The organism is Candidatus Fukatsuia endosymbiont of Tuberolachnus salignus (genome assembly GCF_964030845.1).
In the GTDB taxonomy this organism is placed as follows: domain Bacteria; phylum Pseudomonadota; class Gammaproteobacteria; order Enterobacterales; family Enterobacteriaceae; genus Fukatsuia; species Fukatsuia symbiotica.
The window spans coordinates 1960499-2075841 of sequence record NZ_OZ034983.1 but is presented as its reverse complement, the minus strand read 5'-3'; the positions used below and the strand labels follow the sequence as shown (position 1 = coordinate 2075841).

General features: G+C 44.0%; 107 protein-coding genes, 1 tRNA gene, 2 rRNA genes, 12 pseudogenes and 1 other annotated feature (2 of these 123 running past the window's edge). Of the genes and pseudogenes, 50 read left to right on the top strand and 72 right to left on the bottom strand.

The annotated features are described in order from the left end of the window. The 4 genes from AAHH42_RS10030 to AAHH42_RS10015 form a co-directional block, all read left to right on the top strand. Positions 1 to 388, top strand: the 3' portion of a protein-coding gene (locus AAHH42_RS10030; RefSeq protein WP_342222060.1) for a winged helix-turn-helix domain-containing protein. The gene continues 323 nt to the left of window position 1, outside the view; only the last 388 of its 711 coding nucleotides appear in the window; its start codon lies off the left edge, out of view; its stop codon occupies positions 386 to 388. A 74-nt stretch (positions 389 to 462) separates the two neighbouring features. Beyond that, positions 463 to 4143 (top strand): TipJ family phage tail tip protein, encoded by a 3681-nt coding sequence (gene gpJ / locus AAHH42_RS10025; protein ID WP_342221031.1) that lies wholly within the window; start codon positions 463 to 465, stop codon positions 4141 to 4143. A 23-nt stretch (positions 4144 to 4166) separates the two neighbouring features. Further along, positions 4167 to 4433 (top strand): hypothetical protein, encoded by a 267-nt coding sequence (locus AAHH42_RS10020; protein ID WP_342221030.1) that lies wholly within the window; start codon positions 4167 to 4169, stop codon positions 4431 to 4433. A gap of 549 nt (positions 4434 to 4982) precedes the next feature. After that, entirely contained in the window at positions 4983 to 6077 is a 1095-nt protein-coding gene (locus AAHH42_RS10015) for a hypothetical protein (RefSeq protein WP_342221029.1), read from the top strand. A gap of 630 nt (positions 6078 to 6707) precedes the next feature. Here AAHH42_RS10015 and AAHH42_RS10010 read toward each other — a convergent pair. The 8 genes from AAHH42_RS10010 to AAHH42_RS09975 form a co-directional block, all read right to left on the bottom strand. Beyond that, a complete protein-coding gene (locus AAHH42_RS10010) occupies positions 6708 to 7772 on the bottom strand; it encodes a site-specific integrase (RefSeq protein ID WP_072550644.1) in 1065 nt (354 codons plus the stop codon). Next, positions 7747 to 7977, bottom strand: a complete 231-nt coding sequence (locus AAHH42_RS10005; protein ID WP_072550645.1) for an excisionase — start codon at positions 7975 to 7977, stop codon at positions 7747 to 7749. Before AAHH42_RS10005 ends, AAHH42_RS10010 begins: the two co-directional genes overlap by 26 nt. A gap of 286 nt (positions 7978 to 8263) precedes the next feature. Next, a complete protein-coding gene (locus AAHH42_RS10000; protein WP_342221028.1) occupies positions 8264 to 8461 on the bottom strand; it encodes a hypothetical protein in 198 nt (65 codons plus the stop codon). A gap of 257 nt (positions 8462 to 8718) precedes the next feature. Next, the gene (locus AAHH42_RS09995) at positions 8719 to 9027 is read right to left on the bottom strand and encodes a hypothetical protein (protein ID WP_342221027.1); all 309 of its coding nucleotides are present in this window, start codon (positions 9025 to 9027) and stop codon (positions 8719 to 8721) included. Beyond that, a complete protein-coding gene (locus AAHH42_RS09990; protein ID WP_342221026.1) occupies positions 8988 to 9419 on the bottom strand; it encodes a PAS domain-containing protein in 432 nt (143 codons plus the stop codon). The genes AAHH42_RS09995 and AAHH42_RS09990 overlap by 40 nt, the downstream gene beginning before the upstream one ends. Positions 9420 to 9556: 137 nt before the next feature. Then, entirely contained in the window at positions 9557 to 9823 is a 267-nt protein-coding gene (locus AAHH42_RS09985) for a transcriptional regulator (protein WP_342221025.1), read from the bottom strand. Positions 9824 to 9982: 159 nt separating this feature from the next. Then, positions 9983 to 10747, bottom strand: coding sequence for a Rha family transcriptional regulator (locus AAHH42_RS09980; protein ID WP_342221024.1), 765 nt, complete (start codon positions 10745 to 10747; stop codon positions 9983 to 9985). 361 nt (positions 10748 to 11108) lie between these two features. Beyond that, positions 11109 to 11984 (bottom strand): Rpn family recombination-promoting nuclease/putative transposase, encoded by an 876-nt coding sequence (locus AAHH42_RS09975; protein WP_205411469.1) that lies wholly within the window; start codon positions 11982 to 11984, stop codon positions 11109 to 11111. A gap of 287 nt (positions 11985 to 12271) precedes the next feature. Then, positions 12272 to 13191, top strand: a sequence feature (16S ribosomal RNA rRNA prediction is too short). A gap of 80 nt (positions 13192 to 13271) precedes the next feature. On the opposite strand from AAHH42_RS09975, the gene AAHH42_RS09970 reads away from it, so the two are divergent. From AAHH42_RS09970 to cmoB, 7 genes are all read left to right on the top strand, one after another. Next, a tRNA-Glu gene (locus tag AAHH42_RS09970) sits at positions 13272 to 13347 on the top strand. A 189-nt stretch (positions 13348 to 13536) separates the two neighbouring features. Continuing rightward, positions 13537 to 16449, top strand: a 23S ribosomal RNA gene (locus AAHH42_RS09965). Positions 16450 to 16533: 84 nt separating this feature from the next. Next, positions 16534 to 16649, top strand: a 5S ribosomal RNA gene (gene rrf / locus AAHH42_RS09960). A gap of 988 nt (positions 16650 to 17637) precedes the next feature. Further along, positions 17638 to 18930, top strand: a complete 1293-nt coding sequence (locus AAHH42_RS09955; RefSeq protein ID WP_072550988.1) for an HAAAP family serine/threonine permease — start codon at positions 17638 to 17640, stop codon at positions 18928 to 18930. Between the two features lie 549 nt (positions 18931 to 19479). Then, positions 19480 to 21975 (top strand): bifunctional glycosyl transferase/transpeptidase, encoded by a 2496-nt coding sequence (gene mrcB / locus AAHH42_RS09950; RefSeq protein ID WP_342221023.1) that lies wholly within the window; start codon positions 19480 to 19482, stop codon positions 21973 to 21975. A 91-nt stretch (positions 21976 to 22066) separates the two neighbouring features. Continuing rightward, positions 22067 to 22864, top strand: a complete 798-nt coding sequence (gene cmoA / locus AAHH42_RS09945; protein WP_342222059.1) for a carboxy-S-adenosyl-L-methionine synthase CmoA — start codon at positions 22067 to 22069, stop codon at positions 22862 to 22864. Continuing rightward, a complete protein-coding gene (gene cmoB, locus AAHH42_RS09940; RefSeq protein WP_342221022.1) occupies positions 22861 to 23835 on the top strand; it encodes a tRNA 5-methoxyuridine(34)/uridine 5-oxyacetic acid(34) synthase CmoB in 975 nt (324 codons plus the stop codon). The genes cmoA and cmoB overlap by 4 nt, the downstream gene beginning before the upstream one ends. 10 nt (positions 23836 to 23845) lie before the next feature. Here cmoB and AAHH42_RS09935 read toward each other — a convergent pair whose 3' ends face one another. The 10 genes from AAHH42_RS09935 to AAHH42_RS09890 form a co-directional block, all read right to left on the bottom strand. Continuing rightward, on the bottom strand, positions 23846 to 24109 hold the full coding sequence (locus AAHH42_RS09935; protein WP_072550985.1) for a DUF3811 domain-containing protein: 264 nt from the start codon (positions 24107 to 24109) through the stop codon (positions 23846 to 23848). Positions 24110 to 24167: 58 nt separating this feature from the next. Next, positions 24168 to 24704, bottom strand: coding sequence for an elongation factor P hydroxylase (locus AAHH42_RS09930; protein WP_072550984.1), 537 nt, complete (start codon positions 24702 to 24704; stop codon positions 24168 to 24170). A gap of 167 nt (positions 24705 to 24871) precedes the next feature. Next, the gene (aroC, locus tag AAHH42_RS09925) at positions 24872 to 25945 is read right to left on the bottom strand and encodes a chorismate synthase (RefSeq protein WP_342221021.1); all 1074 of its coding nucleotides are present in this window, start codon (positions 25943 to 25945) and stop codon (positions 24872 to 24874) included. A gap of 171 nt (positions 25946 to 26116) precedes the next feature. After that, positions 26117 to 27052 carry a 50S ribosomal protein L3 N(5)-glutamine methyltransferase gene (gene prmB / locus AAHH42_RS09920; protein WP_342221020.1) on the bottom strand — a complete coding sequence of 312 codons (936 nt, stop codon included), beginning with the start codon at positions 27050 to 27052 and terminating at the stop codon, positions 26117 to 26119. 78 nt (positions 27053 to 27130) lie between these two features. Then, the gene (locus AAHH42_RS09915; protein WP_072550982.1) at positions 27131 to 27421 is read right to left on the bottom strand and encodes a hypothetical protein; all 291 of its coding nucleotides are present in this window, start codon (positions 27419 to 27421) and stop codon (positions 27131 to 27133) included. Between the two features lie 199 nt (positions 27422 to 27620). After that, entirely contained in the window at positions 27621 to 28679 is a 1059-nt protein-coding gene (locus AAHH42_RS09910; RefSeq protein ID WP_072550981.1) for a tyrosine-type recombinase/integrase, read from the bottom strand. Continuing rightward, a complete protein-coding gene (locus AAHH42_RS09905; RefSeq protein ID WP_072550980.1) occupies positions 28654 to 28884 on the bottom strand; it encodes an excisionase in 231 nt (76 codons plus the stop codon). The genes AAHH42_RS09910 and AAHH42_RS09905 overlap by 26 nt, the downstream gene beginning before the upstream one ends. A 354-nt stretch (positions 28885 to 29238) precedes the next feature. Beyond that, positions 29239 to 29382 carry a hypothetical protein gene (locus tag AAHH42_RS09900; protein WP_162859937.1) on the bottom strand — a complete coding sequence of 48 codons (144 nt, stop codon included), beginning with the start codon at positions 29380 to 29382 and terminating at the stop codon, positions 29239 to 29241. An 11-nt stretch (positions 29383 to 29393) separates the two neighbouring features. Further along, positions 29394 to 30077, bottom strand: coding sequence for a PAS domain-containing protein (locus AAHH42_RS09895; RefSeq protein ID WP_342221019.1), 684 nt, complete (start codon positions 30075 to 30077; stop codon positions 29394 to 29396). Positions 30078 to 30430: 353 nt separating this feature from the next. Further along, positions 30431 to 30694, bottom strand: coding sequence for a helix-turn-helix transcriptional regulator (locus AAHH42_RS09890; RefSeq protein WP_119797145.1), 264 nt, complete (start codon positions 30692 to 30694; stop codon positions 30431 to 30433). Between the two features lie 670 nt (positions 30695 to 31364). On the opposite strand from AAHH42_RS09890, the gene ltrA reads away from it, so the two are divergent. From ltrA to rsmJ, 3 genes and pseudogenes are all read left to right on the top strand, one after another. Then, positions 31365 to 32702 (top strand): group II intron reverse transcriptase/maturase, encoded by a 1338-nt coding sequence (ltrA, locus tag AAHH42_RS09885; RefSeq protein ID WP_342221018.1) that lies wholly within the window; start codon positions 31365 to 31367, stop codon positions 32700 to 32702. A gap of 251 nt (positions 32703 to 32953) precedes the next feature. Then, complete coding sequence (prlC, locus tag AAHH42_RS09880; RefSeq protein WP_342221017.1) at positions 32954 to 35017, top strand: oligopeptidase A; 2064 nt, start codon at positions 32954 to 32956, stop codon at positions 35015 to 35017. Between the two features lie 171 nt (positions 35018 to 35188). Then, positions 35189 to 35921, top strand: a pseudogene (gene rsmJ, locus AAHH42_RS09875) (16S rRNA (guanine(1516)-N(2))-methyltransferase RsmJ). A gap of 139 nt (positions 35922 to 36060) precedes the next feature. On the opposite strand, the gene AAHH42_RS09870 reads toward rsmJ, so the two are convergent. The 12 genes from AAHH42_RS09870 to AAHH42_RS09815 all read right to left on the bottom strand — a co-directional run bounded on the left by AAHH42_RS09870 (position 36061) and on the right by AAHH42_RS09815 (position 43710). Beyond that, positions 36061 to 37119, bottom strand: coding sequence for a site-specific integrase (locus AAHH42_RS09870; protein WP_072551146.1), 1059 nt, complete (start codon positions 37117 to 37119; stop codon positions 36061 to 36063). Beyond that, a complete protein-coding gene (locus AAHH42_RS09865; RefSeq protein ID WP_072551147.1) occupies positions 37094 to 37324 on the bottom strand; it encodes an excisionase in 231 nt (76 codons plus the stop codon). Before AAHH42_RS09865 ends, AAHH42_RS09870 begins: the two co-directional genes overlap by 26 nt. A 261-nt stretch (positions 37325 to 37585) precedes the next feature. Further along, complete coding sequence (locus tag AAHH42_RS09860) at positions 37586 to 37783, bottom strand: hypothetical protein (protein WP_119797146.1); 198 nt, start codon at positions 37781 to 37783, stop codon at positions 37586 to 37588. Positions 37784 to 38042: 259 nt separating this feature from the next. Continuing rightward, a complete protein-coding gene (locus AAHH42_RS09855) occupies positions 38043 to 38681 on the bottom strand; it encodes a helix-turn-helix transcriptional regulator (protein WP_323586471.1) in 639 nt (212 codons plus the stop codon). A 399-nt stretch (positions 38682 to 39080) separates the two neighbouring features. After that, positions 39081 to 39344, bottom strand: a complete 264-nt coding sequence (locus tag AAHH42_RS09850) for a transcriptional regulator (RefSeq protein WP_342221016.1) — start codon at positions 39342 to 39344, stop codon at positions 39081 to 39083. A 158-nt stretch (positions 39345 to 39502) separates the two neighbouring features. Further along, positions 39503 to 39886 carry a phage antirepressor KilAC domain-containing protein gene (locus tag AAHH42_RS09845; protein ID WP_342221015.1) on the bottom strand — a complete coding sequence of 128 codons (384 nt, stop codon included), beginning with the start codon at positions 39884 to 39886 and terminating at the stop codon, positions 39503 to 39505. Positions 39887 to 39913: 27 nt separating this feature from the next. Continuing rightward, positions 39914 to 40267: a Rha family transcriptional regulator gene (locus AAHH42_RS09840; protein ID WP_240313864.1), complete on the bottom strand. Its 354-nt coding sequence runs from the start codon at positions 40265 to 40267 to the stop codon at positions 39914 to 39916. Positions 40268 to 40305: 38 nt separating this feature from the next. Beyond that, complete coding sequence (locus tag AAHH42_RS09835; RefSeq protein ID WP_342221014.1) at positions 40306 to 40560, bottom strand: hypothetical protein; 255 nt, start codon at positions 40558 to 40560, stop codon at positions 40306 to 40308. A 62-nt stretch (positions 40561 to 40622) separates the two neighbouring features. Beyond that, positions 40623 to 41216, bottom strand: a complete 594-nt coding sequence (locus AAHH42_RS09830; RefSeq protein WP_342221013.1) for a BRO-N domain-containing protein — start codon at positions 41214 to 41216, stop codon at positions 40623 to 40625. A 223-nt stretch (positions 41217 to 41439) separates the two neighbouring features. Continuing rightward, positions 41440 to 42462, bottom strand: a complete 1023-nt coding sequence (locus tag AAHH42_RS09825) for an IS630 family transposase (RefSeq protein ID WP_342222058.1) — start codon at positions 42460 to 42462, stop codon at positions 41440 to 41442. A gap of 504 nt (positions 42463 to 42966) precedes the next feature. Continuing rightward, the gene (locus tag AAHH42_RS09820) at positions 42967 to 43347 is read right to left on the bottom strand and encodes a transposase (protein WP_342221012.1); all 381 of its coding nucleotides are present in this window, start codon (positions 43345 to 43347) and stop codon (positions 42967 to 42969) included. Further along, the gene (locus AAHH42_RS09815; RefSeq protein WP_342221011.1) at positions 43348 to 43710 is read right to left on the bottom strand and encodes an IS630 transposase-related protein; all 363 of its coding nucleotides are present in this window, start codon (positions 43708 to 43710) and stop codon (positions 43348 to 43350) included. It lies immediately after the preceding gene. Positions 43711 to 44075: 365 nt separating this feature from the next. Here AAHH42_RS09815 and AAHH42_RS09810 point away from each other — a divergent pair, with 365 nt between their 5' ends. Both AAHH42_RS09810 and AAHH42_RS14840 read left to right on the top strand, forming a co-directional pair. Further along, positions 44076 to 44441 carry an IS630 transposase-related protein gene (locus AAHH42_RS09810; RefSeq protein WP_342221010.1) on the top strand — a complete coding sequence of 122 codons (366 nt, stop codon included), beginning with the start codon at positions 44076 to 44078 and terminating at the stop codon, positions 44439 to 44441. Further along, a pseudogene (locus AAHH42_RS14840) lies at positions 44365 to 44751 on the top strand (transposase); the annotation flags it as partial. The gene AAHH42_RS09810 and the pseudogene AAHH42_RS14840, both read left to right, overlap by 77 nt. A 65-nt stretch (positions 44752 to 44816) precedes the next feature. On the opposite strand, the gene AAHH42_RS09805 reads toward AAHH42_RS14840, so the two are convergent. The 4 genes and pseudogenes from AAHH42_RS09805 to AAHH42_RS09795 form a co-directional block, all read right to left on the bottom strand. Beyond that, the gene (locus AAHH42_RS09805) at positions 44817 to 46058 is read right to left on the bottom strand and encodes an IS4 family transposase (RefSeq protein ID WP_342221009.1); all 1242 of its coding nucleotides are present in this window, start codon (positions 46056 to 46058) and stop codon (positions 44817 to 44819) included. Between the two features lie 57 nt (positions 46059 to 46115). Continuing rightward, positions 46116 to 46205: pseudogene (locus AAHH42_RS14835) on the bottom strand (hypothetical protein); the annotation flags it as partial. Positions 46206 to 46325: 120 nt separating this feature from the next. After that, positions 46326 to 46691 (bottom strand): transposase, encoded by a 366-nt coding sequence (locus tag AAHH42_RS09800; protein ID WP_342222057.1) that lies wholly within the window; start codon positions 46689 to 46691, stop codon positions 46326 to 46328. A 25-nt stretch (positions 46692 to 46716) separates the two neighbouring features. After that, positions 46717 to 47082: an IS630 transposase-related protein gene (locus tag AAHH42_RS09795; protein WP_119963729.1), complete on the bottom strand. Its 366-nt coding sequence runs from the start codon at positions 47080 to 47082 to the stop codon at positions 46717 to 46719. A gap of 844 nt (positions 47083 to 47926) precedes the next feature. Here AAHH42_RS09795 and AAHH42_RS09790 point away from each other — a divergent pair. Continuing rightward, on the top strand, positions 47927 to 48373 hold the full coding sequence (locus tag AAHH42_RS09790; protein WP_342221008.1) for a hypothetical protein: 447 nt from the start codon (positions 47927 to 47929) through the stop codon (positions 48371 to 48373). Positions 48374 to 48564: 191 nt separating this feature from the next. Further along, positions 48565 to 49134 (top strand): helix-turn-helix domain-containing protein, encoded by a 570-nt coding sequence (locus AAHH42_RS09785; RefSeq protein WP_205411502.1) that lies wholly within the window; start codon positions 48565 to 48567, stop codon positions 49132 to 49134. Here AAHH42_RS09785 and AAHH42_RS09780 read toward each other — a convergent pair. The 3 genes from AAHH42_RS09780 to AAHH42_RS09770 form a co-directional block, all read right to left on the bottom strand. Continuing rightward, positions 49119 to 49343, bottom strand: coding sequence for a transposase (locus tag AAHH42_RS09780; protein ID WP_162860014.1), 225 nt, complete (start codon positions 49341 to 49343; stop codon positions 49119 to 49121). The two genes, AAHH42_RS09785 and AAHH42_RS09780, sit on opposite strands and share 16 nt — an antisense overlap. A gap of 44 nt (positions 49344 to 49387) precedes the next feature. Continuing rightward, positions 49388 to 50482: an ISAs1 family transposase gene (locus AAHH42_RS09775; protein ID WP_342220836.1), complete on the bottom strand. Its 1095-nt coding sequence runs from the start codon at positions 50480 to 50482 to the stop codon at positions 49388 to 49390. A gap of 511 nt (positions 50483 to 50993) precedes the next feature. Continuing rightward, a protein-coding gene (locus tag AAHH42_RS09770; protein WP_342221000.1) for an IS5 family transposase occupies positions 50994 to 51817 on the bottom strand; the annotation gives its coding sequence in 2 pieces (ribosomal slippage) (positions 50994 to 51430 and positions 51430 to 51817; 825 coding nt in all). Positions 51818 to 52011: 194 nt separating this feature from the next. Here AAHH42_RS09770 and AAHH42_RS09765 point away from each other — a divergent pair. Next, positions 52012 to 52152, top strand: coding sequence for a transposase (locus AAHH42_RS09765; protein WP_119797393.1), 141 nt, complete (start codon positions 52012 to 52014; stop codon positions 52150 to 52152). Positions 52153 to 52154: 2 nt separating this feature from the next. On the opposite strand, the gene AAHH42_RS09760 is transcribed toward AAHH42_RS09765, so the two are convergent. Then, complete coding sequence (locus tag AAHH42_RS09760) at positions 52155 to 53177, bottom strand: IS630 family transposase (protein WP_342221999.1); 1023 nt, start codon at positions 53175 to 53177, stop codon at positions 52155 to 52157. Positions 53178 to 53222: 45 nt separating this feature from the next. Between AAHH42_RS09760 and AAHH42_RS09755 the strand changes: the two genes are divergently transcribed. Then, complete coding sequence (locus tag AAHH42_RS09755; RefSeq protein ID WP_342221007.1) at positions 53223 to 53531, top strand: hypothetical protein; 309 nt, start codon at positions 53223 to 53225, stop codon at positions 53529 to 53531. A gap of 58 nt (positions 53532 to 53589) precedes the next feature. Here AAHH42_RS09755 and AAHH42_RS09750 read toward each other — a convergent pair whose 3' ends face one another. The 5 genes from AAHH42_RS09750 to AAHH42_RS09730 form a co-directional block, all read right to left on the bottom strand. Next, positions 53590 to 54777 (bottom strand): calcium-binding protein, encoded by a 1188-nt coding sequence (locus AAHH42_RS09750; RefSeq protein WP_342221006.1) that lies wholly within the window; start codon positions 54775 to 54777, stop codon positions 53590 to 53592. 12 nt (positions 54778 to 54789) lie between these two features. Next, positions 54790 to 59910, bottom strand: a complete 5121-nt coding sequence (locus AAHH42_RS09745; protein ID WP_342221005.1) for a C80 family cysteine peptidase — start codon at positions 59908 to 59910, stop codon at positions 54790 to 54792. A 238-nt stretch (positions 59911 to 60148) separates the two neighbouring features. After that, positions 60149 to 60547, bottom strand: a complete 399-nt coding sequence (mutT, locus tag AAHH42_RS09740; protein ID WP_119797396.1) for an 8-oxo-dGTP diphosphatase MutT — start codon at positions 60545 to 60547, stop codon at positions 60149 to 60151. 422 nt (positions 60548 to 60969) lie between these two features. Next, on the bottom strand, positions 60970 to 62535 hold the full coding sequence (locus AAHH42_RS09735) for a hypothetical protein (RefSeq protein WP_342221004.1): 1566 nt from the start codon (positions 62533 to 62535) through the stop codon (positions 60970 to 60972). A 721-nt stretch (positions 62536 to 63256) separates the two neighbouring features. Next, positions 63257 to 63955 carry a hypothetical protein gene (locus AAHH42_RS09730; protein WP_119963773.1) on the bottom strand — a complete coding sequence of 233 codons (699 nt, stop codon included), beginning with the start codon at positions 63953 to 63955 and terminating at the stop codon, positions 63257 to 63259. Between the two features lie 122 nt (positions 63956 to 64077). Between AAHH42_RS09730 and AAHH42_RS09725 the strand changes: the two genes are divergently transcribed. Then, positions 64078 to 64443: an IS630 transposase-related protein gene (locus tag AAHH42_RS09725; RefSeq protein WP_342221003.1), complete on the top strand. Its 366-nt coding sequence runs from the start codon at positions 64078 to 64080 to the stop codon at positions 64441 to 64443. Positions 64444 to 64586: 143 nt separating this feature from the next. Here AAHH42_RS09725 and AAHH42_RS09720 read toward each other — a convergent pair. Next, positions 64587 to 64724 (bottom strand): annotated as a pseudogene (locus AAHH42_RS09720) (P22 coat - protein 5 family protein); the annotation flags it as partial. A gap of 36 nt (positions 64725 to 64760) precedes the next feature. On the opposite strand from AAHH42_RS09720, the gene AAHH42_RS09715 reads away from it, so the two are divergent. Both AAHH42_RS09715 and AAHH42_RS14830 read left to right on the top strand, forming a co-directional pair. Next, positions 64761 to 65129 carry an IS630 transposase-related protein gene (locus tag AAHH42_RS09715; protein WP_072549715.1) on the top strand — a complete coding sequence of 123 codons (369 nt, stop codon included), beginning with the start codon at positions 64761 to 64763 and terminating at the stop codon, positions 65127 to 65129. Between the two features lie 265 nt (positions 65130 to 65394). Next, positions 65395 to 65484: pseudogene (locus tag AAHH42_RS14830) on the top strand (hypothetical protein); the annotation flags it as partial. 123 nt (positions 65485 to 65607) lie between these two features. Here the strand turns inward: AAHH42_RS14830 and AAHH42_RS09710 are convergent. From AAHH42_RS09710 to AAHH42_RS09700, 3 genes and pseudogenes are all read right to left on the bottom strand, one after another. Beyond that, positions 65608 to 66519, bottom strand: a pseudogene (locus tag AAHH42_RS09710) (P22 phage major capsid protein family protein); the annotation flags it as partial. Positions 66520 to 66548: 29 nt separating this feature from the next. Beyond that, a complete protein-coding gene (locus tag AAHH42_RS09705; protein WP_342221002.1) occupies positions 66549 to 67301 on the bottom strand; it encodes a DUF6651 domain-containing protein in 753 nt (250 codons plus the stop codon). Between the two features lie 122 nt (positions 67302 to 67423). Beyond that, positions 67424 to 68374, bottom strand: a complete 951-nt coding sequence (locus AAHH42_RS09700) for a hypothetical protein (RefSeq protein ID WP_342221001.1) — start codon at positions 68372 to 68374, stop codon at positions 67424 to 67426. A gap of 206 nt (positions 68375 to 68580) precedes the next feature. On the opposite strand from AAHH42_RS09700, the gene AAHH42_RS09695 reads away from it, so the two are divergent. Both AAHH42_RS09695 and AAHH42_RS09690 read left to right on the top strand, forming a co-directional pair. Further along, positions 68581 to 69404, top strand: a protein-coding gene (locus tag AAHH42_RS09695) for an IS5 family transposase (RefSeq protein ID WP_342221000.1) whose coding sequence is annotated in 2 segments (ribosomal slippage) — positions 68581 to 68968 and positions 68968 to 69404 — 825 coding nt in all. Because the reading frame shifts where the segments join, the coding sequence is not laid out codon by codon here. A 23-nt stretch (positions 69405 to 69427) separates the two neighbouring features. After that, the gene (locus AAHH42_RS09690) at positions 69428 to 69625 is read left to right on the top strand and encodes a hypothetical protein (RefSeq protein WP_342220999.1); all 198 of its coding nucleotides are present in this window, start codon (positions 69428 to 69430) and stop codon (positions 69623 to 69625) included. 6 nt (positions 69626 to 69631) lie between these two features. On the opposite strand, the gene AAHH42_RS09685 is transcribed toward AAHH42_RS09690, so the two are convergent. Beyond that, positions 69632 to 69823, bottom strand: coding sequence for a transposase (locus AAHH42_RS09685; RefSeq protein ID WP_342221998.1), 192 nt, complete (start codon positions 69821 to 69823; stop codon positions 69632 to 69634). 265 nt (positions 69824 to 70088) lie between these two features. Then, positions 70089 to 70457, bottom strand: coding sequence for an IS630 transposase-related protein (locus tag AAHH42_RS09680; RefSeq protein WP_072549715.1), 369 nt, complete (start codon positions 70455 to 70457; stop codon positions 70089 to 70091). Between the two features lies 1 nt (position 70458). On the opposite strand from AAHH42_RS09680, the gene AAHH42_RS09675 reads away from it, so the two are divergent. After that, a complete protein-coding gene (locus AAHH42_RS09675; protein WP_119797200.1) occupies positions 70459 to 70833 on the top strand; it encodes a hypothetical protein in 375 nt (124 codons plus the stop codon). Positions 70834 to 70850: 17 nt separating this feature from the next. On the opposite strand, the pseudogene AAHH42_RS09670 reads toward AAHH42_RS09675, so the two are convergent. Next, positions 70851 to 71873 (bottom strand): annotated as a pseudogene (locus AAHH42_RS09670) (IS630 family transposase). Between the two features lie 155 nt (positions 71874 to 72028). Here AAHH42_RS09670 and AAHH42_RS09665 point away from each other — a divergent pair. Next, on the top strand, positions 72029 to 72349 hold the full coding sequence (locus AAHH42_RS09665) for an IS4 family transposase (protein ID WP_342220998.1): 321 nt from the start codon (positions 72029 to 72031) through the stop codon (positions 72347 to 72349). Positions 72350 to 72384: 35 nt separating this feature from the next. Here the strand turns inward: AAHH42_RS09665 and AAHH42_RS09660 are convergent, their stop codons facing one another. The 6 genes and pseudogenes from AAHH42_RS09660 to AAHH42_RS09635 all read right to left on the bottom strand — a co-directional run bounded on the left by AAHH42_RS09660 (position 72385) and on the right by AAHH42_RS09635 (position 76090). Next, complete coding sequence (locus AAHH42_RS09660; protein ID WP_205411482.1) at positions 72385 to 72801, bottom strand: hypothetical protein; 417 nt, start codon at positions 72799 to 72801, stop codon at positions 72385 to 72387. A gap of 17 nt (positions 72802 to 72818) precedes the next feature. Then, positions 72819 to 73031: a hypothetical protein gene (locus AAHH42_RS09655; RefSeq protein WP_119797203.1), complete on the bottom strand. Its 213-nt coding sequence runs from the start codon at positions 73029 to 73031 to the stop codon at positions 72819 to 72821. A 136-nt stretch (positions 73032 to 73167) separates the two neighbouring features. Continuing rightward, a complete protein-coding gene (gene tehB / locus AAHH42_RS09650; protein ID WP_119963802.1) occupies positions 73168 to 74034 on the bottom strand; it encodes an SAM-dependent methyltransferase TehB in 867 nt (288 codons plus the stop codon). Between the two features lie 284 nt (positions 74035 to 74318). Further along, positions 74319 to 74528, bottom strand: a complete 210-nt coding sequence (locus AAHH42_RS09645) for a hypothetical protein (RefSeq protein ID WP_342220997.1) — start codon at positions 74526 to 74528, stop codon at positions 74319 to 74321. 462 nt (positions 74529 to 74990) lie between these two features. Beyond that, positions 74991 to 75338 (bottom strand): annotated as a pseudogene (locus AAHH42_RS09640) (transposase family protein); the annotation flags it as partial. A gap of 71 nt (positions 75339 to 75409) precedes the next feature. Continuing rightward, positions 75410 to 76090 (bottom strand): hypothetical protein, encoded by a 681-nt coding sequence (locus tag AAHH42_RS09635; RefSeq protein WP_119797204.1) that lies wholly within the window; start codon positions 76088 to 76090, stop codon positions 75410 to 75412. Between the two features lie 196 nt (positions 76091 to 76286). Here AAHH42_RS09635 and AAHH42_RS09630 point away from each other — a divergent pair, with 196 nt between their 5' ends. From AAHH42_RS09630 to AAHH42_RS09620, 3 genes are all read left to right on the top strand, one after another. Continuing rightward, the gene (locus AAHH42_RS09630; protein WP_342220836.1) at positions 76287 to 77381 is read left to right on the top strand and encodes an ISAs1 family transposase; all 1095 of its coding nucleotides are present in this window, start codon (positions 76287 to 76289) and stop codon (positions 77379 to 77381) included. 101 nt (positions 77382 to 77482) lie between these two features. Beyond that, complete coding sequence (locus AAHH42_RS09625; protein WP_342220996.1) at positions 77483 to 82120, top strand: C80 family cysteine peptidase; 4638 nt, start codon at positions 77483 to 77485, stop codon at positions 82118 to 82120. Between the two features lie 152 nt (positions 82121 to 82272). Continuing rightward, positions 82273 to 83070: a calcium-binding protein gene (locus AAHH42_RS09620; protein ID WP_342220995.1), complete on the top strand. Its 798-nt coding sequence runs from the start codon at positions 82273 to 82275 to the stop codon at positions 83068 to 83070. A gap of 74 nt (positions 83071 to 83144) precedes the next feature. On the opposite strand, the gene AAHH42_RS09615 is transcribed toward AAHH42_RS09620, so the two are convergent. The 3 genes and pseudogenes from AAHH42_RS09615 to AAHH42_RS09605 all read right to left on the bottom strand — a co-directional run. Then, positions 83145 to 83474, bottom strand: a complete 330-nt coding sequence (locus AAHH42_RS09615) for a type II toxin-antitoxin system RelE/ParE family toxin (protein ID WP_342220994.1) — start codon at positions 83472 to 83474, stop codon at positions 83145 to 83147. Further along, positions 83443 to 83679, bottom strand: a complete 237-nt coding sequence (locus AAHH42_RS09610; protein WP_342220993.1) for a TA system antitoxin ParD family protein — start codon at positions 83677 to 83679, stop codon at positions 83443 to 83445. The genes AAHH42_RS09615 and AAHH42_RS09610 overlap by 32 nt, the downstream gene beginning before the upstream one ends. 184 nt (positions 83680 to 83863) lie before the next feature. Continuing rightward, a pseudogene (locus AAHH42_RS09605) lies at positions 83864 to 84231 on the bottom strand (phage antirepressor N-terminal domain-containing protein); the annotation flags it as partial. Between the two features lie 17 nt (positions 84232 to 84248). On the opposite strand from AAHH42_RS09605, the gene AAHH42_RS09600 reads away from it, so the two are divergent. The 3 genes from AAHH42_RS09600 to AAHH42_RS09590 all read left to right on the top strand — a co-directional run bounded on the left by AAHH42_RS09600 (position 84249) and on the right by AAHH42_RS09590 (position 86858). Beyond that, on the top strand, positions 84249 to 84515 hold the full coding sequence (locus AAHH42_RS09600) for a hypothetical protein (protein ID WP_342222097.1): 267 nt from the start codon (positions 84249 to 84251) through the stop codon (positions 84513 to 84515). Positions 84516 to 84525: 10 nt separating this feature from the next. After that, positions 84526 to 85539, top strand: a complete 1014-nt coding sequence (locus AAHH42_RS09595) for an IS630 family transposase (RefSeq protein ID WP_342220992.1) — start codon at positions 84526 to 84528, stop codon at positions 85537 to 85539. Between the two features lie 596 nt (positions 85540 to 86135). Next, positions 86136 to 86858, top strand: coding sequence for an SDR family oxidoreductase (locus AAHH42_RS09590; RefSeq protein ID WP_119797212.1), 723 nt, complete (start codon positions 86136 to 86138; stop codon positions 86856 to 86858). Between the two features lie 147 nt (positions 86859 to 87005). Here the strand turns inward: AAHH42_RS09590 and pepB are convergent, their stop codons facing one another. The 3 genes from pepB to iscR all read right to left on the bottom strand — a co-directional run bounded on the left by pepB (position 87006) and on the right by iscR (position 90101). Beyond that, entirely contained in the window at positions 87006 to 88313 is a 1308-nt protein-coding gene (gene pepB, locus AAHH42_RS09585; RefSeq protein WP_342220991.1) for an aminopeptidase PepB, read from the bottom strand. Between the two features lie 26 nt (positions 88314 to 88339). Continuing rightward, positions 88340 to 89524: an IscS subfamily cysteine desulfurase gene (locus tag AAHH42_RS09580; RefSeq protein ID WP_119797213.1), complete on the bottom strand. Its 1185-nt coding sequence runs from the start codon at positions 89522 to 89524 to the stop codon at positions 88340 to 88342. Between the two features lie 82 nt (positions 89525 to 89606). Further along, positions 89607 to 90101, bottom strand: a complete 495-nt coding sequence (gene iscR, locus AAHH42_RS09575; protein ID WP_342220990.1) for a Fe-S cluster assembly transcriptional regulator IscR — start codon at positions 90099 to 90101, stop codon at positions 89607 to 89609. Between the two features lie 561 nt (positions 90102 to 90662). On the opposite strand from iscR, the gene AAHH42_RS09570 reads away from it, so the two are divergent. The 3 genes and pseudogenes from AAHH42_RS09570 to AAHH42_RS14825 all read left to right on the top strand — a co-directional run. Next, positions 90663 to 91685, top strand: coding sequence for an IS630 family transposase (locus AAHH42_RS09570; RefSeq protein WP_342222056.1), 1023 nt, complete (start codon positions 90663 to 90665; stop codon positions 91683 to 91685). 11 nt (positions 91686 to 91696) lie between these two features. After that, positions 91697 to 91840, top strand: a pseudogene (locus AAHH42_RS09565) (IS5/IS1182 family transposase); the annotation flags it as partial. Between the two features lie 244 nt (positions 91841 to 92084). Next, positions 92085 to 92215, top strand: a pseudogene (locus tag AAHH42_RS14825) (IS982 family transposase); the annotation flags it as partial. A 33-nt stretch (positions 92216 to 92248) separates the two neighbouring features. Here AAHH42_RS14825 and istB read toward each other — a convergent pair. The 6 genes and pseudogenes from istB to AAHH42_RS09540 all read right to left on the bottom strand — a co-directional run. Beyond that, positions 92249 to 92995, bottom strand: a pseudogene (istB, locus tag AAHH42_RS09560) (IS21-like element helper ATPase IstB); the annotation flags it as partial. Beyond that, the gene (locus tag AAHH42_RS14820) at positions 92992 to 93237 is read right to left on the bottom strand and encodes a hypothetical protein (protein WP_425286292.1); all 246 of its coding nucleotides are present in this window, start codon (positions 93235 to 93237) and stop codon (positions 92992 to 92994) included. The pseudogene istB and the gene AAHH42_RS14820, both read right to left, overlap by 4 nt. A 35-nt stretch (positions 93238 to 93272) precedes the next feature. Continuing rightward, positions 93273 to 93893: an IS21 family transposase gene (gene istA, locus AAHH42_RS09555; protein WP_425286331.1), complete on the bottom strand. Its 621-nt coding sequence runs from the start codon at positions 93891 to 93893 to the stop codon at positions 93273 to 93275. 57 nt (positions 93894 to 93950) lie between these two features. Then, positions 93951 to 94472 carry an IS630 family transposase gene (locus AAHH42_RS09550; RefSeq protein WP_342222055.1) on the bottom strand — a complete coding sequence of 174 codons (522 nt, stop codon included), beginning with the start codon at positions 94470 to 94472 and terminating at the stop codon, positions 93951 to 93953. After that, positions 94408 to 94773, bottom strand: a complete 366-nt coding sequence (locus tag AAHH42_RS09545) for an IS630 transposase-related protein (protein WP_072550348.1) — start codon at positions 94771 to 94773, stop codon at positions 94408 to 94410. Before AAHH42_RS09545 ends, AAHH42_RS09550 begins: the two co-directional genes overlap by 65 nt. Before the next feature lie 109 nt (positions 94774 to 94882). After that, on the bottom strand, positions 94883 to 95332 hold the full coding sequence (locus tag AAHH42_RS09540) for a primase-like DNA-binding domain-containing protein (RefSeq protein ID WP_425286291.1): 450 nt from the start codon (positions 95330 to 95332) through the stop codon (positions 94883 to 94885). Positions 95333 to 95461: 129 nt separating this feature from the next. On the opposite strand from AAHH42_RS09540, the gene AAHH42_RS09535 reads away from it, so the two are divergent. From AAHH42_RS09535 to tyrP, 4 genes are all read left to right on the top strand, one after another. Further along, positions 95462 to 95827, top strand: coding sequence for an IS630 transposase-related protein (locus AAHH42_RS09535; RefSeq protein WP_072550348.1), 366 nt, complete (start codon positions 95462 to 95464; stop codon positions 95825 to 95827). Beyond that, positions 95751 to 96296 (top strand): IS630 family transposase, encoded by a 546-nt coding sequence (locus AAHH42_RS09530; protein ID WP_342222054.1) that lies wholly within the window; start codon positions 95751 to 95753, stop codon positions 96294 to 96296. The genes AAHH42_RS09535 and AAHH42_RS09530 overlap by 77 nt, the downstream gene beginning before the upstream one ends. Positions 96297 to 96691: 395 nt before the next feature. Continuing rightward, entirely contained in the window at positions 96692 to 98176 is a 1485-nt protein-coding gene (locus AAHH42_RS09525) for an amino acid permease (protein WP_072550970.1), read from the top strand. Positions 98177 to 98683: 507 nt separating this feature from the next. Beyond that, positions 98684 to 99886, top strand: coding sequence for a tyrosine transporter TyrP (tyrP, locus tag AAHH42_RS09520; RefSeq protein ID WP_072550969.1), 1203 nt, complete (start codon positions 98684 to 98686; stop codon positions 99884 to 99886). A 120-nt stretch (positions 99887 to 100006) separates the two neighbouring features. Here the strand turns inward: tyrP and AAHH42_RS09515 are convergent, their stop codons facing one another. The 4 genes from AAHH42_RS09515 to AAHH42_RS09500 all read right to left on the bottom strand — a co-directional run bounded on the left by AAHH42_RS09515 (position 100007) and on the right by AAHH42_RS09500 (position 102963). Next, on the bottom strand, positions 100007 to 101386 hold the full coding sequence (locus AAHH42_RS09515; RefSeq protein WP_342220989.1) for an adenylosuccinate synthase: 1380 nt from the start codon (positions 101384 to 101386) through the stop codon (positions 100007 to 100009). Between the two features lie 141 nt (positions 101387 to 101527). Further along, on the bottom strand, positions 101528 to 102088 hold the full coding sequence (locus tag AAHH42_RS09510; RefSeq protein ID WP_072550967.1) for a hypothetical protein: 561 nt from the start codon (positions 102086 to 102088) through the stop codon (positions 101528 to 101530). 49 nt (positions 102089 to 102137) lie between these two features. Further along, positions 102138 to 102581 carry a ribosomal protein S18-alanine N-acetyltransferase gene (rimI, locus tag AAHH42_RS09505; protein WP_072550966.1) on the bottom strand — a complete coding sequence of 148 codons (444 nt, stop codon included), beginning with the start codon at positions 102579 to 102581 and terminating at the stop codon, positions 102138 to 102140. Beyond that, positions 102526 to 102963, bottom strand: a complete 438-nt coding sequence (locus AAHH42_RS09500; RefSeq protein ID WP_072550971.1) for a DNA polymerase III subunit psi — start codon at positions 102961 to 102963, stop codon at positions 102526 to 102528. The genes rimI and AAHH42_RS09500 overlap by 56 nt, the downstream gene beginning before the upstream one ends. Before the next feature lie 142 nt (positions 102964 to 103105). Here AAHH42_RS09500 and rsmC point away from each other — a divergent pair, with 142 nt between their 5' ends. The 10 genes from rsmC to sucD all read left to right on the top strand — a co-directional run. Then, entirely contained in the window at positions 103106 to 104134 is a 1029-nt protein-coding gene (gene rsmC, locus AAHH42_RS09495) for a 16S rRNA (guanine(1207)-N(2))-methyltransferase RsmC (RefSeq protein ID WP_072550965.1), read from the top strand. Positions 104135 to 104259: 125 nt separating this feature from the next. Next, a complete protein-coding gene (gene fabB, locus AAHH42_RS09490) occupies positions 104260 to 105498 on the top strand; it encodes a beta-ketoacyl-ACP synthase I (RefSeq protein ID WP_072550964.1) in 1239 nt (412 codons plus the stop codon). A 559-nt stretch (positions 105499 to 106057) separates the two neighbouring features. Further along, positions 106058 to 106390: a succinate dehydrogenase cytochrome b556 subunit gene (sdhC, locus tag AAHH42_RS09485; protein WP_240313892.1), complete on the top strand. Its 333-nt coding sequence runs from the start codon at positions 106058 to 106060 to the stop codon at positions 106388 to 106390. Then, positions 106384 to 106731 (top strand): succinate dehydrogenase membrane anchor subunit, encoded by a 348-nt coding sequence (gene sdhD, locus AAHH42_RS09480; protein ID WP_072550962.1) that lies wholly within the window; start codon positions 106384 to 106386, stop codon positions 106729 to 106731. The genes sdhC and sdhD overlap by 7 nt, the downstream gene beginning before the upstream one ends. After that, complete coding sequence (gene sdhA, locus AAHH42_RS09475; RefSeq protein WP_342220988.1) at positions 106732 to 108498, top strand: succinate dehydrogenase flavoprotein subunit; 1767 nt, start codon at positions 106732 to 106734, stop codon at positions 108496 to 108498. Positions 108499 to 108598: 100 nt separating this feature from the next. Next, complete coding sequence (locus AAHH42_RS09470; RefSeq protein WP_072550960.1) at positions 108599 to 109315, top strand: succinate dehydrogenase iron-sulfur subunit; 717 nt, start codon at positions 108599 to 108601, stop codon at positions 109313 to 109315. Positions 109316 to 109633: 318 nt separating this feature from the next. Next, complete coding sequence (gene sucA, locus AAHH42_RS09465; protein WP_342220987.1) at positions 109634 to 112444, top strand: 2-oxoglutarate dehydrogenase E1 component; 2811 nt, start codon at positions 109634 to 109636, stop codon at positions 112442 to 112444. 31 nt (positions 112445 to 112475) lie between these two features. Then, positions 112476 to 113690, top strand: coding sequence for a 2-oxoglutarate dehydrogenase complex dihydrolipoyllysine-residue succinyltransferase (gene odhB, locus AAHH42_RS09460; protein ID WP_342220986.1), 1215 nt, complete (start codon positions 112476 to 112478; stop codon positions 113688 to 113690). An 81-nt stretch (positions 113691 to 113771) separates the two neighbouring features. After that, on the top strand, positions 113772 to 114938 hold the full coding sequence (sucC, locus tag AAHH42_RS09455) for an ADP-forming succinate--CoA ligase subunit beta (protein ID WP_342220985.1): 1167 nt from the start codon (positions 113772 to 113774) through the stop codon (positions 114936 to 114938). Continuing rightward, positions 114938 to 115343, top strand: the 5' end (the start) of a protein-coding gene (gene sucD, locus AAHH42_RS09450) for a succinate--CoA ligase subunit alpha (protein ID WP_072550956.1). The gene runs 473 nt beyond the window's last position; only the first 406 of its 879 coding nucleotides appear in the window; it begins with the start codon at positions 114938 to 114940; the stop codon falls past the right edge of the window. The genes sucC and sucD overlap by 1 nt, the downstream gene beginning before the upstream one ends.

The window sequence follows — 115343 nt, the reverse complement described above, 5'->3', positions numbered from 1 at the left end:
ACGCTGGAACATCACCTTTACCGTATCAGGTCTGTATAAAGGGTTGAAGCAGCATGGCTTTAGCTATAAAAAGCCGAAAGGTGTTCCGCATAAATTTGCCGTTGAGAAACAGCAGCAATTTATAAAGACCTACAGCGAATTGAAAGACGCCGCGCTTACGTTGAATATCCAGCTTCATTACCTTCCGCCGTATAGCCCGAATCTAAACCCGATAGAGCGATTGTGGAAGGTGATGAATGAGCAAACACGAAACAATAGATATTACCCATCTAAACAGAGTTTTAAGAACGATATCTTAAACTTCTTTGAAGTGAAGCTACCACAAATGGCAAGTTCTCTGGTATCTCGCTTAAACGATAATTTCCAGGCGCTAAATCCTGCATCTTGATTTCACTTGGGTATAATACCAGAACAGCGAACACAATCCAGGTCGCCAAGGCGATCTTTTTTTATGGGTAAACTATGGTCATCACAGGAAACAAAGGCGGTAGCCAGCGGCCACCTACGCCCACAGAATCCCCGGACAGCCTGCATTCTACCGCCAAAGCTAAAATATTATTGGCCCTGGGTGAAGGGGAATTTGCGAGCGAATTAGACGGCACCCGTATTTATTTGGATGGCACCCCGCTTAATAATGCAGACGGCAGCGCTAATTTTACCGGTGTCACCTGGGACTACCGCCCCGGCACCCCATCGCAAGACTACATTCCCGGGATGCCGAACGTTGAAAATGAAGTTACGGTCAACACCGAGTTAAAGGCCGACACCCCGTGGGTGCGGGCTATCAGCAACACCCAGTTATCTGCGCTGCGTATTCGATTTAGCTGGCCGGCGCTGCAACGTCAGACTGATAACGGCGATGTTAACGGCACTCGCGTTGAGTATGAGATAGAGATGGCGACCGATGGCGGGGCTTACCATACTGTCCTCAAGACCGCAGTGGAGGGCAAAACCAGTACAGGGTATCAGCGTTCACACCGTATTAACTTGCCTGACGCGAAAACCGGTTGGCAACTCCGTGTCCGTCGTCTGACACCGAACAGCACCAGTAACCGACTCGCCGATAACATGCACATTGAGGCATTGGCCGAAATCATTGATGCCAAGTTGCGTTATCCCAACACCGCTCTGCTGTATATCGAATTTGATGCCAGCCAGTTTCAGCACATTCCCGTGATTGCCTGTGAGCCCAAGATGCGGATAATACGGGTGCCCACGACCTACGGCCCCGCAACGAGGACGTATAAGGGCACGTGGGATGGCACTTTCAAATGGGCGTACAGCAATAATCCGGCCTGGGTGTTCTATGATATTTTGCTTGCCGAGCGCTTTGGCCTCGGCCATCGCTTAACCGCTGCACAGGTGGATAAATGGGAGCTGTATCGCATCGCGCAATACTGTGACCAATTCGTCCCCGATGGCAAAGGGGGTAACGGGACCGAACCGCGCTTTCTGTGTGATGTGTATATCCAATCCCAGGCTGAAGCCTTTATCGTACTGCGGGATTTGGCGGCGATATTCCGCGGCATGACCTACTGGGCGAATAATCAACTCTGTGCCCTGGCCGACATGCCCCGTGACCGAGATTACCTGTACACCCGCGCCAATGTCATTGAGGGACGTTTTTCCTACGCCAGCAGCTCAGAAAAAAGCCGCTACAGTACGGCAATGGTCAGCTGGAGCGACCCGGCTAACGGCTATCAGGATACCCTTGAAGCGGTCTCGGATGAAGCCTTGGTGCGACGCTATGGCATCAATCAACTGAGTACCACGGCAATCGGTTGTATCCGTCAGACAGAAGCCCACCGGCGTGGTCGTTGGGCGCTGCTCACCAATGCCAAAGACCGCTTGGTGACCTTTGATGTTGGCTTAGATGGCGCGATTCCGTTACCAGGGCACATCATTGCGGTTGCCGATGAAATGTTATCAGGAAGAAAAATCGGGGGGCGCATCAATCAAGCCGCAGGCTGCGACATTACCTTAGATAGACCCGCTGACGTCAAACCCGGCGATCGACTTATCGTCAACTTACCCCGTGGGTCCGCCCAAGCACGCACCGTCCACGCGGTTAACGGTCAACTTATCACCGTCAGTGTGGCTTACAGTGAAACGCCGCAACCGGAGGCGATTTGGTCGGCGGAGGCCGATGACGTAGCCCTTCAGCACTACCGGGTGACCCGTATCGAGGACAATAACGACAACACTTATCGCATTAATGCTGTCCAACATGACCCTGATAAATATGAACGTATCGACAGCGGCACGCGCCTCGACGAGCGGCCTATCAGTGTGATTCCGTTGACCCTTCAACCCCCTCCGACACACATCACGTTGACCAGCCATGCGGTGATTGCTCAAGGTTTAGCCGTCACCACTTTACAGGTTAATTGGCAGGCAGCCAGCGGTGCGACCGCTTACGACGCACAATGGCGGCGGGACAAGGGCAACTGGACGCCGCTACTGCGGGTATTGACTTGCGGCTTTGAGGTCCCCAACAGCACTGCGGGACAGTATCAAGCACGGGTGAGGGCCATTAACGCAGCAGGCATGGCTAGCCTGTGGGTCACGACGCCAGAAATCCCTCTCCAGGGGAAAGCAAACCCGCCACCCCAACCGGTTAGCTTGACCACCACGCCAATTGTGTTTGGCATCACACTCAATTGGGCCTTTCCTGCGGGCGCTGAAGATACCTTAAAAACCGAGGTGGAATGCAGCCGTTTTGCTCATGACGCCCATCAGAAGCCACTGATTGACATTGCCTACCCGCAGCGTCATTACACGATGCAGGGTCTGGCTGCGGGGAAAACCTTTTACTTTCGTGCCCGTCTGGTCGATCGACTGGGCAATCAAGGTGCCTGGACACCGTGGGTCCAGGGGACATCGAGTGACGATGCAGATATTGTGCTCGATCACATTCGTGATGACATCATGACCACGCAGGCCGGTAAAAGACTCACCTCTCAACTCGATACCCTCATAAAAACCAGCCAAGCCAATGAAAGAAAACAGGAACACAGTCGTATCACACTCCAAAAGGAGGTCAAAGACCGGGTAGAAGAAACGCTGCTGCAGGTGAATGAACGACTAGAGCGACAAGACAAAACATTGCAACGGTATAACCAGGGACTTAAATCCCGCTTCAAAATAAGCCAATTACAAACACAAGACGTGCAAAAGACCGCCACGCATCTGGATACCGCATTTGTCACCTACAAAGAGGAGATGGACACGCAATTTGACCGTGCTAACGCGGATATGCTGGCACTCAGACAGGCTCAATCCGATGCGCAGCAGGCGTTCAGCCTTTACCGCCTGGATATCACTGCCCGCTTTGATAAAAATGACGCGTTAATAACCGACATCCACACGGCGCACGCCACGGCGACCCAGGCCCTGGCCGACTATCAAAACCGGATAAGTGCCCGATTCGGCAAAAATGAAACGGCGATAAGCCGGGTCAAACGCGCTCAAACCACGGCGACCCAGGCGTTAGCGGAATATCAAAACATGATTGCCGCGCGATTCCGTGACAACGACGCTGCCATTGAAACCAAAGCCACAACACAATTTACCTCATCAGGCGGTAACGCCCTGTACAGCATAAAAGCGGGCATTCATCACCAGGGCAAATATTATGATGCGGGCATGGTGGTCGGCGTGGAAACCCGTAACGGGAGTGTAAAATCACAGATAGGTTTTAATGCCGATAATTTTATTTTATTAAGTGGGCAAAATGGCAAAAAGTTCTCGCCCTTTGCGGTAAAAAATAATCAGGTCTTTATACGTGAGGGCTTTATTCAAGATGCGACCATTGACACGGCTAAAATAAAAGAGGCCGCCATCACTAATACAAAAATTGGTGGACCTCTCCAGTCGACCAACTGGGCAGCAGGCCGTTCAGGATGGAAAATAGAGAAAGCCGGCAACGCCGAGTTTAACGATGCTACCTTCAGAGGGACAATATATGCCACCGATGGCTGGTTTAAAGGGACGGTGTCTGCGGATAAAATAGAAGGGGATATTCTGGACATGTCTCCTAATTTTTTTAAAACAAAAAAAGGCAGCATTCCCGATAGCCAATCTGTAATATTCCCTTTGTTTTATATAAAAAAACAGCCTCACCACGAAGAGTGTTGCTATTAGGGAGAAAAGAGAAAGGGATAGCCTTGAGCGTATCACCCGATTGGGTCAGAGCAACGATAACCCGTGATGGCATGGATGTGCAATACCTTGGGAAAGCCGGGGCGGGGCTATTAGGAGAGTATGTTAACGCTGTCAACGAAGATATTGATATCACCCTCCCGGCAGGTGAAGGGGAGGTATTAATTGGTTTAAGATTACAATCTACACGGGGTAAGCTTAGAATGTTCAACTGGACGGCAAGCGGTGATATCTACACCATGAAAAACGCAGCCAGTATCAAAATAGCCTGATTAAGATCAATACTCGCCTGTGAATTTTATTGTATGTGGGATGACGTTTTCTGTCATCAAACGCTTTATATAAAAATAGACACAAGTAACCATATAAATTAACGGAAATAAAAATTAACTGATATAAAATGTCGCTTGTCAGGATAAACACGGAATACATAACGACTGTGTTTGGCAGTGCCTACTGACGGTCAAAATAAGTCCTTAAATATTCCCTCAACCTATAGTAGGCGCTGTATATATTCATTATTATTCGAAACACTGGAAAAATTAGATTACTGAATGATATGTGAAATTATAATTTTTATGAAAAATGGAGAATATTATTCTAAACAAAAAAACAGCATCTTCGGAGTCAAATAGGTATACATTGGCCTGATGAATTATTTTTTATTCCATTTAAAACACAACGATATATTACTAATTATTTCAAAAATAACATCAATAAATTCATAAAAAAAATAGGTTAAGAAATACTCGTTATTTGCGACAAGTTATGTGATAAAAATTTATAAATTCCTTAACTTAACACAAGACAAGAGGTGGTCTATGTATCCGTCTTCAGTTAGCAATCGGGGTGTGATATTAAACGGTCCTGATCCTGGTCCTGTTCCTCCAAGGAAAAAAATTAAATTTTTACGGCATAAAAGCATAAATGACTGTATCACTAACATCAAGGACGGGTACTATCCATCTTTGGAAAGGAATTACATTTTAGGAGAGAGTGTTACATCCGCCTTGATTCAAGCGAATGCCTTTTGGAATAAGGCAAATAGGCGTGATGTTCCAACAAGTAATTCTCCCAATGGTGTAGAGACTATTCGCACTGTACGTGAGCGGATACGTAGAAAAGCCGACGGTATGTCAGACGATCTACAACAAGAATTTGATGATGCCTGTAAAAACAATGATCGGGTCACCATACAAAGAGTTTATAGTGAATTGGTTGTAAGAGTCTATGAAAATCATCAAGCCGATCAGAATAACCCTTCCTCTGGAAACTTAGCTTATATTTCAAAAGGAGTAGAAACAAGCGCCAGAACTAACGAAAGTGAATATAAAGAGGGGACCCCAACTTATTGTGGAGAAATTTCTTATTTAGTTTACGCCTTATTATGTAGAGAAGGTGTAAATCCGGAGGAAATGCGAGTTATCTGTTTTACAGAAAATAACCCAGATGATCCTGATCTCGCTAATAATCACGCCCTAATTATCTATTCTTCAGATAGGAAATTATTCGAAAGTATGGAACGGTACTGTGGTGTTAGTGAAGGCAATCCTAATTCATATTCTCACTTTATCGATTTCTGTGCTCAGATAAATGAAGAAAAAGAAATATTTCTGATTATTGATCCTTGGAGTAAGGATAATAAAATTATTGATCCACTGATAAAAGATGAAGTTTTTTACAGTATTAAAAATAAGTTTATAAATGAAAACGATCAGGCAATAAAAACAAAATTTTTAAAGCACATAATAGGTAGCACATTAGCCGAATCCGAGGTATTGGCTAAAAGTTATGGTGAACCTGATTTTAGCCTTTGTCCGGAACCATCAGTTCATATTGATGTACCTATTCTTGCACCGAATTCTGATAGCAGCTCAAGTGAAAGCGATAGTAGCATGGAAGGGATTGATGCTTGACCTGAAGGTACTCGTTTTGGCATTTGGAGACTATTGTTTACTTTTTACAAAAATTATAATTTTGTGTCCTATTAAATAATTTATTTTTTCCAGTGTTTTGAATGGTGATAAGTATATGCAGTGCCACAAAAATGTCATAACAGTGTCACTGTTTGCTTCTATCTGATTTGTGAATGTAAAATAATACAATATATACAATTAGTTAAAGTATGGATGACACTAAAGTCGAAGAAAAAAACAACATGACCGATGCCGATGAAACAAGTTTCAAACAAGGCTATCTTGGATGCTGGAAAAGTGAATCATTTGATGGTTAATGACAGAAAGGACCCTTCGCTCAGTGCAAGACGATAGGTCGAAATGAAGAGGCAACATATTGATAAATAGTGACTGAAAAGTTGTGTTTTGTCGTGTTTTGTTGCCTATTATATAAGCAGAAATATTTTATCTATTTGTTTTTTATTGATTATTTTATCTTAGTGTGACTTAACTCCTCATAGTGCGAGTATTTTATTTATCATATAAATCAATAAATTAAAAACAAAAAGTCACAATCGATCGAAATTAGGTCAAAATACATAGATGCGGCTCGCATCCTAACACCTTACTTGGTAGCCCAAAAGGTAATAATTAGTATCGAATTTCGTCCCACTCACTTCCTCGGCTATCACGGTATTTATCCGTCATGGCAGAAGATTTGTGTCCCAGTAATTTTTGTGCAAAATCGTTACCTCTGGCTTCACTGTGCAGCCGCGCGGATAAACTTCTAATCTCGTGAAATGAAGGCGGTGTGCCCTGCCATTTCAAGCCTGATTTCTCTCTTGAATCGGCAAAACCTGTCGATAGCGATCTCTGACTGAAGCGGGTTTTATTCCTTCCCGCAAAGACATAATTTTCACCCCTTATTTGTTGCCGACAATCCGCAAGAACACCTTCAAGGTTCTTGTCAATCACCTCCAGATTCAAGGTTAAAGGTATCGCCAATTTCATCCCTGTCTTCTGTTGCTCTACCCACCATTTCCCATCATGAACATCTTGCCATTTCATCCGTTGGATATCCCCCACCCGCTGACCTGTCAGTAAGGCCAAATCCATGCTTAAACCTATCAACGGCTGCCGTTTGTTTGCCGCTTCTCTTATCACAAGAAACTCTTCCAGTGATAAACGTTCTCGCTGTATCTGTACGCGAGGCTTCTTCGTCGCTGTAGCCGGATTGGTTGCCAAATGCCCTTCTGCAATGGCTTCATTAAACATATCGATCAACAAGCTGCGAATTAATTTTGCACTGGCGGTTTTGCCTTGTTCGCTGTAACTCTTTAAAAATTTAGCAATGTCTTTGGTGGTAAGGGTGTTCAATGTACTATCAGGAAAAGCCTGGGTGATGGCCGTTAATCTTGATTGGTAGTCTGTGAGTGTTTTAGAACGAAGGCCACGTTGATGCAATTTTTCTTTAAATCTGGCTATCCATTCTGTCACCGACAGCGTATTCACCTCGTTAATTCTGTCTACCAAATTGTAGCGTTGGTCAAAAATCTGCATATTCATGGCAATCGCTTCGTTGATTGCGATACGTTTCACGCTCCCTAGGCCGTATTCCTTACCTGTGCGGGGGTCTCGGTAGCAATAGTAGCCGTTATTGCGGACATACAGATTGGGGGGCAGGTCTCGGTTAGCCGGCTTTCTTTTGCGTGCCATGATACAGTCTCTCCATTAAGCGCTTTCCGGCGTAACTGGCGGGGGTTGTGGGGTCGATCTTCACGGCATTAGCGTTAACAAGGTATTCTCTGCCATCGAGCCGTGGTGGCGGTTGGATGGCACCAGAGCGGACCCATCGACGTACTTGTTCCATGCAACGTGGGCGAGGCTGATTTTGATTCCATTGCTTGAGGCTGATTTCCATCGCAGTGCTTTCCTTATCAACGTTAAAAACGTCATGACCTCGTCCGTGTTGTAGACGGAAGAGTTATAGAGGGTCATGTGAATAACTTTATTTTAAGAATAAAAAATAATGAGAGGAATAATCAATATCAATAAATAATAGCGTCTTTCATTGTTATGAGGGGGTAGTATTAAAATAGGGTCTTCTCTTTATAGGTCGAATAATGAGGCAATCATATAAAATTTATCCAATAAAAATAGCCTTGATGAAGAAGGCTATTTTATTTATTCTGTAATAAAATCCATTTTCAATTTTTCAATGTGGCAATAATCGTGTCTTTGGCTATTTCACCATAATGGTCGATAAGGTATTGAGCAAAATGAGCTGCAGTGATTCTGTATCCACAATGAGCGCTGACAGACGCGGCAAAGGTTTCAAGTGCTTGGTGGAGTATCGCGCCAATATAAATCATCTCTGACGGTTCTTTCATCACGTCTTGTAACATAACGCTTCCTTTTTTTAGAGATAATATGTAAGTACTCCACTTGTATTGATAAGACGAAGCCCTTCGCTAAACGCATTATTTTTCGAAGAAGCAATAAAATGGTTTTATGGCAATCGATGTGTAGGCTTTTTTCTCTTTTTAAACCAACTTCTTAATCGAGTAAACCAATTTTTTTTCATTTCGCTTAGCTTCCAAGACCTTATCTTTTAACGCTCGTTTTCTCGCTCTGCTCTGTCTGTTGCTCATAAGAAAACCTCCTACTCAATAAACTGTATCCCGGGGCGTATAAACGCGTGGGGAACAGTGCGGTCAAAGCCGGTTTGATGACAAAAATGTTTAAAGTCCAGCAATGAATGCACTTTCGCTTTTTGGTATAGAATACGAATTCTATTTTCTATTGTGCGATGAGAACGTGCCAATTTTTTACCTATTTCCTTGGCACTCATCGTGCGTAATAAATAAAAGACTATCCTCAGTTCAGATTGTGTGAAGAGATTCGAGGGCGGTTCCAATAATAGCGTGGCAGTCAGCTTATCCACGTAGTGTGGCAGTGAAATAATAGCCAATTTTCTGCCATAAAAAACGGTGCCGATGCATTTCTTTCTTTATTATGCAACGGAAAGGTTTCGTATAAATAAGGTTGCAGTTTCTGCTCACGACCAAAGAAATGCGTTTTAATGAGGGTAATTTTCTGTCCGCTTTTTATAACCTCTCTTTCCAGTTTTTGAATTATTAAAGCAAATTCTGCAATACACGTAGGAAGTTCATCATCACGTCGTCCTATTACATCAAATCCTTGTGGCAAATTTAAAAAGTCAAAAAAAGCACGATTGGTATAAATAAAGCGTGAGTCACTGTCTTTTATTCCCCAAACATCTTGACTGTTTTCCATCATTGATGTCAGAGGCAATGAACTTGAGACCTTTGCTATTTTTTTCATCATCTGTCCTAACTCCATTCAGCCCCTTTCATTGTGGATGACGCCCATTTAGGAGAGGGTAAATTACTTAGTCAGTGCGAAAGTCTAATTAGAAAAATAAAATGGAATAGTCTCCACGAGAGAGACTCTCTTTTCTATTTTTATCATGCTAGACGCTATCGCTTTCTACATCCCTTCAAAGCAAAAAGCGCAAGGCGGACATGAAATACGGTAAACAGACCATGCAGAGAATACGGTTCAAATTTGAGTTTTGCACTTGCCAACGTCTGTTTCACTGCGGGATAGGACACAGAACGTAATAAGGCGATGTCTTTTTGTGACACGCCTAACGCGAAAAGCATCGCCGTTTCAAATTGCACCGGTGTTAATTCAGGAAAAACTTCCCGTAATTCAGGAAATTGGGTAATATCGATGTTAGCCATTGTAGCCTCTGTGGTAGGTTGTGGTGGTTAGCTGACAGGGGTGGTTAGTCCCACCTCTGTTAGCGCTAGGGTTAAGTGATATAAACGGGATTGCGTCACCGTCGCTATTTGTAAGTTGTTGTGGCTATTTATGTTTTCATGGTGAGTGACTCCGTGGGTTTATGATGCGATGCCAAGTTCTTTTTCGTGGGTGAAGTGTCCGTCCCAATGGGTTTTCATTGGCAGCTTATTTTTGCGGTAGAGGTCAAATAATCGGATTGCCCCTTTGCGCAGTAAAACGGGTTGGTACTTGATAAAGTCATCACCGCTATGAATGCTGATTTTATGTTGATGTTCCGTCAAATATCGGTCACGCGCATAAGAGGTTGCACGCCAGCGGGTATGGGATTTACTTTCGTTATAGAGCCAATTTCTTTCTGCCAAACAGTGATTAATCTGTTGTGTATTAATACCGTTGAGCATTTTGCAAAATTGAGTGGTCGTTATTCCTTCCTTAAACAGGTTCTTCAACTCCTTTAATTCCGCTTCCTGTTCTTTGTTCACTAAGGCTAACCTGGTTTTTTCGCGAAACTGCTCTGCCCATGCCATAGCCGCAACAGGGGGGTCTTCGAAATTAGGTAATATGCAGACAGGCCGTGTTGCTTTCTCTTCCAGCTCCCGCCAGCGCGTGGCGACTTTATGGCGAAGTGGAATACTGTAACCCATGACCAATGTCATGGTTAAATCTTGGTCAAGTAAATATTCCTGATAAGTGCGACCACTGGCGTCTTTGTAATCGGCGGAAAAGTCCGCCGATTGAATGGTGAGCACTTCAAACATTTTTCTACAGTCATAAAGTACGTCTTTATGCTGTTTGCCCGTTAGTCGAGCAATTTCACGGCTAGACATTTTTACCTGTTGATAGAGAGTGATGACATTTGACATGGAGAATTCCTTGCAAGTGAATTGCGATTAATGACCTCCGGTACGTTACCGGAGCGGAAGATTAATTAAGCTTTGATGTTGCGTCAGCGGGGGGTTGGGCTTTGCTTCTATTAACAAAATTAACGAATACCATCCCATCTTTGAAACAGTCACAAAGACGGCAGGCTAAAGGTGAATTTAGTTTTATTGAAGGTGTATAATTGCTCACTATCTGACCCATTACACGCTATGGGCGTAAAAAAACCGCACTACTTGCGTATGCGGCATTCGCTAGTTAAAGGTATTTAACACCTTTAACGAAATATTCCCCGAGGCTGAATCATCATTCAGCCTGTCCGGGTATAGCAGGTGTTAAGACACCTTAATGTAGCAATACTTCAATATCTTCAATATCTCGGTCAGAAAGTCCAGTAGATGTTTTAACCAAAGCACTATCTACACCACTTTTAAGAAGCTGCTTGGCAATTTCGAGTTTAGTTTCCTGACGTCCCTGTTGCATGCCCTGTTGCATGCCTTCCTCACGGCCCTCTCTTCTCAGGTCTTGTGCAATCGTCATGATGTCCTCACTGTAAGTCGGTGCGTGCTCCACAATCGTTTTGAAAAATTGCGGTGTATCCGCTGTTTTTCCTCTCTGAGCAATATAATACATTAATGTCTTAACCAGTTCACTCTCTGTATAACCCGTATTCAGTAAATGTGCAATAGACTGACTTATCACTATGATATCACGCGCATAAATGTGCTTTTGTACTAATTCAAGAAGAGCAACACTGCGGTGAGTCAAGATTTCTTCATCGGGTATCGTGGTCACATCCACCAAAGGAAAAGGCTGAGAATAGACTCTTTGTGCTAAGTCTCTGTCAGCAAAACAATCCAGCCAATCCATACTGTAGGGATAAGGGCTTGTTTCTCCATGATAAAAGAGGATCGGTATTACCACCGGCAACTCGTCATGGCCTTGGTCAAGATGCTGTTGCATGATGGGAATACTGTAGCGGAACAAGCGGAAAGCCATTAATTTTTTTGGCGTGCTTTGATGTTCGATGAGACAATGAATGTAGCAACGCTTACCCTCCTTCGTTTTGAGTGAATAAACAATGTCAGAATAATGTTGTCTCAAATTCGGCTCAATGAATGAACCCGGTTCGATCTTCAACGTAGAAAAATCGCATTGCTCCTTGATTTCAGGCGGTAAGTGGAACTGTAGGAAATCACGGGCAACGTTAACATTGCTCATGCACTTCCTAAATGTTGCATCATGTGGGTTCGGTACCTGAGGCACGGCGCAATCTCCCTGTGATTATTCTCTACAATGTGGCGTCGATATTATCGACAGGCAACTCTACGCGTATTTCATCCGCTAAACGATCACTTTTTTTCAGTGGCGTTATCTTCATGCCACTTTTCCATAGGGTTTTAATGCTCAACGGGCGCTTTGGATTTGACTTGATATCTTATAATCATAAAGACACAGTAATCTACGGTAAGGCGTCTCATTTTTTTTAGGATAATAAATGTTCTCTCACTTCGTTGAGTGGGATCTGGTCACGATATACGCTATAAATGATACAATTTTCTTTTCTAGCGTCAGAGATAGCGTTATCACATAAAATGGCGCGTAGGGAGGTAGGGCTATTTTTACAGATTTGCTCTATACGTTGAAAATGTTCATTGACTTTTTTAAGTTGTTGTGCTTTTAAACAGTCAACATTATCCAGAAAAGAACAATAGGTTGTGGTTATAAACTGTGGCTTGCGGAGCAAACGCGTTAAATCGACCGCCTGGGGAGTACGGCCGCAAGGTTAAAACTCAAATGAATTGACGGGGGCCCGCACAAGCGGTGGAGCATGTGGTTTAATTCGATGCAACGCGAAGAACCTTACCTACTCTTGACATCCAGAGGAGTCGACAGAGATGTTGACGTGCCCTTCGGGGAGCTTTGAGACAGGTGCTGCATGGCTGTCGTCAGCTCGTGTTGTGAAATGTTGGGTTAAGTCCCGCAACGAGCGCAACCCTTATCTTTTGTTGCCAGCACGTAGAGGTGGGAACTCAAGAGAGACTGCCGGTGATAAACCGGAGGAAGGTGGGGATGACGTCAAGTCATCATGGCCCTTACGAGTAGGGCTACACACGTGCTACAATGGCGTATACAAAGAGAAGCGAGCCTGCGAGGGTGAGCGGACCTTATAAAGTACGTCGTAGTCCGGATTGGAGTCTGCAACTCGACTCCATGAAGTCGGAATCGCTAGTAATCGTGGATCAGAATGCTACGGTGAATACGTTCCCGGGCCTTGTACACACCGCCCGTCACACCATGGGAGTGTTTTGCAAAAGAAGTAGGTAGCTTAACCTTTGGGATGGCGCTTACCACTTTGTGAACCATGACTGGGGTGAAGTCGTAACAAGGTAACCGTAGGGGAACCTGCGGTTGGATCACCTCCTTACCTGAAGATAGGTATTGCGTGGTGTCCACACAGATTGTCTGATAGAAGTCGTTTCGTTTTTGTGCACTGAATATTTTTCCGTCCCCTTCGTCTAGAGGCCTAGGACACCGCCCTTTCACGGCGGTAACAGGGGTTCGAATCCCCTAGGGGACGCCATTTATTGGTATGAAAGAGGCAGTATAAGCGAGACAAAATATCTTAAAGCGTGTGATGGAATGTGTTTTAAGATATTGCTCTTTAATAATCTGGAACAAGCTGAAGCTGAGGCGATGAAGTCATGCGTGATGAAAATTAGGCGTGTGTCGTTGTGAGAACTCAGTACCCGAAGACAATTTCGGGTTGTAAGGTTAAGTAATGAAGCGTACAGGGCGGATGCCTAGGCAGTCAGAGGCGAAGAAGGGCGTGCAAATCTGCGAAAAGCGTCGGTAAGCTGATATGAAGCGAGAGAGCCGACGATCCCCGAATGGGGCAACCCAGTGCAATAAGTTGCACTATCGTTAGATGAATAAATAGTTTAACGAGGCGAACCGGGGGAACTGAAACATCTAAGTACCCCGAGGAAAAGAAATCAACCGAGATTCCCCTAGTAGCGGCGAGCGAGGGGGGAGCAGCCCAGAGTGTGTATTGTTAAGAGTGGTTAGGGGAATGACCTGGAAAGGTCGGCGATAAAGGGTGATAGCCCCGTACCTAAAAATGCGCTGACATTGCACTCAAAGAGTAGAGCGGGACACGAGAAATCCTGTTTGAAGACGGGGGGCCCATCCTCCAAGGCTAAATACTCCTGACTGACCGATAGTGAACCAGTACCGTGAGGGAAAGGCGAAAAGAACCCCGGCGAGGGGAGTGAAAGAGACCCTGAAACCCTGTACGTACAAGCAGTGGGAGCCTTGAATAGGGTGACTGCGTACCTTTTGTATAATGGGTCAGCGACTTATATTTTGTAGCAAGGTTAACCGTTTAGGGGAGCCGTAGGGAAACCGAGTCTGAATAGGGCGACGAGTTGCAAGGTATAGACCCGAAACCCGGTGATCTAGCCATGAGCAGGTTGAAGATAGGTTAACGCCCGTTGGAGGACCGAACCGACTTATGTTGAAAAATGAGCGGATGACTTGTGGCTGGGGGTGAAAGGCCAATCAAACCGGGAGATAGCTGGTTCTCCCCGAAAGCTATTTAGGTAGCGCCTCGTGAGATTATCTTCGGGGGTAGAGCACTGTTTCGGCTAGGGGGCCATCCCGGCTTACCACCCCGATGCAAACTGCGAATACCGAAGAATATATCACGGGAGACACACGGCGGGTGCTAACGTCCGTCGTGAAGAGGGCAACAACCCAGACCGCCAGCTAAGGTCCCGAAGTCATGGTTAAGTGGGAAACGAAGTGGGAAGGCGAAGACAGCCAGGATGTTGGCTTAGAAGCAGCCATCATTAAAAGAAAGCGTAATAGCTCACTGGTCGAGTCGGCCTGCGCGGAAGATGTAACGGGGCTAAACCATGCACCGAAGCTGCGGCAGTGGTGATTACAGATGTAATGACTGTTGGGTAGGGGAGCGTTCTGTAAGCCGCAGAAGGTGAATAGAGATGTTCACTGGAGGTATCAGAAGTGCGAATGCTGACATAAGTAACGATAAAGCGGGTGAAAAACCCGCTCGCCGAAAGACCAAGGGTTCCTGTCCAACGTTAATCGAGGCAGGGTGAGTCGACCCCTAAGGCGAGGCTGAAAAGCGTAGTCGATGGGCAACAGGTTAATATTCCTGTACAGTTTGTTATGACGAAGTGGTGACGGAGAAGGCTATGTTATCCGGGAGACGGTTTACCCGGTTCAATCGTGTAGGGAGTGCAGTTAGGCAAATCCGGCGGCACACAATCTTGAGGCGAGATGAGGAGGTACGTAAGGTACGTAAGTAACAGATGCCCGGCTTCCAGGAAAAGCCACTAAGTGAGATGTAACAGACGATCGTACCCGAAACCGACACAGGTGGTCAGGTAGAGCATACTAAGGCGCTTGAGAGAACTCGGGTGAAGGAACTAGGCAAAATGGTGCCGTAACTTCGGGAGAAGGCACGCTGATGTAGGTGAGGCACTGAGAACGTGCTGAGCGTATGTGAGTCGCAGAGACCAGCTGGCTGCAACTGTTTATTAAAAACACAGCACTGTGCCAACACGCAAGTGGACGTATACGGTGTGACGCCTGCCCGGTGCCGGAAGGTTAATTGATGGTGTAATCTGCGAGGAGAAGCGCTTGATCGAAGCCCCGGTAAACGGCGGCCGTAACTATAACGGTCCTAAGGTAGCGAAATTCCTTGTCGGGTAAGTTCCGACCTGCACGAATGGCGTAATGATGGCCAGGCTGTCTCCACCCGAGACTCAGTGAAATTGAACTCGCTGTGAAGATGCAGTGTACCCGCGGCAAGACGGAAAGACCCCGTGAACCTTTACTATAGCTTGACACTGGGACTTGAGAACTAATGTGTAGGATAGGTGGGAGGCGACGAGATGTGGACGCCAGTTTGCATGGAGCCGTTGTTGAAATACCACTCTTTAGTTTTTGATTTTCTAACTTAGCGCCGTGACCCGGCGCAAGGACAGTGTCTGGTGGGTAGTTTGACTGGGGCGGTCTCCTCCTAAAGCGTAACGGAGGAGCACGAAGGTTAGCTAATCACGGTCGGACATCGTGAGGATAGTGCAAAGGCATAAGCTAGCTTGACTGCGAGAGTGACGGCTCGAGCAGGTACGAAAGTAGGTCTTAGTGATCCGGTGGTTCTGAATGGAAGGGCCATCGCTCAACGGATAAAAGGTACTCCGGGGATAACAGGCTGATACCGCCCAAGAGTTCATATCGACGGCGGTGTTTGGCACCTCGATGTCGGCTCATCACATCCTGGGGCTGAAGTAGGTCCCAAGGGTATGGCTGTTCGCCATTTAAAGTGGTACGCGAGCTGGGTTTAGAACGTCGTGAGACAGTTCGGTCCCTATCTGCCGTGGGCGTAGGAAGATTGAGGGGGTCTGCTGCTAGTACGAGAGGACCGGAGTGGACGCATCGCTGGTGTACGGGTTGTCATGCCAATGGCATAGCCCGGTAGCTAAATGCGGAAGAGATAACCGCTGAAAGCATCTAAGCGGGAAACTTGCCCCGAGATGATTCTTCCCAGAGATAGTAATCTCCGAAGGGACGTTTAAGACGAAGACGTAGATAGGCTGGGTGTGTAATTGCAGTGATGCATTGAGCTAACCAGTACTAATGACCCAGGAGTCTTAACCTTACAACACCGAAGTTGTTTTATGTTGATTCAGCTTGCTTCTAGAAGCAGACATGTTGAGAGAGACATGTTGAGAGAAAGAATTTGCCTGGCGGCCCTAGCGCGATGGTCCCACCTGATCCCATTCCGAACTCAGAAGTGAAACATTGTAGCGCCGATGGTAGTGTGGGGTTTCCCCATGCGAGAGTAGGACACTGCCAGGCATCCATTTTTAAGGTAGTAGTTGGTATCCGAAAGGGTTATATTGGACAGATACTAAGGTAACTGAAGCCCTGTGTGAAAACGCAGGGCTTCAGTTTTTTGTAATACCAATGCGACTCACTAGTGCATTGATATTGGTTTTTTACTTTAGGATTATTGGTTAACTCTGAAGCAATTTTTAAGGTAACGTAAGCTAAATCTTATATCTATAAAATGAATGATATTCCTGAATTCTGTCCAATAGTTACTGGACTGACATCGAAATTTTAGATATTAATTTTATAAATTACAAAAAATTACGTATATAATGGGAACAGATATAAAATAAATTCTGTTAAAAAATTAATGAGTAAAATAAATAATACATAACGAATTGTTGTAAAATAATAATTCTCTTTATATCGGTATGTTATTTATCTTTAATGATATATAAACAGGGTGTACATATTGAAATCACTGTCAATTAATATTATTTATAAATAACTGAGAGTAATTTACTAAAACTATCTAGAGAGTTTATTATTTTTTATGAGAATAAAGTAACTAATAATATTTTGTTTTTGAGATAAATTATTCATAATGAGCTAAATGAGGCAGTATAAAAAGGCGATATTCTTTTAATATAATCCTAAATTCTTATGCAACATATTGAAATAAATATAATAATCATATGAAAATTTATTCTGTATTTGGGATGATGATCACGGTAGTGATTACTTATAATGGTTATCTTCTCGCTAGCGAGTCAACATGATAGAGTATAAAGTGGAACGAAGAAATAAATTATAATGGAGTAATGCTCACCTTTTTTACTGTTACGGCTAAATCTATATTGAATAGCGTAGTATGTAATAGTTAAGGTGCAAATTTAGATAAGATTATTTTGATGGAGTTTTTACCTGATGTAATTATGAGAATCAGTAACACATTAACAGGTAGATAAGCGTCAGTTATTAATTCCAACTTACGGTGTTTAAATCGGAGATTTCTATGGACACTACTCAATCAGCCGCCAGTGTATCTCAGAAAAGAACACTAGTGGGTACATGGCGAAAAAGTGATACCACATGGATGTTAGGTTTGTATGGCACTGCTATTGGCGCTGGTGTTCTTTTTTTGCCAATTAATGCGGGTGTGGGGGGCTTATTGCCATTAATAATTATGGCTATCATCGCTTTTCCAATGACTTTTTTTGCTCACCGTGGTCTATGTCGTTTCGTTCTTTCCGGAAAAAATCCGGGTGAGGATATTACAGAAGTGGTTGAAGAACACTTCGGCATTGGTACCGGAAAACTGATTACCTTGCTTTATTTTTTTGCTATCTATCCGATCTTGTTGGTTTATGGTGTGGCTATTACTAACACTGTCGACAGCTTCATAGTCAATCAAATACATCTGCCATCACCCCCACGGGCTATTTTGTCACTTATTTTGATCGCGGGCTTGATGATTATCGTTCGTTTTGGTGAGAACTTCATGGTTAAAGCGGTAAGTGTATTGGTTTTTCCCTTTGTTGCCGTACTCACGCTACTTGCTTTATACCTGATCCCCCATTGGTCTGGAGCGATTTTTGAAAGTTTATCCGTAGAGGGTAACGGTGTCGGGCAGGGGATGTTAATGACGCTGTGGCTGGTTATCCCAGTAATGGTCTTTGCGTTTAACCACTCTCCTATTATCTCGGCTTTTGCCGTGGCAAAACGTGAAGAATATGGTAATGCTGCTGAGGAGAAATGTTCACGCATTCTGGTGTATAGCCATATCCTGATGGTATTAACGGTAATGTTTTTCGTATTTAGTTGTGTATTGAGCCTGTCTCCGGCAGATCTGATGGCAGCCAAGGCTCAAAACATTTCCATTCTTTCTTATCTGGCTAACCGTCTTAACACACCCATCATTGCCTATGTAGCACCGATTATTGCCTTTGTTGCGATCAGTACCTCTTTTTTTGGTCACTATATGGGTGCTCGTGAAGGTTTTAACCGCATGGTTATCAAATCATTGTACAGAAAAGGTAAAACTGTTCACCCTGACAAATTAAACCGTATAACGGCATTTTTTATGCTGGTGAGCACCTGGATTGTGGCGACGCTAAATCCCAGTATTTTGGGTATGATTGAAAATTTGGGAGGTCCGATCATTGCCATGCTACTATTTTTGATGCCCATGTATGCTATCAACAAAGTGCCGGCTATGCATAAGTATCGTGGTGATATTAGTAATATCTTTGTGATTATTATGGGATTGATATCTATTTCGGCGATTCTTTATAGCCTTTTAGGCTAATCATCTGTTGGCTGGATTATGATGGCCAGCCACTGATTAGATTTCTTATGACTATCAAGGGCACTAACAGTTATGTTCCTCTCTTCTTAATTGGATAGCAATTTTCTAGACATATTGATGTGACTAAGGAAAATTGCTTTTCATATATTAGTAAAGAGCTTCTTTTGTCGGTTGTATACTTATTTTACTTGAAGATGCTGGTTTTTTTATAGCTAGCTTGGCTTTATCTGCTGAAATAAAATTGGGTCAATTAAATATAAATCCTAACTTATTCTCACTAACAACCATTATTACTTTATTTTTTTCTATATCAAATAGGATATAAAAAAATCTATCTGATACTTCTAAAATAATATGGGTACCGGCTGCTACAGATTTTGGTCATTAGCGGTCCATTGTCTAGACTTGTGATATCATAAATTTACAAAAAAGTACTGTAATAGCCAGCAATACTGACAAGCTGCCCAATACAGAGGTAATCTAGGTAGACAGTGGGTTTCAGTCTCATATGTAATACAGAGTAAGCGGTGACGATTTGGAGAATAAAGTATGTCGCGGAATGACCGTAATCCTCTCGACCGTGATCCCATCGGGCGGAAAAAAAGAAAATCAATCAGTAATCCTAAACAGAAAAAACCATCAGCCAGGCGGCGTGACGATGATGAAGAAAATTTTCTGGAAGAGGGTGACGAGGAGCAAGAATCAATGCGAAGCAAGAAAAAATCGTCTCCAGTACGGAAAAAACGTCGTTGGTTGGGATTATCGATCAAATTATTTTTAGTCATTGTACTTCTGTTGGTGGGCTATGGTGTTTATCTTAACGGAGAAATTCGTAAACGTATTGATGGTCAAGTCTGGGATCTGCCAGCAGCGGTATATGGTCGTGTGCTAAACCTTGAACCGGGTATGGCCTATAGTAAAAAAGAAATGATTAATTTATTGGAGGCGATGCAATATCGTCAGGTTAGTCGCATGACTCGCCCCGGTGAATTTACCGTGCAAGGTAGCAGTATTGAAATGTTACGCCGTCCATTCGATTTCCCTGACGGTAAAGAAGGACAGATCCATGCTCGTCTGCTGTTTAGCAATGATCATCTCACACAAATCGAAAATTTGGACAATCAGCGCCGCTTTGGTTTTTTTCGGCTGGATCCTAAATTAATCACCATGTTGCAATCTCCCAACGGAGAACAACGCTTATTTGTCTCCCGTTCTGGATTTCCTGAATTGTTGGTGGATACGTTGTTGACAACCGAAGACCGTCATTTTTATCAACATGATGGCATTAGTTTTTATTCAATTGCTCGTGCAATATTGGCTAATCTAACGGCAGGAAAAACGGTACAGGGTGGTAGCACTCTAACTCAACAATTAGTCAAAAATATGTTTTTGACTAATGAGCGTTCTCTGTTACGTAAGGCTAATGAAGCCTATATGGCGTTATTGGTCGATTATCGCTACAGTAAAGATCGTATCTTGGAATTGTACCTTAATGAAGTATATCTCGGCCAGAATGGCAGCGATCAAATCCGTGGTTTTCCTCTGGCAAGTTTGTATTATTTTGGTCGCCCAGTGAACGAACTGAGTTTGGATCAACAAGCGATGCTCGTTGGCATGGTAAAAGGTGCTTCTTTGTATAATCCATGGCGTAACCCTAAACTGGCACTAGAACGGCGCAATCTGGTGTTGAAATTGTTGCAAAACCAAGGAGTTATTGATGCTGAATTGTATAATATGCTCAGTGTGCGACCATTGGGAGTACAGCCCAGAGGTGGAGTGATTTCTCCACAACCGGCTTTTATGCAAATGGTACGTCAGGAATTACAACAAAAACTGGGCGATAAAGTTAACGATTTATCTGGAGTAAAAATTTTCACCACGCTAGACCCTGTTTCACAGGACGCGGCGGAAAAATCGGTTGAAAATGGTATGCCGGTGTTGAAGGCGGCACGTCATATTGATGATTTGGAAACAGCTATGGTAGTGGTCGATCGCTTAAGTGGTGAAATCCACGCGATGGTAGGCGGTGCTCAGCCACAATTTGCTGGATTTAACCGCGCGATGCAGGCTCGTCGTCCAATCGGCTCGCTAGCGAAACCATCGACTTATTTAACGGCGCTGAGTCAACCGGATAAATACCGTTTAAATACTTGGCTAGCAGATAAGCCTCTAGCGCTCAAACAGCCCAATGGTTCTGTATGGCAACCGAAAAATTATAATCGTCAGTTTAGTGGTCGTACGATGCTACTGGATGCATTAGTGAATTCGCTAAATGTCCCGACGGTCAATTTGGGTCTGTCGGTTGGATTAGATCAGATTAGCGCGACTTTACAACGTTTGGGAATTTCATCTTCAGTCATCAATTTGGTGCCCGCTATGTTATTAGGATCGACCAGCCTGACACCGCTGGAAGTGGCGCAAGAATATCAAACTATCGCCAGTGGTGGTAATCGTGCAACCTTATCTGCGCTACGTGCAGTGATTGCCGAAGATGGAACGGTACTGTATCGTAGCTTTCCACAGGCTGAACGTATGATCCCTGCTCAAGCCGCTTATCTGACCCTGTATGGGATGCAACAAGTTGTAGTACGTGGTACTTCACGCGCACTGGAGGCAAAATTTTCGCATTACAATCTGGCAGCGAAAACCGGAACGACCAATGATCTCCGTGATAGCTGGTTTGCCGGAGTGGATGGTAAAGAGGTTGCTATCGTTTGGGTCGGTCGTGATAACAATGGTCCGGCACAATTGACCGGGGCTAATGGTGCTTTAACTCTGTATCGTCGTTATTTGGAAAACCAAACGCCATTGCCGCTGACGTTACAGCCACCGGAGGGGATTGTTGAAATGAACATTGATGCTGCCGGTAACTTCATCTGTGGTACTGACAGTCATTGGCGCACTATTCCTGTTTGGACGGAAAATCCGTCCGGGCTTTGTAAAATGACTCAAGAAGCACCACGGCAATTCGAAGAACAGCTGTTTGAAGAACATAAATCGGAAGAAGATGGTGTTACTAATTGGATTAAAGATATCTTCGGGTAGTTATGGATTACAATCAGGGGAGAAGGTTTAACACAAATTCCATGCATTATCTGTTAGAATGCTGGCTTTCAATTTCTTAGTTATCGCTACGATGCTAGACACTCATTTTCCTTTTCCTGAAGATAGTCTGCCTGAACGGAGACTTCAGGCACAGCGTGATAATTTATTTGCTACGCCAATCGCGAAACTGGGTGATTGGACATTCGATGAACAGGTAGCAGACGTGTTTCCCGATATGATCCAGCGCTCAGTACCAGGTTATGCCAATATCATTACCATGATCGGCATGTTGGCCAAGCGTTTTGTGCAGCCTCATAGCCAAATTTATGATCTCGGCTGTGCTTTAGGGGCTGCTGCGCTCTCTGTGCGCCTTAATATTGATGTTCCAGGTTGTAAAATTATTGCTATCGATAATTCACCCGAGATGGTTAATCGTTGTCGTTACCATATCGAAGCTTTACCCGCAGATACACCAGTGGAAGTGATGGAAGCGGATATTTTGGCTATTCCACTGGAAAATGCCTCGATGGTAGTGCTTAATTTTACTTTACAGTTCATTAACCCAAGCGATCGCCAGCATTTATTAAACCGAATTTATCAAAGCTTGAGGCCCGGTTGTGTCTTGGTTTTATCCGAAAAATTCACTTTTGAAGACGCCCAGGTTGGCGAACTCCTGTTCGATATGCATCATGATTTTAAACGTGCCAACGGCTATAGCGAATTAGAAATCAGTCAAAAGCGCAGCATGCTAGAAAATATCATGCTGACCGATTCGGTAGAAACTCATAAAAAACGTTTACGTCAGGCAGGATTTGAACACACAGAGCTTTGGTTTCAGTGCCTTAACTTTGGTTCTCTGATTGCGTTAAAAACAGAAAAAACCACATGATTGAATTTGGTGATTTTTATCAACTTATTGCCAAAGGTTCTCTCAGTCATTGGTTGGATAAACTGCCTAGCCAACTCAGTCGTTACCGGTGTGAGGCCCAACAGGGTAAATTTAAAAGCTGGCTTAATACGGTAGCAAAATTACCCCCGCTTATACCCAATAGGCTGGATCTATTGTGTTCTGTACATGCTGATATCAGTCCAGCACTGTCTACGGGTCAACGTGAAGGGATTGAAAAGAGGTTGAGGGCCTTAATACCTTGGCGTAAAGGCCCTTTTTTCCTATACGGTATAGATATCAATACAGAGTGGCGCTCGGATTGGAAATGGCAGCGGGTATTACCTCATATTAACCCACTGGTGGGACGTATCGTCCTTGATGTCGGTTGTGGCAACGGCTATCACCTTTGGCGTATGGTGGGTGCTGGAGCAAAACTCGCTGTCGGTATCGATCCTATGCCATTATTCCTTTGTCAATTTGAAGCCGTACGCAAATTATTAGCCGGTGATCAGCGTGCCCACTTGTTACCGCTAGGCATCGAACAGCTGCCCGTTTTAGCGGCCTTTGATACCGTATTTTCGATGGGAGTGCTCTATCATCGCCGTTCCCCACTGGAGCATCTTTATCAACTTAAGAATCAACTCCTGCCTGGAGGGCAATTGGTTCTCGAGACACTGGTTGTGACAGGAGATCGCCACCAGGTGCTAGTTCCGGGTGATCGTTATGCCCAGATGCGTAATGTTTATTTTATCCCCTCTACCGAAGCACTTAAATCCTGGTTGGAAAAATGTGGCTTTATTGACGTCAGTATCATCGATACCACAGTAACGACACCCGATGAACAGCGCCGAACCGATTGGATGACCAACGAATCTTTGGCTAACTTTCTCGATCCACAAGATAGTAGCAAAACAGTAGAAGGTTATCCCGCACCCTTACGTGCCATTCTTATCGCCCATAAACCGGACTGATCACTGTGAGTTAGCGTGACGGCCTGGTGCTAATTGAATCTGACCAATTAAAGGTTGTCGTACTGGATGTTGTTTTCGCCCCTTTTCTTTTTGAACGATTTGCTGTGGCAAGCTTGGCACGTTTTTGCATGATGTCACTAACGGCAGCATCTTTAATTTTATTTTGTTCTGAGTTAGTCAAGGTGCGCCCCAGGTTGACTCTAGCTCTACCCAACTGGGTTTTGACTTCAAGTTGTTCAGATGCCGTCATCTCTTTTAGTGTTAATTTTTTCATTTTTTTCTCCTTAAATTTACCGATGTTATCCATCAAGATAGATGAAGAGTCCACAATTTTATATTCTCACCGCGGAGAAATGTGCTGCTGTCAGCGGTGGCGTTTTGTAAAAAGAGTGTAATGCCTGGATAAAACACACAGTGCGTGCTGAGATCCCTTGCGTTAAATAGCACAACACCTGCTCATGCACTTTGCAGAGAAATGCTTCTCGATCTGGCTCACTATTGCCCTGTAAATTGTCACAGCTGACGTTAAAAGGGAAACCAGCCGCTGTACAAAACAGCCATTCCAGCGCTTGCGGTTTAATCTCTAACTTCTCAAACTGACTTTGCTTCAGGGCATCACGACCATCAGGGCAGTACCAATAGCCAAAATCGACTAATTTTCGTCTTTCTTCCCCAGCTATACACCAATGGGCAATTTCATGCAAGGCACTGGCATAAAAACCGTGAGCAAAAATAATCCGATGGTAACTTGTTTGTTCATTGGCTGGCAGATAAATAGGTTCGTCATCACCTTTTAGCAAGCGTGTATTGTAATGGTTAGTGAAGCATTGGTTAAAAATAGTGATCAACTGCTGATAATGATGTCTCATGATAATGTCTTTTTTAATTGATATACCTGTTTGACATGAAGATACGGGTTTTTGTGTTTAGACGAATATTATCAATTTTTAATAAAAATCATAACGTTGTGCACTGTTAAATGATCTAATTTCCCCCGTGTTTTGAATGGTGATGAGTATATTACACATCGTTTTGTTCAAACAGGTTGTGGCTCGCCACACTGTGCTCTCTGGCGTAGTAGATGATCCATTAATATAATTGCCATCATGGCCTCTGCGATTGGCACCGCACGCAGTCCGACACAGGGATCATGGCGTCCAGAAGTGACTATTGCCACCGTTTCACCTTGGCGATTGATTGTTTTTCCAGGCACCCTAATGCTTGAGGTCGGTTTCAATGCCAGATGTGCGATCAGTGGTTGTCCACTGCTGATACCTCCCAAAATACCCCCAGCATGGTTACTTTGAAAACCCTGCATGGTGATTTCGTCACGATTTTCACTACCACGTTTATTAACCACGGAAAAACCGGCACCTATTTCCACACCTTTTACGGCATTAATACTCATTAACGCATGAGCTAAATCCGCATCCAAACGATCAAATACCGGTTCCCCCAAACCCACGGGCACATTCTCAGCCACTACCGTTATTTTCGCACCAATAGAGTCGCCCACTTTTTTTAAATCGCGTATCAAAGCATCAAGTTGCTCCAGTTTACTCGCATCTGGACAGAAAAATGGATTTTCTTCAACTAAATTCCAGTCTTTCAGCTCACAACAAATATCGCCGATCTGAGACAAATAGCCACGTATTTGTATTCCACTGTGTTGCAACAAATATTTTTTAGCGATTGCCCCAGCTGCAACACGCATTACTGTTTCACGGGCGGAAGCACGCCCGCCGCCACGGTAATCGCGCACACCAAATTTCTTTTCATAGGTATAATCAGCATGACCGGGGCGGAAAGTGTCTTTAATCTCACTGTAGTCCTGTGGGCGCGGATCCGTATTTTCAATCATCAAGCCAACACTGGTGCCACTCGTCACACCGCCGAAGACGCCTGAGAGGATATGTACCCGATCCAACTCAAGACGCGGTGAAGTATAACGAGAAGCTCCCGGACGCCGTCTGTCAAGATCTTTTTGTAAATCCTCTGGAGAAAGAGGAATACCAGGCGGAACACCGTCAATAATACAGCCCAAAGCGATGCCATGAGATTCACCAAAGGTGGTGACACGGAAAAATTGTCCAATACTATTACCAGCCATCAAGACTCCTTATCAATAGACTTCTTGCAAAAACTACTATGTGCTGCGAATTCTGCGTTACGTGTGCTAGCAATCCTCACGTATTGCGTGTACCGCCGCAGTTGCTGTGCTCCGAGAGCTTTGATTTCAACATCCCTCGCTACGGTTTTGTAAGAAGTCTAATGATATTTATTAATTACGATAAAAACAAAAATGATGGTGGTATTCCTTCAATTGTTGCTGAGTCAGCATAAAAACCCCATCTCCCCCTCTATCGAATTTCAGCCAATTAAAGGGAATATTAGGATAGTGTTCTATGAGCCTGACCATGCTGTTACCTACTTCGCAAATCAACACACCGTCATCTTGCAAAAAATCTGGCGCACAAGCCAAGACACGATTTATCAATTTTAGACCGTCACTCCCTGCGACCAATCCCAATTCAGGTTCACAACGAAATTCAGGGGGTAAATCCGCCATATCTTCGGCATCGACGTACGGCGGATTAGTCACGATCAAGTCATATTGCATCGGTGGTAAATCGCGGAACAAATCAGAGCGAATTGGCGTGACTCGCTGTTCAACCGCGTGCTGTTGAATATTGTATTCAGTCACTGCCAACACTTCCTCTGAAATATCAACGGCATCAATCTCCGCTTGTTCAAAGGCATGTGCACAAGCAATGGCAATACAACCACTGCCAGTACAAATATCTAAAATGTATTTGGGAATACCGACCAACAAATCATCAAAACGCTTATCAATCAGCTCACCAATGGGAGAGCGGGGCACCAAAACACGCTGATCGACATAATATTCTTGTCCACAGAACCAGGCCTTATTAGTGAGATAGGCTACCGGGATACGCTTTTCAACACGGCACTTCACCCGTTCAACGATGAGCTGCCGTTCATCTGAGATTAAACGGGCATGGCACAAAATATCTATCGGCATATCTACCGGCAAATACAGACTGGGGAGAACCAATTTCAATGCTTCGTCCCAAGGATTGTCAGTACCGTGACCATAATAAAGATCGGCAGCATTAAAGCAGCTAACCGCCCAGCGCAGCATATCCACAACGGTATGTAATTCGTTTACCACTTTATCGACGAAAATTTTTTTCAATTTTTTGGCTCCATTTAAATGACAGCCATAATAACATAGAGAAACCGTAGAAATTTTATCTACTGGTGAGTCGATCATTTATGAGCAGCTAATAGCAAAGGCTTCCCTTTCAACTTGTCCTGTCAATCGTTTGATATTTGGCAGGGTGATAGGTGTACCAGGATAGACATTCTGTACGGAAACCACTTTTTGCTTACTATTGGGAACCTGAAGATTATCAAATCTATTGTGTATTGTCCCCTTTGCTATCAACTGGATCCCGCCAAGGTCGAGACATTTATACTGCCAGTGTTGAGTTTGCTGCGCTCGGGATGGTAAATGATGCAGTAAAACACCGTAAGCCACGCCAAAGATCAGCGGCACATTCATTTTGTTATCCTCTCTTCCCTTTATTTTAGTTTTCATCACAGGGGTAATATATAGGCGTTAGTGGAAGTATTTTATTTGCTATAAAAATCAATAAATTAAAAACAAAAAGTCACAATCGATCGAAATTAGGTCAAAATGCCAAGTGGATTATCTCATCTCTTAACGTCTTACTCGATAACTCAAAAATCATAAAAATGTATCAAATTTCGTCCCACTCACTTCCTCGGCTATCACGGTATTTATCCGTCATGGCAGAAGATTTGTGTCCCAGTAATTTCTGTGCAAAATCTTTACCTCTGGCGTCACTGTGCAGCCTCGCGGATAAACTTCTGATTTCGTGAAATGAAGGCGGTTTACCCTGCCATTTCAAGCCGGATTGTTCTCGTGAGTGTGTAAATCCTTGCGACAAGCTTTTAGCACTGAGCTGAGTTTTTTTCTTCCCGATAAATACGTATTTTTCATCCCTTATTCGTTGCCGACAATCATTGAGAATGCCTTCAACGTTTTTATCAATTATCGCCAAACTCAAGGTTAAGGGGATCGCCAGTTTCATCCCGGTCTTCTGTTGCTCTACCCACCATTTCCCATCATAAATATCTTGCCATTTCATCCGTTGGATATCCCCTACCCGCTGGCCCGTCAGTAAGGCCAAGTCCATGCTTAAACCTATCCACGGCTGCCGTTGGTTTGCTGCCTCTCTGATAACAATAAATTCTTCCAGGGATAAACGCTCCCGATTGACCTGTACACGAGGGCTTCTCGTGGCGGTGACCGGATTGGTTTCCAGATGCCCCTCTGCAATGGCTTCATTAAACATATCGATCAACAAGCTGCGGAGTAATTTTGCACTAGTGGTTTTGCCTTGGTCACTGTAACTATTGAGAAATTCAGCAATCTCTTTGGTTGTGAGGGTACTCAGTGCCTTATCAGAAAAAGCACGGGTAATGGCTGTTAATCTTGATTGGTAGTCTCTGATAGTGTTAGACCGAAGGCCACGTTGATGCAATTTTTCCTTAAATTTGGCGACCCATTCCGTTACCGACAGGGTATTCACCTCGTTGATCCTGTCTACTAAACTGTAGTGTTGGTCAAAAATCTGCCTGTTCATGGCAATCGCTTCGTTAATCGCGATACGTTTCACGCTCCCTACGCCATATTCCTTACCCGTTCGTGGGTCTCGATAGCAATAGTAGCCGTTATTGCGGACATACAGATTGGGCGGCAGGTCTCGGTTAGCCGGCTTTCTTTTGCGTGCCATGATACAGTCTCTCCATTAAGCGCTTTCCGGCGTAACTGGCGGGGTTGGTTGGGTCAATTTTCTCGGCATGCGCCTCGACCAGGTATTCTCGGCCATCGCGCCGTGGCGGCGGTTGGATGACGCCAGAGCGGACCCATCGACGTACTTGTTCCATGCAACGCGGGCGAGGCTGATTTTGATTCCATTGTTTGAGGCTGATTTCCATAGCAGCACTTTCCTTATCAAACTAAAAATGTCATGACCTCGTCCGTGTTTTAGACGGAAGGATCATAGAGGGGCATGTGAATAACTTTATTTCAAGAATAAAAAAGAATGAGAGGAATAATCAATATCAATAAATAATAGAGTCGTGCATTGTTATAAGGGGTAGTATTAAAATAAGGTTCTCTCTTCATAGTCCTAATAATGAGGCAATCATATAAAATTTATCCAATAAAAATAGCCTTGACGAGGAAGGCTATTTTTTATTAGAAATAATTAATAAACATTAAAATCGTGGTAGCAATCCAACGACCTACGTTAAACGCATTATTTTATGAAACATCAATAAGGTGTATATTTATGGCAATCGATGTGTAGGCTTTTTTTTCTTCTTGAACCAACTTCTTAATCGGGTAAACCAATTTTTCTTTTCATTTTTCTTAGCTTCCAACGCCTTATTAATTAACGCTCGTTTTCTCGCTCTGCTCTGTCTGTTGCTCATAATCAAATCTCCTATTCAATAAACTGTATCCCGGGGCGTATAAACGCGTGGGGAATAGTGCGATCAAATCCGGTTTTATGACAAAAGTGTTTAAAGTCTCGAAATGAATGTACTTTCTCTTTTTGATAGATAATACGAATTCTATTTTCTATCGTACGATGGGAACGTGCCAATGTTTTACCTATTTCCTTGGCACTCATCGTACGTAATAAATAAAATATTATCCTCAGTTCAGATTGAGTAAATAGATTCGATGGCGGTTCAAATAATAGCGTGGCAGTCAGCTTGTCTACGTAGTGTGGCAGTGAAACAATAGCCAATTTTCTGCCATAAAAAACGGTGCCGATGCATTTATTTCTTTTATTATGCAGCGGAAAGGTTTCGTATAAATAAGGTTGCAGTTTTTGCTCACGACCAAAGAAATGCGTTTTAATTAGGGTAATTTTTTGTCCGCTTTTTATAACCTCTTTTCCCAGTTTTTGAATTATTAAAGCAAATTCTGTAATACAAGTGGGAAGTTCATCATCACGCCGTCCTATAACATCAAATCCTTGTGGCAAATTCAAAAAGTCAAAAAAAGCTCGATTTGCATAAATAAAGCGTGAGTCACGGTCTTTTATTCCCCAAACATCTTGACTGTTTTCCATTATAGATGTTAGAGGAAATGAGCGGGACGGCAGGTCAATCTTTCTCATAAATTATTCCATGAATTTTGTTTAGTCTGTTTCCGTATAAGTAAGTCGCGAATAAGAGAGATAATCAATATGAGAAAAAAGGGTGTCAATATAACGAGAAAAGGCATCGCCATCCAAAATACAACGTTTTCAATCACGGGATTATTCATCACAGTTTTTCCTTTGAAGTAACATCGGCTTTTGCGTTAAAAATGCGCCTTTTTTCCAATGCAGATTGAAAAGTACTTATTACTTAAGCCAGATAATGCTAAAGGGAACAAACGGGATGCTGTAGGTGCCTTTAAGGCACCTATGCTCCTTTTTTATTTTGTAGTACGGGCTTGCCGTTGCTATTTAACGGAATGAAAGTCCGTTCATTTTACACATTGCTGCAAAGCAAACAGCACAAGACGCACATGGAATATGGTTAGCAGGCCATGAAGTGAACGAGGCTCAAATTTGATTTTTGCCGCCTCCAGTGTCTGTTTCACGACTTTGTACGAGATTGATCGCAATTCTGAAATTTCTTTTTGTGACACGCCCAAAGAAAACAGCATCGCCGTTTCAAATTGCACCGGTGTTAATTCAGGAAAAACTTCCCGTAATTCAGGAAATTGGGTAATATCGATGTTAGCCATTACAGCCTCTAGGATAGGTTGTGGTGGTTAGCTGACAGGGGTGGTTGTCGCCACCGCTGTTAGCGCTAGGGTTAAGTGATATAAACGGTGATGACGTCACCGTTTCGAGCGGTTCGCTAAGCTGCTCAGTTTCTTGCAGGTGCGAGTCCTGCTGCAATAATTGGTTAGTTTGATTGCGTAGCTATGGCGTACATGTGGAAGGCGACTGAAACATGGAAGCAACGCCGGATAAACGTTGCCCCTGACCCAGTCCGTGGGCGCGCGCAAGCACACAGCCCGTAACGAAAGTGAACCTGAACAAGCCTCGTAAATGTCAGCCACACGGCAATGCTGGGAGAGTGTGGTGTAGGGTGGTTCCGCCGAGCCTTTGGAATGGGGGCGAAGGTCATCGAGTTCTAGTGGATTAACTAACCACTTGAAGCTAGAACGGGAACTCGGGGTATTGAGGATGGGATGTGCGCATAGAACTGAGCGGAACGAACGAGACCTCTACCCGTCGTGGTTTAACCCACCGCGTAATTGAAGATATAAGGTAACCGCCGAAGTTCGAATAGACGCGGGATAGAGGAGTCGGAGGAGGCCATAGTACTGTTGATGATGAGGACAACATAACCTCGTCGGAGAGAAGGGCCTCTGCTTCTGTCATGCTATTTTTTGTAGGAGGCATTACGTGATTGCGAAAGCTGAAAACACGTCGCTAGAAAGAGTGCGAGTACTGCAACGAAAGTTATACCTAGCAGCCAAGACGAATCCAACACGGAAATTCGGCGTGCTGTATGACAAGGTGTGTCAGATCGATGTGTTATGGATGGCCTACAAGCAAGTCCGAGCCAACAAAGGTGCCCCAGGCATCGACCAGCAGACTTTTGAAGTCATTGAAAAGGAAGTTGGAGTTGGGTCATTCTTGGCTGAAATCCAAACAAAACTCATGGAAAAGAGGTACACGCCTCTGCCGGTCAAACGGGTGTACATCCCCAAGGCTGACGGAACGCAAAGACCTCTAGGCATTCCCGTTATCGCAGATCGTGTTGTTCAGGCAGCGGTGAAAATTGTTATCGAACCTCTTTTTGAGGCTACCTTCAAGGATTGCTCGTATGGCTTCCGGCCTCGGAAGAATGCACAACAAGCATTGCGGGAAATCTACAAGTGGCTGAATTTCAAGTGCCACTGGGTGGTAGATGCGGATTTGAAGTCGTACTTTGACACAATTCCGCACGATAAATTACTGCTGTCCGTTCGAACCAGAGTCATTGATCGCTCGGTTGTAAAGCTGATCGAGATGTGGCTTAAAGCTGGAGCGATGGAAGAGATGAAAATCCGGAAGGAGACGACCGGTACGCCGCAAGGGGGAGTAATTTCTCCCTTGCTCGCTAATCTCTACCTGCACTGGCTTGATTCGACGTGGGAGAAAAAGGCGTTCGGTAAACGTCCGCATGATGCTCATATCGTGCGATATGCCGACGATTTTGTGATTTTGTGCAGCAAGCGCCCGGAGTTTTATCTGGATCAGGCCAAGAAAGTCTTAGACCGACTTGGGTTGACGCTTAATGCCAAGAAAACGCGGATAGTTAATGCCATGAAAGAGCCGTTTGACTTTCTAGGTCACAGGTTCGCAGTTCAACCATCGAAAGTGACGGGCGAGTTGAAGACCTTTTACTATCCGACTCCCAAGGCTATGAAGTCTGTTAAGCAGAAAATCCGTGATGTTGTCCGAAAAGGGCAGCACTGGGATTGGCCCACATTGGTGAAAGAAAAGGTAAACCCGATTCTTCGCGGATGGGGGAATTACTTCAAGACAGGTAATTCAAGGAAGCATTTCTTGAGCATAGCGAATTACACGATATGGACACTCTGCATCATGTTGCGGAAGAAGCACAAGAAACGGGGTAAGGGGTGGAGGGACCACCCGCCGTCCTGGTTCTACGATTACCACGGGCTGTTTAAGCTGTACAGCCTGTCCATAACCGGAGATGAAGGGAGTCGGTATGCCCGACCTGTGCCGTCGTAACGCTGTGGAAAGAAGACAGTCGGAAAGCCGTGTGCGGGAAAACTGCAAGCACGGTTTGACGAGAGGTCGCTGGGGAGATGATGTCAAACCAGAGACCTACTCTACAGAACCAAGTACCTTTGCGCAACCTAAAAGCAATTTAGCACTGGTTCGAAATCGTCATGTGTGACGCTCAGACGTTGCTTCGACTGTGTAACCCCTGGTGACGGCGCTAGTCGCTGTCTGACTCAAACAATGATTAGGATCACCCGATGACAAACCCGCTGTTGACTGCCTTTTCCCTGCCACCTTTTTCGGCCATTCGCCCTGAACATATTGTGTCTGCAGTGCAAGTGGCACTAAAAGAATGTCGACAATCGGTAGAAAGAGTGCTCGCACAGCAAGAGCCCTTTACTTGGGATAACCTTTGTCAGCCGCTAGCTGAATCTGATGATCGACTCGCACGTATCTGGTCGCCAATTAGTCATCTAAATGCGGTACAAAACAGTCCGCAATTACGGGCAGCCTATGAACAAAGTCTGCCGTTGTTATCCGAATTTAGTACGTGGTTAGGACAGCACAAAGGGCTATATCAGGCCTATCTTAACTTGCAGGCAGGATCGCATTTTGCCAAGCTGAACACGGCTCAGCGCACTGCCATTGAAAATACACTGCGTGATTTCAAACTATCGGGGATTGGTTTAGCCGCAGAGCAACAGAAACACTACGGTGAAATCGTCGCTCGATTGTCTGAACTGGGTTCTGCCTATAGTAATAACGTGCTTGATGCCACCATGGGCTGGAACAAATTGATTACCGATGTTAAGCAATTACATGGCTTGCCAGAAAGCGCCCTGGCGGCAGCAAAAGCGATGGCTGAAGCTAAACAACAAGAAGGTTGGTTGTTAACACTCGATATGCCAAGTTATCTACCAGTGCTAACCTATGCGGATAACGCACAATTGCGGCAGGAAGTGTATTATGCCTACTCAACACGTGCATCCGATCAAGGGCCACACGCCGGCCAATGGGATAACAGCACTATCATGGAAGAAATACTGGCACTGCGTCACCAACTGGCACAGCTTCTGGGCTTCGTTAACTATGCGGATAAATCGCTGGCAACCAAAATGGCGGAAAATCCGCAAAAAGTACTGAATTTCTTAAATGATCTGGCAAAACGTGCCCGCCCACAGGCAGAACGAGAACTGGCTCAGCTACAAGCTTTTGCCAAACAGTATTATGGTATCGACGAACTGGCCGCCTGGGATATCACTTATTATTCCGAAAAACAAAAACAGCACTTATTTTCAATCAATGATGAACAATTACGGCCGTATTTTCCTGTAGGATCTGTGTTAAAGGGCCTCTTTGAAGTGGTAAGACGTATTTATGGCATTGAGGTCAAAGAGCGCCATGACGTTGATACCTGGCATTCAGAGGTACGTTTTTTCGATCTATTTGATGCTAATGGAGAGCTCTCTGGCAGCTTCTACCTTGATCTCTACGCACGTGAAAACAAACGTGGCGGTGCCTGGATGGATGACTGTACAAGCAGCCTACGCTTGGCTAACGGCAAACATCAAAAACCGGTGGCTTATCTGACCTGTAATTTTAACCCCGCGGTGGGTGATCAACCGGCGTTGTTTACACATGATGAAGTCACAACCCTGTTCCATGAATTTGGTCACGGCTTACATCATATGCTGACTAAAATTGATATTGCGGGTGTATCCGGTATCAGCGGTGTGCCTTGGGACGCGGTGGAACTACCTAGCCAGTTTATGGAAAACTGGTGTTGGGAATCGCACGCACTGGCATTTATCTCCGGTCATTATCAAACTCAGGAGCCATTGCCAGAAAAGATGCTAGATAAGTTACTGGCAGCGAAAAATTATCAGGCAGCGCTATTTATCTTGCGTCAACTGGAATTTGGTTTATTCGATTTCCGTATGCATTGTGAATATGATACTGCTAAGGGCGCACAAATTCTCCCAACACTGTATGAAGTAAAAAAACGGGTAGCCGTTGTCCCTTCACCTATCTGGAGTCGCTTCCCACATGCTTTCAGTCATATTTTTGCCGGAGGGTATGCAGCGGGTTATTACAGTTATTTATGGGCAGAAGTGTTATCAGCGGATGCTTTTTCTCGTTTTGAGGAAGAAGGTATTTTTAACGCGACAACCGGTCAATCTTTTCTCGATAACATCTTGTCTCGAGGAGGATCAGAAGACCCCATGCTCTTATTCAAACGTTTTCGTGGGAGAGAACCACAATTGGACGCCATGTTACGTCACTATGGTATTCAAAAAGAGGATGTCGTGCCTAGGGTCTAAAAGACGGTTCCAAATCTTTTTCGCTGTGCTTAGAAAAGGAAAAAATGGGCGAAAAAGCGCAGTTTATTCTTTGTATACAAGAGTCTAAGGGAGAAAATGAGCATTTTGAGCTCATTTCTGACGAAGTATCAGCGAGTATAAGAGATTTCTAACAGGCTCTAAGCCATACCTATGAATATTTGTTTACAGTATGAGGCAGGTAGCGATCCCAAAGCTCTATCGGCTCTGGCTGAACGTTGGGATCTGACCGATGACAACCAAACGGCTATGGCGCTGATTTTAACATCTGAACGCCTTGAACTGCGTAAAAGAGATGAAGCCAAACTTGGCGGGATCTATGTTGATTTTGCTTCCGGTACCATGACACATCGTCGCCGTTTTGGTGGAGGGCGTGGTGAAGCGGATAGGTATTAAAAAAAGCTACCTACCAACGGTGGTAGATGCAACCGCAGGGCTGGGAAGGGATGCTTTTTTACTGGCGGCACTAGGTTGTAACGTACAGATGCTAGAACGTCATCCGGTAGTCGCTGCGCTATTGGATGACGGTTTACAACGGGGCTACCAAAATGCTGAAATTGGTTCTTGGTTACGTGAACGCATGACGCTACTACACACATCCAGCCTTACGTCTTTGGCTAGCATCCTACCACGACCTGATGTGGTATATCTTGATCCAATGTATCCTCACCGGCGAAAAAGTGCGTTGGTAAAAAAAGAAATGCGTGTTTTTCAGTCGCTGGTTGGGACAGATGACGATGCTGATGGTTTATTGGCTCCTGCTCGTGAGTTAGCTGTCAAACGGGTAGTGGTTAAACGTCCTAGTTACGCACAACCCTTAGCGGGTGTCGTAGCGCAAGCGGCGATTACGACTAAAAATCATCGCTTTGATCTTTATTTCACATAGTGCGAGTATTTTATTTATGATAAAAATCAATAAATTAAAAACAAAAAGTCACAATCGATCGAAATTAGGTCAAAATGCCGAGTGGATTAATTTCATCTTTTAACGTCTGACTCGATAGCTCAAAAGATAATAATTAGTGTCAAATTTCGTCCCACTCACTCCCTCTGCTATCACGATATTTATCCGTCATGGCAGAGGATTTGTGTCCCAGTAATTTTTGTGCAAAATCCTTACTGTTAGCTTCACTATGCAGCCTCGCTGATAAACTTCTGATTTCATGAAATGAAGGCGGTGTTCCTTGCCATTTCAAGCCTGATTGTTCTCGTAAGTCTGTAAATCCTTGTGACAATCTTTTAGGATTGAGGTGAGTTTTTTTCTTCCATATAAATACGTACTCTTCACCCCTTATTTGTTGTCGACAATCAGCGAGAACACCTTCAAGGTTCTTGTCAATCACTTCCAGACTCAAGGTTAAGGGTATCGCCAGTTTCATCCCTGTCTTCTGTTGCTCTACCCACCATTTTCCATCATGAATATCTTGCCATTTCATTCTCTGAATATCCCCTACTCGCTGACCCGTAAGTAAGGCCAAGTCCATGCTTAAACCTATCCACGGCTGCCGTTGGTTTGCTGCCTCTCTGATCACAAGAAACTCTTCCAGTGATAAACGTTCTCGCTGTATCTGTACGCGAGGATTCTTCGTCGCTGTAGCCGGATTGGTTGCCAAATGCCCTTCTGCAATGGCTTCATTAAACATATCGATCAACAAGCTGCGGATTAATTTTGCACTGGCGGTTTTCCCTTGATCGCTGTAACTATTTAAAAATTCAGCAATGTCTTTGGTGGTAAGGGTATTCAATGTACTATCAGGAAAAGCCTGGGTGATGGCCGTTAATCTTGATTGGTAGTCTGTGAGTGTCTTAGGACGAAGACCACGTTGATGCAATTTTTCCTTAAATCTGGCTACCCATTCCGTCACCGACAGCGTATTAACCTCGTTGATCCTGTCTACTAAGCTATGACGTCGGTCAAAAATCTGCATATTCATGGCGATCGCTTCGTTGACCGCCACGCGTTTTACGCTCCCTACGCCGTATTCCTTGCCCGTCCGTGGGTCTCGATAGCAATAGTAGCCATTATTACGGACATACAAATTAGGGGGTAGGTCTCGGTTAGCCGGTTTTCTTTTGCGTGCCATGATACAGTCTCTCCATTAAGTGCTTTCCGGCGTAACTGGCGGGTTTTGTGGGGTCAATCTTCACGGCATTAGCGTTAACAAGGTATTCTCTGCCATCGAGCCGTGGTGGCGGTTGGATGACACCTGAGCGTACCCATCGGCGTACTTGTTCCATGCAACGCGGGCGAGGCTGGTTTTGATTCCATTGCTTGAGGCTGATTTCCATCGCAGCGCTTTCCTTATCAACGTTAAAAATGTCATGACCTCGTCCGTGTTTTAGACAGAAGAGTCATGGAGGGTCATGTGGATAAATTTATTTCAAGAATAAAAAATAATGACAGGCTCTCTCTGCTAAGAGAAAGCTGTCAGTGATGAAAATAAAGGAAGGGAGAATAAATATAAATAAACGCGGATAATAGCAATAATAACGCGTCGTTGTGCTTAGAAAGCCTATTATTACAATATCATGATGACGGTCGACTCCTTTTTAATTTTTCAATGTGGCAATCATCGTGTCTTGAGCTATTTCACCATAATGGTCGACAAGGTATTGAGCGAAATGAGCTGCAGTGATTTTATACTCAGAGTGAGCACTGATAGATGCGGCAAAGGTTTCAAGTTTTTGGTAGAGGGTTGCGCCAATATAAACCATCTCTGACGGTTCTTTCATCACTTTTTGTAACATAATGCTTCCTTTTTTTAGAGATAACATGTAAGCACTCCACTTGTATTGACAAGATGAAGCCCTACGTTAAACGCATTATTTTTCGAAGAAACAATAAAATGGTTTTATGGCAATCGATGTGTAGGCTTTTTTTTCTTCTTGAACCAAAGCCTTAATCGATTAAACCAATTTTTATTTTCATTTCGCTTAGCTTCCAAGACCTTATCTTTTAACGCTCGTTTTCTCGCTCTGCTCTGTCTGTTGCTCATAAGAAAATCTCCTACTCAATACACTGTATCCCAGGACGTATAAACGCGTGGGGAACAGTGCGGTCAAAGCCGGTTTGATGACAAAAATGTTTAAAGTCTCGCAATGAATGCACTTTCGCTTTTTGGTATAGAATACGAATTCTATTTTCTATTGTGCGATGAGAACGTGCCAATTTTTTACCTATTTCCTTGGCACTCATCGTGCGTAATAAATAAAAGACTATCCTCAGTTCAGATTGTGTGAAGAGATTCGAGGGCGGTTCCAATAATAGCGTGGCAGTCAGCTTGTCCACGTAGTGTGGCAGTGAAATAATAGCCAGTTTTCTGCCATAAAAAACGGTGCCGATGCATTTCTTTCTTTTATTATGCAACGGAAAAGTTTCGTATAAATAAGGTTGCAGTTTCTGTTCACGACCAAAAAAATGCGTTTTAATGAGGGTAATTTTTTGCCCGCTTTTTATAACCTCTCTTTCCAATTTTTGAGTTATTAAAGAAAATTCTGCAATACACGTAGGAAGTTCATCATCACGCCGCCCTATCACATCAAATCCTTGTGGCAAATTGAAAAAGTCAAAAAAAGCACGATTGGTATAAATAAACCGTGAGTCACAGTTTTTTATTCCCCAAACATCTTGACTATTTTCCATCATTTGATGTCAGAGACAATGAACGTAACGACAAGTTAATCTTATTCATAAATTATTCTATGAGTTTTTTTTTGTTTTTTTTCGTGCACATGAGTCGCGAATAAAATAGATAACCGATATTAAAATAAGCGGGGCTAATAGGATGAGAAAAGGCACCGTCATCCAGAATACAACGTTTTCAATCACGGGATTCTTCATCACGGTTTCTCCTTTGAAGTAACATCGGCTTTTGCGTTAAAAATGCGCCTTTTTTCCAATGCAGATTGGAACGTATTAATTACTTAAGCCAGATAATGCTAAAGGGAATAAACAGGATGCCGTAGGTGCCTTAAAGGCACCTATGCTCCTTTTTTATTTTGTAGTACGGGTTTGCTGTTGCTATTTAACAGAACGAGAGTCCGTTCATCTTACACATTGCTGCAAAGCAAACAGCACAAGACGCACATGGAAGATAGTGAGCAATCCATGAAGTGAACGAGGCTCAAATTTGATTTTTGCCGCCTCCAGGGTCTGTTTCACAACTTTGTATGAGATTGATCGCAATTCTGAAATTTCTTTTTGTGACACGCCCAAAGAGAACAGCATCGCCGTTTCAAATTGCACCGGTGTTAATTCAGGAAACACTTCCCGTAATTCAGGAAATTGGGTAATATCGATGTTAGCCATTGTAGCCTCCCATGAGGTTGTGGTGGTTAGCTGACAGGGGTGGTTGCTGCCATCTCTGTTAGCGCTAGGGTTAAGTGATATAAACGGGATTGCGTCACCGTCGCTATTTGTAAGTTGTTGTGGCTATTTATGTTTTCATGGTGAGTGACTCCGTGGGTTTATGATGCGATGCTAAGTTCTTTTTCGTGGGTGAAGTGCCCGTCCCAATGGGTTTTCATTGGCAGCTTATTTTTGCGGTAGAGGTCAAATAATCGGATTGCCCCTTTGCGTAGTAAAACCGGTTGGTATTTGATAAAGTCATCACCGCTATGAATGCTGATTTTATGTTGATGTTCCGTCAAATATCGGTCACGTGCATAAGAGGTTGCACGCCAGCGGATATGGGATTTACTTTCGTTATAAAGCCAATTTCTTTCTGCCAAGCAGTGATTAATCTGTTGTGTATTAATACCGTTGAGCATTTTGCAGAACTGAGTCGTCGTTATTCCTTCCTTAAACAGGTTCTTCAACTCCTTTAATTCCGCTTCCTGTTCTTTGTTCACTAAAACTAACCTGGTTTTTTCACGAAACTATTCTGCCCATGCTATAGCCGCAACAGGGGGGTCTTCGAAATTAGGTAATATGCAGACAGGCCGCGTTGCTTTCTCTTCCAGCTCTCGCCAGCGAGTGGCGACTCTATGGCGAAATTGAATACTGTAACCCATGACCAGTGTCATGGTTAAATCCTGGTCAAGCAAATACTCTTGATAGGTGCGACCACTGGTGTCTTTATAATCAGCCGAAAACTCGGCCGATTGAATGTTGATCGATTCGAACATTTTGCGACAATCATCGAGAACATGTTTATGCTGTTTACCCGTTAGTCGAGCAATTTCACGGCTAGACATTTTTACCTGTTGATAGATAGTGATGGCATTTGACATGGAGAAATTCCTTATCCTGAATTTATGTGGTGATTAACTCATAAGTGAAGTGTGATTTGCGGGCACTTCCCACCCGATAACCGAAAAGATACCCATCTTGGGATGACTCCAGCGTGCTGTATGTTTATTAATCGATTGACTGTCAATTGGTTCCTGAACGCTTTAAGCTCTTCACCTTCTACCTTGTGATAATGCTGTTCGGTGGTGATAACCCGCTGCTTGTGGTAGGTGATCACCGGTAAATTTTCGGGGCTTAATGGGGATTGTTGATGAATATTAATGATATTTGGCATGCAGAAATTCTCACAAATGAATTGCGATTCATAAAACCCCTGTACGTTACAGGGGTGGAAGATTAATTACGTCTTGGTGTTGTGCCAGTGGAGAGCTGGGCGTTTAGGCTTCTATTAACAAAATTGGCGAATACCATTCCATCTTTGAAACGGTCATAAAGACGACAGGCTAAGGGTGAATTTAGTTTTACTAATGCTGGATATATTTCATGCCACCACGAATCAGAAATGACGGTGAAATGTTTCATAAATGCTTGAATATGACAGCAATCGATTTCTAGCTGGGCGAGTTTGCCAAATGTCACCGACTGTAGACTCACATTATCCATTTCATTATCCAGAATATCTAGCACCCACTTTCTGAACTCTTTGGCTACTGGAGTACGAGCAAACATAGCTACCAGATGCGCACCCCGCAGGGAAAAAAGGCGGGTGTCAATTTCACGCAAGCTATTGTTTATTCCGTTCTCGGTCAATTTGACCGAGGTTGTCATACAGGAAGAAAATTCATCAGAATGGCGAGCGTAAATACGATTTACTGCGCTTTCATCCACATATTCCAGTGCTTGAATGAGTTGAACAGATGTAAACCAAACTTTGTTATCGCGGGTAATGAGTTCGAACTGATAGCTACGGAAAGTGAGTTGAATAGTCATTTTTTGTGTCCTGTGCAATATTTTGATTAAACCCTTTTTGAGAGGGTGGTCGGGTGCTCAAAACCGTACACAGTCGGCGGGCGTATTCCCTCCTCGGCAGAGGTGTTGTATTAGCCGCACGCCCGACCATATCAAAATAATATTTTGGACATAAAAAATCCGCGAGATGTCGGATGCGGTTACCGCTGTGTAAGGTGATTTGAGCACCTATACCCAAGTGAAATCAAGATGCAGGATTTAGCGCCTGGAAATTATCGTTTAAGCGAGATACCAGAGAACTTGCCATTTGTGGTAGCTTCACTTCAAAGAAGTTTAAGATATCGTTCTTAAAACTCTGTTTAGATGGGTAATATCTATTGTTTCGTGTTTGCTCATTCATCACCTTCCACAATCGCTCTGTCGGGTTTAGATTCGGGCTATACGGCGGAAGGTAATGAAGCTGGATATTCAACGTAAGCGCGGCGTCTTGCACAAACTGTGAACGGTGATAGCCTGCACCCTCGAGGATCACATGTGCCGTTGTCGTGATGGGATAATGCGCGCGAATGGCAGACAGGAAGTGAACCACATTTTCGCTGTTAATCGTCTCATCATCACGGATTATGGGGTTAGCCACATTCTGGATGTTCAAGGCTCCCATGATATTCAACCGCGTTCTGCTCCCGGTGGTCTCTGTCGTTTTATCCTGGCCTTTTCGTATCCAGCCGTAGCTTATTTTGGTGGCTTGTGTCGGATGAACGGCATCAATAAACAGTATGGGGTCATTACCCGCGGCGTCTTTCAATTCGCTGTAGGTCTTTATAAATTGCTGCTGTTTCTCAACGGCAAATTTATGCGGAACACCTTTCGGCTTTTTATAGCTAAAGCCATGCTGCTTCAACCCTTTATACAGACCTGATACGGTAAAGGTGATGTTCCAGCGTCCAGCGATATACGCCACAATTTGGTGATTGTGGTGGTAGAGCGGCTGGGTGAGATGTTCAACCAGCGACGTGGTCTGTTCCGCATTGAGATAGCCATCGGAGCCGCCATTTTCAGGCTTGAGCTTGTTGAGTTTATGATAGTCTGTAAGGTGGCGCCGCACCGTGGTTTCATTAATGAGCTGTGAGTGAGCAATCATAGGGGGAGTCCAGCCGTCTGCGGACAACAAAACACACCGGATCCTGTCACAGACACAGCGGTCATGGCTTTGACGATGTTGGGCTTCGAGGGTAATTTTCTGGTCAGCAGTCAGCTCTATTTTCATGGCTATGAGCATGATCCTTATCGACTTCAAAATCAAGCATCTTCATTGATCACGGGTATATACTATGAATATATATATAAAAAGCGCTGTTAAATGGACGATCGCCACAATGATATTGACTGGCATTAGCCATGCGTCTCCCGATAGGTCTACAGAATCGTCGAATTCGGTAAAAAACAATTTTTCGCCGCCGTTGATGAGAAAAACGTGCACACCAGGAAATACTTGTCAGAAAAGAGAAAATAGCTGGGAGGAGCAATTACAGAAGATGAAAAAATTAAAGGATAGGCGAGAATTAGAATTATACTGGGCCTCAATGGAGCCAGGTAACGGCTGTAGGTAAATTTAAGACAAAAAGTGGGATTTTGGACATGCATTGATTGTTGCAGGCCGTCCTTTCTATGGGCCATGGAATCCGTAGCGCGATTGCCCTGCCACTTCGCTGCGTTATCGTAATGGACAACGCTTCTTTCCGTAAGTATGGCATAGGCGGTATAAATTGATTTAAAATAAAGGGTCATAGAACAAGGTATCGATATCACATTGTCGCTTTCTACGAAGGGCTTTAGCTTGAGCCCATTTGTGCTCAATGGAGTTCATATCAGGAGAATAAGTGGGAAGATATTCCAGAATAAAGCCGGCTTGCTGTCTAGCAGACTGAATGTCTTGGCGCTTATGGAAACTGACATTATCCATTACAAGTACGGCCCCTGGAGGAGATTTTAGCAATAAATCTTGGGTGACCCAGGCATAAAAAATATCGCTGTTGATATGGCAGTCGAAGGTACAAACCGTGGTTAATTTTCCGTTAAGCTGGGCGCCAATGACGTTAGTACACGCTTTGGCATGCCAATCGTGTTGGCCGTAACAGCGCTTACCTTTCACTCAATAACCATAAAGACGCGGCATATCATGGGAAAAACCGCTTTCATCCACGTAAATTATCGGGGTACCACAGGCTTCATAAGCCTGTATCTTAGTCTGAAAATCTTTTCGTGCTTGGACGTCGATTTTGGGATGATAAAATGTTTTTTTATAGCTAAACCCAGCCCGTTTTAACGCATCGCCTATCCCTCGAGCACTGACCCCCATACGTTGAGCGCGTTCGTATTGAGACGCGTCAGGATAGGTTTCCACATCAAGGAGCAACGCGGCGTGATTTATTTTGGTCGCCGGTTTATCACGAGTTAGGCAAGGGTCGATACGTTTAGCCCAGCCCAGCGCATTAGGCTCGCTGTCCCCACACAAAAACGGGTGGCTGTTTCGGCATAGGTGAGCTTTTCTTGCTCTTTAATAGTCAACACATGTTGGCGGAATTTTAAGGGATAAGTCATCTATAGAAAGTGAAACTTTAATGGAGAGTTCATTTCAACAGTATAAATCAATTTATACTGCCGATGCTATATCAGGACATTCAGGAAACGATTATCCAGGCCGGTCATTGACTGGAATACTTACCTCCTTACTCACCTGACCTCAATCCTCACTTTTACCCACAATTTCTGTTATTAAGAATAATGAACAATCTCACATTTTCTTACAGGATCTCATATAGCGTAACGTATTAATTTTGATTACAATGTATAGCTAAATTATTTAACAGGGAGTTAGCGATGAGCCACTCTGTCGATTTTCGCCGTAAAGTTCTGGGTATTCGAGAGCAAGAAAACTTGAGTATCAGAGAGACCGCTAAACGCTTCCACATTGGTTCAGCTTCCGTTACCCGCTGGCTCAGTCGTATCGAGGTTAAAGCTTCTTCCCCCCGTCGGCGTAAGCTTGATAAAGTGGCGTTAGCTGAAGATGTTGCACTTTATCCCGATGCTTACCAACGGGAACGGGCGGCGCGCTTTCAGGTGTGCCAGAAAGCCATTTGGCAGGCACTGAAAAACCTGGGCGTCACCTATAAAAAAAAACCTGCGTCATCCCAAGGCAGACGAAGAGACACGGCGCGCCTTCCAGGACACGATAGCCTGCTATAAAAAGCAGGGAAAACCGGTCGTTTATCTGGATGAAAGCGGTTTCGCACACGATAGGCCACGAACCCACGGTTATGCTGCACGAGGTCAACGCTGTTGGGGTACCCAGGATTGGCAGGCTAAGGGCCGAACAAATGTCATTGGCGCGTTACTGGGAACCGTCCTGATGGCGGTCGGATTATTTTTTTGTTCCATTAACAGTGATGTTTTTTACGCCTGGGTTACCCATCGCCTTTTGCCTACTCTTCCTCCTCATTGTGTCATCGTGATGGATAACGCCAGTTTCCACAAACGTCTCGACATTCAGCAGGCTATCAGTAAAGCCGGGCATCGGATTGAATATCTCACTCCCTACTCACCTGCTCTCAATCCTCACTTTTACCCACAATTTTTGTTATTAAGAATAATGAACAATCTCACATTTTCTTGCAGGATCTCATACCCTCGCCAAAGCGACATGATTCCCGGTAAACCCTCGGCACGTCGGTTAAGAAATCCTCCCAATTGACCCAGCCATGTTATTGCCTGAAGCACTGTGGGGGGATGCTCGGGAAGGCGGCTTGTTGTCTGTATTCTACAATACAACGTTTGCCATTCTATCTTTGACAACACATCGGTGCAGGTAGCCTCAGGACACAACGCTGCCATTTTGGTCATATGCATCAGTTTGAAGGCGATAATGCTTTTGAGTGTGATCATTTTCGTTAATTGGGTTGCCGTATTTAAACGACATTGTTCAACACAACATCCTGATTTCAGTGTGTTGAAGAACTCTTCTATCTTCCATCTCAGTCTATACCCATTCACTTTCTCTTCTGCTTCAAAGGCGTCAGTGACCGTCAAATTGGTCAATAATACCCATTCGACAGGCGCTACTCCTTCTGGAGGAGGCTGTTCTTTAACACTGATGGCAGATACGTGAACCTTTTCATGGATATGCCGTGAAGCGTCTTTATTGGTAGGCCCATAAACTAGATTATTTCTAATGGGGAGCCAGCCTGAAATGGAGCGAATATCCACATAAGCCGTTCTTGCTACCCTTTGCTGATTTTTGGGCAGGGTGAGTGCTATGGTTTTTAAAATCGGCGTCTTTGACAAGGCGGTTTGCACCGTTGTTTTTTTCCCCTTTTCATCGATAAATTTTCTGTCTTTCCGGTTGCGGATAATAAAAAATGTTTTTAGTGAGCTTGCAACCCGAAAAAGTTCGAAAATATCCGCTTCTCTGTCTCCCAGCGTGATTAAGCAGGTATCTTTGGGTATCAGCGCCGCTGTCTCGTAGAGGGTCTCTATCCACTTAATACTTTCTTTCTCTTTCATTGTCGATTGATAAAGCCGCCGCTGTTTTTCCTGAGGGGGTTCCTCTCGGGAAACACGTGACCAGCATTTAAGCGAGGATAACCCAAGCGGCAAGCCCTCCTGAGTTACCATCAAACTTGCATGAAGCATCAACCCCATTTTATGTTTGTGATAGGCTTTAGATATACTTCCCAACCCCTCTGTCTTTTTATGTGAGTCAACGTTCAACTCTGATGTGTCCTGAAGAGAAAAAACCAGTGAATGCCCCTCCAGACGTTTTTGTGTTTGCACACAATGTGTACGGAATAGCGCGCTCTCGCTCACTCTCTCATTGCTAAAAAATCGATAAGCTCCTTTGGCCTGTGACCAGGAGCCATGACAGCTTGGGTAAATTGAACCTGACGCTTTTGATGATAAGAAGCCCGCTGTTTCAAAAAAACGCTCTTTAAGGCGTTTATCTCCGAAATCAATTTAATGAAATTCTTCCCGGATCCACTCATTCCCATTACCCGTTACTGTTTTCATGTGCCTGTTTCCTGATTTAACTATTGACTCTACCAATAATCCAATTTCACCTGAATCATTTTTCATTCAACGTTGTGGGTAAAAGTGAGGATTGAGAGCAGGTGAGTAGGGAGTGAGATATTCAATCCGATGCCCGGCTTTACTGATAGCCTGCTGAATGTCGAGACGTTTGTGGAAACTGGCGTTATCCATCACGATGACACAATGAGGAGGAAGAGTAGGCAAAAGGCGATGGGTAACCCAGGCGTAAAAAACATCACTGTTAATGGAACAAAAAAATAATCCGACCGCCATCAGGACGGTTCCCAGTAACGCGCCAATGACATTTGTTCGGCCCTTAGGCTGCCCATCCTGGGTACCCCAACAGCGTTGACCTCGTGCAGCATAACCGTGGGTTCGTGGCCTATCGTGTGCGAAACCGCTTTCATCCAGATAAACGACCGGTTTTCCCTGCTTTTTATAGCAGGCTATCGTGTCCTGGAAGGCGCGCCGTGTCTCTTCGTCTGCCTTGGGATGACGCAGGGTTTTTTTTATAGGTGACGCCCAGGTTTTTCAGTGCCTGCCAAATGGCTTTCTGGCACACCTGAAAGCGCGCCGCCCGTTCCCGTTGGTAAGCATCGGGATAAAGTGCAACATCTTCAGCTAACGCCACTTTATCAAGCTTACGCCGACGGGGGGAAGAAGCTTTAACCTCGATACGACTGAGCCAGCGAGTAACGGAAGCTGAACCAATGTGGAAGCGTTTAGCGGTCTCTCTGATACTCAAGTTTTCTTGCTCTCGAATACCCAGAACTTTACGGCGAAAATCGACAGAGTGGCTCATCGCTAACTCCCTGTTAAATAATTTAGCTATACATTGTAATCAAAATTAATACGTTACGCTATATGCTCAGACCTTCCTGCTCTCGAACACTGAGGACTTTTCGCCGAAAATCAACTGAATAATTCATCTTTAGCTCGTTTGGATTATTTTTTACATTGTAATCAAACTTAAAACGTATAGCTATAGAGCAGATTCGTCACCGTTCACCACAGAGTTTTATCGTTAATTTACTCGATAGTGAAAGTGCAGTGGTAATGGCTCGTATCACACCATAAAGGGGGTAAAATAGGCGTCTGCGCGGCAATGCGAAAATTATTCCAATTGGCGTATGGTGTGTTGAAAGCGGGCATGTCCCTCGATGCAAAAATAGCACTTACATCATGGTGGGCAAGACGGCATCTGTCCGGGTAACGGGTGCTAAAACACAGTTGATGTAGTAAGTTAATTGAACGCCATCAGGCTAGTCGAGAATCGGCAGGGTCCCGTGTGTTATCGGCAGCACTTAAACAGGAAGGGGAGCCTGTGGGGCGTGATATTACAATCAAGTCAGGCTATATAGTGTTAATGATTACCAAATGCCACTGATGAAAGAACATTAAGCGGCATAAAACTCCTGAATTTGTGTCCAAAATTATTTGACCAGAACACTTTACGCTACTCCACGAATGTCGATAAATAATCTGAATAGGGGTTGATTCTCACTCAGTTGTGAACCATGCTCATTACAGGTACTCAACGCATTCCGAGCCGTTTTTAATGAAAACATGCTGCAGTTTAATACAAAATATAAATTCTATACATAACATTATTTATTTAGAAATATTACGACAATAACGAGGTGATTATGGGTATCAGCGTATTATCTTCTGGCTCATTACAGCAATTAACCCGTTGTAAAAATACATTTTTTTCTGCAATGAGCGCTGCCTTTAGAGGTGTTAGAGGTTCATATGATATATGTAATCGTACTAAACAACAAAATTTAAACAAAAGCACAGTGGTAGGGATTAAATTTAAAGAGATTGATCCAGAGGTATTTATCAAGCATTATCTAAAAACACCTGAAGTTGAAAAACAACTTTCCAAATTAAAAAATGGGGAGAAAGAAGGGGAACTATTCAACCTCTTATATTATCATCATAAAACGAAAAGTCTTACTGCTTACCATAATGCAAGACTAATAATAGAAGAAAAAATCTACTGGTATCCGGATAATAAAAAAAAAGAAATTCGAACAATTATACCTAATATACTTACTTTATTTGAAAAAGATCTCTTCTCAAAATTTTAAGATCTGGTACAAGAGTCATATGTAGATATGGCAGACTCGCTATAACTTGATAAAAAATAAGAGAATTGTTACCAGCAATGTAAAACTGACCCACTAATGACAATTGAAAATTGACCCACCTGAGGAAAAATTACCGCTTTTTTAACATAAAAATTGGCGGTGTAAATAAAGTGTTAACTCAGGAGCTACTAGTGGAAATTCACGTGTTACATCGACAAGGGATGAGTATTCGAGCAATCGCTAAACAGCTTCACCTATCACGCAATACGGTACGCCGTTATTTACGGAATATCGCCAAAACACCCCGTTACAGCCAGCGTACTACACCGTTATCAAAACTGGATCCCTTTAAATTTTATTTACTCGAACGGATTAAAGCAGCAAAACCTGACTGGATCCCTGCCACTGTGTTATTTCGCGAACTTCAAGCACGAGGCTATGGGGGAAAAGACGGTATCCTGAGAAATTATATTTGGCAGTTTAAAACCAAAACGGAGGAACCTGTACAACGCTTTGAAACACCCGCCGGCAAACAGTTGCAGGTAGACTTTACGACCATTCGAAGGGGAAAAAAGAAGCTCAAAGCGTTGGTCGCGACCCTGGGATATAGCAGGGCAACTGATGTTCTGTTTAGCCAACATGAGCGACAAGAAGATGGGTTACATGGTACTGAAGCTGTACTGGATTATTTTTGGGGTGTATCCCAGCAGCTCCTGTTCGATATAGATGAACGACATAATAATGATTATACACTATATTGAGAGAATAAGGCGTCAAGGCTGCAATTTAAGTCCCTTCTTTTGCTTTTGGCTTGTGCCCATTTATGTTCAATGGAATTGAGATCAGGTGAGTAGGGAGGGAAATATTCAATCTGATACCCGGCTTTACTGATAGCCTGCTGAATGTCGAGACGTTTGTGGAAACTGGCGTTATCCATCACGATGACACAATGAGGAGGAAGAGTAGGCAAAAGGCGCTGGGTAACCCAGGGCGGGATTCCAATTTGCTGATTTTTTAACCAAAAATAAGTTTACTACGAAAATCGGCTGACCAGGCGGCACGTCTACGTTTACTGGCAATACTATCTTGTTTACCTTTGTGCTGTTTAATCACACCCAACGCGACGCGATTGAAAAGAGCGACATGGGCTGCTCCATCCGGAGCTTTTATCAAGAGTTCATCTTCTCTAAACACCACATCCAATACCCAGTGAAGTTGATTTTCTATCCCCCAATGCAGCCGAATTGCCTGTGCCGCTTGTTCTGCATTCAGCGTTAATGAGCTGACATACCAACGTGACCGACAGTGGGTGACATTATTTTTTGTTCGTTCACTAGCGACCTCAATGAAAGTACGAATGGTAGGCCATTTCGCTTTTAATTCATTGGGTAATTCCGCATTAATTTGCATAACCGTACGTTTTTCTATCCGGCCATGCCCCTGATTAGTCTGCGTATATTCGTGCAATTTATCGCTATCATAGGCAAAAGCAAATTGCTGTTTTACCTGTTCAAACAGCTTCTTTTGAGTCGCTTTAAGCTGCACCACAAAATTGCCTTTACGTTGCGTGATAAGTGATGAAGTTGAGGTTTGGCAATGCAATGAATCGAGCGTCACAATAGCATTATCCAGCGCTAACGCGTCAATGCTCTGACGGGCTAATTCTCCTTCTTTTCCCTTATTGTTCGCCGCTTTTTGATAAAGCGTAATACCAGCATCAACATCATAGGCACTCACCACATGCAGCGCAGTGCAAATCTCTTCAGACCAGGTTCTCCGCAAGGTTTTACCGTCGATGGCGAGCAACGTCTTACCGGCTCGTTGGCGTCGTTCGTTAATCCATAAAAACAAGGATTGAATCAGCAAATTTGTATCTAATGCATTGATGATTTTAGCAATACAATGACGACGTGGGCTCTCACCATGATAAGAGCCATATTTTTTTAGCCAATCGAGCTGAGCTTCGCCAAAATCCTGGATGGATTTCCATCCCGAGGCCCCACTTAACACGGCGGCAAAAAACAGGAAAATAACATCGAGCAGGTGATGTTTGATATTAATATCTTTACGCGGGTCAGGGATCAGGGCTAATTGCTTTAAAATACTCATGATTACATATTCTTTAGGATACATAATATTATGAGCTTACTGCCTATTATTAGTTCACATTAAAGTGGGATCCCGCCCTGCTGGGTAACCCAGGCGTAAAAAACATCACTGTTAATGGAACAAAAAAATAATCCGACCGTCATCAGGACGGTTCCCAGTAACGCGCCAATGACATTTGTTCGGCCCTTGGCCTGTCAATCCTGGGTACCCCAACAGCGTTGACCTCGTGCAGCATAACCGTGGGTTCGTGGCATATCGTGTGCGAAACCGCTTTCATCCAGATAAACGACCGGTTTTCCCTGCTTTTTATAGCAGGCTATCGTGTCCTGGAAGGCGCGCCGTGTCTCTTCGTCTGCCTTCGGATGACGCAGGGTTTTTTTTATAGGTGACGCCCAGGTTTTTCAGTGCCTGCCAAATGGCTTTCTGGCACTATTCTGGCCTAATAAATTTGGACACTAAAGAAGGGAAAAATTTTAGTGAAGAGATAGTAGACCTCTTCGGAAACTCTGATTTATCTAATTTCCATGTTATAAATTGCTGCAATCAGATTAAATCGTAATCCAAAACGTTTTCGCCTGTTTCGATAACGATCTGATACGATTTTAAATCGTTTAATCATACCAATGACATTTTCGTTTAATACACGCTGGCTTGATAACTCACGATTGTTGCGTTTATCTTCTTTTGTTAAGGGATTTTTCTTTGTCTTTTTCTTAGGCAACGCCGAGTTTGAATGGATCTTGCCAAGCCCTTGGTAACCTGTATCTGTCACTGTTTTGATTTCAGGATGTATTCGCACGCCAGACTCTTTGAACAACCTAAAATCATGACGCCTCCCATGAGTAAAGCTTGTACAGATGACTGCTTTGCTTTTTTTATCGACGATCACTTGGGTTTTTAAGGTGGGTCGTTTCTTTTTTCCTGAGTAAAACTGCTTTTGTTTTTTTGGGGACGTTCAATCGGCGTTTCTGTGGCATCAATAAGAACGAGCTCATACTCCCTATCACTTTTTAATAAAGCTTTGCGTCCAGGGAGTGCAAAATCAGGATGCTTTATTAGCGTATTTTCTATCCATTTAATCGTTTCATAGCAGGTGCTCTCACTCACCCCATCGCTTCGGCTAACATGAAAATAAGTGCGATATTCCCGTAGATACTCAAGGGCCATTAATAAGCGATCTTCTAAACCCAGCTTGGGTTTCCGACCTCCGTTCCCTTGCTTACATTTATCTGCTTCATTCAATATCTTTATCATCTTTTCAAATGTACTGCGTTTAACTCCGGTTAAGCGCCGAAATTTTTCCTCTTCCAATACCTTTATTTGTTCATATTTCATGGGGGCTCCTTGTTCAGGAGATTTTTAACAACATTCCTACATGAATGCTATAGCAGGCGCCGTATCAGTTGATTATGAAAATTAGAAATAACATATTGATATTAATTAATATTTATTAACAAAAGTGATCACGTTACATGGCGCCTGCTATAGTTTCCGAAGAGGTCTAGTGAATAGATTAAGGTATAAAGAAGATGTCTCCCCAGAAATTTACGCCAGAATTTAAACATGAAGTGGCTAACTTAGTGATTGAGCAAAATTACACTATTTCCCAAGCGAGTACGGCCATGGGTGTTAGCAAAAGTGCGTTACGACACTGGGTTATACCCAAGTGAAATCAAGATGCAGGATTTAGCGCCTGGCAATTATCGTTTAAGCGAGATACCAGAGAACTTGCCATTTGTGGTAGCTTCACCTCAAAGAAGTTTAAGATATCGTTCTTAAAACTCTGTTTAGATGGGTAATATCTATTGTTTCGTGTTTGCTCATTCATCACCTTCCACAATCGCTCTATCGGGTTTAGATTCGGGCTATACGGCGGAAGGTAATGAAGCTGGATATTCAACGTAAGCGCGGCGTCTTGCACAAGCTGTGAACGGTGATAGCCTGCACCCTCGAGGATCACATGTGCCGTTGTCGTGATGGGATAATGCGCGCGAATGGCAGACAGGAAGTGAACCACATTTTCGCTGTTAATCGTCTCATCATCACGGATTATGGGGTTAGCCACATTCTGGATGTTCAAGGCTCCCATGATATTCAACCGCGTTCTGCTCCCGGTGGTCTCTATCGTTTTATCCTGGCCTTTTCGTATCCAGCCGTAGCTTATTTTGGTGGCTTGTGTCGGATGAACGGCATCAATAAACAGTATGGGGTCATTACCCGCGGCGTCTTTCAATTCGCTGTAGGTCTTTATAAATTGCTGCTGTTTCTCAACGGCAAATTTATGCGGAACACCTTTCGGCTTTTTATAGCTAAAGCCATGCTGCTTCAACCCTTTATACAGACCTGATACGGTAAAGGTGATGTTCCAGCGTCCAGCGATATAGGCCACAATTTGGTGATTGTGGTGGTAGAGCGGCTGGGTGAGATGTTCAACCAGCGACGTGGTCTGTTCCGCATTGAGATAGCCATCGGAGCCGCCATTTTCAGGCTTGAGCTTGTTGAGTTTATGATAGTCTGTAAGGTGGCGCCGCACCGTGGTTTCATTAATGAGCTGTGAGTGAGCAATCATAGGGGGAGTCCAGCCGTCTGCGGACAACAAAACACACCGGATCCTGTCACAGACACGGCGGTCATGGCTTTGACGATGTTGGGCTTCGAGGGTAATTTTCTGGTCAGCAGTCAGCTCTATTTTCATGGCTATGAGCATGATCCTTATCGACTTCAAAATCAAGCATCTTCATTGATCACGGGTATAAAACCACTAGAAACATCAAGGCTAGCGGCATTGGCGTTACAGAAACTTTTTAATCATCCCTTTAGAAATGAGATGATGGGCATTGGCAAGATAGGATGGGATGAGCGTGGTTGGGAGGTTTTCCGTGCTGATCAAGTGCTGGCACAGCTTGGGCGTAGTAAACTCAAACCACAGGTTTCATATCATTTAGTGAGTGACAATGATCACGCTGTCAAAGAGCGGTTACTGGCTGTTAATCACCATGCTCGCCTTGCAGCATGGAAGGAAAACGCCTTCTTACAGAGAGGGCTATAAGGCAAGAGAAGATTTAGAACAAGCCCTAACACGTTTGAACTCGAGTTTACAAGAAGTTTCAATGTACCGCTTCTCTCCACAGTGTGTTAAATTTGTTTTGCAGTTCTTCATTGTGCCACGAGAAAAGACTCTGTAGATAATGGCTATTTGCAGAAGAAAAAATAGACATCGCTAAAACCATTTGATCAATGTTGCTGCCTGCTAACTGAAATCCTCCGGCTTCTATTTTGTCTATTTTCGACTCAGATTGATCATAATAATTTTTGATCGTCACACTGTTATTTGCCCCGTTAATCAGTATTATCAAATCATTATTCTGTTGTTTTAACCACAGTGTTTTTTTGTTGATATTCGCCGAGGTAAATTTGAGGCTATTGTGTCCCCCTCTTTCTTCAATAATATCGTGACCGTCATCCTGTGCTATCAAATAGGTATTGTCTCCGCCACCCCCTAACAGCGTATCGTTACCTTTACCTCCGATCAGGGTGTAGTTGCTGTTATTGGTAAGGTCGATGAAGATGTCATCGCCAGCCAATAAATTTAACTGATCATTAACCAGTGCGTTGAGCAGCGCACTTTCATGGTACACAATGGCAACGTCATCACCTGCAGTGATCTCCAATCGCCCTAACGATAGATTCCCTGCGTTGTTGCGGACTAACGGTAGAAGGGTATCGTTTTCGTCTTGTACACTGATATGACGGTAACGCACGTCCTGCATAAAATTAGTAATACGCACCGTAGGATATAATGTTGGCATGTCACGATAGCTAAGAATAATGTCGTTAGCTTCCTGTTGCAGATGGATATCTTTAATCGATAGTGGTAATGCCAACGTGTCCTGAGGTAACAGATCCCCGATTGTATCATCATAATTATTGATAGTAATTTGACGACCCGGCTTTTTATGCTCAATAACATAGTGATCTGAACCTCCTTTCCCTATCAGAATATCGTTGCCTTGCGCACTCTGTAACCGATTATTGGTATCATCTCCTTCGAGTCTATCGTTAAACGGGGTTTCGGCGATAATCAGTTGCATAAAGCTTGGCAACAGATTGGCTCTTACCTCACGTCCGGCAATATTAATGGTGATTTTTCCTTGTTCATTTTGGGTAGACAAATGAACTTGTATGTCTGCTGGTTTTGATCTTTGGGTTAATTTCTGCCAATTTCGATCCCATTCAGGTTTATACCGTGCGGCTAGACGGGGTAGTAACGGTTCACTGTCGTCGGAGGGAGGCATGAGTTGTTGTGGCTACCCGCTTATCATGAAGCCATCACGGGTATACAAAAGAAAATTATGTTGCCGTGATCTTTTTTTACGAGCAGATTTGTCAGTGAAAGCGTTAGAAGAAAACGGTTTATCAGCTAGAGTATGATAGGCACCAGGTTGGTGAGTTAGAGGATCCTCCTTGGGATCACTGTACATACCATACAATCCTAGCGTGGTGAGGGTACTGTTATCATTGCGCAATGTGAGCAGGACAAAACCCTCTTTATGAGAAACAGAGACGATTTGTTCTGCTGTGTAATCTAGCAGGACATTGCTGATCTCCTGCGTATCGGGGGCCTCGAATACCGTTACCATCGCATTTTCAGGGCGGTTATTTTGCAAAATACGGTAGCTGTCTGTCCCTGTTCCTCCAAGGGCAATGCCCGCCTGCAGCATTAGAATGTCATTACCGCCCTCGCCGAATAGTGAATCTTTTCCACCTACATCGTTCAGAAGATTATCATCCTCATTGCCCCGCAATATATCATTGGTTTCACTATGCCCCTGTGCATGTTCAATATGTAGTAAATTGGCAATGATTTTTTTATGGTTGGATGTATAACTGACTGTGCCAGTATTGAGGTTGATGATATACCCATCATTTTCCGCCGGTCTGGCGACAGCAATCACGGTATCATGCTGGTCAGTGGACGTCGGATCTTCTCCGCCGTCAAGCACACTGGGTTGATGGGGTGCAGGTTTACCCATCAACAAAAAGCGATCGGCATAGCGGCCACCGCTAAAGTTTTTGGTTCCTTCTTCCACTTCAAAGCTATATTTTTGATCCTGATTGCCCTTTACGACATCATTGCCGCCACCCAGTCTCACATCTGTGATGGTCTCTTGTATCGGAATAGCGCTCAACGTATGGGTGAACACAATGCCGGCCTGATTGAGTGAAAATAAGGCTGGCTTGTCGTCCCTATCCAGGGTGATTCCTAAGATTTGTTGCTCACCCCGTACGGCCAGTCGATTGGGGCGATAAGCCACCCGCTGACCCCTTTCTTCACGCTGTGTATCATCGGTCACGGGGCCAAAGCGGCCATTTTGTCTTCCGTGGCAGAGGGTATAGCGTCCGTCATTCTGGATCACGACCAAATCAGCACGACCGTCACCATCTATATCTGCAAGCTGTATTTGCTCGGGATTAAAGTCAGCCAGTAGTGCAGTCACTGCGGCATAGGATTGCTCCGATCCCTTTTTAAACGGCACCCGGCGCTGGTTTTTGTTGACTCCTAATAGGATATGTAAACGCCCGTTTTTAGTCAGTGAAACGATGTCATCACAGCCATCACCATCGATATCCCCTGTCATATGATGGATATATTGTGACGCATCGCCTTTGTGTAACGCCGCTAATGATGCAGAGATCCCCGTACTAAAAGTTCCCTCCGATCCACCATAATTAATGTTAACATCAGAACGAGTAAATGATACCCAATCGGCATAGCCATCACCATTAATATCCGCTAACACAGGTGTTGCTTGTAATGGAGCTGACACCCGTATTCCACCTTCATCTTGTATTGCAATGTGCTGCCTGACAAAACCACCACCCTCCTGTATGAACAAAATATCGATACGCTCTTCATCATCCATAATGAGTATGATGTCATCCCGATCATCATTGTTAATATCGCCTATCAGATAGCGGGCTGTTGTAGGCACCTCTCCCGAGTTGTAATCAATGGGCGGTGCCTCCGTATAACTGCCGTTGGTATTGCTCAGTAACAGATAAAGGCGCTGCGCAGTGAAATAGCCGATATCGCGTCGACCGTCACCGTTAAAATCGCCCATCACGCTGTGATAATTTGCCTCCATATGTTTATTAAGTGATGCACCATCTTGATCGATGAACTGACCTACCCGTTGAGATTGAGCACTAAATGTTGTCATAACGACATTAATGCTAAGTTCGCTATTATTGATGGTATCGTCAGTATGTAGAAGTCGTTTCGGGGTATAGTAGTGGTACTCACTGGGAACCACACGGGGTTTATCAAGTATGAGCGGATGCTGCCCCAGAGAATATTGTCCTAAGTACTCGGTCAACGCCCGAGATATCATCGCCTGAATATCTTCACTGGGCAGAATGTGATCCCGTATCACGTGCTCTCTGCCAGCCAGATCTTTAGCCACTATTTTTTTATAGGGATGCCCTTCCACTTCAACCTCACCGAGACTGGTATAAAGGATATTAATTTGTCCGTTAGACTGCAGGATTTTCTGGGATTGTTCTACTAGTAGGCGACTATATTGCTGGCGAACCGTTTCTCTTGTTTTTATATATGCGACCCGATTTTCTATCTCGGGATCTGCTCCCTGCCCAGTGAATACCCGCCAGCCATTATGTAGTGTTTCCATGGGTGTTAAATGCACATATTGCCCAATATTTTCTATCTGGCGAACAGAAGAATAGATTTCACCTCCTAATATGATCCCCGCACCGACGATTAAACCAACGGGGCCTGCCACTGTGGCCGCGGTGCCACCTAAGGCAAAGGAAATAGCGGTACCAATGCCAACGGCTGCGCCCATCAGTGAGAGCGAACCATTCACCATCAGATCTTGTTGAATTTTAAGATCTGAGGTGGTGTCTAACGCCTTAAACGACCGAGTAGCCTGGTAGAGATCAAAACCGCTGGACATCCCCCCTAACAATGGTCCACCAAATCTTACCATCTTAAAACCGGCACTGGTGCCTATTTGACCGAGACGTGAGCCAGAGATCGCTGTATTAGCGAGAGAATATCCCAGTCTACCCAGGCCGTATTGAGCTATATCAATGGCGAAATTGGAGGAAAAAGACGCTATGGCTAGCTTTTCTTCAAACGCCAAATCATCCTTTTGTTGTTGGGTCAACACATCACCTTTAAGCATTTCACGATATTTTTTCAGATCATAAAACCCGCGTAGATAGCCGTATCCCTGCAGCCCAGTACCAACACGATTGTTGAATTGTGTCACTCGCCGCCAGCGACGGGGTATTTTTTGCAGTTCTGACCACAGCGCCGGCTTAATCTGAGCTCCTTCTACTTGCTGATTAATTTCATTGAGCAGACGAGTTGCTACTGTCCCTGCTGCGGGATCGCTTTGGGGTGTCAACAGGTAATTAACGTTTTCTAGGAGAGTAAGCTGCTGTTTCAAAAACAGTACAGCCTGTGCGACGGCGATTTTATCTGTTTGGCTCAGGTAATGACAGAGTCGCTCGGAATCAAACTGCAACGGTGAGGTGAGCGTGATTTCAGTGCTACCGTACATGGGAGAAAATGCTTTACCCGCCAGGGTGGCACCCATTTTGCTCAGTACACGAGCCGGCAAGGTGACTCCGTTTAAGGTGATATTTGATGCCCCTGCTAGCTGCTGTTGTTCGCTGTGGAAATCGCTCAGAAATGTCTGGAATATCGTCAATGCCGGATAGTGCTGTCTGGCCTTATTCATATTTATTTTGTAGGTGGCTTCAAACATGAAAAGCTCTCCCTGCTGTATCATGCCGTAATGTTGTCCGCGAGTTCTCTGGTTATCAAGGGGGTGATGCAGGCCCGCTAGATAGGTTTGCAGTAGCGTATTTATGACTTTCCCGTTATTTTCAGCATTGGTGCTGCTAATGTTGACTTCTCCAACATAGGGATCATACAAAGAGTAGATGTGCTGTTGTCCTTGGTAACGGCTAGACAGCATCAGCACATTATGCGCACCCTTTAATAGATACTCTCCCTCGCTGTCGGAGCTAATCCCCTCTATGGGAGTAAAAATGTCCTGATTGCTGAGGTCGATTGATCTTAAATTAGCGAATTTTTGCCGGAAATTATTAAGCTGTGAAGCATCGATGTCGGATAGAGCACCCTCTGCCCTTTGTTCGTTAATCATGGCGTGTGTCATCAGAGCATTGAGAAAATCTTGTGTTTGAGGGTCTCCCAATGTGCGTGCATTCAGCCAACCTAGTCCTATCTCGGTTGCCGCTGAAAGAGCATGAAGGCTATTATCGCCGATAAACAGTCCTTGTGGAGTAACCCGGGTCTGAATTGCTATGCCGGGTGTATGATTCTCCATACTTACACGCTGCCATGCGGCGATACTGCTTGCCTGGCTGGTGTTCCAGCCTTTACTCTGATGGAGAGCTTTTTGCCCACTGAATCCCTGCAACTGAATGTAGGAATCCTGCAGTTGTAGCAGTTGATGGAGGTCATAACGCCATGCCTGGTAATGTTTATCATCAAAGGTGGTCAGTATTAATTGTTCTATGTCTAAAATGCCCTCTTCCCGGTGGAAAGAATCCGCCAAATCAAAGTATTGCTGCTCATCCAGTGCTGAGAATTTCAGCTTCCCCGAAGCGAGTTTGTCAACCAGCACGATAGCGCGCACCAGACGTTCTGCCAGATCGGAGGCAGGGACCAATACATCTTGTTTGTTCCAGGTTAATACCAGTTTGTCATCACTCATTTTATGGTACATGACGCCGTCATCGCCCAACGTGGCCTTCTGGCCGAGTCTATTGATGGAGACATCCGTGCGTCGTGCGGCGACATCAGCACGGAGCCCTATCGCATCCAGTGATAGCGCAAATTGCCGAGCGTAGCCGCCGGTTTGTAGGTGATAGTCGGTGAGTGAACATCCCACCAGGCTGATATAATTGGGATCACTGTCGATACCATAGACAGTTTTCAGTTTGCTACTAAACTGCCTGATACTTTCTGCCAACTCAGCAGGGTTGTACCCTGCGAGTGTTTGGTGATTAAGTTCGCCTTCAACACTGTGGCCATGTCCCACCACCTGCCAGCGTAGATTACCCGCTAGCATACGCGGATTACCATAAACGAGATGGTAGTTGCCTTGTACATCAAGCTGAAATAGCACTGAACGATCAGGATGTTTGCTGACTAATCTCGCAGCAGCTTCCATGACCACGGGGTCATCTTCAAGCTGAAGAATAATTTGGCTGTCAAACCGAGAGTGGAAGCCACGATTGAGCGTGTTAACCGTTGGTTTTTTCCACTCATCGACGTTATCCCGTTTGGCCTGATCGGAATGAGTTTCATTTGATGGAGCGTCACGAATATTCTGCTCGGTACCTTGCAGGGTCACTTCACTGATATCCAACACTTTAAATCCTTTTTGTATTAGAATTCTTGTAAAACCTACTCTTCACGTAACGAACAACGGTTTTGCAAAGAGTCTATTGAAGTTTATCAAGAGTTTTAGAAAAATCAGGAGTTTTTGTTGAATGGGCTGAAACTATCTCCACTGCGTTCAGGGATTTTATGGATCCGCAAAATTCTCTGTAGGTTTCAAAAGAGGCCTCATGTGGGAGCCAGGCCCCGCGGCAGGTTTCAGGTTGCTTTCAGTCGCAAAAGGGTTGAGTTAACATTTCAATAATTTCGCCGTTAGCTGGCGGAAACTCAGTACTCCGTAATTCGCTCTGATGCACCCAGCGCGTCGGTTGTCCTTCGCGACCAAAGGGCTCGTTTTGCCACCGTTTTACCAAATAAAAATGTAAGGTCAAGGCACGATCAGTATAGTGATGCTGTAGTGTTTTAAACAGTGAGGCTTGTTGTACAGTAATACCGATTTCCTCCAGTAACTCGCGTTTTAAAGCAGCAAGCGGCGTTTCATTTTGCTCAATTTTACCCCCAGGAAATTCCCAAGATCCGGCCATATGTGAATGATTGACGCGTTGAGTAATAAATATTTCTTGTTGTGTGCTGCGGACAATACCTATGGCAATCTGTAAGTGCTGCAATTCGAGTTCCTCCTATCTTATTATAATTTTTCTGATGTTTTTTTACGCTAATAACCTGTTCGAAGTCTCTTGTGCCCGCCGTGTTTTGGTCAAGTAATTCGTCAAAAATGCGCCCCAAATGCCCATTTACTCCTTTCCGTTGTATACAAAGAAAAAACTGCGTTTTTTCGCCCATTTTTTCCTCTTCTGAGCACAGAAAAAAGATTTGAAACAGGCTCTAAGTGAAATAAAGTTACACTAAGATAAAATAACCAATAAAAAACAAATAGATAAAATATTTTTTGCTTATATAATAGGCAACAAAACACGACAAAGCACAACTTTTCAGTCACTATTTATCAATATGTTGCCTCTTCATTTCGACCTATCGTCTTGCTCTGAACGAAGATTCCTTTCTGTAATTCATCGTAAAGTTATTCATTTTAAAAAAAGCTATTCTTTTTTGCCTCACTCTTCAGTTCATCATCAAAATAAAGCATATCAGCTAGATCTTTACAATTAGGTGAATTTTTTGCAACTTCAGCTGGATTTGTTAATAAAGACTTGACAATCCCATGGAATTCAGGTTTGACATTTTTACATATCCACGCTAAAAATAAGCTGCGGCTTTCAGGATTTATCGCTCCGGGATGTTTATAAATGTCTTTGGGGTAATCGTCTGGATATATTTCATGCATAATATCTACCTTAGGGGACATTGCCGCTTTTTGAAGTAAAGGATCTTCTGTCGTGGCTACTATCATAGCCAGTAAAAGCGCATAGTTATCCGCTGTTCTTAAATAAGAGTAATCATAAACCATTTCCTTTGTTACAGGATCTTTTCTATCCCAGTTATTTACCAAACCATATGTGGTATTACATCCAGTAAAAATTACTTCTCTATATTTCATCCCTTTTTTTACTATATTTATATCAATAAAATTAACGCTTCCTTTATTCAAGGTCATGTTTTCTATTTTAATATCTGTTAAATATATATCTTTATTATGTAATTTTTTTAAATCAAATGCTGCATCTTTAAATGCACTAACCTTCAGTATGGTTCCTTTTTCGAGTAAATCAAATAAATCTTCACCTGCATTAGGCGCCACTATTTTATTCTTAGCGACAACCAAACCACTTATTACTGTCGGTGTCTCTCGTAGAAGTCTATAATATTTGTTATTACCTTCATCAAAGTCAGTCCAGTTCCTAGAAATAAGGTTACGACTGGGTATAAATACTACAACTCGCCCATTTCTTTGAACTAAACGTTTAGACGTACCTTCTATCTGATCTTCATCTTTAAGCTCTTCACCTGGTGTACAAATAACACGTTCAGAATATGTCCTTTTCATATCAAAATAATATATTTTCTTTTTATGTGTCAGATTAGTCCCACTATATTTCATTTCCAAAAATTCATGATCTGTACCTTTTTTTTCATCTTTTTTCTTTAAGGTTTTTTCATGTTTTAAAAAATAGTTTGCAATTTTTTTGCTTATAGAAACGATATTTTTTTCTATAAACTTTTCTAATTCATTTGCACTTTTTCCAGGCAAACTAAAGAATTCACACCCATTTTGTATAATTGTTTTATATGACTCATTAACAGGTTGATTATAGATAGATATTCCATAGATATTAAAAAAAATCTTTCCTTCTTGTAGAGAGACGGAAAATTCATTTTTTTCATCAACATCCGCTAAATCTCTCATTTCCGAGAAAAACATTAATTTATTTAAACTCTGATCTTGATAGATTTTCATTCTGCCATCATCTGGTTGAATTGCACATAATTTTTTATATAATAATCCAAATTTATCATTCCTTATTTTATATGAGTCAGGATATGAGGTTGATGGTTGAAGAAAAATCATTTTGACCCATTTTTTGGAAATATCATCAATATCTTGACTGAAAATAGATTCTCCAGCTATATCAAATCTCATTTGGCTATGATTATTTAGAGAAACAGTACATTGCTCTTCTCCACCCTTCCCAGCCATCTTTACTATGTCTGCAAAAATCCTACATTTTTCGAGACTATCGTCTTTTTTCTAATTTTGATGTAATTCATCATACAATCGTTCAAACTTTTTTTTCTGCTTTCACTTCTAAATAAATCAAAAAACCGATAAAGAAAATTCATATGTGTCGCTTTTTTTCTATCTCCACTGAGCATAGCCCCTATTCTTTCGCCCCCTACTACCACAAGCGTGCCTTGAAAATTTAAGAATGTATTATTGGTTATCATTTCTACCTTCTATTAAAATATTTTGTCACAAAAATAATCCTATTGTTACAGGACTTACATAAAGCCCAGGATTAATATCTTTTCAACCACTAGCGAGATAAAGTGTTTTTTTAATTTTTTTACATCGAAATACACTGGGCTTGCGTGAGTCATGTATTAATTAGACTCTTCTTGAAAAAATTATCTTCTAATAAAATGTATTTTATTTTGTTTATAGTAAATTTTTTTCATTTTACAGCACAATGAGCCCATCCCATGCATTAAAGCAGGATTATACTCATTAATTAACCAATTTAAGGTTGTAAAATATTCAATTTCTTTATGTTAATTGAACTTGTGAGGAGTCTTGATCTGTAAAATGCTTGAATACAAACCTTATTGATTATAAATAATATAAAATGGAATCCCGTCTTGGGTTGTTGCGTGCTGGGAGCCAACATAATGACCCTATTGTACTTATCCAAACTCGACTTCTAGATTAGAGTACAACAAGTCTGAACACGCCCCTTCACCCGAGATAACATCCCCTTCTTACGCAGTTCGGTTTTACTTCCACTAATCCGCGAGACTAATGATATATCCACACATTCATCTGGAATTTTGCAACAGAGCACATTAGTAATGGCGAGTAATATCCCGTAGTCAGCAGCAGTTATATCATCAATAGATTTAATTCTTGATATTTTATTCATTACTAAATCTATGTGTTCTCTGTCGGATTTATTCATAAAATTGTCCAAAGCACTGTGAACCTTTTTTCGCTCTGTAGCTGAAAAATGACGACCAAGGATACCTGGAACAAAATATTTCAGATGATACGCATTATTATTAATCCATAGAGAACTTGATGTCCTATTTTGCAGTGTACAGTTGTATAATAATAAAAGAGACAGTGTACTGATATCAGGGGATTTTTCTATCAATGAATAAAAATGATCTAGATTTTCTCCTAACGATGGTTCATTTCTGTCTGAAACAACAGCTAACGAAGAACCTTTAGGTAACAATGCTGCGTTGTCAATTGCAGCAGCACCGTGACAGGCTGTCATAAATATATTTACAGGTTTATCCGTACATTGCCCAATCTTCGCAAAAAAATCGCTACAACTTATATATTCACCATCTAAGTCAATCATTAACTGACCATTTTCTAGTATTCCATGTGAAATCACGAACAAAGTTATTCCACAATTGTTGTCAGAGCTGTTTTTTTGAGCTAATAAATTGATGGTATAGCGTAACGTATTAATTTTGATTACAATGTATAGCTAAATTATTTAACAGGGAGTTAGCGATGAGCCACTCTGTCGATTTTCGCCGTAAAGTTCTGAGTATTCGAGAGAAAGAAAACTTGAGTATCAGAGAGACCGCTAAACGCTTCCACATTGGTTCAGCTTCCGTTACTCGCTGGCTCAGTCGTATCGAGGTTAAAGCTTCTTCCCCCCGTCGGCGTAAGCTTGATAAAGTGGCGTTAGCTGAAGATGTTGCACTTTATCCCGATGCTTACCAACGGGAACGGGCGGCGCGCTTTCAGGTGTGCCAGAAAGCCATTTGGCAGGCACTGAAAAACCTGGGTGTCACCTATAAAAAAAACCCTGCGTCATCCCAAGGCAGACGAAGAGACACGGCGCGCCTTCCAGGACACGATAGCCTGCTATAAAAAGCAGGGAAAACCGGTCGTTTATCTGGATGAAAGCGGTTTCGCACACGATAGGCCACGAACCCACGGTTATGCTGCACGAGGTCAACGCTGTTGGGGTACCCAGGATTGGCAGGCCAAGGGCCGAACAAATGTCATTGGTGCGCCACCTGGAAAGTCATGCCGGAGACCGGATCGGTGACATTCATCACATCATCGGCGATATCCCCGCCTTGAGGCATCGCCGGTGTCCGTGACGCCAGCAGAAACGCATTGCGATCGAAGGCCATGTTAGCGGTGTATAGCGTAGGCTGTATAAATTGATGTATAATTTCAAGATGACTTATCCATTAAAATTTCGCCAACATGTATTGGCTATTAAAGAGCAAGAAAAGCTTACATATGCCCAAACGGCCACACGTTTTTGTATTGGGACCGCAAGTCTGATGCGCTGGGCTAAACGAATAGAACCTTGTCTGACACGTGATAAACCCGCCAGTAAAATAGCTCGAGCGGCGTTGATTCTTGATGTGGAAACCTACCCTGACGCGTCTCAATACGAGCGAGCCCAACGTATGGGAGTGAGCGCTAGAGGTATCTGCCATGCGTTGAAACGGGCAGGGTTTAGCTATAAAAAAAACATTTTATCATCCAAAAGCCAACGCCCAATCCCGAGAAGATTTTCAGATCAAGATCCAGGCCTATGAAGCCAGCGAGACCCCTATTATTTACGTTGATGAAAGCGGTTTTGCTCATGACATGCCCCGCCTCTACGGCTATTGAGCTAAAGGTAAGCGGTGTTACGGTCAACATGATTGGCACGCTAAAGCACGTACCAATGTCATTGGCGCTCAGCTTAACGGAAAATTAACCACCGTTTGTGCCTTTGAATACAATATCAATAGCGATATTTTTCATGCGTGGGTAACCCAAGACTGACTGCCAAAAATCCCTCAAGGTGCTGTTATCGTGATGGATAATGTGAGCTTTCACAAACGCCAGGATATCCAGTCTACTAGACAAAAATCTGGTTTTATTCTGGAATATCTCCCGACGTATTCTCCTGACCTCAACCCGATTGAGCACAAATGGGCTCAGGCTAAAGCCCTTCGTAGGAAACGACAATGCGATATCGACACTCTCTTTCTGACCCTTTATTTTGAATCAATTTATACGGCTACAGCCATAGTGACCAACCAGCGTGACAGCGGTGTTGTCCGCCAGGTCTTGCAACAAGCCCGGTGCAGACAGGGTGATAGTCGAGGCGCTGGCCGCGGCCACCACGTATTGATGCGTATCGCCGGTAAAGGTGACAATATCCCCTCGGTTTATCGTGCCACTGCCGGTATCCACCGCGATCAGTTGATCACCGATTTGATAACCGCCCGCTTTGTTGACCAGAAACCCACTGCCTGTCCCTGCTGTGACCCGTTTGATGCCCGCGGAATTGTGCAAATTAAAGCCTTCGATACGCCCGATGGTCCCTTCACGCAACAGGGCTTCGCTGCCCGCTTCGTTGACTTTAAACAAGACGGATTGTTTGCCGCGAATGTTGGAAATAGCCGCTGACCCCAAGACCATTTGCAAATCGGTGGTCGGGGCTCCGTTATCTTCCAGCACGCGACGCGCATCGGCAAAATCGGCCAGGTCTTCTTTGACGCCAAAGGGAGTGCTCCCTGCCTTTCCGACAGCCCGCGCTGAGCCGGTGTACAGTGCCCCTAAATCGCGATCGACTGCGTTCGCCAGGGCACGAAAGGCTTGTTTGAACTGGTCAGCCAGCAGCAGGTTATAGGTGCCTGCCGACCCGACAGCCAGTTGTTCTTCCCCGTTCCATTGCACGGGCGCCATTTTGGATTTGCTGATTTTAACTTCCACTGTACTGATGGTTTGTTCCGCACTGCCTGCTGCGGTGGGACCAGGCACGATGTCCACCGTTTTAGCGATGGGGGCCACCGGTGCGGTGATATTTTGATCGAGGGCGGCGGCTTCCGCTTTGCTATTACGGGCGACGGCGGGAATAAAACCGACTTGCTCACGGGAAACGCTGTCTAATGCGGTATAAATCGTGGGGATCAACCCCGTTAAGGTGTTTGCCATGCTATTGCTCCAGGGTAATGTGTGTACAGTTAATCGACGATCGAGATACCGTCTTTGAATGCGGCCTGTTTGCTGCCGATGTCCAAGGCATCAAAGGCGCTGCGTTTGAGTGTTTTTTGTCCGTGCTGCTGGGGTGTGGGCTGCGAGCCGCCCACACGGTGGCCGGAGGCTTTCAGAATGTGGTCTTTGTGCGGATACTGTTCGATGAGGTATTCTAAGGCTTCCTCAAACTCCGCGATTTCCCCGGGCTGACGGCGTGAGAATACCTTGTTGCCTGCCGCATCCGTGGCGACCACCTTGCCCGCGTCAATGCTGAACGCCTGACCGAACCGGGCTTGCACCAAATCCGCTGGAATAGCCAGGTTATCCTGGATAAACGCCGAACTGCTGAAACGTCCGCCAATCATCTCTTGATACAACTGGGCTTCCAGGGTTTTATTTTTGCTGCTGGCCTCGTCAAGCTGGGTTTGAAAGGCTTGAGTGATTTGTGCTTTCACCTGATCAACCGCGCCCGCATCGATTAATTTCTTTTGATCGATGTGGGTGAGCGTTTGCAGTGCTTCACGGGCTTTCGCCGGGTCGTCAATGCCTGCAAACGCCTTGAGTTTGGCCTCGAGTGCTTCCTTGGCCTCACAGTGGCCTTTGGCCTCGCCATTGAGGGCGCTAATTTTGTTCAAGGCCGCCACCGCATCAAAGGGGATCGCTTTGCCGTCCTCATGCAAATACACCGGCATGCCGTTTTCCAGTACTGCTTTTCCTTCTGTATCGAGGTGTAATTTCATTGCTCTTTTCTCCGCCCGCAGGCTGGGTTAACCGGTCATCCGACCCGGGCGCTGTGGCGCCTCCGCTCACAGCTGTTCATAAAAAAAGCCACCCTGGGGTGGCCTGTGTGAATGTTTATTTTTTACTCTGTTTGGGTGATTTTACGCAGCTGTTCCAAGGTGAGCCATTCCCCTTTGTCGCTGAAAAAGTCATCGGGACGCCGTCCCTCCTCTCGCAGCATTTTAGCGCGGGTTTTACCTAGGACTTGGATTTGCCGCGCGTAGGGTTGTTGCTGTAACCAGTCAGAATACGTGGTATCCGCAGGCACTTGCCCGTCCAGGCTGGCGCGTGTGCCCGGGTCCAGCTCATCCCGGTCAATGCCCAGGGCGCGCCAGGATTTGATGACCAGTGTCTCCGTTGAGCGACAGCAAAAGTGCAGTCGCCCCGGTCCTTGTAGATAGGGGATGTGATGGCCGAGTGGCTGGCCGGCTAGGGTGTAGCACAAACGGTCACGGATAACACAGGGTGATGAGGTTTTGTTATCCAGCGTACTGAGCCACTGTTTTCTGTCTATCATTGCGGCGTTATTTTCAGCAAATTTATCCCGTGCTACCGCTGAAACATGGTTAACAGCGGTTTTGACCACACTGGTGAGATTTTTGCGACTGATGTCCAGTACCCCATCTTGATACTGTTTTGCCCTGCTCCCGCGTACTTTGCGTGTAATTTGCTCGATGGTATCACCCAAGAGAAACCCGTTTTTTACCGCGTTGTTGATACGCTGAAAGCGATCGCTTTCCAGATGACTGACCCAGTCGTGCAGTAAACGCCCTTGAAAGGGCTCCGCCATCGCTGCCGCGTAAACCTGTTCTGCGGTGATAATCGCTAAGGGATAGCGGTGTAGCACCCCATCAGGCAGCAGCTTATCAACAAGACGGCAGTGATAACCCGCTTCGTGCTCGGCAAAGGCTAGCAATTCCTCACTGAGCGACAAATACAGGGTACTCATTGCCTGCTGATTCACCTCTTGGACACAGGCTAACAAGCGGGCTAACTGTTTGACTTCGATGTGCTGCGGGTTCACTTGCTCCACTCTCCCGAAAAGTCGGGCGGTTAATTCAGCATCATATTAGACCTCTTCGGAAACTATAGCAGGCGCCATGTAACGTGATCACTTTTGTTAATAAATATTAATTAATATCAGTATGTTATTTCTGATTTTCATAATCAACTGATACGGCGCCTGCTATAGCATTCATGTAGGAATGTTGTTAAAAATCTCCTGAACAAGGAGCCCCCATGAAATATGAACAAATAAAGGTATTGGAAGAGGAAAAATTTCGGCGCTTAACCGGAGTTAAACGCAGTACATTTGAAAAGATGATAAAGATATTGAATGAAGCAGATAAATGTAAGCAAGGGAACGGAGGTCGGAAACCCAAGCTGGGTTTAGAAGATCGCTTATTAATGGCCCTTGAGTATCTACGGGAATATCGCACTTATTTTCATGTTAGCCGAAGCGATGGGGTGAGTGAGAGCACCTGCTATGAAACGATTAAATGGATAGAAAATACGCTAATAAAGCATCCTGATTTTGCACTCCCTGGACGCAAAGCTTTATTAAAAAGTGATAGGGAGTATGAGCTCGTTCTTATTGATGCCACAGAAACGCCGATTGAACGTCCCCAAAAAAACAAAAGCAGTTTTACTCAGGAAAAAAGAAACGACCCACCTTAAAAACCCAAGTGATCGTCGATAAAAAAAGCAAAGCAGTCATCTGTACAAGCTTTACTCATGGGAGGCGTCATGATTTTAGGTTGTTCAAAGAGTCTGGCGTGCGAATACATCCTGAAATCAAAACAGTGACAGATACAGGTTACCAAGGGCTTGGCAAGATCCATTCAAACTCGGCGTTGCCTAAGAAAAAGACAAAGAAAAATCCCTTAACAAAAGAAGATAAACGCAACAATCGTGAGTTATCAAGCCAGCGTGTATTAAACGAAAATGTCATTGGTATGATTAAACGATTTAAAATCGTATCAGATCGTTATCGAAACAGGCGAAAACGTTTTGGATTACGATTTAATCTGATTGCAGCAATTTATAACATGGAAATTAGATAAATCAGAGTTTCCGAAGAGGTCTAATGAAAGAAAAAGAAAGTATTAAGTGGATAGAGACCCTCTACGAGACAGCGGCGCTGATACCCAAAGATAGCCGCTTAATCACGCTGGGAGACAGAGAAGCGGATAGTTTCGAATTTTTTCGGGTTGCAAGCTCACTAAAAACATTTTTTATTATCCGCAACCGGAAAGACAGAAAGTTTATGGCTGTAGCCGTATAAATTGATTCAAAATAAAGGGTCAGAAAAGAGAGTGTCGATATCGCATTGTCGTTTCCTACGAAGGGCTTTAGCCTGAGCCCATTTGTGCTCAATCGGGTTGAGGTCAGGAGAATACGTCGGGAGATATTCCAGAATAAAACCAGATTTTTGTCTAGTAGACTGGATATCCTGGCGTTTGTGAAAGCTCACATTATCCATCACGATAACAGCACCTTGAGGGATTTTTGGCAGTCAGTCTTGGGTTACCCACGCATGAAAAATATCGCTATTGATATTGTATTCAAAGGCACAAACGGTGGTTAATTTTCCGTTAAGCTGAGCGCCAATGACATTGGTACGTGCTTTAGCGTGCCAATCATGTTGACCGTAACACCGCTTACCTTTAGCTCAATAGCCGTAGAGGCGGGGCATGTCATGAGCAAAACCGCTTTCATCAACGTAAATAATAGGGGTCTCGCTGGCTTCATAGGCCTGGATCTTGATCTGAAAATCTTCTCGGGATTGGGCGTTGGCTTTTGGATGATAAAATGTTTTTTTTATAGCTAAACCCTGCCCGTTTCAACGCATGGCAGATACCTCTAGCGCTCACTCCCATACGTTGGGCTCGCTCGTATTGAGACGCGTCAGGGTAGGTTTCCACATCAAGAATCAACGCCGCTCGAGCTATTTTACTGGCGGGTTTATCACGTGTCAGACAAGGTTCTATTCGTTTAGCCCAGCGCATCAGACTTGCGGTCCCAATACAAAAACGTGTGGCCGTTTGGGCATATGTAAGCTTTTCTTGCTCTTTAATAGCCAATACATGTTGGCGAAATTTTAATGGATAAGTCATCTTGAAATTATACATCAATTTATACAGCCTACGCTATATCGATGAAAAGGGGAAAAAAACAACGGTGCAAACCGCCTTGTCAAAGACGCCGATTTTAAAAACCATAGCGCTCACTCTGCCCAAAAATCAGCAAAGGGTAGCAAGAACGGCTTATGTGGATATTCGCTCCACTTCAGGCTGGCTCCCCATTAGAAATAATTTAGTTTATGGGCCTACCAATAAAGACGCTTCACGGCATATCCATGAAAAGGTTCACGTATCTGCCATCAGTGTTAAAGAACAGCCTCCTCCAGAAGGAATAGCGCCTGTCGAATGGGTATTATTGACCAATTTGACGGCCACTGACGCCTTTGAAGCAGAAGAGAAAGTGAATTGATATATACCCAAGTGAAATCAAGATGCAGGATTTAGCGCCTGGAAATTATCGTTTAAGCGAGATACCAGAGAACTTGCCATTTGTGGTAGCTTCACTTCAAAGAAGTTTAAGATATCGTTCTTAAAACTCTGTTTAGATGGGTAATATCTATTGTTTCGTGTTTGCTCATTCATCACCTTCCACAATCGCTCTATCGGGTTTAGATTCGGGCTATACGGCGGAAGGTAATGAAGCTGGATATTCAACGTAAGCGCGGCGTCTTGCACAAACTGTGAACGGTGATAGCCTGCACCCTCGAGGATCACATGTGCCGTTGTCGTGATGGGATAATGCGCGCGAATGGCAGACAGGAAGTGAACCACATTTTCGCTGTTAATCGTCTCATCATCACGGATTATGGGGTTAGCCACATTCTGGATGTTCAAGGCTCCCATGATATTCAACCGCGTTCTGCTCCCGGTGGTCTCTATCGTTTTATCCTGGCCTTTTCGTATCCAGCCGTAGCTTATTTTGGTGGCTTGTGTCGGATGAACGGCATCAATAAACAGTATGGGGTCATTACCCGCGGCGTCTTTCAATTCGCTGTAGGTCTTTATAAATTGCTACTGTTTCTCAACGGCAAATTTATGCGGAACACCTTTCGGCTTTTTATAGCTAAAGCCATGCTGCTTCAACCCTTTATACAGACCTGATACGGTAAAGGTGATGTTCCAGCGTCCAGCGATATACGCCACAATTTGGTGATTGTGGTGGTAGAGCGGCTGGGTGAGATGTTCAACCAGCGACGTGGTCTGTTCCGCATTGAGATAGCCATCGGAGCCGCCATTTTCAGGCTTGAGCTTGTTGAGTTTATGATAGTCTGTAAGGTGGCGCCGCACCGTGGTTTCATTAATGAGCTGTGAGTGAGCAATCATAGGGGGAGTCCAGCCGTCTGCGGACAACAAAACACACCGGATCCTGTCACAGACACGGCGGTCATGGCTTTGACGATGTTGGGCTTCGAGGGTAATTTTCTGGTCAGCAGTCAGCTCTATTTTCATGGCTATGAGCATGATCCTTATCGACTTCAAAATCAAGCATCTTCATTGATCACGGGTATAGACTGAGATGGAAGATAGAAGAGTTCTTCAACACACTGAAATCAGGATGTTGTGTTGAACAATGTCGTTTAAATACGGCAACCAAACTAACGAAAATGATCACCCTCAAAAGCATTATCGCCTTCAAACTGATGTATATGACCAAAATGGCAGCGTTGTGTCCTGAGGCTACCTGCACCGATGTGTTGTCAACGATAGAATGGCAAACGCTGTATTGCAGAATACAGACAACAAGCCGCCTTCCCGAGCATCCCCCCACAGTGCTTCAGGCAATAACATGGCTGGGTCAATTGGGAGGATTTCTTAACCGACGTGCCGAGGGTTTACCGGGAATCATGTCGCTTTGGCGAGGGTATGAGATCCTGCAAGAAAATGTGAGATTGTTCATTATTCTTAATAACAAAAATTGTGGGTAAAAGTGAGACCTCAATCCCATTGAACATCAATGGGCTCAGGCTAAAAGTAAGAAAAAAGACCTCAATTGTGACATCGATACCTTATTTTCAGAATATATGATGTCATTATTATTATGTTGTTCAGCTATAACTGTGTTTTCAGCGTCGAATTGAATGCCATGTGCGTCGTCTTCCGCGAGGTCTTTCATCCATTGTGCCAACTCTTTCTCTGCGCCGGGGGCAGTCTCGTTGTTCAAGCCATAGGCATCGCGCTCGCCCTTAATCAGTTTCAGCTGGGCATCCACCCCGGCGCTGAGCGTTCTCACAAGAGCAGCATGATTGTCTTCGGTGATAACGGTACGAGCGAGGAAGGTTTTCAGATGGTTGGCAATCTGCCGCCAGCCTGCCAAATCAACTCGATGAGACAAGACAACAGAAGCCGATTCGATGGCCTCCCAATCGGGTTTTGCCATTGTGAGAGCTCCTTAGGTTAGGGGGAGGTATCGAGGTGGCTGTAGCTCACCACCGTCTGGCCTGCGGCATTAAGCACCGAGACCGTATCGGCAGGTGCAAAATGGATGGCATCGCTGATACCGTTGGAGACAATATTGAGGTGTTTGGTGTTGCGGTTCCAGTGCCATTCTGTGGTGGGATAACCGGTTTCGCCTTGATCGTCGCCGAAACTGACTTTTATCGTGTACATATTGTGCTCCTGTGTTGATGCAATCGACATGTCATAAGATGATGTCGATAAAAGTTAAAGCTATCATCCATGCACCAACGCTTCATCCGGAGCGAAAACAGAACGCCCTTCTTAATAGGGATTACTCCCTACTTATTTATGCTTTACACGCCACCAGTGTTGCGAAACGTAATGTGATCCTTTTACCCTGTGCATCCGTTTGGTGTAATTGCCCTATGTCTTCATTATATTTGATAATGTTCCACCCTTGATAATAATTTACAAGTTCTTGGGATTTAAAAGTAAAAGTAAACGACGATGGCAACGTACAAAGGTGATCAGGCATATCCATAGCGGCAACAATCAAGTTATAACCTCCGCTGATAGTACTGTTTTGCATATCTCCAATTAACTGGGGGATGCTTTGACGGTCAAGAAACATTAGTACTACGGTCGATAAAATGAAATCATATGCACCATTAAAGCGATGAGTATTCAAATTTCTAACTTCGACATTGATATGCGACAGCCGCTCCGATGCAATGATCCGATTGAGCGCATCTATACCCCCCGCATTTTTATCCCATGCAGTAACCTCAAAACCTTTCAGATTGAGGTAAAGTGCATTTCGTCCCCCTCCGCAACCGAGATCCAATGTCTTACCTGCAGGTATCAGTTTTACCGCCTCGACGACTTCAGAATGCGTCGCTGTCAGATCATATTTTTTACTGTAATAATCTTCAGCAGTGCAATAGAACGCTAACTGGCACTGCATATCATCCGAAAACGAGACGATACGATGCCACTGCTGTGGTTCAATAAACGGTACCCGGCTTTGCGGATTAAAAATTAAGGTTTCGGTCACCTTGCCAGCTTCGGTCATTAAGGCAAGGGTCAATGTGCCGTGCAGGACGGTCAATTTTGACCAAGTTGTTGGTTTAGTATTATGTTTCTGTTTAAAATTATCCGGGACTGTCTGACTATTCCACTGCAGCAGTGTCTTATAACACAGCAATTGTTGCATAGATTTCTCCAAATACGGGGTATTGTGAACAACGGATGAAATTGCGCAGGTTTCTATTTCTCAGCAGATAGGTAGTACCTACAACGGATAAAAAACCAACAAATATCCCCTTCTAAAAATGAGGTTAAAGCACCGAAGAGATTGGGCAAAATTTAGATAACACCGTTCGCTTGACCCGCCCCTAAAGAAGCAGAATTGCGCTCATATTTTGTTTACAAGTAAAGAGATGGCCACCCCCGCACGTATTACGGGCTTGAGCCCTTGTAACTGTTAAATAACTGATACTATACAGGGTTATCGACATACAGACCAACCCCACACTCCAATGTGGCAGAAACAGCATTGGACAGTACCAGGAATGCGAAAATAATGATAACGGTCCCTTCAGTGCCATTAAGCACAGGCATCGTATTGACGTAATAAGAGAGCAGCGGGTCAAATATTAACATCAGGGCAACCCCTACGATAATCAGGGAGAGCAGCACCAACGCCAATTTGACCGCCTAAAAAAACCCGCAACCAGTTGTAGAGCAATACGCTCATTTAACTGACATATAATTACCTGATTAGCAAGGAAGCTAAGCCATGTTAATCGGTCATTTCGGTGGAGCCAGTACTGAAGCCATTTTTTGATATAGAAAGATAATTCCCTCATTGAAATTAAATAATTTTAAATCAATGAGTTATTTGTTTTAAGCATAATTATGGAGACCTAGCTTAGGTTCCTTGCTAATCAGGTATAATAAAATGAACATGAAGAAACAGCGTGAACCCTAGCCAACCGGTGGATTTTATTCCAGAGTGCGATTTTGCATTCTGAGAAATACCGATGAAATCAATTAACTCAAAATTAAGCAGGATAAGTTCATCGAAATGAGGGTAAAGGGTGTAGCAATCTCCACTTTTGTTCATTGGCGAAATAGTGCCATTTTTATTAATAGAGTTCTTTCCAAACCCTAAAAATCCAATTCATAGTTATAAACTCCGGTAATTAAATTGAACCGCAGTCCAAATCGCTTTCGTCTATTTCGATATTTATCTGCAATAATTTTAACCCGTTTCAACATTCTAATGACATTCTCATTCAGAACTCGCTGACTTGATAGTGCTCTATTTGTTTTTTATCCTCAATAGTCAGTGGGCATTTTTTTGACTTTTGCTTTGGCCACGCACTATTGGCATGGAGCTTATGTAACCCTTGATAACCCGTATTCGTCAATACCTTGGTGCTCATTTTAAAGAGAATCTTTGATGCTTTAAATAACCAAAAATCGGGGGGGCTTTCCATTACTGAAATTTGTACAATAAGTACTCAGGCAGTTGCCCACTCGTTCTTTAAAATAAGATGTCTGCCGAGGCTCTGAGTAACACATATTCACTGATGATTATTCACAACATAAGCATCAATTTTATCTAAAGGGTCGTCTGTACCAGGTGGAACAGCAAAATCTTCTAATGTTTTTTCGCTTCCAGGCGTTGGTATCGGAAAAGCAAAGATGGTTTTTTTTAGTTTTTCCAATTTAGATTCATCAATCGAGTAACGCATTAAATGGGAAACCCCTTGAACAAATAAAGTTCGAACGGCAGAGCCATAATGTTGCGCAGATAGTGAAAGCTCGAGCAAAAGGCTATTAAACGTACGACTAAGATCATCTCGCTCTTTGAGCCGCTCTACTGTTAGATAATCTTTATTAATTAAGACTAGGTATTTATCATAGATTAGAAGAGATAAAGAATCCTCTATCTTTTTATTCTCATCTTTAGATTCCTTTAAAACTGATTCAAGAAATTTCATATCACATGAAGCGCCATCGACAGGCTGCAAAGGCGCCAAAATACGTGTGTAGGATCCCTCACCGATCTCATTTAATGATAGACCCCTTGCGGAATCGTAACTCTTTTTAATACTTTCGTTAAATACCAGTGGTTCATTACTCACCGGCTTTGGTGATTGTATAACTGCATTTACAAGATCCTCGAGATTTTCTATCGGGGTCTTGAGTGGTGGCTGACTATCGTGATTTAAATCGAGTGCCGTGGAAGTAATTGAAAGCATAGAAAGCTCCTCTATAATATATCAAATGAATACTTATTATATAGTAGCTCAAATTTAACTCGGCAGAGCGATATTCACCAGGTGCCGTGAATATAAATCTATCTCTACCAGAGAACCAGGGCGGGATCCCACTTTAATGTGAACTAATAATAGGCAGTAAGCTCATAATATTATGTATCCTAAAGAATATGTAATCATGAGTATTTTAAAGCAATTAGCCCTGATCCCTGACCCGCGTAAAGATATTAATATCAAACATCACCTGCTCGATGTTATTTTCCTGTTTTTTGCCGCCGTGTTAAGTGGGGCCTCGGGATGGAAATCCATCCAGGATTTTGGCGAAGCTCAGCTCGATTGGCTAAAAAAATATGGCTCTTATCATGGTGAGAGCCCACGTCGTCATTGTATTGCTAAAATCATCAATGCATTAGATACAAATTTGCTGATTCAATCCTTGTTTTTATGGATTAACGAACGACGCCAACGAGCCGGTAAGACGTTGCTCGCCATCGACGGTAAAACCTTGCGGAGAACCTGGTCTGAAGAGATTTGCACTGCGCTGCATGTGGTGAGTGCCTATGATGTTGATGCTGGTATTACGCTTTATCAAAAAGCGGCGAACAATAAGGGAAAAGAAGGAGAATTAGCCCGTCAGAGCATTGACGCGTTAGCGCTGGATAATGCTATTGTGACGCTCGATTCATTGCATTGCCAAACCTCAACTTCATCACTTATCACGCAACGTAAAGGCAATTTTGTGGTGCAGCTTAAAGCGACTCAAAAGAAGCTGTTTGAACAGGTAAAACAGCAATTTGCTTTTGCCTATGATAGCGATAAATTGCACGAATATACGCAGACTAATCAGGGGCATGGCCGGATAGAAAAACGTACGGTTATGCAAATTAATGCGGAATTACCCAATGAATTAAAAGCGAAGTGGCCTACCATTCGTACTTTCATTGAGGTCGCTAGTGAACGAACAAAAAATAATGTCACCCACTGTCGGTCACGTTGGTATGTCAGCTCATTAACGCTGAATGCAGAACAAGCGGCACAGGCAATTCGGCTGCATTGGGGGATAGAAAATCAACTTCACTGGGTATTGGATGTGGTGTTTAGAGAAGATGAACTCTTGATAAAAGCTCCGGATGGAGCAGCCCATGTCGCTCTTTTCAATCGCGTCGCGTTGGGTGTGATTAAACAGCACAAAGGTAAACAAGATAGTATTGCCAGTAAACGTAGACGTGCCGCCTGGTCAGCCGATTTTCGTAGTAAACTTATTTTTGGTTAAAAAATTAGCAAAGTGGAATCCCGCCCTGACCAGAGAACTATCTTAATTATTTTTAATGCAATCTAAATATAGAATTTATTTAACGTTTATGAAAGGAAGCAATGTTTATGCAAGGAAGCAATAGAATACAAAACGATTTACTCGATGATACAAATAGTTATAGCAGCAGGGACAGTAGTAGCCCCGCCTCTGAGTTGGATTTTTGGGATATCCCCGAAGTTACCGCGCACAATGGTGGCGACACTCATTATGACGGTCAAATCATTATTCAGTTAGAAAATGATAGGGTTGTTGCCAAATCCGCCGCCTATTTGGCAGGCAAACATAAGAAGTCAGTATTAGTACAATTAGATAAAAATGGCTATTACCGTGTCGTTTTTGGTGATGCAAAAAAATTGAAGGGAAAACTGCGTTGGCAGCTGGTTGGTCATGGTTCTGTCCAGGACAGAGAGGTGACCTTGGCATATCAGTCCGCTAGAGCACTGGCGAACAATCTGCAAGGCTTTCATTACTCCTTCGGTGCTAAATTTAGAATTAATCGCAATCCCCACTCCGTTAGCCTGGTGGGTTGTTCATTGATCGAGATGAGTAAAGAAAGGGGTTTTGCCTGGCAATTTGCTCAAGAACTCGGTAAGTACGATATCTACCCCAATGTCTCCGCCCACCGTACTGACATGGCTGTTACGCCTCATGGTCAAAAAATTACACTGGATAGCAAAGGCCTCTGGAATCATAAGGTCAGTGAGAATAAATTAGTTCTAACCTGGAATAAACAAGGCAGATTAGTCCCGACCACGGATCTGTCGATACGTTTGCAGTGGGTATTAAGCCTGGTCGATAACCTGGCCTCAGGTGAACTGAAATATAGTGCATTGAATCTGGAAGAGCTGGCTGATCTGACCGATGCGTTTCAATCAAAACAAGGGAGGTTGGATGTTAAACAGTTAATGCTAACCGCGTTCAATAACATGGAACATTTGGCGTGGCGTCACGAAATCTATCAACTGCTACAACTACAGGACACTCATCATCCTCAATTATCCGGATTAAGCGTACAGGCTGCATTGCAGCAGAGCCAATACTGGAACAAAATCCAAGAAAAAAATATCGTCGCACTGGCTAAAGCGAGCATGAAACAAAATAACAGCGGTGTCAGTGTTAAAATGCAAATAGCGCCACAAGGCTTATATATCGGTGGCAATGAGCTGCACACGCAATCTAACGCCATCAGTTTAGGGCTGGCCTGGCTACATGCTCGATGTTTGGGAACACCGGAAACCCGTCGCCTATTAAATGGTTTACTCACCCATGCTCTGATTAACGAACAAAAAGCGGATACCGATGGGATGATTACCGACGGTGAAATGAGCCAGGCCAATCTTTTCCGTCAGCAATTTATCGAATTAAAAAATTTTGATTTAAATGACCAAAAAATTTTTACTCAGCAGCTGGTATCACCCTTTGATTGGAAACCCGGCTATTATTTATTTAAAAGCCAACACCATGCGTTGATGCTAGTCAGCCAGATTGAAAACGGGCAACCTACTTACTATCTGTACGATCCCCATGTTGGTGAAATACGCTGTAGCGGTAAAGACAGCGGTAATAGTAGTCTGGCTCTTAAAGCGATACTGAACGACTACCTGCAAGGTAGAAACGCGCTGTTGGATCCTGACACTCGAGCAGAGCAATACGGGGTCACACAAAAAAACAATCAATATCATTTTACTATCTACGAAGTGAATGTCACTCATGCCGCTCGGCGGTTACCTGCACTGACTCAATTGCAAACATTGTTGATGGATTTTCGTACTCACCGCCAGAGGATGACAGAGGCAGGAGATGTCCGTTTTGGTAATATTACCCTGCCTGCTCGCGTACTTAGCCAAATTGGCGCAAACATTGACGGAGAGCCGCTTTCTCCCCGCCATCTCACTGATACCTCTCTGCTTGCCAGGTTACGTTTTTTCCCCGCGCAACTGAATAACTACCTAATGCAACTGGATAAAAATGATCCTGTTGCCACCCAGACGGTGCTATTACTCAAACAACAAATTTTTCTGCAAAAAGGGAGGCTGGCCGGTCTGTTAACCACAGGCAAGAATAACAGTACGCTCGAAGCCTCCATCGTGCTATTGGATAAAATTAATTACCATGTAAAAAATGGGCATATCATGTCTGGCTTATGGCCATCGTTACATGATGCAACAGCCTGGAGCCGTTTTAACCGATCAGTCCATCGTGTTGGTGTAGGAATGCAAGGATATGGCTACACTCGCGGTATCTATGATTTGATTAAATATCGTGAAATGCTCAAACGTGACTCTCTCACTGACGAAGAAAAAAATGAGCTGGTCTACGAAAGAAATTTAGCGCTGGCTTCGTTTGGCTCCAATGTCTTGATTGATGCGACCCAATACGGCTTGGTTAAATGGGGACAACAGCTTATTTCCACAGGCCCGGCAGCCATGATCAACCGCACCCAGCATGTGTTCAGTAAATTTGTTCGCGGGAATAGAATAACGGGCGCAACCATGCGTACCGGTGCTCGCCTAGGGCAGATGCGCTTTAATGCCAGTACCGGGATAGCAAAATTTGGTGGGCCAACGTTAACTATTCTATCGAGTGGCTTTGATATTTATAGTGCTCATCGTGCATTCGCTCAGCTAGCGACCACGGCTAATACTGAAACCCGGCAAGATCTTATCTTCAGCGGGTCACTAGCAGTTATCTCTGCTGCTGTTAATATTAGTGTTGGCATTGCCTTTGCTATGGGGGGAGCATCCGCCACACTGGCTGGCCCATTGGGCATTGCTTTGGGTATGACTATCATCGCGGTGAGTCAAGCTTATTTTGCTAACCGTACCATGGAAAAAATCAACAAAAATATCGTATTAACCACACTTGAACAATTGGAAAATACGGGCCGGCTTTTTTTCGGCATGGATCTGAACAAAGACGTGCAAAATAGATTGGCAAAATTGGAAAGCCAAAAAGCGGTACGTGAAGAATATGACCGACAATTAGATGAGCACGCAGGTAAAATTCTGGAAAAATCTGGGCAACAGGTTGATGTCGTCTATTATAGCCGTGGGAGTTTTACTTTATTAGAAGAAGAGTATTTGACCTTAATATTGGTTTCTCCTGGTGTGACATTTGTCAAACCGGCTGATCAGCATTTGATTATTTTGAGCGAAAAAGTTCGGCTACAAGACCTCGATAAAGCACAGCTTGAACAGGCTCATCGATTAAACGAGGGAGCGTTTGCCACCCATAAAAGTGGATTACTTTATTTTGAGCCAACCGTGTTACAGAGTGTTGACGATAACATTAATGTTAGCACTGATACAGTTAACCATTATACGCAGGGCAGCGTGAGAAGGCTGACGTTATCAGAGATGTTATTAAACCAGCCAAGTGATACTAATCCTTATTTAGAAAACCATGATACAGAAAATATTCTTGGCAATGCGCATGATCCCTTGGCGATTAATCGAAATCAACAGGCGGGTACTGCTGCTTTTTTTGAACTTGGGGAAGGTAATGATACCGTCATCGGTTATCGGAATAAAAAAAATATCTTTACCGTGGGGGCAGGTTTTAAACAATATACCGGTGGTCAATTAGCGGATACTTTTTATTTAATGGGTGCTCTTACTCCGCACCGGTATAGTATCCTCAATGGTGAAGAAGCTGTGCCATTAGCTGCTGCACCGCAAGACGGACATATTTTTGATAAAAATCAGTTAACAGATAACGACACACTGGTTGCCGCAGGCTCCCCGCCTATCGGAGCCAGTGGTTATATGATCGATCTTACCTATGGTGAAGTCCGTTATATTGGCCTGAGCGGTCTCGTTGCCACTGTCGCTAATATTGAGCATGCGTTGGGGCATCATAAAAGGGGTGATATTCTGATAGGAGATGAGGGTGACAACCAGCTCAATGGCCGAGGAGGCTTCGATAATCTTCAGGGGAGGGGAGGCAATGATGTTCTGTCACTCGAGCAGGGGGCCGCGGAAGGGGGCACGGGGATCGATACTTATTGTATTTTGCAGAATTCACAAGCAGGAGACGTCACAATAACGCTGTATGATCCCTTAATGTCAAATAATGGCGTGCCAGAGGTCAATAATATTATGCTCAACCATAATATTGATCAAATAGAAACCATCTCATTATTAGCAGAAAATCATAGCAGATCACAGTATTCAGTATCCATCCGCTTACGAAACGATAATGGCACGCAAACGACGCTATTATTAAAAAACGCTTATCAGCTTGCTGCTGGTAATAATAAACAGCTTAAACAGGTTAACCAATACATTTTATCAACCCGTGACGGATTATTATTATTTCCTGAATGGCCAAAAATCCTTGAACAAGATAATAGCGGCAATTGGCTGTTTTTTTCTACCTTTAAAGCACAATACAGCATTGTACATGATCAAAGCCTGCAAGAATTTTTTGCCAATAACCCATCCGCAACGCCAAAAATTGAGCTACAACAGGATAATGGGCGCGGGCAAGGACAAATCACCATCAATGATACCGTCAAATTGTTGCCTGAATATATCCAGCTGGTCGCGGAAGATTCCCCGTTTAATGATCACATCAAGGGTGATAAATTCAATAACATGCTCCACAGTCGTCGAGGTAATGACGTCTTGACAGGTGGAGAAGGTGCTGACATTTATTATCTTCATGATGATCCGATAGAAAAAATATCTCTCGAATAATTTCGATTAATAACGAAGACACAGCAGGGAACCCTCAGCTGGATTTGCTAATACTTCCGGTCTTTATTGAACAGATCAAGCATATTAGACAAGAAAATAACGATATTATTTTAGGTCCCTTCGAATCATCTGGCGGGTACGTTGAGGTACGTATGCTGAATTTTATGCGTGATGCCAGTTACCGCCATATTTTTCTAGTTGATAAAAAAGGGGATTTCCATCAGCTGGATGTTGACAAACAAGGGCGTCCTTATCTCGGTCATAAACTGAGTGAAACACAAGCAACGGAAGGGGATGACGTTATTCTCTTATCCAATGCCGTCACACTTACGGATAACACCTTTTTTGCCCTGGCCGGTGACGATATTGTTATTGATACCAGTGAATACGATCGTAGCTTATTCGGGGGGACGGGTAATGATATTTTGATCACCAGTGGTAAAGGAATAAAAATAGTAGATGGTGAAGAAGGAGACGATCAGCTATTTGGCGATAAAGGCAATGATGAACTTTATGGTAATGCAGGAAACGATAAACTTTATGGTGGCAGAGGCAATGATGATCTCTTTGGCGGTCAAGGAGATGATAGCTATCTTTTTGATCCTGATGATGGCTGGGATCTCATCAATGATATAGGGGGGAATGATACTATTGTCTTTATTGGCGGGATCACCAAAAAAGAAATTTTTCTTCAGAAGAATGGCGACGATTTAGAAATACTCCTGGCCGAACATAGCATCACAGTAGAAGAATATTTTAAATCGCCCGCGAATAGAATCGAAAAAATCCAGACAATAGATGGTGAACTCAGGGGTGATAATATTGATACATTGGTATCCAGCCTTTCTTCATTCGATGCTAAACAACGTTTGAACCTGATGTCAGAAAATGAAAGGTTCTCTCATCTTTATGCAACCTTGTGGTCAAATGTAAGCAAGATGGTATCTTAAATAGCCGAAAAAATGTTTAATAAAGCGGGTTCACTCAAAATGCAAAAGCCTCTGTGATCAACCTAGGCTTTAATCTATTCGATCAGTTTGAGATCTGATTTTCGTTGACGCTTTTGTTCCTGATAAAAATTTTCATGTGAGCCTAAACCTAAAAAATATAACGCCAGCTTACTCCCTATCCAGCTATAGCTTAATAAAACAAGTTGACTATTGAGTTGGAATTTATGCACCCGTAAATAATTGAGGTCACCTTTTTTTGGTTCTCCGAGTTCAGGATTTATGATAACCCGTTCAATCTCATCTTCTACAAGTCTCAATAGTTTTTCGGGGAGTCTGGCTAATGCTTTGGAAAAACGGTTAGATTCATAAACATCAACCTTCTGTCCGTTTAGTCCTTCTGACATAGCGCGATACCTTATTTTTTTCGATTTCTCTCTTTGCTAGCAACGTTTCCAAGATAAAACCATACGGTAAATCTGGATTGTCTTCAACTATGCGACCAATTTTCGCCCAGTGTTCGATCTGTTTTGGTACACTTCTACTGGAAACATCGGCATAAATCTTAACGTCAGTTACGAAATCTTCATCAAGACGAATACTGATAGCCATATTCATACCCCCATGTTGTTTGCCCTGTTTATTGTTAAGAGCATAATAAGCAAAAAAATGCGAAAAGCAACAAAATATTGCATAATGCGACAAACAGGCAGCAACAGCAGGCCAGCCCACTAGTTCTAAGAGACTGCCAATATCGTCGCCGCTAAGCAGTTCAGGGGACTTAGAACAAGTGCGTTGGTTTTTTAACCTTTCCTTTCGTCCAGTACTCGTACAAAACATCGTCACATTCTTCCTGATACTGAATAACCTTATCACGGATTTCTGGTTTAACTTTATTCGGGCTGATTGTGTTGAGCCATGCAGCAAGCTTTCTCAGAGCCAGACACCACATAATTTGATCACCTCCAGCAGTAGGGATCATGATTTCCCTGACTCCTTTGGAAAACCGCGATTTAAGTTTTTCGATTTGCTCTTGCCAAGTCAACTCCATACCATCAATTATGGGGCGCATTGGGGTATATCGTTCACCTTTATAATTAACAAGATATAGATTGGAACATAGAATGGAACTGTGATAGTGAAATTATTCTTCTGGCTTGTTATAGCTGCGTGTTTTGCCTGTGGAACAAATCGAGTCACTCTCACTCTTTGACAGTGAAACTTATGCGGTTTTTACTGCAGCTGCAGCGGCGGATCCACCTTTAGAGCAAAATCATGACCAGCCAAATGACCTCTCAACACGATTGAGCGAAACTCGTAATCTTACCAGTATGCCGGCAAAAAATCCTATACCGCCCAAACCTGGGCCAACTGAACAGCTTCCCCGCAATAAAAGATATATACCCATCGGCATTAAAACCACTGGAAAATTTGCTCAACTAGATTAAAAATAAGGTCATGAAAATAAACTCACTGACAGCCTCTCAAAAACAAGATTTGGAACGCCTTAATCGTTACGAACACGATGGCCGTGTTCGAGATCGAATCAAAGCCGTGTTGTTGAAAAATGAAGGCTGGAATAACAAAGCGATTGCCCACGCATTAGGTATTCATGAAGAAACAGTGAGGCAACATGTAACAGATTGGCTTTCAGACGAAAAATTAAAGCCTGAAAATGGCGGCTCGTATAGTAAGTTGAGCGTGCATGAATCTTTATTGCTTGAAAAACACATTGAAAGCACGACTTATAGCCGTGTCATCGATATCTGTGCTTATGTGGAAACCCAATTTGGCGTCTGTTACACCGTATCTGGCATGACAAAATGGCTGAAAGCGCATTGTTTTAGCTATAAGCAGCCCAAAGCGACGCCGGTTAAAGTGGATGTTGCTCAGCAAGAAGCGTTTATCGCGTCTTATTTCACTTTGCTAGAGAGTGCTCTTAAGAATGAACCGATTGTTTTTATGGATTCAGCCCCTCCAACGATGGCTACTAAAGTGGTCTGCGGTTGGATAAGGAAAGGCAAAGATAAGCCGCTGGTCAAAACAGGGGCAAAAACACGGGTTAATGTCATGGGAGCCATTGAATTGAGCACCATGAAGGTGGTCAGTGCCCGTCCTGAGCAGGTGAATTCAGAAACCACCGTCGCTTTTTTTGAGCAGCTCAAAGCTGCTTATCCTGATGCACAAAAGATACACATTATTTTAGATAATTCTGGCTATCATTGCCGTCAGCGAGTCAAAGACGCCGCATTAGAGAAGGCTATCGTACTCCATTATTTACCCCCTTATAGCCCTAATCTTAATCCCATCGAGCGATTATGGAAGGTCATGAACGAGCGTGTCAGAAACAACCGATTTTTCTCTTCAGCCAAAGAGTTTCGTGGGGCTATAGCCGAATTTTTTGATAGTACATTGGCAAAAATTGCTCCCTTTCTCAGGGGCAGAATTAACGATAATTTCCAAACCATCTAATCCAGACCTTCAAGTTGAATGAGTAGATACAGAGAAAAATGCCTTGGTTGCCGCAGATATGTTAAACGATCAGGTGCTGCCATTATAGCAGGCGCCGTATCAGTTGATTATGAAAATCAGAAATAACATATTGATATTAATTAATATTTATTAACAAAAGTGATCACGTTACATGGCGCCTGCTATAGTTTCCGAAGAGGTCTAATGTGCGCCACACCCATTACGAACGCTTCGGATGGCTTAGGTTTCTTGCTAATCAGGTCTGCTTTTATACCTTCAATTTGTTCACTAAAGTTTTTCCCCGTTTCAGGGTCCAAATTTCTTAAGCCAGAATACCCGTTACCCAGACAGGCTGAACGATGATTCAGCCACAGGGGATGTTTCGTTAAAGTTGTTGAATCCTTAACCAGCGAATACCGCATACGTAAGTAGTGCGGTTTTTTTACGTCCATACTGAAGGAATATAGGATGGAACCCAAAAATAAAGTGTTAGTATGACGGAGAGTCCCATCAAAAGTGGTTGAAACGATATGTTATAGACAATCTTTTGTCTGGTAATTCTCCACCAAATTTTATAGCGAGTGCTGAGGTTTTTAATGGAAAAGAAATTAGTGGTTATTACTGGTGCGAGTTCTGGATTCGGTGCTGAAATTGCTAAACAATTAAGCGAGTTAGGATACCCTCTTTTGCTTCTTGCTCGTCGAATTGAACGTCTTGAAGCGCTGAAATTGCCAAAAACGCTTTGTCGCCAAGTAAACATAACGGATCGTCATAGTTTTGAACAAGCTATTAAGGAGGCAGAGTCTCAATTTGGCAACGTGGATTGTCTGGTTAACAACGCGGGTGTCATGTTGCTCGGAAATATAGAGCAACAAGACGCCGAAGAATGGGAAAATATGTTTGCAACCAATGTATTGGGATTATTACATGGGATGCAACTCGTTCTGAAAAAAATGAAAAAGAACCAATCAGGGACAATAATCAACATCAGCTCTCTTGCCGGAAGGAAAACATTTGAGCATCATGCTGCCTATTCTGGTACTAAATTTGCGGTACATGGTATCACTGAAACCGTACGCTGGGAGCTGGCGCCTTACAATGTAAGAGTGATAACTGTTTCACCAGGGGCGGCGGAAACAGAGTTGCTAGAACATACATCTAGACAGGATATTAAACAGGGTTACACTGAGTGGAAATCGAGTATTAACGGTGTTATTTCAGCCCAAGATGTAGCAAAAGCTGTGGTTTTTTGTTACCAATTACCCCAAAATGTCTGTATTCGTGAAATTGCTATTGCTCCCACTAAGCAACAAAATTAACAGCTCATGATGAAAAAATTTATTTTACCGTAGGATCTATATAAAAAAGGTGATCAGGCGAGGCTAGGTGTCATCTTCCACCGGAACAACGGCCAGCGGTGTGGTGCGTTCAACCTACGGCACACGCCAGCTTGTGTAAGAGTACTGTCATTTTGCTCTGGCTATTAAAAGATTCGCCAGGGTGCGGGCTCCTAAACCGGTGGCACCTGCCGCCCATTGTTCTACCGCTGTTTTTCGATAAGTTGCTGAACAGTCGATGTGTAACCAGCCTTGCTGATAATTTTTTACAAAATGTGATAAAAACGCCGCGGCGGTGCTGGCACCACCGGTAGCACTAGGGATAGCGACATTATTTAATTGAGCAAACTGGGAAGGTAATTGCTGACGATGAAATTCTGCCAGTGGTAAACGCCAAAAAGGTTCGTTTTCACTATTAGCACTGATGAGCATCTGTTGTACCAATTGATCATCGAAGCTGAACAATGCATGATAATCGTTACCCAGTGCCACTTTTGCAGCACCAGTCAAGGTTGCGGCATCAATGATCAAGGGTGCATTCTGTTGAGCCGCATCAATCAAACCATCGGCTAACACTAAACGCCCTTCAGCGTCGGTATTCATGACTTCGACCGTCTTGCCATTACGATAATGAATAATATCACCTAGTCTGAAAGCATTGCCGCTAACCATATTATCCGCGCAACACAGATAAAGTTTAACACGTTGTCGCAGGCCCCTCGCTGCTGCTAATGCCAACCCAGCGGTAACGGTTGCGGCTCCACCCATATCGGATTTCATTGAATCCATAGCAGAACTGGGTTTCAAACTGTAGCCACCTGAATCGAAGGTGATCCCTTTACCTACCAAACATGCAAATACTGGCACGCTTGCATCACGGCTCGGATTATAATCCAGTATTAACAACAGTGGCGGACGATCCGAGCCACGACCTACGGTATAAATACCGTGATACTTTTGTTTATGCAGATTTTCTCCCTTAATGATTTGATAGTTGAAAGCACCTTCTGGCGTCACATTCTTCATCAAAGAGATAGCTTCTGCCGCTAGTTGCTCAGGGGAGAGATCTTCTGCTGGCATGTTGATGGTGTCACGAAGCCAGTCAATAGTCTTTAGACGCCATTTCAATTCCTGGCATTCATCTACTGAGAGCGCTGCCCATTCTATTCTGTGCTGTTTTTTGGCATCACGAAACCCTTGCCAGAAGACCCAGCTTTCTTCTAACTGCCAACCGGCACCTGCCAATTTTACTTTTTTGATACCTTGAACCGCGATCTTACGAGCAGCACACTGGATAGCGTTCAATTTAGTGCCGTTCACTGTAGCGTTTAAATGAACAGTGATACCCTGGTCGTTGCTGCTGACAAGCACCACTTTGCCCCAACGGGCATCAGCAGCTTTGTTTGATAACGATACCTGCATAATTTCTTCAGTCATAATATTCCAACAGAATTGATTGTAGTCTAGAGCATCTTATAGCTGCCTAACTTTATTGGAGAGAGCTTACTCAGACTCTCAATGCATTCGCACACTGATTTAATGGCGTAGTCGATCTCTTCCTCGGTGGTAAAACGTCCGAGAGAAAAGCGGAGCGTACTGTGAGCCAATTCATCGCTGACACCCAATGCGCGTAGCACATGTGAAGGTTCCACACGGGCGGAGGTACAGGCTGAACCGGAAGAAACCGCTAAATTTCTCAGATTGAGTATCAGTAATTCCGCGGGAATACGGTCAAAACTGACATTCAAGATATGAGGTGCTAGCTGTGTTATCTCGCCGTTACAATGAACGCCTTTTATTTCTTTGATTCCATGCCATAGACGGTTACGTAGATTTGTCAGATGCTGAGATTCACGCTTCATTTCTTCTTTGGCGATACGACACGCCTCTCCCATGCCGACAATTTGATGCACTGGCAACGTCCCTGAACGCATACCACGTTCATGACCTCCTCCCTGTTGTTGAGCCTCGATACGTACTTTTGGATTACGTCGCACAAACAGCGCGCCAATCCCCATAGGTCCATAAATCTTATGTGCCGAAAAAGACATCAAATCTACTTTTAAATTTGTGAGATCAATCGGTAATTTACCTACACTTTGTGTCGCATCGACATGGAAAAGAATACCCTGACCACGGCAGATGTCTCCAATAGCTGCAATATCCTGTATTACACCGGTTTCATTGTTTACATGCATAATAGAAACGAGAATAGTCTCTTGCCGTAGAGTCTTTGTCAGCTGTTCTACATCGATAATCCCGTTAGGTTGTGGAGACAGGTAACTGACCTCGAAGCCTTGGAGCTCCAATTGGTGGCACGTATCTAACACCGCGGGATGCTCAGTTCGGCAGGTAATGATGTGTTTACCTTTTGTTTGGTAAAAATTGGCCACACCTTTAATTGCCAGATTATCTGATTCAGTGGCACCGGAGGTAAAAACTATCTCACGTGGATCTGCGCCAATTAATGTGGCAATATCGTTACGTGCGACATCAACGGCTTCCTCCGCTTGCCAACCAAAACGGTGAGATCGGGAAGCAGGATTACCAAAAATACCGTCCAATGTTAGACACTGCATCATTTTTTCAGCCACTCGAGGATCAACCGGTGTTGTAGCTGCATAATCCAGATAAATAGGTAAATTCATTACAATACACCTGACTCCATACATGAAAACCGTTGTGATACGATAGATCCCACGGAAACTGTGGACACCTGACTCCTAAATTTTAGAACGGCAGCTTAATGTTAAGTTTTTCTTGTGATCGACGCTTATTGATACCAAGAATATCATTATCTTGCCGATCTGCGACGGCTAAAACATCTTTATTATCAACTAATTCTGCCAAAGTAATATTGTTCAAAAAACTACTGATTCGTTTACTCAGATCACACCACAAAGTATGGGTTAAACAGCGTTCACCCGCCTGGCAGGGCTCTTTGCCTTGACAACGGGTAGCATCGATAGACTCATCAACGGCGTTAATGATTGCGCCGACTGCTATCTGTGCGGCTTCTTGACCCAATTTATAACCACCCCCTGTGCCACGTACACTGGTGACTAAATCATGTTTACGTAATTTTGCAAAAAGTTGTTCCAGATAGGACAACGAAATCCCCTGGCGTTCAGAGATATCTGCCAGCCGTACTGATCCATCTTGGGAGTGTAATGCAACATCAAGCATAGCTGTTACGGCATAACGACCTTTGGATGTAAGTCTCATAGTTTTAGGGCACCTGTTTTAAAATGGACTTCTTGCCCGCGGCTATTGCACATTATGAGCCTTGATTTCACTAACGAGCAGTGGTCTTGCAAGAAGTCATAATAAATTATGAAAACAAGCGCGAAGTCTGTCATTCCTGAGTGTTTTAATCAACTATTTAACCATTGATCTCAATGGTTGTCCCATCGAATGTCACTTGACGAGTCTTATATAAGGTAATTTTTATCTCTTTTTTTACCAGAGCATGACAGAGCAAATGAAAGTAGAGTCAATGAAGAATTTACAGAGTGCTTTGAAGAACGAGAAGACTTGAAAATAGAGGGAGGAAAACTCTACCCTTAGTGAAATTTTATTTGTAGTGCTGTCCGCTTCAGATAGCCGACAGAACTTGCACTCATATAAACACGAGTTTCGCACTGTACTAAATGATGGTAAAAGGAGAGTAGGAAAAAAGATAAGAATGGTAATGAGATGTCAGACTATCCCTGTACGAAAGACCTTTATACCCGTGATCAATGAAGATGCTTGATTTTGAAGTCGATAAGGATCATGCTCATAGCCATGAAAATAGAGCTGACTGCTGACCAGAAAATTACCCTCGAAGCCCAACATCGTCAAAGCCATGACCGCCGTGTCTGTGACAGGATCCGGTGTGTTTTGTTGTCCGCAGACGGCTGGACTCCCCCTATGATTGCTCACTCACAGCTCATTAATGAAACCACGGTGCGGCGCCACCTTACAGACTATCATAAACTCAACAAGCTCAAGCCTGAAAATGGCGGCTCCGATGGCTATCTCAATGCGGAACAGACCACGTCGCTGGTTGAACATCTCACCCAGCCGCTCTACCACCACAATCACCAAATTGTGGCGTATATCGCTGGACGCTGGAACATCACCTTTACCGTATCAGGTCTGTATAAAGGGTTGAAGCAGCAGGGCTTTAGCTATAAAAAGCCGAAAGGTGTTCCGCATAAATTTGCCGTTGAGAAACAGCAGCAATTTATAAAGACCTACAGCGAATTGAAAGACGCCGCGGGTAATGACCCCATACTGTTTATTGATGCCGTTCATCCGACACAAACCACCAAAATAAGCTACGGCTGGATACGAAAAGGCCAGGATAAAACGATAGAGACCACCGGGAGCAGAACGCGGTTGAATATCATGGGAGCCTTGAACATCCAGAATGTGGCTAACCCCATAATCCGTGATGATGAGACGATTAACAGCGAAAATGTGGTTCACTTCCTGTCTGCCATTCGCGCGCATTATCCCATCACGACAACGGCACATGTGATCCTCGAGGGTGCAGGCTATCACCGTTCACAGCTTGTGCAAGACGCCGCGCTTACGTTGAATATCCAGCTTCATTACCTTCCGCCGTATAGCCCGAATCTAAACCCGATAGAGCGATTGTGGAAGGTGATGAATGAGCAAACACGAAACAATAGATATTACCCATCTAAACAGAGTTTTAAGAACGATATCTTAAACTTCTTTGAAGTGAAGCTACCACAAATGGCAAGTTCTCTGGTATCTCGCTTAAACGATAATTTCCAGGCGCTAAATCCTGCATCTTGATTTCACTTGGGTATAAATATCGACATCTTGTGGAAAATGCTTTTTTGCATCTCAAGCGCTGGCGGGGGATTGCTACACGTTATGCAAAAAATACCGCTTCTTTTCTCGCTGCTGTACAAATACGATGCCTTGATCTACGGCTCAAAATTTTATGACGACACTATATATAGTACGTCTTACTCTTGCCAAACTACTATGAGATTATTTTAAGACGGCTTCTTAAAGACTTGGTTGCATTTGTGATACTCTACCGAATTCCTATTCTAATTTTAACCTGAGTTCGGGATAAGAAATTGACGTTTATTTTCTCTAATTTTTTGTTCAAGAAGAGATAAGTGCCTCGTACTTCAAAATAATGATGTTTGCGGACATTATTCATCACGAAATAGCGAGACACTCATGAACGATATTACCGAACTTTATTGCTTAATGGATGATTTTTGCAAAAAATTTGAGCCACTACTCAATGCAAAGCTCCTGATGGGTCCAAGCGGCGTATCCGTGCCAGTTCTCTTTCTTTGGCAGAGCTGTACTTTTCCAGATAGGTGATAGGTACAATACCTGCTGTTTTTTTTTCCTTTTAATCGGTAGCTGTTACCGCTGATTTGGACGATATGTGCATGGTGCAATAACCTATCCAGTAAAGCAGCAGTTAAGGTTTGGTCGTCTGCAAAAGCCGTTGACCACTGTGAAAAAGGCAAGTTACTTGTCACCATCACGCTACCTTGTTCATAGCGTTTGGCTATAACGTTGAAAAACAGATTAGCTTCTGCTCGTCCAAACGGTAGATAACCAATTTCATCAATCACTAGCAGCTTTGGTGACAAAATACTTCGTTTCAGGTAGGCATCTAACCGTTCTTGTTTCTTTGCTATGCCAAGTTGTAGCATTAAATCTGCGGCGGTGATAAAGCGAACTTTCGTCCCCTGGGTAATGGCTTTGTAAGCCAGACTGATGGCCAGATGACTTTTACCGATACCACTTGGCCCCAGAAGCACAATATTTTTTGCCTGTTCGATAAAAACCAAGCCGGTGAGCTCCTGAAGCTGTTTACGCGGGGCGCCAGTGGCGAAGCGGAAATCATAGTCATCAAAATGCTTAATCACGGGAAGCTCGGCCGTTTGAAGTAGCATGTCCCATGTACGCTGCCTTCTTGCGTTAACTTCAACCTGCAAAATGTCATTGAGGAATGTGGCGAATGACATTTCCTGACCGGCGGCCCGGTCAGCTATAGCAGACCACTCACGGGCAATAGCAGGCAATTTTAGCGTGTCACAGGCCTCACCAATACGCTCCATCTGTAAGTTCATGATGTGACTCCTAGCAACGGGTCGTCCACCGATAAGGGGTGCTGTAAACTTTCTGTAGGTATGACCTGGTGCCGTGTTAATACGGGTAACAAGCTGTCTGTCGGAGGCTTAACGGGCAGTGGTTGTAAACTTTGGCGTTCTTGCGCAAGTAGCAGCTGGGTTTTTTCACCTGTTGTCCCGTGGATGCGCTGATGAGCGATATCATGCAGCCACTGCCCTATCTGACCATTCGCTATATCCACATCTCATTCCAGACCTAATTGCTTCAGTGAAGCCGCTAGGGGGGGATAAAGCTGTGTTTCAAATAGCCGTTAAAACGTTCCACTTTGCCCTTTGTCTTGGGGTGGTAAGGTCGACAGGCGCGGAGGCTAAAACCGTAGTCTCTTGCCAGGGTGAGAAGATGAACATTCCAACGGTGCTGACCTTCACCATAGGCATCGCGTTCAATCATAAGGCATTTGGCGTTATCGAACAGGAGCTGCTGGGGTACACCCCCAAAATAATCCAGTGCAGCTTCAATACCATGTAACCCATCTTCTTGTCGCTCATGTTGGCTAAACAGAACATAAGTTGCCCTGCTATATCCCAGTGTCGCGACAAACGCTTTGAGCTTCTTTTTTCCCCTTCGAATGGTCGTAAAGTCTACCTGCAACTGTTTGCCAGCAGGCGTTTCAAAGCGTTGTGCTGGCTCATCCGTTTTGGTTTTAAACTGCCGAAGATAATTCCTCAGGATACCGTCTTTTTCCTCATAGCCTCGCGCTTGAAGTTCACGAAATAACACAGTGGCAGGGATCCAGTCAGGTTTTGCTGCTTTAATCCGTTCGAGTAAATAAAATTTAAAGGGATCCAGTTTTGATAACGGTGCAGTACGCTGGCTGTAACGGGGTGTTCTGGCGATATTCCGTAAATAACGGCGTACCGTATTACGTGATATGGCTGAACGATATAATAATGATTATGCACTATATTGAGAGAATAAGGCGTCAAGGCTGCAATTTAAGTCCCTTCTTTTGCTTTTGGCTTGTGCCCATTTATGTTCAATGGGATTGAGAGCAGGTGAGTAGGGAGTGAGATATTCAATCCGATGCCCGGCTTTACTGATAGCCTGCTGAATGTCGAGACGTTTGTGGAAACTGGCGTTATCCATCACGATGACACAATGAGGAGGAAGAGTAGGCAAAAGGCGCTGGGTAACCCAGGAGTAAAAAACATCACTGTTAATGGAACAAAAAAATAATCCGACCGCCATCAGGACGGTTCCCAGTAACGCACCAATGACATTTGTTCGGCCCTTAGGCTGCCCATCCTGGGTACCCCAACAGCGTTGACCTCGTGCAGCATAACCGTGGGTTCGTGGCCTATCGTGTGCGAAACCGCTTTCATCCAGATAAACGACCGGTTTTCCCTGCTTTTTATAGCAGGCTATCGTGTCCTGGAAGGCGCGCCGTGTCTCTTCGTCTGCCTTGGGATGACGCAGGGTTTTTTTTATAGGTGACGCCCAGGTTTTTCAGTGCCTGCCAAATGGCTTTCTGGCACACCTGAAAGCGCGCCGCCCGTTCCCGTTGGTAAGCATCGGGATAAAGTGCAACATCTTCAGCTAACGCCACTTTATCAAGCTTACGCCGACGGGGGGAAGAAGGTTTAACCTCGATACGACTGAGCCAGCGGGTAACGGAAGCTGAACCAATGTGGAAGCGTTTAGCGGTCTCTCTGATACTCAAGTTTTCTTGCTCTCGAATACCCAGAACTTTACGGCGAAAATCGACAGAGTGGCTCATCGCTAACTCCCTGCTAAATAATTTAGCTATACATTGTAATCAAAATTAATACGTTACGCTATAGGTGAAGCTGTTTAGCGATGGCTCGAATAATTTTTAGTACCCCCCATTAGTTGTTTAAATCAGCGATGCCTGTCGCTCGGGGTAGCCATTCATCCGCACTGTCTACATTCAAATTCAGGTTGCTACGGATCCCCTGCCTGCTTTTCTTACGTAGATACTGTAAGCCAAATTCCGCTAAGGAGCCCGGCATATCACTGCCAAAACGTGTTATTGATATCGGTTTAGCCAGATTGTTACCTCTCATGTACGCAAGATAAGCGTGATACAGATATTGACGCGGGTTACACGGGATAATCTCCGCATTGCCTACCAACATCCCATCCGCCTCAGCCGAGGTTAACAGATAGCCACAAAAATCTACCAGCGAATCATTACTCCGTTTGACATTAAGCGCTTCGGCTGATTTTTGCTGCTCCAGCAATAAGCAATAAGCAATAAGCAATAAGCAATAAGCAATAAGCAATAAGCAATAAGCATTTAGCTTTGGCAGGCTCAACAAAACGGGTCAGCAGGTGGCGGATAATCACCGGTAATTCTCGGGCGATTTTATCGCGCAATAAGGTATAGCATAACGTATTAATTTTGATTACAATGTATAGCTAAATTATTTAGCAGGGAGTTAGCGATGAGCCACTCTGTCGATTTTCGCCGTAAAGTTCTGGGTATTCGAGAGCAAGAAAACTTGAGTATCAGAGAGACCGCTAAACGCTTCCACATTGGTTCAGCTTCCGTTACCCGCTGGCTCAGTCGTATCGAGGTTAAACCTTCTTCCCCCCGTCGGCGTAAGCTTGATAAAGTGGCGTTAGCTGAAGATGTTGCACTTTATCCCGATGCTTACCAACGGGAACGGGCGGCGCGCTTTCAGGTGTGCCAGAAAGCCATTTGGCAGGCACTGAAAAACCTGGGCGTCACCTATAAAAAAAACCCTGCGTCATCCCAAGGCAGACGAAGAGACACGGCGCGCCTTCCAGGACACGATAGCCTGCTATAAAAAGCAGGGAAAACCGGTCGTTTATCTGGATGAAAGCGGTTTCGCACACGATAGGCCACGAACCCACGGTTATGCTGCACGAGGTCAACGCTGTTGGGGTACCCAGGATGGGCAGGCCAAGGGCCGAACAAATGTCATTGGCGCGTTACTGGGAACCGTCCTGATGGCGGTCGGATTATTTTTTTGTTCCATTAACAGTGATGTTTTTTACGCCTGGGTTACCCAGCGCCTTTTGCCTACTCTTCCTCCTCATTGTGTCATCGTGATGGATAACGCCAGTTTCCACAAACGTCTCGACATTCAGCAGGCTATCAGTAAAGCCGGGCATCGGATTGAATATCTCCCTCCCTACCCACCTGATCTCAATCCCATTGAACATAAATGGGCACAAGCCAAAAGCAAAAGAAGGGACTTAAATTGCAGCCTTGACGCCTTATTCTCTCAATATAGCAGGCGCCATGTAACGTGATCACTTTTGTTAATAAATATTATTTAATATCAATATTTTATTGCTGATTTTCATAATCAACTTATACGGCCCCTGCTATATAGTGCATAATCATTATTATGTCGTTCAGACATAACTCATTTGGATTATTTTTTATATTGTAATTAAAGTTAAAGTTCATAAATATGTAAGCGATAACTCGCATGTACCGCACAGTAACTGCGCGCCGAGTGCCTCGACTTCACATAACGAATTACGGTTCTGCAAGAAGTCTATTTATTGACCACCTGGATACTCGAGGAGTATTGCTGTCCCGTAACAGGCTCTTAGTTTTATATAAGAAAATTGATGGTATTCCCTTCAGTAAGATTTGTTACAATCCTGTTTTATTCTTTTATCAATGGATGAGGTTAAGAGTGATTCAACAAGATATTAGTACGCAGGAGCAACAAGACGCTCCGAGATTGCGTCGCCAACTTAAATCACGGCACTTGGCGATGATCGCTATCGGTGGCTCTATCGGCACAGGTTTATTTATTGCCTCGGGTGTGACAGTCTCACAGGCAGGGCCAGGTGGAGCCTTGCTTTCCTACGCGCTGATTGGTTTGATGGTTTATTTTCTGATGACCAGTCTCGGTGAACTTGCGGCATTTATGCCCGTTTCCGGTTCATTTTCTACCTATGGCTCAAAATATGTTGAAGAAGGTTTTGGTTTCGCACTAGGCTGGAATTATTGGTATAACTGGGCAGTGACTATCGCCGTTGATTTGGTTGCGGCTCAATTGGTGATGCATTATTGGTTCCCAGAAACACCTGGTTGGATATGGAGCGCTTTATTCCTTGGCCTGATATTTTTGCTCAATTACATTTCGGTTAAAGGATTTGGTGAAGCAGAGTACTGGTTATCGCTAATCAAAGTCGCTACAGTCGTACTGTTTATTGTTGTTGGTGTTTTGATGATCAGCGGGATTATCCGTGGTGGTGAAAATGCAGGTTGGCATAATTGGACGATAGGTGATGCCCCCTTCGCCGGTGGCTTTTCTGCGATGATAGGAGTGGCGATGATCGTCGGTTTTTCTTTTCAGGGAACTGAATTGATAGGTGTTGCTGCTGGCGAATCAAAAGATCCGGGCAAAAGTATCCCACAGGCAGTGCGCAAAGTTTTTTGGCGTATTCTGTTGTTCTATATTTTTGCGATTTTGATTATCAGCCTGGTTATTCCCTATACTGACCCAAATCTGCTACGCAATGATGTAGAGGATATCAGTCTTAGTCCGTTCACCCTGGTATTTCAGAACGCGGGATTATTGTCTGCAGCCGCAGTGATGAATGCAGTGATCTTAACAGCAGTGATATCAGCAGGTAATTCAGGGATGTATGCCTCTACCCGTATGCTATTTACCTTGGCAAGGGAAGGTAAAGCTCCGCAGATTTTTGCCCGTTTATCGACAGGTGGGGTGCCTCGTAATGCATTGTATGCTACCACTGCAGTAGCCGGTTTGTGCTTTTTGAGTTCAATGTTTGGCAATAAGACTGTCTATTTATGGCTATTAAATACCTCTGGAATGACCGGTTTTATTGCCTGGTTGGGGATTGCCATCAGTCATTACCGTTTCCGCAAAGGGTATATAGCACAAGGGCTTGATCCAAACGATTTACCCTACCGCTCTGCCTTCTTCCCGTTGGGGCCGATTTTTGCCTTTGTGTTATGTCTTACTATTACCTTGGGACAAAATTATCAAGCTTTTCTGGCAAATCAAATCGATTGGTATGCCGTGACAGCAACTTATATCGGTATTCCACTGTTCTTGGTGATTTGGTTTAGCTATAAGTTGACCCGTGGCACCCGTGTAGTCAAGTACGACGCCATGGAGTTCCCGAAATGGAAAAATGAAGACTAAGCAGCCAATGATCCCATCGTAAATACCTCCCACATAGTCGGTTTCGCAATAGACTTCTTGCAAAACCGTCGTTCGTTATGTGAAGTCAAGGCGCACTGCAACCGCAGTGTGCATACGAGTATATGAGGGTTACGAGCACTACGTAATACCGAATGCACTCCACACAGTAGGTTGTTATACAAGGGGTTTAGATCCAATAACCTATTCGAAATTTTTATGCGTAATGTGAATTACATAATGCTAACACATGTGCATAAATGTAAATTTAACTTTACAGTAATTGTAAATTTTATTTGACATCATTAAGATGCTCTTTTACCCTACCGTATTTAATAAGCTGAATATGCCTATTTGACATGAAGATACTGGTTTTTGTGTTTAGAAGAATATTATCAATTTTTAATAAAAATCATAATGCTACGCATTATTAGATAATCCAATTTTTCCAGTGTTTTGAAGGGTGATAAGTATATATCCTTGGCCAATAGCAAAAACGTAGGGGAAAACATGAGAAATCGGACTTTGGGTAGTATCTTGATTGTTGCAGGAACCACTATTGGAGCAGGAATGCTAGCAATGCCGCTAGCCGCTGCAGGTATAGGTTTCGGCATGACATTTACACTGTTGATCGCACTGTGGCTATTGATGTGCTACACCGCTTTACTATTGGTCGAAGTTTATCAGCATGAAGTGGCTGATACTGGGCTAGGCACTTTGGCTAAACGGCATCTCGGCAATCATTGGCAATGGTTAACCAGTTTTAGCATGTTGTTTTTGATGTACGCACTCACTGCCGCTTATATTAGTGGTGCAGGCGAATTACTGGCGACCACAATGAGCCAATGGGCGGGGCACTTATTACCCCATTATTTTGGCGCTTTGCTATTTACTCTCATCGCCGGGAGCGTGGTGTGTATCGGTACTCACTCCGTAGATTTCTTTAATCGCATTTTATTTAGTGCGAAAATTATTTTTCTGATTGTGCTACTCACACTGATCATGCCCTATGTTGAGAAAAGTAATCTGATGACTTTGCCACTAGAACAAGGTTTAGTGTTTTCTGCAATACCGGTTATTTTTACTTCATTTGGTTTTCACGGTAGTGTACCTAGCATTGTCAATTATATGGAGGGAAATGTTCGCAAATTACGTTGGGTTTTTATTATTGGCAGCGCCATCCCACTGATCGCTTACCTTTTTTGGCAGTTCGTGACCTTAGGTTCTATTCCCTCGCACACTTTTATTGGCATCCTCGCGGAGCACACGGGATTGAACGGCCTGTTACAGGCAGTGCACACTATTGTAATTTCACCACATATTGAATTAACAGTGCACCTATTTGTCAATCTCGCGTTAATCACTTCATTCCTCGGCGTATCATTAGGGTTGTTTGACTATCTAGCCGATTTATTTAAGCGTAGTAATAACTTAAACGGTCGTCTGCAAACTGGATTAATCACTTTTCTGCCACCATTAATGTTTGCGCTATTCTATCCACGTGGTTTCATCACGGCTCTGGGTTTTGCTGCAATGGCACTGGCAATACTGGCACTATTGCTGCCGTCGTTGCTAGTTTGGAAAGTACGAAAAACTCATCACGATCATTATCAAGTATGGGGTGGAAAACCAGCACTGATACTGGTATTTGCCTGCGGTGTCTCGGTGATTGCTATTCAGCTGGGGATCGTCATGGGTATATTGCCAGTATGATTGCACCCTATTCCTTAGTGAAGGCCGCATCGTACACGGATTCTTGTCGGTAAGGCTAAGCCAAAAAACGACAAACCGGGCAAAAACCCGGTTTATACATTAATATTACCCAATACCATATTACGCAATCAGGCATCTGAAGGGATCTCTCAGAATGATAGTGTCTACACGATCAGGACCAGTGGAAACAATATCTACCAATGCACCCGTCAAATCTTCCACACGTTTAATATAATCGCGGGCTGCTTGCGGCAACTTACAATACTCCTTCACACCAACAGTAGTTTCTTGCCAGCCTGGCAGTATTTCATAAATGGGTTCGATGCCTTCCCAGTCCTTTGCTGCCAACGGAGTCGTCTCAACAACCGTCTTAACAGTTGTCTCAACAGTCGTCTTAATCGTTGTCTCACCAATCGTTTCAATAGTCGTACTAACTTCAGGTTTACCCTGTACACTATAACCGACACAAATCTTAACTTCTTTCAAACCATCCAATACATCCAGTTTGGTCAGGCAAAAACCAGAAATAGAATTAATCTGAATGGCACGACGCAGTGCCACGACATCCAACCAACCAGTGCGGCGCTTACGACCAGTGGTGGCACCGTATTCATGACCTTGACTGCATAAAAACTCACCATTCTCGTCATGTAACTCAGTAGGAAAAGGCCCGGCGCCGACACGAGTCGCATAGGCTTTTACAATACCCAAAACATAATCGACATAACGCGGCCCCATGCCAGAACCCGTAGCAACGCCACCAGCAGTAGTGTTAGATGAAGTCACGTAGGGATAAGTACCATGATCGATATCCAGCAGGGCACCCTGTGCACCTTCGAACATGATCCGAGCACCTTTTTTACGTGCATTATCCAATAACTGTGTAACATCAACTACCATCGAAGTTAAAACGTCGGCAACAGCCAGTACCCCATCCAGTACTTTTTGATAATCAACAGCTTCAACTTCGTAGTAATGCACCAATTGGAAGTTGTGATATGCCACAATTTCTTTTAGCTTGGTAGCAAAGATCTCTTTATCGAATAAATCACCAACACGCAAAGCACGACGAGCAACTTTGTCTTCATAGGCAGGACCAATACCACGGCCTGTCGTTCCAATAGCATTTTCACCACGTGCTTCTTCGCGTGCATTATCCAAGGCGACATGATAAGGCAGGACTAATGGACAGGCTTCCGAGATTAGTAACCGTTTAGTTACCGGAACGCCACGTTCTCTAAGCTGCTCCATTTCTTTCATTAAAGCATCTGGTGCCAAAACGACACCATTACCAATAATACAGGTCACATCTTCACGCAAAATCCCAGAAGGAATTAAATGAAGAACCGTTTTTTCACCGTTAATAACTAAAGTATGGCCGGCGTTGTGCCCTCCCTGATAGCGTACAACATAGTTAGCCTGTTCAGTCAGCAAGTCGACAATTTTGCCTTTACCTTCGTCACCCCATTGAGTGCCCAGTACGACGACGTTTTTACCCATTTCAGAAAATCACCAGGTTGCTTAAAAAAGAATTCTAACATTCCACTGGTATGCTTTCAGTATTTTTTGATAAAAGGCTATCCCAACATTCACGAGATGGAATAACTTTCATAATAGGAAATGGGATCGAACGAAGACAACTTATCCAGGACAATGTAAATACCCTTCCAGAGCATTTTGCCAGTTTACTTGCGGATCAACATCCTTCCCTGCAACATCATTAGCTACAGAGGTGTTTTTATTAATATAGTCAGGAGAATAATCAGGCATACCAATATGCTGGATCTGCGTACAAATTTTTGCCAGTCTAGCCTTATCACCGAGTGTCCGTTGGAGTTCTTCTCCAAACATTTTACGTTTATTCTCATCGCCAACAGATTTCATGGCATTCGCTAACAAAGAAGCATGGACATTACCCGTTCTACTATCGGCAGCTCTGTTCACATCAAAATAAGAGTAAGTTCCCGCTAGCGAGAATAGAATAACGGCATTGTTGTATTGGCTATTATCGATACATTCGACCATTTTTGGGTATAAATTGACCGGAGTTAATCTATTAGTTACTTTCAAGTCGGCGCCACATCCGCGTACTGTCAGGGTAGATAAATTATCAGAGGTTCCGAATACATTAAATATATTGCTACTACACCCCGTCAATAAAGCGATAATCATAAAAATGAATAAATATTTTGATTTCATCATCTCTCCACACAGGTTAAAAGATCCAATATTATTGTAATACACAATAGACCTAAGCTACAGATAACGCCATGATAACTGCATGTTCGCGTCCATGCGCGCAGGGATAATAGTTGTGCCGTAGAGAAACCTGATTAAAACCCAAATTTTCATACAGAGCAATGGCTCCAACATTTGACTCACGCACCTCTAGCCACACAGTAATAACACTATGCACCATTAGCTGTTCAAGCAAATACTCAAGCAACAAACGACCATAGCCGCGACGCTGATGCTGTGGATCAATGGCAATATTAAATAATGTCGCTTCGTCCCGTACTTTTTGTGTAATGACAAAACCCACTATTCGATGATCGATACTTAATTTATAGTTAAGATATAACTTACCTTGATTGCTGGTAAAAATTTTTTCCGTCCACGGGAAAGCATGACTGGTTTGCTCAATCTGGTAGGCATGCGCCAGATCTGCTGGCGTCAGGATAGAAATCTGCTTCATATTGACAAATCTGCTGCCAAAGTGCACGTTTGGCGTGCACATCTTGATAAAGTTCGACCAAAGCCGGGCTATATAATTGCACACCCTCAACCGCTAAAGGTTCATCAATGCCTAAACGCCAACTATTGCACTGAGTTTCCTTTGGCAACATCATGGCCTGATACGGCGTCAAACTGTAAGTCTGCCAAGGAGTGAGATGCAAACTCAGTAAAACATCACAGAGCACCGGATCAGCACAATTAGGCAACGACTGTGCCACAATCAGTAAGCGAATATTTTTTGGCAAATTAATGGTAACATCACCCCGCAAGACGGTTGGGCGATACAGTGTCCACTGCGTTATCCCAAGCTGTTGTAACAGCCAGTCTCGTCTTGATGCCATTCTTTTTCCTGTCAACAACAAGCCTTCATTCATTGCTATGCTAACAAACCCATCGGATATACGCCAACAAACCTTTATAATAATCAAGCCACGTGACACGGCATTCATAACGATTTCGAACAGGTTCTAAGGAAAAATTCTGATGTCAACACTAACCCCCGCCAGTGAAATGATACTGCGCCATCGTGATGAATTTGCTCAACGCTCTATTTTATTTGCCGGTGATTTACAAGACAACCTACCAGCACAATTCAAAGCAGCAAAAGTGCAGGTTCACACTAGTCAGTATCATCATTGGCAAGCACTAAAAAATACTTTAGAAGAAAAAGTTCAATTTGGCCTACTAGCAAGTAGAAATATGATTGCAGAGTGCAATACGTTACTTTATTACTGGCCAAAAAGTAAACAAGAAGCCGAATTTCAACTGTCCAACCTACTTTCTTTGCTAGCAATCGGTAGCGATATTTTTATTATCGGAGAAAACCGTAGCGGTGTGCGCAGCGTAGAAAAAATGCTGACCCCTATGACAACACTGAGAAAAACTGACCGTGCACGCCGTTGTGGACTTTATTATGGTCGCTTGGATAGACAGGTCGAATTTGATCATAATAGTTGGTGGCATAACTACCAGGTTGGTGACACGATAATAAAAACTCTGCCAGGTGTTTTTAGCCGTGATGGCTTGGATGCAGGTAGCCAATTACTACTTTCCACTTTCAGACCAAATCTAGAAGGAAACGTGTTGGATATCGCGTCTGGTAGTGGTGTATTAGCCGCAATTTTGGCTAAACATTCACCCAAAATTAAGCTGACCCTCAGCGACGTTAGTGCTGCCGCGATCGAAGCCAGTCGTGCCACTTTAATCATCAACAATATTGAAGCAAAAGTGATCGCCAGTAACCTTTATTCTGATATTGACGGTCGTTTTGATCTCATTATCTCTAATCCGCCATTTCATGAAGGATTACAAACCAGCCTACACACCACAGAGAGGCTGATCCACGGTGCCAAGGCACATCTCAATATCGGCGGAAAATTGCGTATTGTCGCGAATGCGTTTTTGCCTTATCCCTCTCTGCTCGATGCCACCTTCGGCAGCCATGAAACCCTTGCGCAGAATGGTCGCTTCAAGGTCTATCAAGCCACGTTAAGCAGACAGAGAAATCAATAGCAAAATATGAAACAGGTTCCAGGTGATCAGTGAATTTTATTCTGATCGGACTTGTTCAGCGTACAACTGTACGCTAAAGTGCGGGATAACGTCCCGGATATAATAAAATTTTGAAGAGGTATTGAATGAAACGTGCGGTGATCACTGGCCTAGGTATTATTTCCAGCATAGGTAATAACCAGAAGGAAGTGCTAGCATCTTTGGAAGCAGGACGTTCTGGCATCACTTCATCGCAAGAGTTTAAAGATGCCGGTATGCGGAGCCAGGTATGGGGTAACATTAAATACGAGACCGATCCTATTCATTTGATTGAACGCAAGGTGTCACGTTTTATGAGCCATGCATCCGTTTATGCTTACCTCGCCATGCAAGAAGCCATTGAAAATTCCGGCCTCGAACCTGACCAGATATCCAATGAACGTAGTGGTCTGGTGGTCGGTTCTGGTGGGGGGTCTCCCAAAAATCAAGTTGCCGGCTCCAATGCAATGTGTTCTCGTGGTTTGAAAGGTGTTGGCCCTTATATGGTGACTAAAGCGATGGCTTCTGGGGTTTCAGCTTGTTTAGCAACCCCTTTTAAGATCAAGGGCGTAAATTATTCCATTAGCTCTGCCTGTGCTACCTCTGCTCACTGTATCGGTCACGCCGTTGAATTGATCCAGCTGGGTAAACAAGATGTGGTTTTTGCTGGTGGAGGTGAAGAGCTTTGCTGGGAAATGGCGTGTGAATTCGATGCTATGGGTGCACTTTCGACCAAATATAACGACGAACCGGAGAAAGCTTCACGTCCTTACGATCAGGATCGAGATGGTTTTGTTATCGCCGGTGGCGGCGGTATGGTGGTAGTTGAAGAGCTTGAACACGCGTTAAAGCGTGGTGCTCATATCTATGCTGAAATCATTGGCTATGGTGCAACTTCTGATGGTGACAATATGGTGGCACCTTCCGGTGAAGGCGCCGTTCGTTGCATGAGAATGGCAATGACAGGTATGGATGGTGATACCTCCATCGACTATATCAATGTACACGGCACTTCCACACCTTTGGGTGATCTGAAAGAATTAGGTGCTATCGAAACAGTCTTTGGCAATCACACACCAGCGATCTCAGCAACCAAAGCACTGACCGGCCACTCTTTAGGTGCCGCGGGGGTACATGAAACCATTTATACTTTACTAATGGTTGAACACGGTTTTATCGCCCCTAGTATCAATATCGACAACATCGACGAAGCGGCACGAGGCATGAACATCATTACCGAAATGACGAAGCGTGAATTAACCACAGTGATGTCGAACAGCTTTGGTTTTGGTGGTACTAACGCCACCTTGGTAATGCGCAAATACCCAGCACATCTTAATTTGTAATAAAAATCAATAAATTTTAAAAAGGTCACAATCAATCGAACTGAATTGGCCGTGAATGCGCATGGTATGCCCGTCAGAATTTTATTACATCAAGTACCACAGCAGATTGTACAAAGGCTGTGGACTTAACCGGCGGATACTATTCTCAATACTACCGGGTCCAACCTACCTATGATCCCTCGTTGCCGTTGCATTGTACATCTTCCAGAATAACAAAGACTATGCTCTCTAAAGAGTCAATCTTATCACAGATTAAATCGTGATCTTAATCACTGTTCAGGGGGAATATCACCAATCATTTTAGGGGAGAATTGTAATAAGAATGTGAACCCCTTATACTCTCGCTGGGTTTTCGGATTCCCCTGAAGTAAGAACATCCAGCGTTATAGCGATCATAGCGTTTAAGCATACTGTTTGTTTACACACTACCTCGATGATTTTCTGCCCTTAGCGCTGCTTGAGCCTTATCCAGAGCCGGAAGAAATAAAATAATATAAAGCTGTATAGGCAAACCGTGAAAAAACAAAGACCTGTCAATTTGGATCTACGAACGATTCAAATGCCTGTTACTGCGATAGCGTCCATCTTACACCGTATCTCCGGCATAATCACCTTCGCCGCCGTCGGTATCCTCCTGTGGTTGTTGAGTATTTCTCTTTCTTCTCAAGAAGGATTTATGCAAGCTGCTACCATTCTGAGTAGCCCCGTGGTCAAATTTATTTTTTGGGGAATACTCACCGCACTTGCCTATCACATTTGTGGAGGCATACGTCACTTATTAATGGATTTCGGTTATATCGAAGAAAATTTAGCAACAGGTACCCGCTCTGCCCAAGTGGCAATGATGCTAACCTTAGTGCTATCAATTTTGGCTGGGGTGCTTCTATGGTAGGCAATGCCTCTGCGTTAGGGCGTAATGGTGTACATGATTGGTTGTTACTGCGTGCTTCCGCAATTATTATTCTTTTATACATTCTTTATCTCTTCGGCTTTATTGCCACTGTTCCGCATATCACCTATGAAATTTGGCGCAGTTTTTTCTCTTTGACCCTCACTAAGGTGTTTACCCTGCTGACATTGCTCTCGATTCTAGTGCATGCTTGGATCGGGTTGTGGCAAGTACTTACTGACTATGTCAAGCCTCTGGCGATACGACTGGTATTACAACTGGTGGTCGTTATCGCATTGTTGGTTTATTTACTGTACGGAACCATTGTGATATGGGGTATTTAAATGAAACTGCCCGTCAGAGCGTTTGACGCTGTTGTTATCGGCGCTGGTGGTGCCGGTATGCGTGCTGCACTACAGATTTCTCAAATGGGGCTATCTTGTGCACTGATATCTAAAGTTTTTCCTACTCGTTCTCATACAGTATCGGCGCAGGGTGGTATCACCGTCGCGCTGGGTAATAATCATGAAGATAATTGGGAATGGCACATGTATGACACCGTTAAAGGCTCCGATTATATCGGTGATCAAGATGCCATCGAATACATGTGTAAAACTGGTCAAGAAGCAGTGCTAGAACTCGAGCATATGGGGTTACCTTTTTCTCGTTTAGACGATGGACGTATTTATCAACGTCCTTTCGGTGGGCAATCTCTCAATTTTGGCGGCGGGCAGGCGGCACGCACTGCCGCGGCAGCTGACCGTACAGGGCACGCTTTGCTACACACCCTCTATCAGCAGAACCTAAAAAATCACACTACCATTTTTTCTGAATGGTATGCACTGGATCTGGTCAAGAATCAAGACAATGCTATCGTTGGTTGTACTGCCATTTGCATCGAAAGCGGCGAGGTAGTTTATTTTAAGGCACGTGCCACTATCTTGGCTACTGGGGGAGCTGGACGTATTTATCAATCTACCACCAATGCTTACATTAATACCGGCGATGGCGTAGGTATGGCGTTACGTGCGGGTGTTCCGGTGCAAGATATGGAGATGTGGCAGTTTCATCCGACAGGCATCGCTGGTGCCGGCGTATTGGTCACTGAAGGATGTCGCGGCGAAGGCGGCTATCTGCTGAATAAGCAGGGCGAGCGCTTTATGGAACGTTACGCCCCTAATGCCAAAGATTTGGCAGGGCGTGATGTGGTAGCACGTTCCATCATGATCGAAATCCGCGAGGGTCGCGGTTGTGACGGTCCCTGGGGGCCACATGCTCAGTTAAAACTGGATCACCTAGGTAAAGAAGTACTGGAATCACGTCTGCCAGGTATTCTTGAGCTATCACGCACCTTTGCACATGTAGATCCAGTAAAAGAACCCATTCCGGTTATTCCCACCTGCCACTATATGATGGGTGGTATTCCAACAAAAGTCAGTGGTCAGGCCATTACCGTTAATGAAAAAGGAGAGGATGTGGTGATACCAGGTTTGTTTGCCGTGGGGGAAATTGCCTGTGTTTCTGTACATGGGGCTAATCGTCTCGGCGGTAATTCACTACTGGATCTCATTGTATTTGGTCGTGCCGCCGGTATGCATTTAGAAGAATCACTGCAGGAACAAGGTGTAAGCCGTGATGCCAGTGAATCTGATATTGAAGCTTCTTTGCAACGGATGAACCGTTGGCAGAGTACCCGTACTGGCGAAGATCCCGTTACAATCCGCAAAGATCTACAATCTTGCATGCAAAATAACTTCTCTGTATTCCGTGAAGGGGATGCAATGGCGAAAGGGTTAGCCGAACTGAAAGACATTCGTGAACGTCTGAAAAATGCGCGTTTGGATGATACCTCCAGCGAGTTTAATACTCAGCGTATTGAGTGTCTTGAACTGGATAATCTGATGGAAACCGCGTTTTCAACAGCCGTATCGGCCAATTTCCGCACTGAAAGTCGGGGCGCCCATAGTCGTTTCGACTTTCCAGAACGTGATGATGCTAATTGGCTATGTCACTCATTATACATGCCACAAACCGAAAGCATGACACGGCGTGAAGTGAATATGCAGCCAAAGCTACGCGCGCCCTTTCCGCCAAAAGTACGCTCTTACTGAGACGACTTGAGGATCGAGGGAACTTGAATCAGGGGAGCGAAAGCGCCGTCGATGCGGCATGAATTCTGTATTGAGTTAACCGGTTGCAGAGGAATAGGTGATGAAACTCGAATTTTCAATTTATCGTTACAATCCAGATGTAGATAATGCACCACATATGCAAGATTATAGCCTGGAAACGGTAGAGGGTCGGGATATGATGTTGCTGGATGCACTTATCCAATTAAAAGAAAAAGATCCGACCTTGGCTTTCCGCCGTTCATGTCGTGAGGGCGTCTGTGGCTCTGATGGTCTGAATATGAATGGTAAAAATGGCCTAGCCTGTATCACGCCCTTATCAACGCTGACGAGAGGTAATAAAAAGGTCGTCATTCGTCCACTGCCGGGTTTACCGGTGGTGCGTGATTTGGTGGTCGATATGGGGCAGTTTTATACTCAATACGAGAAAATCAAGCCGTATCTGCTCAATGATGGCAAAAATCCGCCGGCGCGCGAACATTTACAGTCGCCGCAAGAACGAGCAAAACTGGATGGATTGTATGAATGTATTCTCTGTGCCTGTTGTTCAACATCCTGTCCGTCATTTTGGTGGAACCCAGATAAATTTGTTGGTCCCGCAGGGTTACTGGCAGCCTATCGTTTCCTGATCGATAGCAGGGACACGGCAACACAATCACGTTTGGATGATTTAGACGACGCTTTTAGCGTTTTTCGCTGCCACAGTATTATGAATTGTGTCAGTGTTTGTCCTAAAGGTCTTAATCCAACGCGGGCAATCGGCCACATTAAGTCAATGTTGCTGCAGCGCAGTGCATAATAGCGTAGTACTAAGAGCCTGTTCCAAATCTTTTTCTCTGTGCTCAGAAGAGGAAAAAATGGGTGAAAAGACGTAGATTACTCTTTGTATACAACAAAAAAGGAGTGAGTGAGCATTTTGAGCGTGTTTTTGGCGAATGACTTAACCAAAACACGGCGAGCACAAGAGATTTCGAATAGGTTCTAACAGAGTAAAGTGTATAACAAACAGTAGACCTCTTGCTTAATCTGGCATGAGCATCTCCGGTGAGCCGTTTTAATAACGGTGTAGATATTAACCACAGTGAAAACTAAAGCTTCAAAACTTTAAGGGATCATAATGCAGAACGGCACCATGAAGGCTTGGCTGGATTCCTCCTATCTGGCTGGCGCGAATCAGTCTTATATAGAACAGCTCTATGAAGATTTTTTAATCAACCCTGCTTCCGTTGACGATAGTTGGCGTATGATTTTTAATCAACTGCCAACGACGACGGAAAGAAAACCTGATCAACTTCATTCGCAAACACGTGATTATTTCCGCCGTCTGGCACAAAATGCCACTCGTCATCACTCCCCGATTAGCGATCCTGATACTGATGCTAAGCAAGTCAGGGTGTTGCAGCTGATCAATGCCTTCCGCTTTCGTGGTTACCAACACGCAAATCTTGATCCCCTTGGTTTATGGCAACAAGAACCTGTTCCTGATCTTGATCCCGCCTATCATCATTTGACTGAAGGCGATTTTCAGGAAACGTTTAATGTCGGTTCTTTTGTTATCGGCAAAGAAACCATGAAATTAGCTGATCTATATGATGCTCTTAAGCAGACTTACTGTGGTTCGATCGGCACTGAGTACATGCATATTACCAATACTGAAGAAAAACGCTGGATCCAACAGCGCATTGAATCAGTAGTGGGTGAATCTATGTTCGAAGAACATGAAAAACGCCGTTTTCTCGACGAACTCACTGCAGCTGAAGGTCTAGAACGTTATCTTGGAGCAAAGTTCCCAGGCGCTAAACGTTTTTCATTGGAGGGCGGTGATTCACTGGTCACTTTACTAAAAGAAATGATCCGTTATGCCGGTAAAAACGGCACCCGTGAAGTCGTACTAGGCATGGCTCATCGTGGGCGTTTAAATGTTCTTATCAACGTGTTGGGTAAAAGACCCGACGATTTATTTGATGAATTTGCCGGTAAACATAAAGAAAATTTGGGCACCGGTGACGTTAAATATCACCAGGGCTTTTCATCTGATATAACAACAGACGGCGGCCTGGTTCACCTCGCGTTAGCTTTTAACCCATCCCATTTAGAAATTGTCAGCCCGGTAGTGATAGGCTCGGTACGTGCCCGTCGTGATCGTCTGGATAAAACACAAAGTGATGGGGTACTGCCGATCACTATTCACGGGGATGCTGCAATTACTGGCCAAGGTGTGGTGCAAGAAACACTGAATATGTCACAGGCTCGTGGTTACGAAGTGGGAGGTACCGTACGTATTGTGATTAATAATCAGATTGGTTTTACTACCTCTAACCCGCAAGATGCCCGCTCTACACAATATTGCACCGATATTGCCAAGATGGTACAAGCGCCGATTTTTCACGTTAATGCTGATGATCCTGAAGCTGTTGCCTTTGTCACCCGCGTAGCATTAGATTTTCGTAACGAATTTAAACGCGACGTGATGATTGATCTCGTCTGTTATCGTCGACACGGCCATAACGAAGCGGATGAGCCCAGTGCGACACAACCGGTTATGTATCAGAAAATCAAAAAACACCCCACTCCGCGCAAAATCTATGCTGATAAGCTAATTGAACAAAAAATAATTAATCAGGAAGATGCGACGGAAAGAGTCAATTTATACCGTGATGCTTTGGATCGCGGTGATTGCGTCGTCGAAGAATGGCGTCCGATGACATTGAACTCTGCCACTTGGTCTCCTTATCTCAATCACGAATGGGACGCCAAATACCCCAATAAAGTCGACAAAGCACGTTTAAAAGAGCTAGCCGAGTCTATTAGCAAAGTGCCGCTGGAAGTCAAAATGCAATCCCGCGTCGCTAAAATTTACAGTGATCGCACCGAAATGGCGGGAGGAAATAAAGCATTTGACTGGGGTGCCGCGGAAACGTTGGCCTACGCTACCCTGGCTGATGAAGGTATTCCTGTGCGTCTATCTGGTGAAGATGCCGGACGCGGTACTTTTTTCCATCGTCATGCCGTTGTTCATAACCAGGAAAACGGCTCTGTTTATGTACCATTAGCGAATATCAAGAAGACACAAGGCGAGTTTCAAGTATGGGATTCCGTGTTATCAGAAGAAGCGGTATTGGCCTTTGAATACGGCTATGCGACAGCTGAGCCACGCACCCTGACTATTTGGGAAGCCCAATTTGGTGACTTTGCCAATGGAGCGCAGGTGGTTATCGACCAGTTCATCAGCTCAGGCGAACAAAAATGGGGCAGGATGTGTGGTCTGGTGATGCTATTGCCGCACGGTTATGAAGGGCAAGGCCCTGAACATTCCTCGGCGCGTTTGGAGCGTTATCTGCAGCTCTGTGCTGAACAAAATATGCAAGTGTGTATTCCGTCAACACCCGCACAGGTTTATCACATGCTGCGTCGTCAAGCCTTGCGTAGTATGCGCCGCCCCTTGGTGGTCATGTCACCGAAATCATTGCTACGTCATCCATTGGCTACCTCTTCTCTTGATGAGTTGGCTAGTGGCTGTTTCCAACCCGCAATAGATGAAATTGATAAATTGAAAGCGAATGAGGTCAAACGTGTCGTTATGTGTTCAGGCAAAGTCTACTATGATTTATTGGAACAGCGCCGTAAAAATAATCAAACAGATGTCGCCATTATACGTATCGAGCAGCCTTATCCGTTTCCACATGAAGCCATCGAACTGTTGCTGAAAAAATATGTTGGAGTACGTGATTTTGTTTGGTGTCAGGAAGAGCCACTCAACCAAGGAGCCTGGTATTGTAGCCAACATAATTTCCGCGAAGTGATACCACATGATGCCTCTTTACGTTATGCCGGTCGTCCCGCTTCGGCGTCACCGGCCGTGGGTTATATGTCAGTACATCAGAAACAGCAACGAGATCTGGTGAATGACGCGCTGAACATTGAGTAGCTAAACATTTAATAACAAGGTATGGAGAGATATGAGTAGCGTAGAGATTTTGGTTCCTGATCTACCTGAATCCGTCGCTGATGCGACAGTGGCCACCTGGCATAAAAAACCAGGCGATGCTGTCCAGCGTGATGAAATTCTGCTAGAAATTGAAACTGATAAGGTGATTTTAGAAGTACCGGCCAGCCAATCGGGTATTTTGGGTGATGTTTTACAAGATGAAGGGGCCACCGTGACTGCGAAACAGGCTGTTGGCTCTATTCTTTCAAGTGATAGTTCAAATAAAACAACAGAACAGAAACCGCCAGAAAAGAAGACCGAGAATAATATCACTCAGGATCAACCCGTTAACCCAACAGAAGTGGCTAACGATACGCTTAGCCCTGCCATTCGTCGTTTGATAGCAGAGCATAATCTGGATGCCAGTACAATTAAAGGCAGTGGTGTCGGTGGTCGTATCACACGTGAAGATGTCGATCAATGTTTAGCCCATCGGAAAAACTCAACGGAATCAAAGATAAAATCTGACATCCCTGTGCTAGGTCAACGCAGTGAAAAGCGGGTACCAATGACACGTCTGCGCAAACGGGTCGCTGAACGTTTGCTGGAAGCAAAAAACAATACCGCCATGTTGACTACCTTTAATGAAATCAACATGAAGCCAATTATGGATCTGCGTCAACAATATGGCGAATCTTTTGAGAAACGCCACGGTGTTCGTTTAGGTTTTATGTCTTTCTATATCAAGGCAGTGCTTGAAGCGCTAAAACGCTACCCAGAAGTGAATGCTTCCATCGATGGTACAGATGTGGTGTATCACAGCTATTTTGATATCAGTATTGCGGTTTCCACGCCACGAGGTTTGGTCACCCCCGTGCTACGTGATGTTGACGCCCTGCATATGGCAGAGATTGAAAAACAAATCAAAGCACTCGCAGTAAAAGGGCGTGATGGCAAACTAACAGTAGAAGAATTAACCGGCGGTAATTTCACCATTACCAATGGCGGCGTATTCGGCTCCTTGATGTCAACACCGATCATCAACCCGCCACAAAGTGCGATCCTCGGGATGCATACGATTAAAGATCGTCCGATGGCGGTCGATGGTCAGGTGGTGATCCTTCCTATGATGTATTTGGCACTTTCTTATGATCACCGTTTGATCGATGGTCGAGAATCAGTAGGCTTCCTGGTTACAGTAAAAGAAATACTGGAAGATCCCATTCGTTTGCTACTCGACATATAAAAAAATCATCGGCAAGGCAAAATCCGGGTGTCAGATCGTGCGCTTTTGGCATCTTTCCAGCGTTTATATGGATAAAACAACATGAATTTACACGAGTATCAGGCAAAACAATTATTTTCTAAAAATAACTTACCGGTTCCAATTGGTTACGCTTGTAGCACAAAACGAGAAGCTGCTGACGCCACCACAAAAATCCCTGGTAATAAATGGGTAGTTAAATGCCAGGTACATGCTGGCGGGCGTGGTAAAGCCGGGGGAGTAGAAGTGGTGAATAGCAAAGAAGCTGTCGAAGCTTTTGCTGATAAGTGGTTAGGTAAAAATCTGGTGACTTACCAGACAGATGCCACTGGTCAGCCTGTTCGCCAGGTTTTAGTTGAAGCGGTCACGGATATCGATAAAGAATTGTATCTCGGTGTTGTCGTCGATCGTTCTTCACGCCGTGTGGTGTTTATGGCATCGACTGAAGGTGGTGTTGAAATTGAAGAAGTGGCAGAAAAAACACCTGAATTGATCCATAAGCTGGCATTAGACCCATTAACAGGGCCACAACCCTTCCAAGGGCGTGAATTGGCATTTAAATTGGGCCTGAGCGGTAAACAGGTGGCTCAGTTTACCAAAATCTTTATGGGACTCGCTGAGTTGTTCTTGACACGTGATCTTGCGTTAGTTGAGATCAATCCCCTCGTCATCACTAAGCAAGGGGATTTGATTTGCCTCGACGGTAAATTATCGGTTGATGGTAATGCGTTGTTTCGTCAAGCAGAATTACGTGACATGCGTGATCCAAGCCAGGAAGATGAACGTGAAACTCATGCCACTGAATGGGAGCTGAACTACGTGGCACTGGATGGCAATATTGGTTGCATGGTCAACGGTGCCGGTTTAGCCATGGCCACCATGGATATCGTAAAACTGCACGGTGGTAAACCCGCTAACTTTTTGGATGTCGGCGGTGGTGCGACTAAAGAGCGTGTCACTGAAGCCTTTAAAATTATTTTGTCGGACGACAGCGTAAAAGCAGTATTGGTCAATATTTTTGGTGGTATCGTACGCTGTGATCTGATCGCAGACGGCATTATTGGGGCAGTGAGTGAAGTGGGTGTTAAAGTGCCGGTGGTGGTGCGTCTTGAAGGGAATAACGCCAAATTGGGTGCCAAAAAATTAGCCGACAGCGGTTTAAATATCATCGCTGCCACTAGCCTGACAGATGCCGCGCAACAAGTTGTTGATGCAGTGGGGACTAAATAATGTCTATTTTAATCGATAAAAACACTAAAGTTATTTGCCAGGGCTTTACTGGTAGTCAAGGGACTTTCCACTCCAAACAAGCGATCGCTTACGGTACTCAAATGGTGGGCGGTGTAACACCGGGTAAAGGGGGCACAGAGCATTTAGGTTTACCTGTGTTTAATACTGTCCGTGAAGCAGTCGAAAAAACAGGCGCTACAGCATCAGTTATCTACGTACCGGCACCCTTCTGTAAAGATTCGATTCTAGAAGCGATTGATGCAGGTATCGAGTTAATTATCTGTATTACCGAAGGCATACCAACATTAGATATGTTAACGATAAAAGCCAAGCTGGATCAAAGTGATGTACGCATGATCGGCCCTAACTGCCCAGGGGTGATCACACCAGGTGAATGTAAAATCG

What these genes read in the sequence shown, in the direction of transcription:
- AAHH42_RS09980 (WP_342221024.1), bottom strand. Translation starts at nt 10,747, where the DNA reads ATGTCAAATGTCATCACTCTCTATCAACAGGTAAAAATGTCTAGCCGT.
- AAHH42_RS09545 (WP_072550348.1), bottom strand. Translation starts at nt 94,773, where the DNA reads ATGAGCCACTCTGTCGATTTTCGCCGTAAAGTTCTGGGTATTCGAGAG.
- AAHH42_RS09610 (WP_342220993.1), bottom strand. Translation starts at nt 83,679, where the DNA reads ATGGCTATCAGTATTCGTCTTGATGAAGATTTCGTAACTGACGTTAAG.
- rsmC (WP_072550965.1), top strand. Translation starts at nt 103,106, where the DNA reads ATGTCAACACTAACCCCCGCCAGTGAAATGATACTGCGCCATCGTGAT.
- AAHH42_RS10000 (WP_342221028.1), bottom strand. Translation starts at nt 8,461, where the DNA reads ATGTTACAAGACGTGATGAAAGAACCGTCAGAGATGATTTATATTGGC.
- AAHH42_RS09470 (WP_072550960.1), top strand. Translation starts at nt 108,599, where the DNA reads ATGAAACTCGAATTTTCAATTTATCGTTACAATCCAGATGTAGATAAT.
- AAHH42_RS09620 (WP_342220995.1), top strand. Translation starts at nt 82,273, where the DNA reads ATGCTGAATTTTATGCGTGATGCCAGTTACCGCCATATTTTTCTAGTT.
- AAHH42_RS09915 (WP_072550982.1), bottom strand. Translation starts at nt 27,421, where the DNA reads ATGAATGTGCCGCTGATCTTTGGCGTGGCTTACGGTGTTTTACTGCAT.
- AAHH42_RS09570 (WP_342222056.1), top strand. Translation starts at nt 90,663, where the DNA reads ATGAAAATAGAGCTGACTGCTGACCAGAAAATTACCCTCGAAGCCCAA.
- AAHH42_RS09760 (WP_342221999.1), bottom strand. Translation starts at nt 53,177, where the DNA reads ATGAAAATAGAGCTGACTGCTGACCAGAAAATTACCCTCGAAGCCCAA.
- AAHH42_RS09855 (WP_323586471.1), bottom strand. Translation starts at nt 38,681, where the DNA reads ATGATGGAAAATAGTCAAGATGTTTGGGGAATAAAAAACTGTGACTCA.
- AAHH42_RS09655 (WP_119797203.1), bottom strand. Translation starts at nt 73,031, where the DNA reads ATGTACACGATAAAAGTCAGTTTCGGCGACGATCAAGGCGAAACCGGT.
- AAHH42_RS09735 (WP_342221004.1), bottom strand. Translation starts at nt 62,535, where the DNA reads ATGGCTGGGAAGGGTGGAGAAGAGCAATGTACTGTTTCTCTAAATAAT.
- tyrP (WP_072550969.1), top strand. Translation starts at nt 98,684, where the DNA reads ATGAGAAATCGGACTTTGGGTAGTATCTTGATTGTTGCAGGAACCACT.
- mrcB (WP_342221023.1), top strand. Translation starts at nt 19,480, where the DNA reads ATGTCGCGGAATGACCGTAATCCTCTCGACCGTGATCCCATCGGGCGG.
- AAHH42_RS09890 (WP_119797145.1), bottom strand. Translation starts at nt 30,694, where the DNA reads ATGGCTAACATCGATATTACCCAATTTCCTGAATTACGGGAAGTTTTT.
- AAHH42_RS09975 (WP_205411469.1), bottom strand. Translation starts at nt 11,984, where the DNA reads ATGAGCAATGTTAACGTTGCCCGTGATTTCCTACAGTTCCACTTACCG.
- AAHH42_RS09685 (WP_342221998.1), bottom strand. Translation starts at nt 69,823, where the DNA reads ATGGATAATGTGAGCTTTCACAAACGCCAGGATATCCAGTCTACTAGA.
- AAHH42_RS09510 (WP_072550967.1), bottom strand. Translation starts at nt 102,088, where the DNA reads ATGATGAAATCAAAATATTTATTCATTTTTATGATTATCGCTTTATTG.
- prlC (WP_342221017.1), top strand. Translation starts at nt 32,954, where the DNA reads ATGACAAACCCGCTGTTGACTGCCTTTTCCCTGCCACCTTTTTCGGCC.
- AAHH42_RS09935 (WP_072550985.1), bottom strand. Translation starts at nt 24,109, where the DNA reads ATGAAAAAATTAACACTAAAAGAGATGACGGCATCTGAACAACTTGAA.
- AAHH42_RS09835 (WP_342221014.1), bottom strand. Translation starts at nt 40,560, where the DNA reads ATGCCAAATATCATTAATATTCATCAACAATCCCCATTAAGCCCCGAA.
- rimI (WP_072550966.1), bottom strand. Translation starts at nt 102,581, where the DNA reads ATGAAGCAGATTTCTATCCTGACGCCAGCAGATCTGGCGCATGCCTAC.
- AAHH42_RS09705 (WP_342221002.1), bottom strand. Translation starts at nt 67,301, where the DNA reads ATGAAATTACACCTCGATACAGAAGGAAAAGCAGTACTGGAAAACGGC.
- AAHH42_RS09825 (WP_342222058.1), bottom strand. Translation starts at nt 42,462, where the DNA reads ATGAAAATAGAGCTGACTGCTGACCAGAAAATTACCCTCGAAGCCCAA.
- AAHH42_RS09680 (WP_072549715.1), bottom strand. Translation starts at nt 70,457, where the DNA reads ATGACTTATCCATTAAAATTTCGCCAACATGTATTGGCTATTAAAGAG.
- fabB (WP_072550964.1), top strand. Translation starts at nt 104,260, where the DNA reads ATGAAACGTGCGGTGATCACTGGCCTAGGTATTATTTCCAGCATAGGT.
- AAHH42_RS09985 (WP_342221025.1), bottom strand. Translation starts at nt 9,823, where the DNA reads ATGGCTAACATCGATATTACCCAATTTCCTGAATTACGGGAAGTTTTT.
- AAHH42_RS09870 (WP_072551146.1), bottom strand. Translation starts at nt 37,119, where the DNA reads ATGGCACGCAAAAGAAAACCGGCTAACCGAGACCTACCCCCTAATTTG.
- AAHH42_RS10005 (WP_072550645.1), bottom strand. Translation starts at nt 7,977, where the DNA reads ATGGAAATCAGCCTCAAGCAATGGAATCAAAATCAGCCTCGCCCACGT.
- AAHH42_RS09635 (WP_119797204.1), bottom strand. Translation starts at nt 76,090, where the DNA reads ATGCTTTCAATTACTTCCACGGCACTCGATTTAAATCACGATAGTCAG.
- AAHH42_RS09840 (WP_240313864.1), bottom strand. Translation starts at nt 40,267, where the DNA reads ATGTCAAATGCCATCACTATCTATCAACAGGTAAAAATGTCTAGCCGT.
- AAHH42_RS09535 (WP_072550348.1), top strand. Translation starts at nt 95,462, where the DNA reads ATGAGCCACTCTGTCGATTTTCGCCGTAAAGTTCTGGGTATTCGAGAG.
- AAHH42_RS09765 (WP_119797393.1), top strand. Translation starts at nt 52,012, where the DNA reads ATGTCTCCCCAGAAATTTACGCCAGAATTTAAACATGAAGTGGCTAAC.
- sdhD (WP_072550962.1), top strand. Translation starts at nt 106,384, where the DNA reads ATGGTAGGCAATGCCTCTGCGTTAGGGCGTAATGGTGTACATGATTGG.
- pepB (WP_342220991.1), bottom strand. Translation starts at nt 88,313, where the DNA reads ATGACTGAAGAAATTATGCAGGTATCGTTATCAAACAAAGCTGCTGAT.
- AAHH42_RS09500 (WP_072550971.1), bottom strand. Translation starts at nt 102,963, where the DNA reads ATGGCATCAAGACGAGACTGGCTGTTACAACAGCTTGGGATAACGCAG.
- AAHH42_RS09580 (WP_119797213.1), bottom strand. Translation starts at nt 89,524, where the DNA reads ATGAATTTACCTATTTATCTGGATTATGCAGCTACAACACCGGTTGAT.
- AAHH42_RS10010 (WP_072550644.1), bottom strand. Translation starts at nt 7,772, where the DNA reads ATGGCACGCAAAAGAAAGCCGGCTAACCGAGACCTGCCCCCCAATCTG.
- sdhC (WP_240313892.1), top strand. Translation starts at nt 106,058, where the DNA reads ATGCCTGTTACTGCGATAGCGTCCATCTTACACCGTATCTCCGGCATA.
- odhB (WP_342220986.1), top strand. Translation starts at nt 112,476, where the DNA reads ATGAGTAGCGTAGAGATTTTGGTTCCTGATCTACCTGAATCCGTCGCT.
- AAHH42_RS10015 (WP_342221029.1), top strand. Translation starts at nt 4,983, where the DNA reads ATGTATCCGTCTTCAGTTAGCAATCGGGGTGTGATATTAAACGGTCCT.
- gpJ (WP_342221031.1), top strand. Translation starts at nt 463, where the DNA reads ATGGTCATCACAGGAAACAAAGGCGGTAGCCAGCGGCCACCTACGCCC.
- AAHH42_RS09990 (WP_342221026.1), bottom strand. Translation starts at nt 9,419, where the DNA reads ATGGAGTTAGGACAGATGATGAAAAAAATAGCAAAGGTCTCAAGTTCA.
- AAHH42_RS09615 (WP_342220994.1), bottom strand. Translation starts at nt 83,474, where the DNA reads ATGTCAGAAGGACTAAACGGACAGAAGGTTGATGTTTATGAATCTAAC.
- iscR (WP_342220990.1), bottom strand. Translation starts at nt 90,101, where the DNA reads ATGAGACTTACATCCAAAGGTCGTTATGCCGTAACAGCTATGCTTGAT.
- AAHH42_RS09690 (WP_342220999.1), top strand. Translation starts at nt 69,428, where the DNA reads ATGAAAGAAAAAGAAAGTATTAAGTGGATAGAGACCCTCTACGAGACA.
- AAHH42_RS09630 (WP_342220836.1), top strand. Translation starts at nt 76,287, where the DNA reads ATGAGTATTTTAAAGCAATTAGCCCTGATCCCTGACCCGCGTAAAGAT.
- AAHH42_RS09900 (WP_162859937.1), bottom strand. Translation starts at nt 29,382, where the DNA reads ATGAGCAACAGACAGAGCAGAGCGAGAAAACGAGCGTTAATTAATAAG.
- AAHH42_RS09715 (WP_072549715.1), top strand. Translation starts at nt 64,761, where the DNA reads ATGACTTATCCATTAAAATTTCGCCAACATGTATTGGCTATTAAAGAG.
- AAHH42_RS09910 (WP_072550981.1), bottom strand. Translation starts at nt 28,679, where the DNA reads ATGGCACGCAAAAGAAAGCCGGCTAACCGAGACCTGCCGCCCAATCTG.
- AAHH42_RS09930 (WP_072550984.1), bottom strand. Translation starts at nt 24,704, where the DNA reads ATGAGACATCATTATCAGCAGTTGATCACTATTTTTAACCAATGCTTC.
- AAHH42_RS09625 (WP_342220996.1), top strand. Translation starts at nt 77,483, where the DNA reads ATGTTTATGCAAGGAAGCAATAGAATACAAAACGATTTACTCGATGAT.
- sdhA (WP_342220988.1), top strand. Translation starts at nt 106,732, where the DNA reads ATGAAACTGCCCGTCAGAGCGTTTGACGCTGTTGTTATCGGCGCTGGT.
- AAHH42_RS09830 (WP_342221013.1), bottom strand. Translation starts at nt 41,216, where the DNA reads ATGACTATTCAACTCACTTTCCGTAGCTATCAGTTCGAACTCATTACC.
- AAHH42_RS09665 (WP_342220998.1), top strand. Translation starts at nt 72,029, where the DNA reads ATGATCACCCTCAAAAGCATTATCGCCTTCAAACTGATGTATATGACC.
- AAHH42_RS09895 (WP_342221019.1), bottom strand. Translation starts at nt 30,077, where the DNA reads ATGAGAAAGATTGACCTGCCGTCCCGCTCATTTCCTCTAACATCTATA.
- AAHH42_RS09795 (WP_119963729.1), bottom strand. Translation starts at nt 47,082, where the DNA reads ATGAGCCACTCTGTCGATTTTCGCCGTAAAGTTCTGGGTATTCGAGAG.
- AAHH42_RS09595 (WP_342220992.1), top strand. Translation starts at nt 84,526, where the DNA reads ATGAAAATAAACTCACTGACAGCCTCTCAAAAACAAGATTTGGAACGC.
- sucA (WP_342220987.1), top strand. Translation starts at nt 109,634, where the DNA reads ATGCAGAACGGCACCATGAAGGCTTGGCTGGATTCCTCCTATCTGGCT.
- AAHH42_RS09860 (WP_119797146.1), bottom strand. Translation starts at nt 37,783, where the DNA reads ATGTTACAAAAAGTGATGAAAGAACCGTCAGAGATGGTTTATATTGGC.
- cmoA (WP_342222059.1), top strand. Translation starts at nt 22,067, where the DNA reads ATGCTAGACACTCATTTTCCTTTTCCTGAAGATAGTCTGCCTGAACGG.
- cmoB (WP_342221022.1), top strand. Translation starts at nt 22,861, where the DNA reads ATGATTGAATTTGGTGATTTTTATCAACTTATTGCCAAAGGTTCTCTC.
- AAHH42_RS09865 (WP_072551147.1), bottom strand. Translation starts at nt 37,324, where the DNA reads ATGGAAATCAGCCTCAAGCAATGGAATCAAAACCAGCCTCGCCCGCGT.
- AAHH42_RS09955 (WP_072550988.1), top strand. Translation starts at nt 17,638, where the DNA reads ATGGACACTACTCAATCAGCCGCCAGTGTATCTCAGAAAAGAACACTA.
- tehB (WP_119963802.1), bottom strand. Translation starts at nt 74,034, where the DNA reads ATGCAACAATTGCTGTGTTATAAGACACTGCTGCAGTGGAATAGTCAG.
- AAHH42_RS09790 (WP_342221008.1), top strand. Translation starts at nt 47,927, where the DNA reads ATGGGTATCAGCGTATTATCTTCTGGCTCATTACAGCAATTAACCCGT.
- AAHH42_RS09750 (WP_342221006.1), bottom strand. Translation starts at nt 54,777, where the DNA reads ATGCCTCCCTCCGACGACAGTGAACCGTTACTACCCCGTCTAGCCGCA.
- sucC (WP_342220985.1), top strand. Translation starts at nt 113,772, where the DNA reads ATGAATTTACACGAGTATCAGGCAAAACAATTATTTTCTAAAAATAAC.
- AAHH42_RS09515 (WP_342220989.1), bottom strand. Translation starts at nt 101,386, where the DNA reads ATGGGTAAAAACGTCGTCGTACTGGGCACTCAATGGGGTGACGAAGGT.
- AAHH42_RS09905 (WP_072550980.1), bottom strand. Translation starts at nt 28,884, where the DNA reads ATGGAAATCAGCCTCAAACAATGGAATCAAAATCAGCCTCGCCCGCGT.
- AAHH42_RS09725 (WP_342221003.1), top strand. Translation starts at nt 64,078, where the DNA reads ATGAGCCACTCTGTCGATTTTCGCCGTAAAGTTCTGAGTATTCGAGAG.
- aroC (WP_342221021.1), bottom strand. Translation starts at nt 25,945, where the DNA reads ATGGCTGGTAATAGTATTGGACAATTTTTCCGTGTCACCACCTTTGGT.
- AAHH42_RS09810 (WP_342221010.1), top strand. Translation starts at nt 44,076, where the DNA reads ATGAGCCACTCTGTCGATTTTCGCCGTAAAGTTCTGGGTATTCGAGAG.
- AAHH42_RS09660 (WP_205411482.1), bottom strand. Translation starts at nt 72,801, where the DNA reads ATGGCAAAACCCGATTGGGAGGCCATCGAATCGGCTTCTGTTGTCTTG.
- AAHH42_RS09850 (WP_342221016.1), bottom strand. Translation starts at nt 39,344, where the DNA reads ATGGCTAACATCGATATTACCCAATTTCCTGAATTACGGGAAGTGTTT.
- AAHH42_RS09775 (WP_342220836.1), bottom strand. Translation starts at nt 50,482, where the DNA reads ATGAGTATTTTAAAGCAATTAGCCCTGATCCCTGACCCGCGTAAAGAT.
- AAHH42_RS09590 (WP_119797212.1), top strand. Translation starts at nt 86,136, where the DNA reads ATGGAAAAGAAATTAGTGGTTATTACTGGTGCGAGTTCTGGATTCGGT.